Source organism: Paraeggerthella sp. LCP19S3_G8 (assembly GCF_052119225.1).
Classification (GTDB): domain Bacteria; phylum Actinomycetota; class Coriobacteriia; order Coriobacteriales; family Eggerthellaceae; genus Paraeggerthella; species Paraeggerthella hominis.
Window position 1 is genome coordinate 1 of sequence record NZ_JBQKFQ010000010.1, and the last position, 115,343, is coordinate 115,343.

Sequence of the window (115,343 nt, forward strand, 5' to 3'; positions counted from 1 at the left end):
TCGGCCGAATCGCCGAAGAAGAGCCCTGCCGCCGGGGTTTGCGCGAGCATGCCCGAATCAAACGGCCCGATCCCGAAAAAGCAATTGACAAAACCATAGAAACACCCCCCATCATCAGGTCGACGCGCTTGAGCTGCGTCGACAGACCCTTCCTTTGGAGCCGGAGCCCGCAAAAGGCGCCGGCTCTTTTCACGCGCGGCGACAACGGGAGCCGCGCGAACCGTTGCGCGACGCCCGCATTCGCCGTCGTGGCCGCTGTCGCTGTCAAAACGGACGAGTTTTGCTGGTCCTCGAATCAGGATAATGACCGGCGGCAAGCTTCTGACCTGGCATGTTGCAAAACGCCCGCAGCCGGTTCGCCCCGGAAGGGCTGGAAATCGCCGCAAAACTCGTCCGTTTTGACAGCGGAGAGAGCGCTGCGCGCCGCGGCACTGGAATCGGGCCGCTGCAAGCGCCCCTTCGCCTCATTCCGCAGCAAGCTACAAGAATCTCGCCGAATTCTCAACCGGTTGAAACGTTTTGCCATCCTGTTGCATGTTAGAACCATAGAAAGGTGATGCGGATGGATGAGAACTGCCGATCGGAATCGTTTATGGAGCGTGCCATGGGCGCATGGGGGCCCATGACGTATCGCCTTGCGCTCAGCCAGACGCGCTCAACCTGCGATGCCGACGACGTGGTGCAAGACGTGTTCTTGAAGCTATTCAAAGACAACACCTGTTTTCGCAGCGACGAGCACCTGAAAGCCTGGCTCATCCGGGTCACCATCAATCGGTGCCGGGAACTTCGCCGTTCCGCCTGGCGGCGGCGCGTGTTCGCCACGGATTCCGACGACCCCGCGTTCACAAGCCTCGAAGCGCCCGAACAGGAGCTGTTCGCAAACGAAACGTGGGCGGCCGTCGGACGGCTGCCCGAGCACCTCCGCCTTATCGTGCACCTGCACTATTACGAGGGATACTCCCTCGAAGACATCGCCCGGATGCTGGACTGCAAGCCAACCACCATACGCACGCGCCTGCATCGCGCGCGCAAACGGCTCAAACTCGATCTGGAACAGGAGGCGGAACGTGAAGCAATCGAACTGGGACGAGTATCGCTCGCTGATGAACGACGTTGAGCTCCCCGATCGCGTGCACGCTCGCGTGATGCGAGAGGTGCGAAAGGAGTACGCTGCGGAAACCGGCCCGAAACCGCGACCGCGCCCAAGGGCTCGTCGAACGCAGCCGAGCTTCGCGTTCAAGGCCGCCGTCGCAGCATTCTGCGCAGTGGCCCTTACCACCGGCGTCGCATTCGCCAGCGGAATGGTCGAGCTTCCCGAGCAGCTATTCTCGTTCAACCAGCTGTCCGACAAGCCCAACTCGTTCACGCTCGAAGCATACGCGGCCGAAGGCTCCGAAGGAGGAGATACAGTGCTTTTAAACTCGTCTTTATTTCGCGGCGGCGGGGGCTACAGCGGGTCTTGGTACAACCCAGCAGACGGCACGTTCTGGGGACCCGAATGGGCCGGCTACAAGTTCGCCTTCAACCTCAAGTGCTCCGGACAGAACATTGAATCCCTCACGTACGAAATAGAAGGAGATCGTTCGTATTTCGAATTCCTCGATCCAACCATGTCATCCATCCCGCTTGAAGAACGAGAAGGGGACGGAAAGGCATTCCATTACCGGAAGTCGTTCACCGTAGGATACGACGAACAATGGGATCCCAACGGAGAGTTCAAGCACCTCTACAAGAATCAGATCGTCCACCTGTACGTAGGATTCCCCTTGCCGCAAGACGCCATCGACGCCATGCACCACATCACCACGATAGAGCACACCGACGATCTAGCCAAGCTTCTCGATACGGCCGTAGAAACCGGCGCCGCGCGCGAGATCAGCGCGTCGCGCCTTACCGTAACCGCCACGTTCTCCGACGGCACATCCCAATCGAAAACATACGTCATCGTGCCCATCGACACCTTTGCCGAAGCATATTCAACCTTTTGGGACGCGCGAAACGAGGCCGCCAAGCAGGAACGCGAGCAGGGGAATTCGAACGGGATCACCCGCCCCGACATGCCCCGGTTGTACACCATCACCGAAGTAGACGCGTCGTAGCCCCGAGCCCTGAACGCAGGCAAAAGGATCTGAATCGATCTTCTGCACTCTTACTTTCGGAATCATTACGGCAATCTCCCGGTCAAAGAAAAGACCGGGAGATTGCCTAGCGCTTGGCTTGGGGCAAACAAGCAAAGAGAGGCGCATAAAACAAAGCCTTTGGAACAATAAGCGCCCCTGCGCCGTATTATCGACAAGGAGGTGAATTGATGCAAATAGGAAAACGATCCACCCAAGAAAACAAGGACAACCCCCAGCCCACTGCCAACGATGCACGATCTTCGGACAAAGCGCTGCGATCCGACGCATTCCTGACACGAGCCATGCAGTTGTTCGGCGATGCAGCCTACCGCGTCGGACTCGCACAAACAGGATCGCCCGTCGATGCAGACGACATCTACCAAGATGTGTTCTTGCGCCTGCTCAAAGACACAACCGCGTTCTCAAATGACGAGCACCTGAAAGCCTGGCTGCTGCGCGTGACCATCAACCGATGCCGCGACCTCGCACGCACCGCATGGAAACGCCGAACGGGACCGTTCGAGCAAGAACACGCCGACACAGCTGCGCCGAGCGCGTTTCGCGCCGAAATATGGGACGTGGTAGGCGCGCTGCCCGAGAACTTGCGGATTGCAGTACACCTGTTTTACGTCGAAGGATACTCAACCGACGAGATAGCGCACATCATGCAATGTCAGCCAGCCACCGTGCGCACGCGTCTGCACCGTGCTCGCCAGCAAATAAAGGATCGTCTGGAACCCCATGACGCACCGCTCGTCAGCCCACCCGCAAACAACTCCTCGAACCGCACCGGTCCCAGAAAGGAGGCCCCCTATGACCGCGAGCCGAAAGCAACCGAACCTCGACGACTACCGTTCGATGATGAAGAAAGCCCATGCGCCCGTTCATCTGCAATGTGACGTCCTAGCCGAAGCCGCCGCCATTCGCGCGCAAGCAACCCCGGAAGACGAGCATCCGCAACCAACGCCACACGCTGCGGCAAACAAAGCCCCCGTTCCACGAGCGTTCGCCGCCAAGCGGTCTCGAATGAAAAACTTGGCGATCGCAGCATGTTTCGCACTTGTCGCTGGCGTCGGCATCATGGCAATCGGCCCGCTCGTCGCGCAACACGATCCAATCGAAGATGCGCAACGCGGCGCATCGGAAAACTATTTCCAGATGGCGGCGTTTGCCGACGAGGGTGGCGCATTGCAGAAAGGACCCGTCGCTCTTGATTTTGAAGACTTCTTTCCTGTTCGAGCATCGGTAGGCCCACGCTACGATGCAGATATCGATTCATATACAGGAGATATCGATTCATCCCGCTCGTACAACCTCAACCTCACCTGCACGGGTTCCAATATAGCATCCCTGACGTACCGGATTGAAGGCGAGGGCGTGTCTTTCAACAACTGGCAGCTAACCGAAGCGGCCCATGAAGCAAAACCCGACATCGGTACCGTCATGGCAACCAATGATCAGTCGAGCGAGTTTACGATCCCGTATGAAAACCAGGACATGAGTTCCACCGACAGCCTCCATCATGAAATATACCTGAATTACACGCTCGATGGCGCATTGATCGACGCATGGAACGAGTGCAAGGCCGTCACTTCGCAAAACACATACTCGGGAGGGTTTATACCCGAAGATCAACGCGTTGCGTCCGTTAAAGCGCGGGAAACACTGGACCTGGCACTCGCCCTCCACGACGCTACGGTGATCTCGAAAGCAAAACTCATACTTACTGCAACATTCACCGATGGCAGCACCCAGAGCAAAACGTACCGGCTGGCCCCCGTAGACAATTTCGAGCAGGCATACAGCGAGTACCTTGAGTCCCGAAGGGCTGCCAGCGAAGCCAATACACCTCGATTCCCTGTGCTGTACACGCTCGAAGAGATCTCTTGATCTCCCGAACCCCGCGCACCAAAAGGGCCCGGATCGATCCGATCCGGGCCCTTTCGACTTGCTGGGCGCATGCTGCGAATATGCCGCTGCGTTGCACGTGTATGCTTGCCGTGCGCCCTTTCCTCGAACCGGCGAACCCGCCGGGAATCAGCTTGGGAACGCTACGCCGACACCTGGGCCTTCATAGCGTTGATGCGCTGGAACACCGAGGCGGCTCCCGCGACAACGTCCACGGACCCGTCGGCCGCAACCTCCAGCAACGTCGGCGCCTGCATGATGCGGTACCGCTGCGCAAGCTCCGCGTTCTCCTCGGCCAGCAGTTCTTCGTGCACGATGCCGGCTTCGTCCATCTGCGCCGCGGCGAACTTGCAGTTCGGGCACGTGCGCGTGGCAACCAGGTACAAGCCCGCAGGCAACGAGCTATGCGCCGGCGCGGTCGGAACCGTCTCAATACTTGCGACATCCGCCGCTGCAGCCCGGGGCGCAACGTCCGCCACCGTCACATGCGACCCTGCCTGGCCCGCCTTCTCGGCCGCCGCCGTCATCTGCACGCCCTGGTGCGTCAGGCGGGAATGACCCAAGTCGTACTCGACGCGATCAGCAAACTCCTGCGCCTTGCCGTCGTTCCAGTTCTTCACCGGGCGATAGTAGCCGGTGATGCGCGAGTACACTTCCGTTTCCTCGTGGCAGCACGGGCATTCGTACACCTCGCCCGCAATGTAGCCGTGGTTCTTGCACACGGAATACGTCGGCGACATGGTGTAATACGGCAGTTTGTAGTTCTGCGCGATCTTGCGCACCAGCGTGGCCGTGCTCTGCCAGTCGGGCAGCTTCTCGCCCAAAAACGCATGGAACACGGTTCCCGACGTGTACAGCGTCTGCAATTCGTCCTGCACGTCAAGCGCGCTGAAGATATCCTCGGAGAAGTTGACCGGCAAGTGCGACGAGTTCGTGTAGTACGGCGTACCCTGGTCGTTCGCCGTGATGATCTCGGGGAAGCGAGCCTTGTCGTGCTTGGCGAATCGATACGTGGTGGACTCGGCAGGCGTTGCCTCCAAGTTGTACAGGTCCCCGTATTTCTCCTGGTAATCGGCCAGACGGTCGCGCATGTGGTTGAGCACGTCCTTCGTGAACGCTTGGGCGGGACCCTGCGTCATGTCGGCGCGCAGCCATGCGGCGTTCAGGCACGCCTCGTTCATGCCCACCAATCCGATGGTGCTGAAGTGGTTCTCGAACGTGCCCAGGTAGCGCTTCGTGTACGGATACAGGCCCGCGTCCAGCAGCTTGGCGATGACCTGGCGCTTGGTGTGCAGCGAGCGCGCGGAAACGTCCATGAGGTGATCGAGGCGGCGGTAGAAATCGGCTTCGTCGGTTGCCAGGTAGGCGATGCGGGGCATGTTGATGGTCACCACGCCGATGGAGCCCGTAGACTCGCCCGACCCGAAGAAGCCGCCGGACTTCTTCCGCAGCTCGCGCAGGTCAAGGCGCAGACGGCAGCACATGGAGCGCACGTCGGACGGCTCCATGTCCGAGTTGATGTAGTTGCTGAAATAGGGCGTGCCGTACTTCGACGTCATCTCGAACAGCAGCCGGTTGTTCTCGGTATCGCTCCAGTCGAAGTCCCGCGTGATGGAATAGGTGGGAATGGGGTACTGGAAGCCGCGGCCGTTCGCATCGCCCTCGATCATGATCTCGATGAACGCCTTGTTGACCAGGTCCATCTCGTGCTGGCAATCGCCGTACGTGAACGCCTGCTCGCGCCCGCCCACAATGGCCGGCTGATCGCGCAGGTCGGCAGGGCACACCCAATCCAGCGTGATGTTGCTGAACGGGGCCTGCGTGCCCCAGCGCGACGGCGTGTTCACGCCGAACACGAACGACTCGACGCACTGCTTCGTCTCTTCGTACGTCAGGTCGTCGGCCTTCACGAACGGAGCCAAGTAGGTGTCGAAACTGGAGAACGCCTGGGCGCCCGCCCATTCGTTCTGCATGATGCCCAAAAAGTTCACCATCTGGTTGCACAGGCTGGACAAGTGGCTGGCCGGCTTCGACGTGATCTTGCCGGGCACGCCGCCAAGGCCCTCCTGAATAAGCTGCTTGAGCGACCAGCCGGCGCAGTAGCCGGTCAGCATGGACAGGTCGTGCAGATGGATCTCGGCGTTGCGATGGGCGTTCGCCACCTCGTCGTCGTAAATCTCCGACAGCCAGTAATTCGCCGTGATGGCGCCCGAGTTGGACAGGATCAGGCCGCCGACGGAATACGTGACCGTGGAGTTCTCCTTCACGCGCCAGTCTTCCACCTTCACGTACTGATCGACCAGGTCCTTGTAGTCAAGAAGCGTGGCGTTGGCGTTGCGCACCTTCTCGCGCTGACGACGGTACAGGATGTAGGACTTCGCCACGTCGGCGTACCCGGCGGTGGAAAGAACCTCCTCCACGCTGTCCTGAACGTCTTCGACCGAAATGATGCCGTCTTTGATCTTCGGCTCGAAATGAGCGGTCACGTTGAGGGCCAGCAGGTCGATGGTAGACGGATGGTACTGCTTCTCCAGCGCATCGAAAGCCTTGGCGATTGCAGACGAAATCTTGGCAATGTCGAATTCCGCGATCATGCCGTCACGCTTTTGAACCTGGTACATGCTCTGCTCCTTTTGCTGTACGTTTCGTATCTGCTTCGATCGGTCCGCGAGGCCTTTGGAGGGGCTGATTTCGGAGCCGGTAAGAATAAGGCGTCGGGTATCGGGTAACCGCTTCACCATACCCGCGAGAATTGCCATCGTCAATGGGGGTCACCAATATGTTGAATACAGAACTATAGTGCGCATCAATATATTGTGGTTTTCCACCTGGGGTTTTAGAAATGGGCATTTTGGCGTTCTATGAAAAGCGACCTGCAAAAATAGAACAAACTGCCCCAAATGCCAACGCCGGCGGCAAAAAACACAACTCCGCAGACATCGTGGATTTCGGCAAGCGGAAAGAAGCTCGCGGCATTTGCGTCCAAGGAAGCGGCGGTCTATGATGAAGGCGATCCGCATCCCTTTTGACGCGGGGCCCGGCCCAAGCGAAGGAGCCTTTATGATCGATCATCCCATGCGGCGCTCCGACCGCGCCCTCTCCCCCGACGAAGCGCTCGCCGTGCTCGACGATGCGGCGTTCGTCACGCTGTCGACCGTCGACGAAGAGGGCGCCCCCTACGGCGTGCCGCTTTCGTTCGTGCGCCGCGGAAGCACGCTCTACGTGCACGCCACGAACCAGGGCGGCCTCAAGTTCGACTGCTTCCGGAGCGACGCACGCGCATGCGCCACCGCCGTAACCGACGTGGTTCCGTTTTTCGCGAACGGCGATTTCTCCACGTACTACCGGTCCGCCATGGCGTTCGGATCCATGCGCGAAGTGGAGCCGGGGGTCGAGTTCAAGCGCGCGTTGGTGGATCTGTGCACGAAGTACGTGCCCGAGGCCAAAGCGCACATCGGCGAAGCCATGCGCTGCGAGGGGCCGAACACTTCGGTGTGGGCGTTGGACATCCGGCGCGTGACCGGCAAAGCCCAGCCCCTTCCCCCATCGGGCGCCGCGCCCGCCAGCCCCCATGCGGAACAGGCGCGCTAGCCCATGCGCATCGCAGGATTGCAGAAGCTCACGCTGCTGGACTTCCCCGGCAAAACGGCCGCCACCGTGTTCACTCCAGGGTGCAACTACCGTTGCCCGTTCTGCCACAACGCCGACCTGGTGATCGGCGCAGCGCGCACGCCCGACGCCGTTTCCCTCGACGAGCTCTTCGCATTTTTGGACAAGCGCCAAGGACTGCTCGACGGCGTGTGCGTCACGGGCGGCGAGCCGCTTTTGCAGCCAGGCATCGAAGATTTCCTGTCGCGCGTGCGCGATCGGGGATTCGCCACGAAGCTGGACACCAACGGCAGTTTTCCCGATCGACTGCGCGCCCTCGTCCAGGCCGATCTTGTGGATTACGTGGCCATGGACGTGAAGAACGCACCGTACCGGTATGCGGAAACCGTGGGCGTGCCGGGCTTCGACCTTGCGCCCGTGCAGACCTCGATCGAGTTCTTGATGGAAGGGCACGTGCCCTTCGAGTTTCGCACCACGGTGATGCGGGAGCTGCACGCGGCCGACGATCTGCTCGCTATCGCTTGCTGGATCGAGGGCGCTCCCCGCTGGTTCCTGCAAAACTACCTGGACGCGGAAAGCGTTCTTGCGGGCCCGGGGCGTTTCCATGCATGGGACGTCGACGAACTTGAAGCGCTCCTGCCCGAGCTGCGCGCACATGTGCCTGCCGTGCAGCTACGAGGATCGAAGTAGCGCAGGGCCGGACGGACGGACAGACGGGCGAGAGCGTCCCGCGAGGGCATGCGGCTGCCCGCATGTTCGCCTGGCAGCACGCCCGCCGGCCCGCCGCGAAACGCCGCCGGCCCGCGCCGCGCCGCTGCCGAGCCGCCGCGTTTCGCAGCGCGCGCCGCCGCTCGCCCGGCCGCGAAAATCGTTGCTCGTGGAAAGCGCAAGGAAATGGAGCCGCTTCGGTTCCGTGCGATCATAATAGGACGCTACCCCGCGCACCGGCCGGGGGCGCACGTCCGCACCACCGCAGAACAGGAGCATGCATCATGGCGAATTGTCTTGTCGCGCAATCCGGCGGGCCCACCGCCGTCATCAACGCCAGCTTGGCCGGCGTCGTCCGCGCCAACCAGCTGAACCCCGTGTACAACCGCGTGTTCGGCGGCCTGCACGGCATCGAGGGCACGCTCGCGGGCAAGCTCTACGACCTGACCGATCTGCCCAGCCGAGATATCGACGTTCTCAAGCAAACCCCCTCGTCGGCGCTTGGCACGTGTCGCTATAAGCTCAAGCGCGGCAACGACGCCGACTACCGCCGTCTTGTCGACGTCATGGACGCGCACGACATCAGCACCATGTTCTACATCGGCGGCAACGACTCCATGGACACGGTAGACGCGCTGGCTTCGTGGGCGCAGGAGCACGCGCCCAGCAAGCGCTTCATCGGCATACCCAAAACCGTCGACAACGACCTGGTTCCCGTGGACCACTGCCCCGGCTTCCCCAGCGCGGCGAAGGTCGCCTGCCAAATCACGCATGCAACGTATTTGGATTACGCCGCGTACACCCGCCCGGAGGTGTTCGTCCTCGAGGTCATGGGGCGCGATGCGGGCTGGCTGGCCGCAAGCACCTGCGTCACCGGCGACGTCGACCTGCTGATCTTGCCGGAAACGCCGTTCAACAAGGATGCGTTCTTGTCCGAGGTGCAGAAGAAGTTCGACCAGAAGGGCGAATGCTACATCGTCGCATCCGAAGGCGCTCGCTACGCCGACGGCGCCTACCTGTCGGCCGGCGAAGCGGCCAACGACGGTTTTGCGCACGCGGTGCTGGGCGGAGCCGCAGCTACGCTCAAGCAGATGATCGTCGATGCGGGCATCGTCCCGCGCGGCGTGGTGCAGGATCTGTCGCGCGCCGCGCGGTCGAGCAACTTCGCCCAAAGCCTTGTCGACGTGAACGAAGCCTATGACCTGGGATTGAGCGCGCACATGCGCAGCGCCGACCCCGCGTTCACCGGCCAGGTGGTGGGCGTGCGCCGCAACGCAGCGGCGGCGGCAGAGGGTCGCTACGATGCCGAGTTCTTCGCCGGTCCCGCCAGCGAGTTCGCGAACTTCGTGAAGCAGTTCCCCGCCGCATGGATCCGCCCGGACTACCAGGGCATCACCGACGAAGCGATCGCCTATTTCCGCCCGCTCATCGAAGGCGAGCCGAAGCTGATCATGGACGGCGGCCTACCGGCTACGCTGACGCCGTTCAACAAGCGGTAGACAAAAAACGCGCGCCGCAACCCGACCGCGTATGCTAGCATGACGCAAACAATTACGCGCAATCGGCCGTGCGGCGCGCGGCCCTCAGCAAGGGAGTCCTCGTGTCCGCAGAATCAGCAGTGTCAACCTTCATCATCCTCGGCGCGTTCGTCGCGCTTTTGGCAGCACTCAAGGTCCTGAAAAGCAAAGGCGTCGCATTCACGCCGCGCGTGTTCGCCGCCTTAGGCATGGGCATCGTGCTGGGCATCGGCATCCAGCTTGGCGCAGGCCGAGGAACGGAAGCGGCCACCGTGGCGCTCGACTGGATGTCGATCGTCGGGCAGGGCTACATCGGGCTTTTGAAGATGCTCGTCATGCCGCTTGTGTTCGTGGCTATCGTGGGCGCGTTCACCCGCACCGAAGACACGCTGAACATCGGTCGCATCGGCGCTATCGTATTGGCCGTGCTGCTGGGAACCGTGGCGATATCGGCCCTGGTCGGTTGGGCGTCGGTCGCGTTCACGGGGCTTGCCGGAGCCAGCTTCACCAGCGGAAGCGTCGACGCCGCGAAAATGGACGTGCTGCAAGGCCGCCAGGAGCAGGTGGCGAACCTCACCCTGCCGCAGGAAATCCTCTCGTTCATCCCCACGAACATCTTCGCGGACTTGGCCGGCACCCGCTCCACCTCCACTATCGCGGTTGTGATCTTCTCCGCCATCGTCGGCATCGCCTACCTCAAGCTGCGCGACAAGGACTCCGGCCAGGCATCGTTTTTCAAGCAGCTGATCGACAGCCTGTACGGCATCGTCATGCGCATCGTGTCCATGGTGCTGGGGCTTGCGCCTTACGGCGTGATGGCGCTCATCGCGCACGTCATGGCCACGAGCGACTACAACGCCATCCTTGATCTGGGAAAATTCGTGCTGGTATCCTACGCGGCCATCGCGTTCATGTTCGCAGTGCACTGCCTGATCCTGCTGGCGAACCGCACCAGCCCCCTCATGTACCTGAAGAAGGCCTTCCCAGTTCTGAGCTTCGCCTTCGTGGCGCGCACAAGCGCCGGAGCGCTGCCCCTCAACATAGAAACGCAGACGCGCGCGCTGGGCGTGGATTCCGCCACGGCCAACTTCTCCGGCAGTTTCGGGCTGTCCATCGGCCAAAACGGATGCGCGGGCATCTATCCGGCCATGCTGGCCACCATCATCGCGCCCACGGTGGGCATCGACGTGTTCTCGCCCACGTTCATCATCGGCTTGATAGCCGTGGTGGTCATCAGCTCGTTCGGCGTAGCGGGCGTGGGCGGCGGCGCGACGTTCGCCTCGCTCATCGTTCTGGGAACCATGGGGCTGCCCATCGAGATCGTGGGCCTGCTGGCGTCGGTCGAGCCGCTGATCGACATGGGGCGAACCGCGCTCAACGTGAGCGATTCCATGGTTGCCGGCGTGACCGCGTCAAACGCCGTGGGCAAGCTCGACCGCGAAACGTTCAGCGATCCCGAAGCGCGGGTGAGCAGCTCCGCGCAAGCCGAGCTGTAGACGCCGCGCTTCGTCGACGGCCGTCGCCTGCTCCTGCTAGCTGCGTGCGCCCTCCAGCAGCCCGCGCAGTTCCTTCTGCACGCTGTTGTCGACGTTCGAACCGATGATTTTCGACGCAATCTGCTTGATGGCGGAACGACCGTTGCCCATGGCTACGCTTTGACCCGCCATGCGAAGAATCTCGTAGTCGTTCATGGAATCGCCGAACGCCATCATCTGGTTCGCCGCAAGCCCGTGCGCGTCGAGCACTTGCTGGATGCCCGTCGCCTTGCTCACGCCGCGTTGCATGACGTCGATCCACTTGCGCCCCGACGGAGCGAACACGAAGTCGTCGTCAAGCTCGCGCGTGAGGATGTACGCCATATCCATCACGTCCTCGTCGCAGTACACCGAAGCCTTCAGGATGCTCGTCGTGGGGGAAGGCACGGCCAATACGCGCGTCGGGTTCGGCAGGTTCTTGTCCACCTCGCGCTCGAAGCGCGCTTCGTCGTCAAGCAGGTAGCTGCTGGTTTCGTCGAACAGGGCCAGGTGCATGGTGTCGAACAGGTCCACGATGCGAGCCAATCGGCGCACGGCGGCATGCGAGAACACCTCTAAGTCGACCAACTCGCCCCCAACGATAACCTGCGCGCCGTTCGATGCCACGAAGTCCATGCAGTCGGCCACCGGCTCGAACAACTCATGCAGCGTATCGAAGCGCCGACCCGACGAAGCGACGAACTGAATGCCCGCGTCGCGCAGGCGCAAAATGAGATCGTACGACCCTTCGGGCACCCGCTCGCTTCCATCGAGGAACGTGCCGTCCATGTCGCTGGCGATAAGCTTGATCATGTTTGCCTCCTTCGCGGACTCCCCGCGAGCCCGCTTCTTTTCCGTGTGCTCTCGTATGTTCTCCCCTCATTGTAAAGCCCGTTTTCGCGCGCCACTGTTTCTCCGCGAAGAGTTTGCAAGCCGTTGACGTGAAGCACAGGGCGCAAGGTTCAGGGCAAGGGCGCAAGGCGCAGGACGCGGGACGCAAGGCGCGAACGGGTACGGCGTCTCGTTTTGCAGGCGGCCCGTCGTTTCGAAAGGAACGCTTTCTTTGTCGAAGCACCTTCGACCCGCCAGTCCTTCGGTGCGCGCCGGGCGCCCGTCCGCGGCTCAAAATTGCGGGTCTGCGCTTCTCGACCAACCCATCATTCGCAATTGCTTTGAGCGGTTGCATCAACTGCCCAGTTCATTATGGTGCAACAAATTCGATACTCGGCAGAAGCCCTTCTCGAAGAGCGCAGGTCCGCAATTTTGAGCCAAATCCGATGCGCGGCCAGACTTGACAGACCCCGGGTTCGCGGACGTTCGCGCAGCAGCGCAAGCCCCTCCGCGGCATCCTGCGACGCAACAAGAGGCGCATCGCAAAATGCCGCAAGCAGACTCTTCAGTCTCGCAGGATGACAAGACGGACACCTAGCACACAAAATACCTGGTCACAGCCTACGCAACCTGAGCGTGCGCAAAAAATAGCAAAACGCAACGCCAAAGTGATGGAACGGGCAAGCCCGCAATCGCATCATACGAGCCACCCCAGCGCACGGCGCCGCGCTTCGGGTATCATGAATCAGATCAAACAGAAGGGACCAACCACATGAGCTTCGCCGACAACCTTGTCTACCTTCGCCAACACTACGGCGTGACCCAGGAAGGGCTTGCCGAGCAGCTTGGCGTATCGCGCCAGACCGTATCGAAATGGGAAGCGGGCACGAACTACCCCGAAATGGACAAGCTGCTTGCGCTGTGCGACCTGTTCCACACGAACCTCGACGACCTCATGCGCGGAAGCGTGCACGTGGTAAAGGAAAACGACACCGAGAGCTATGACCTCCACATGAACCGCTACAACCTGTCCATAGCGATGGGCGTGGGGCTCATTTTGGTAGGCGTCGGTGTGATCGCGCTGCTGGAGACCTTCGGATGGCCGAGCAACCTGCAAACCGTTGCACTGCTGTCGTTCGTGGTCGTGGGCGTGATGCTCCTCATCGTCGGCGGAATGAATCACGCGGAGTTCAAGCGCCGCAACCCCTCCATCGAGCCGCGTTATTCCACCGACGTGCTCGAGCGATTCGGGCGGCGCTATCCCGTCATGACCGCCGGAGGCGTAGGGCTCATTCTGCTTGACGTCATTTTCCTGGTAGGGCTGTCTCCGGAAGACGCCTCTTTCGGCGTCGTGCGCGGGATTCACATGGAAGAGCTTCTCATGGGCCCGTTCATGTTCGCGATGGCTCTTGCCGTGGGGATCCTCATTTGGGCCGGCATGCAAAAGTCGAAGTACGACCTGTCCGAGCTTACCTACATTGCGCATCGCCAAGACCTGGGAGCCGATCTGCCGCCGTCCGCTATCGTCAAAACGCCTGAGCAGGTGCGCGCCGAACGCATCATGGGCGTTATCTGCGGGTGCATCATGCTGCTGGCTACTATCGTGTTTCTGGTGTGGGGCTTCGTTCCGCTGTTCGACCAGATCGGCACCTGGGACGGCCTGGACAAAAGCGCGCTCAAAGACGCTATCCGAGACGGCCAAGGCGGGTTCTACATCAGCTGGATCGCGTTCGTGGTGGGCGGCATCCTGTGCGGCATCGTTTGCCTGATCGGCAGCGTGTTCACCAAGTCGAAGGAAGACTGGATTGCCGAGGCGCGCCAAGAGGACGCTTGGATGAAGGTGGCGAAAGCCGACGAGCAGCAGAACAACCCCTGGTCGCACGGGACGAACCCGACCTCGCAGCCGCCCGCGCCCGGTGCGCCCGTGCCGCCCCCGGCGCCGAAGCCCACGACAAGCGATCGCGACCGCACGGGAACCAGCTGGCGATAGCCCGGCAGCCCCGATCGGGGCTGCCGACCCGCGCCTGCGCGGGACCGGGGGCATTATCGCCCGCTGCGCGGGTGCACGCCGGAGAACATTGTCGCCCCAAACGGACGGTTTTCGGCGCCAAAGCGTCCGTTTGGGGCGACAATGCCCCTCGTTTACTGCGCGTAGCCCCTGGCTGTTGCCGGGGTTGCAGCCCCTGACCTTTGCCGAGGCTCCGGCCCGGCGCCCTATTCGCCGAGCTTTTCCGCTGCTTCGCTCACTGCTCACAGCAAAGTCAAGCCGCTGTCGCACGACCAGCCTCGCCGCAAGGCTCACGCCGACCCATCTGACCGAACCGCGCACCGCAAACCGGCGTCTGCAGGAATGAGATTCGTCAAAAAGTACGTTTTGGACAGGGCAAAGTACCTTTTGCGTCTATCCCGTGGCACCCTCCCGCCCGTAGAGTCCCAAGATGCAGGGACCACGTAAAGCCCGTTTTCAAACGGGCGAAAGGAGGGGCATCATGACCCAACAGGAAACACATTCCTCTATAAGTCGAAGAACGTTTTTGCAAGGCGCAGCGTTTCTCGGCGTGTACGGAGGCCTAACAAGCCTTGGGCTCGCGGGCTGCACGGCTCCCGCATCAGGGGGGAAGAGCGGCGGCAGCTGGACGGCCGGCACGTACAGCGCCCAAGTGACGGGGCACAATGCTCCGTTCACCATCGACGTGACGTTTTCCGACACCGCAATCACAGCCATCGATGCCAGCACGAACCAGGAATCTCTAGGAGTAGGGGCATCGGCTCTTCAGGACTTGGCAAGCCAAATCATAGAGCACCAAACGCTCAACGTGGATTCCGTGACCGGCGCCACGCTGTCCAGCATGTGCCTGCAACAAGGAGTGAAAGAGTGCGCGGGACAGGCAGGAGCCGCCAAAGACTTAGAGAAAGCCACCGGGCCGGAAGATATCGTCAAAGATTCCTATACAGCCGACGTCTGCGTGATCGGCGGCGGCGGAGCCGGGCTGACCGCGGCAATTTCGGCAGCCCAAGCGGGAGCAAAAGTCGTCATCATCGAAAAATGCGGAATCACCGGAGGCTCTACAAACGTATCGGAAGGCGCGCTCAACGCAGTAGACCCCGAGCGTCAACAAAAGCAGGGCATCGAAGATTCGACTGAAAAGTTTTACGAAGTCACTTACGAGGGAGGGCACGGCCAAGGCACGCCCGAGCTCATCCGATACCTCACCGACAACGCGCTCGATTCCGTCCATTGGCTCGAGTCGATCGGCGTCGAATTCAAGCCCGAAGTAGGTTCGGCGACCGGCTCCCTGGGAGAACGCAGTCATTATCCCGCAACCCCTTCGGGCAACACGTATATTCGGTCTTTCCAAAAGTTCATCGAAGATCACCCCGATCAGCTGACCCTTCTCAACGAAATGCAAGCACAGGAGCTCATAACCGAGGGCGGCAAGGTTGCGGGCGTGAAGGCCGTCCATCGCGGCAAGCAACCCGTCACGGTTCAGGCTCGATCCGTCGTCATCGCAACCGGCGGATTCGGAGCAAACGTCGAGTATCGCCAGCGCGTCAACACCGGCGTATGGGCCGATGTCAAACTGGATGACTCCATAGGCTGCACGAACATCAAGCCGTGCGCGCAAGGCGAAGGCCTCAAGCTGGCCGAAGCGGCCGGCGCAGAACTGGTGGGATTGCCCGATATCCAACTACATCCATGCGGCACGCCAGGCACCGGGCTTATGGAGGACATCCGCACGTCAGGACGCAATCGCATTTTCGTGAACAAAAACGGCGAACGTTTCGTCAACGAAGGAGCCGAGCGCGACACCCTGTGCAAGGCCATCTTTGCGCAGCCCGATTCCACGTACTGGATCGTCGTTAACAAAGTTCGATATCCTTCGGAAACGCAACCTGATGCGAACGGGGCAACCATCGAGAACATGCTCGCCCTCGGCCACATCGTCAAAGGGGAAACCATTGAAGACCTGGCCAGCAAAACCAAGATGGACGCAGTCAAACTGCAGGAGGCCATCGACGGCTATAACAAAACAGTGTCCGGAGAAGCCGAGGATCCCTTCGGATTCAAGGCGACAAACACCGCCGACCAGCAACTGACCGAAGGGCCTTGGTACGCATGCCGCAAGGTGCCCACCGTCCATCACACTATGGGCGGCGTCCGCATCGACGTGGATACCCGAGCGCTCGCCCCTTCCGGATCTCCGGTTGAAGGCCTGTTCGCGTGCGGAGAATGCACCGGCGGCATTCACGGCAGCAACCGGTTGGGAGGAAACGCTATAGCCGATTGCGTCACGTTCGGTCGAACCGCCGGCACGAACGCCGCGAAAAACGCGCTTGGAGCCTAACCCCATTCGCAACCCGGCAATCGATATGAGTGCTCGGCCGTCAAGTAGGTCGAGCACTCGCCGCTTTAAGACCGAGGGCGAGATCCGTCCAACACCTTATCAAGAAGCTCCTGCTTAGAGTGCACGCCTGCTTTTCGGTAAACCGTGCGCGTGTAGTTTCGTATCGTATTCTCGGAATAGTTCAGTTCCTCAGCGATAAAGCTCCGGCTCCGTCCTTGCGCAATCAGGGCAACAATGGCTGATTCTGTTTCATTCAATCCGCAATTTGCCGCAAACGCTCCAACGGTATCTTCCTCGCGCGCCGCCTGAGGCTCGGACGGCGCACATTCCGCCATTCGATCAAGCTCGAACCCAACGGGGTGATCCCCCATGAAGTGAGGCCGCAGTATCAACGTCGCTTCAACTAGCACCACAAGCGCCATCACGATGAGCAGCCAAAGACTATGGTCGAGCGTTGGACCCACCGCGTACACGATCAAACGGCCAACCGCCATGCACAGCAACGACCCTCCGTACAACGCGGCATATACCAGCGTCGTTGGCCAATGGACGTGTCGCCCGATAAAGCATATGAACACTACCAGCGGAATGTAGAAACAGGTGACCGCATTCGCCAGCAAAAACGTACTCGATTCTTCCGAACCATCCCATCCGCTCATAAGAAAGCAGATGCTCGCCATCATGAGCGCATTTTGGAACAGCCAGTACCCCGACAGCTTGAATGCCCGCCCCCGAACAAGCACGAACCACACAACAACCGCTATTATCAGAACAACGAGCACCTGATGAATCGATCGAACCGCTTGCGAAAGCTCGCGTAGCCGACCGTCCGGATACCCCAACGCCATGCCCAGCAGCAAAGCATACAGAAAAAAGGCTGCGGCAACTTGCAAAACACCTTTTAAAAGATCCTTTTCCTCGTACAGGCAATCCTCCTTGTTCACCACGTAGGGCCCTCGCGGATCGTTCAACCTATCCCGTCGATCCAATTCCGACATAGCCTGCCAATAGGCGAAAACGGAAAGCGCCGGAACGAACAAGTTGATCATGCCTGCAACCACGTCATCCAGGTAGCCCATCAACAACGAGAGCACGCATGAAAGGGCCAGCCCTCCGGCAGCATAGAAAAACACCTCGCCAGGCCTCAATCGCTCGAAAAAGAATATCCATAGAATTTCACCGCCAACCAGCCCAACGCCGCCGACCACCACGCGCAACGCCTCGAACTGCGTACTATCGAAAAACAAGTCAAGCAGGTACAGAAGACTCGAAGCGGTCATGAGAAGAAAACCCGACCATACGAATACACCCCGCGTCGCCCGCGAAAAGCCCGCCTTGTAGACCAAAAAGACCAGAACGGCGATAACAGCAACGCGAGCAATGTTCGCACCTACCGTTATCATTCCGACATCAGCTGAAAAGTGAAGATTGTAGAAATTGAATTGATACCAAAGTCGGTAAAGCCCAATTCCGAGAAAGGCAAGGACGAAGCCCGTTAGATACGTGGCTTTAAACGCGAGAAGAGAACCGGTATGCAAATACCGATCAGCCCCGCACGTCGACGAGCGAACGCTATCCTCCCCGTGTCCCATGCGCGCATTGTATCATAGCGCTTCAAACGAGCCAGACGAACCCCGGACAGCCACGGTGCGCCCCTTGCATCCACTTCGGAATCGCGCTGCAGCCCACCCAACCATCCGGCCGAGGCGGGCACCGTGCGGGTGCACGCCGGAGAACATTGTCGCCCCAAACGGACGGTTTTCAGCGCCAAAGCGTTCGTTTGGGGCGACAATGCCCCTCGCTTATTGCGCGTAGCCCCGAGCCGTTGCCGAGGCTCCGGCCCGGCGCCCTATTCGCCGAGCTTTTCCGCTGCTTCGAGCCACTCTTCCTCGAGCGCGTCCACCTGCGCCTCCAGATCGTTGATGCGCGCCTGCAAATCGCCGAGCGCCATGAAGTCGGAGGGGTCCGCCGTCGACATCTCCGCTCGCACTCCTTCGATCTTGCTGCGCAGCGTGTCCATTTTCCGCTCGTTCGACTGCATCAGCTTGCGCAACGTGCGAATCTCCCCACCCGAAAGAGAAGCGCCCGCGGAAGCCGAATCCGAAGCAGGCTCCCCGCCCCCGTCCGATCGGCCCGCAGCGCTCGCCGATGCGCGCCCGCCGCCAGTCGGAGCCTGTTTGGACGCTTGAGCACCGCCGTTGCCGATCGGACCGCCGTCTGTCATTCGCAGGTATTCCTCGACCCCGCCCGGCAGATGGCGGATTTTGCCGTCGATGACGGCAAACTGATGATCGGTCACGCGCTCCATAAGGTAGCGATCGTGCGTGACCAGCAGCAACGTGCCGGGCCACGCATCCAGCAAGTCCTCCACCGCGGCAAGCATATCCGTATCCAGGTCGTTGCCCGGCTCGTCCAAAATGAGCACGTTCGGCTCATCCAGCAGAATCAACATCAAGGCAAGGCGGCGCTTTTGACCACCCGACAAATCGCACACCGGCTCGTTCAGGTCGGCGTTCGTGAAGCCCAGGCGCTCCAGCAGCTGACCGGGCGTCATCTCCTTGCCGTCGAGCATCGTACGGCGATTGTAGCGTCCGACAACCTGGCGCACGCGATCGTCTCCCAAGCTGGACAAGTCGTCCAAATGCTGGGACAGCACAGCGAAACGCACGGTCTTGCCAATCTTCACCAAACCGGACGTAGGCGCCTGCAATCCTTGAATGGTGCGTAGAAGCGTGGTTTTACCTGCGCCGTTCGCGCCCACGATGCCGTAGCGGTCGCCCGGCCCGATAATCCACTCCACATCGTCGAGAATCGGCTGATCGGCGCCGTCAAAGCGCACGGTCACGTGCTCCAGATCCACCACCTGCTTGCCTAGGCGCGCCATTGCCATGCGCTTGAGCTCCAGTTCGTTGCGCAAGGGAGGAACGTCGGCGATCAGCTCCTGAGCCGCGGCCACGTGGAACTTCGGCTTCGTTGCGCGAGCACGGGCACCACGCGACAGCCAAGCCAGCTCGCGACGCAGCGCGTTCTGCCGCTTCTGCTCGGCCAATGCCGCCAGCCTATCCCGCTCGACGCGCTGCATGATGTACGCCGAGTACCCGCCCTCGAACGGCTCGACCACCTTGTCGTGCACTTCCCACATGCTCGTGCACACTTCATCAAGGAACCAACGATCGTGCGTGACAACCAAAAGGGCACCTTGTCCCTGCCGCCAACGACGCTTCAGATGGTCGGCCAACCAGGTGATGGCGCGCACGTCCAGGTGGTTCGTAGGCTCGTCGAGCGCAAGCACGTCCCAATCGCCGATAAGCAAGCGAACCAGGTCCACCCGGCGGCGCTGCCCGCCGGACAGCGTGCCCACCTGCGCATCCCAAGGAATGTCGGACGCCAAGCCGGCGATGATCTCGCGGATGCGCGCATCGCCCGCCCATTCGTATTCAGCACGATCTCCCACAACGGCGCGCTCGACGGTGTCTTCATCGCGCAGGGCGTCGGACTGAGCCAACACGCCCACGTGCACGGCCCCGTTCCTTAGAACGCGCCCCTCGTCAGGATCTTGCGCACCGGCCAGCAATGCGAGCAGCGTCGATTTTCCGTCGCCATTGCGTCCGACGATGCCAACGCGATCGCCCTCCTCGACGCCAAGAGACACGCTCTCGAACACCTCTTTGGTCGGGAATTCCACCCGAACCTTCTCGCAGCCAAGCAAAAACGCCATATGATTCCGTCCTTCGCAAAGTATTCGCGCTCTATGATAGCAAACCCATCGCGAAAGAACGCAGGCGAACGCCCTGCGGCAACATTGCGGTGCATGGCGCCCTTCACGAACGAAACGTGCGATCTTCGGCGACGAGCGACGGCAAACGTCGGCCCGCTTTCGCGAAAAGCGCCGCACGGTGCAGCAGGCGTTACATCATGACCGCAACGGCAACCACGAAAGCCACCGTCAACACGAACCCGCCCGTCATGATGGCCCAAACCGCAGGGCGTCCCCAGTTCATGGTCCAGCCGATGCCGAACCGTTCGGGCAAGAACAGGCTGGGATCATCGGGGTTGAAGTAGAACACGCCCAGCTTCCAGTGCTCGTCGTCGTCGGCCAAGAGCTTTTCCGAGCCGCCCATGCGCGCGAACACGCGCGCGCCGCCTTGCCCGTACACCACGCTGATCACGATGGATCCCACCACCAACGCCAGCGCCAGCACCACCACGAACACGCCCGCTTCAGCTATGCCGATCACGCCGATGAACGCAAGCTCCATAACCGGCCCCAGCAAGCTGAGAATCAGGCCGCCCACCACCAGCAGAATGCTCTGAGCGCGCGCGAACATACCGTACGCCAGCGCAGACGTGGCGGGCGCACCCGGGTCGGATGGCTTCTTCGACCGCAGGATAGTCCAATGGGAAAACGCCATGCAAGCCGCCATGAAAGCCACTATGAGCACGGGCGCCAGGACCACGAACGGGGATTTCTCCATGTAGTCCGTCACCTCGCCCTGGAAGTTAACATGCTGCGGAATCAGATCGGGCATCTGCGCATAGCCTACCGCGCCGATGAGCAGCGTAACGGCCATGACCGGCACGTACAGCAGGTTCCACTTGAGCGATACCGCGCGAGGCACCGGCGCATCGCCCACCACCGCCACGGATTCCTGCGCTTCGGCCTTCCAGCCGCGCTCCTTTTTATAAGCGTTCACCTTGGCGCGGAAAAACAACATCAGCCCGTAGCTGCAAGCGCAGATCAGCAGCGTACCCGCGCAAAGCGTCGCAAGGACAAGGCTCGGGTTTTGCGTGCATGCACCCCATGCGCCAGCAGCCGTCAGAATCGTAGTAAGCCCCAGCATGGCAATCGCGTATTGGCGCTTGAGCGACCGTAGGTACGGATCGCGCGCGGCTGCATCGGGCACGGTAACCGCGAATACCTCGCCGCGCCGCATGAGAAACGGCGTCACCACCGTCATGAGGCCGGTCAGCGGGACCAGCGACATCGTGAGAACAAGCATCGCCGATGCGAATTCAGTTGCAGGTGCATCCATAGCGATACCTTATCCTTCCGTCCCGAAAACCCCGGATCCCCCGCGCACGGTAGCGCACTGCGCAGCGCCCGACCGGCCAGCCGACGCCGACGGGTTCGCCCCTCGGCAATCCGCGCGCTCGCCCGCCCCGTACGCGCGCGCCGCCTGAGCCTGCGCGCATTCCAGAAACTCGCCCCAACTGCCGCCACGCGCACGATGGGCCAGCGCCAGCTCGAACAGCTCATCCTCCATTTTCGCCAGCTCGATCTGCATGCGATCGGCCCGATCCTCCTCGCACGGATCGGCGATGAACGCCCCCGACCGACCGCGCATGAGCACGTATCCCTCGTCACGAAGCACGGCGTACGCCTTGTTCACGGTATGCAGGTTGATGCCCAAATCGCTTGCCAGCGACCGCACGCTGGGCAGCGCCTGGCCGGCAACCAGCTCGCCTCGCGCGATGGCGCCGATAATCTGGCTGCGTATTTGCAGGTACAGCGGCTCCTCCGCCTTCTGATCGATGCGCAAGATCATGTCGATCGCACCCCACTTTCATTTCGCCGCAAAATTTCTTTCCTGTTTGTTATATTTATGCTATAACAGATGGAACAAAGATGCAAGTTCACAAGGGCAACGCGCGTGAAGCGTGCCGCAAAGCGAGCAGCAGCGCCGAAACGAGTTGCAGCGTCGAAACGGGTCGAAGCGCCCAGGCGGAGCTGACGCACCTTGCCTATCGAGAGGGGGGCACCATGAAGCGAATCGTGGTATTTCTTGTTGTTACCTTTATATTGACCTGGGCATACGAATTTGGCGTTGTGTATCCACTCGCAACGGGCGCCATCGAGGGCGTTCCGGCCATGGCTACGCAGCTTGCCGTCGGCGCGGCCATGTTCTTCCCCGCCTTGGGCGTGCTCATCACGCGCCTGGTCACGCGCGAAGGTTTCAAAAACAGCGTCATCAAACCCAAGCGGTTCAAGAAGTCCGCGATCTGGTTCGTCGTGGCATGGTTCGCGCCGGCGGCGCTGGCTGTCATCGGAGCAGGCGCGTACTACCTGGCATTTCCGCACGACTTCGACCCCAGCATGTCCGCCATGATCGCCGCCCAACAGCAGGCGGCCGCAGCGGCTGGCGCGGGAAACATCCCCGCCGACCAGCTGCGTACCATGCTGCTGGTTCAGCTGCCCGTCGCCGTGTTCCTGGCCCCCGCGCTCAACATCGTCACAACGTTCGGCGAGGAATGGGGCTGGCGCGGCTATCTGGTGCCGAAGGTGTCCGAGCGTCTGCGCATTGTGCCGACGCTGCTGGTCACTGGCGTAATTTGGGGGCTTTGGCACGCGCCGATCACCGCGATCGGGCACAACTACGGCACGGACTATCCCGGCTGGCCGTTCGTGGGAATTGCCGCCATGTGCGTATTCTGCATCGTTATCGGCATCTTCCTGACGTACGTCACCGTGCGCACGGGCAGCTGCCTGGCCGCAGCCATCGGCCACGGCGCCATCAACGGCTTCCTGAGCGCCGTGCTGCTGGTCTCGGCAACGGGCGGCAACCCCTTCGTGGGGCCGTTGGCCACCGGCGTCATCGGAGGCAGTGCTTTCATCGCCGTCGCGGCGCTCATGCTCTGGGACCTGCACCGTCGTGAAAGGGCCGGCACACTCGATATGCCGAAGGCAGGGCTGCCCGACAACACGACGAAGGCGGATCGAGCCCACAGCACGTCTGCAAGCTAGCGTTTCGCGCAACACGAAGGCCGCGACCCGTTGCAGCACGGGATCGCGGCCTTTCACTGCTCGGACGTGGGCTAGCGAGAACCGTAAGCCTTCCAGTTATCCGGAACGTCGGCGTCGGCATGGCATTGCGTGCAAGCATTGACCGACGGTTCGTGAACCTTGTGGCAGTCGCCGCATGCCAACTGTTCTAGCGCACCTTCGCCACGATAAACCCGAGCGTAGCAACCGCCATGACGGCGGAGAATCCGAAGGCAACCTGATACGCCAGCGCCGGGTCCGCCACGCCCGCCGATGTTGCGCCCACCGCCGTGATGGCGAACACCATCACCGACGTTCCCAGCGACGCGCACGCCTGCCGCGCCGCAATGCAAAACGACGATCCATCAGCGACGATCGGGCGCGGCAGCTTCGCCAAGCTCCACGAAGTCAGCGGCCCCACCAGGCCCGATACTCCCACCGCGCGCACTGCTTGACAGAGCGTCACCGCCCAAAGCGGCGTGTCGGATTCCAGAAACGACATGAGCACCGCGCCAGCCGCCAGAAACACGCCCGACACCACCGCGACCGGACGCACGCCCACGCGGTCGGTCAGCACGCCGGCCAGGGGATTCAACAACAGCGCAGCCACCGTTCCCGGAAGCAGCACCACTCCGGCCTCAAGCGCAGTTCCGCCGCACAGGCCTTCCACATACAGCGGCACGATCAGGGTAACGCCCATGAACGAGGCATTCAGCAGATTTTGTGCCACGAACCCCGCCGTGTACTGGCGCGATGCGAATATCTCCATCGTAATAAGCGGATGGTCGACCCGCTTTTGCCGACGAACGAACAACGTCAAGAACAACGCACCCAGCACGATGGGAGCCCAAATGAACGGACTGCTGGGTGCAAAGCTGCTTGCGTTCGAGAACCCCAGCAGCAACCCGCCGAATCCAATCGTGGACATTGTCAGCGACACGATATCGAGACGTGCGCCCGTATCACGCGCGGAAGCAGGCTTGATGGCAATGGCCGCGGCAATCGCAAGCATCACCGTAAGGGCGGCCAGCAGCACGAAGAGGCTGCGCCAACCCCACGAGAAGCTCATGGCGCCGCCAATGGTAGGTCCGATGTTCGGCGCGAACCCCATAGCCACGCCCGCAATGCCCATGGCGGTAGCCTGACGGCCAGGCGGGAAGCTGGTCATGGCGATGGTCTGCATGAGCGGCATGAGCAAGCCCGTGGAAACCGCCTGCAAGACGCGGCCCACCAGCAAAACCGCAAAGTTCGGAGCAAGCAGATCGGCAAGCGCGCCTACCAGGAAAAACGAAAGAGCCAGAAACACATGACGGCGAACCGAGAGCCGTCGCGAAAGAAACGTGGCAACGGGAACCGTTACCCCAAGCACCAGCATATAGCTGGTCGTAAGCCATTGCCCCAGATCAACAGATAGAGCGAACTCCCCCATGATGTCGCCCAGCATGGCGTTCACCGCTGTTTGCGACAGATTTCCCGAAGCCGAAGCCAATACCACGATGGCGAACAGGGCGTACACCGCACCGCGCTTTCTTGCCTGGTTTTCGCCCGCCATACCGCCTCCGCTCCAGAACCGTCGCTCCCGCAAGGCCAGTATATCCCAAGCGTTTCGGCAGTAGAGGGAAAAGACCGCCCGCAGGCGCTTGCGCCGATTGCAGGCGGTTTGCGCTGCTCGTCGGACGAGCCGCGTCGACTTCGACTGAACCACTGAGCCGCCGGGCCACAGGGCCACGGAGCCGCGGGGTCGCTGGACCGCGGAGCCGCAGGGCCACAGGGCCACAGGGCCAGGCTTGCGCACGAAAAACCGCTCCCGCTGGCAGGTTTTGACGGTTTGCGGTCGTCAAGCCGAGCACTGTTCCGGTCGTCGCTCGGCTTCCGTTTCATTTCGCCTGTTCACAGCATTGAGCTGTCGCGTCGCGCCCTTGCGCGCGACCAACCGGCCAGATACGACGACCCCTAAACGTCAAAACCTGCCAGCGGGAGCGTTTTTTCGTGCGCACGGCGCCAAAGCGACAGCAAGATGGGCGCGCGAGCCGTCAACCCGCGCACCCACCTTGCCTATTAGTTGAACGTCTGCTGGGTCTTCTCCAAGCCTACCTGTACAAGCGACAGTGCAGCCTGGGCGCCTCGATCCACCGCGCAAGCGAAATCGTCGGCCGCCTCCTTCTTAGGCTGCGACAACACCCAATCCACCACGGGCATGCGTCCCGGCGGACGACCGATGCCGATGCGCACCCGAAACCAATCGCGCGTTCCCAGCTTGTCGCAGATAGAGCGCAACCCGTTGTGCCCGGCATGCCCGCCGCCGAACTTCACGCGCACCGTGCCCGGATCGATGTCCAGCTCATCGTGCACCACAACCACGCGGTCCGCGTCTACGCCGTAGGCGTTCATCAGCTGCTTGACCGGTCCGCCCGAAGTGTTCATGTAGCTCTGCGGCTTAGCCAGAATCAAATCATGATCGCGGTACACGCCCTTCGCCGTCAGGGCGCCGCATTCAGTCTTCCAATAGCGCGCGCCCACCTCCTCGGCAAGGGTGTCGACGGTGTCGAACCCGGCGTTATGCCGCGTATGCGCATATTCCTCGCCCGGATTCCCCAGGCCAACGATTAAGAACATGAAAATCAGCTTTCCACTTGCAGGTTGTTCAGCTTGCGCGTCGAACGTGCAAGCCGGCAAGAAGGACCGCGGTGCCCGAGATTCGCGGGACGGAGAAGGCAAGCGCACTTCGGTACGCAAACCTTCGCCATCGCGCGAAGAAGGGGTGCCGCGGTCCTTCGCAGCGTCGACTTGTTACGCCGTTCGCAGAACAGCGCAACTTCTCTACTCGAACAGCGACGCCACCGAGCCGTTGTTGTACACGTTGTTGATAGTCTCGGCGAACAGCGAAGCCAAGGACAGCACCTTGATCTTGCCCGTCTGGCGCTCAAGCGGCACGGGCACCGCGTTCGTAACCACAACTTCCTCGATGACGGAGTTCGCGATACGATCGTACGCCGGGCCGCTGAACAGGCCGTGCGTTGCGCAGGCATACACCTTCGCCGCGCCCTTCGCCTTGAGGGTGGCCGCTGCGGCAACCAAGGATCCCGCGGTGTCGATCATGTCGTCGTTCAGGATGCAGATCTTGTCCTTCACGTCGCCGATCAGCGCCGTGATCTCGGCCTGGTTGTGCTTCGGACGGTCCTTGTGCATGATGGCGATGTCGCAGCCCAGCATGGTGGAGAACTTCTTGGCGGCTTTCGCGCGGCCCACATCGGGAGACACCACGCACAGGTCCTCGGGGTTGAATCCCATGGACTTGTAATAGTCCACGAAGATGGGCATGGCCGTCATGTGGTTCACCGGAAGGTCGAAGAAGCCCTGGATGGCGTCCTGGTGCAGATCCACGGTGATCACGTTGTCCACGCCCGCCGCAGCCAGCAGATCGGCGACCAGCTTGGCGGTGATGGGCTCGCGCGGAGCGGCCTTGCGGTCCTGGCGCGCGTAACCGTAATGCGAGACCACGGCAGACACGGAGCGAGCGGAAGCGCGCTTGGCGGCATCGGTCATGATAAGCAGCTCCATCAGGGCGTCGTTCACATCGTAGCCGTCGGCGCCGCACACCGACTGAATCAGAAACACGTCGGCGCCGCGCACGCTCTCCTGATAGCGCGCGTAAATTTCGCCGTTTGCGAACTTCTCAAGCTTGACGTTGCCCAGCGAGACGTTCAGGTCCTTCGCGATCTCGTCGGCGAGCCCGGGGTTAACCGACCCCGAGAACAGGGCCATGCTCTTCTGCACTTCCGTCATGTACGCGCTCCTTTGCGTCACCTCATGGGCCGCCGCGCTGCGCGACCGTCACCCCTTATCCCGTTCCCTCCATTGTATCCGCAGGTGGCTCGGTCGCACAGGGGGAACGCCCGCTTCTTCGCAGATTGATCGCAAGAGAATTTCCATGCGCGGCGTCGCAACCCCTCCTCCGACCGGCGCGCCGTAGAGCATTGTCGCCCGAAACGTACGGAATTCCCGCAAAAACCGTACGTTTCGGGCGACAATGCGTATATGAAAAACGGGGCGATCTCTCGCCCCGTCGCAGTTTCCGTTTTCCGCGTTCCTACGCTTCCGCTTGCCTCGCGCGCTTCTTGGCGGCCCAACCGGGAATCTCGCGCTGCTCGGGTCGCGTCAACGCCAAAGCGTCGGCCGCCACGTCCTTGGCAATGCACGATCCCGCACCGATAATCGCGCCCGCGCCGATGGTGACCGGCGCCACCATCATGGTATCGCTGCCCACGAACGCACCGTCGCCGATAACCGTCGGCCACTTTTTCTTGCCGTCGTAGTTGCAGGTGATCGAGCCCGCGCCGATGTTCACGTCTTCGCCGATGGTCGTGTCGCCGATGTAGGACAGATGCGGGACCTTCGACCCCTTGCCCACCGTGGACTTCTTGATCTCCACGTGCGTGCCAGCTTTCGCGCCTTCGCACAGATGGGCGGCAGGGCGCAGGTACGCGCGCGGACCAGCCGTCGCGCCGTCGTCCAGGCGCGCTTCCACGGCCACGGTCTCGTCGACCGTGCAGCCGCGACCCACCACCGTGTCGGTCAGGCGGGAATTCGGCCCGACCACGCTGTCTTCGCCTATGCGCGTGGACCCCATCAAAAACGTCTGGGGCAGCAGCTCGACATCCTGCTCGATAACCACGTCCGGTCCGATCCACACCTGGTCGGGATCGGTCATGGTCACGCCATTCGCCATGTGACCAGCGTTGATGCGACGCTGCAGCAGCTTCGTGGCCTCAGCCAGCTGCGCACGAGAGTTCACGCCCAGGCACTCGGAAGCGTCATCGCACGGCAGCGCCAGCACCGGACGGCCAGCACGGCGGCAAATCTCCAGCACGTCGGTCAAATAGAACTCGCCCTGGGCATTGTCGTTGCCAACCTGAGCCAGCGCGTCGAACAAAGCACGCGCGTCAAAGCAGTAGAACCCGGAGTTGCATTCGCGCAAAGCCGCCTCTTCGGGCGTTGCGTCCTTCTGCTCCACGATGCGCGCCACCGAGCCCCGCTCGTCGCGCACGATGCGCCCGTACCCGAACGGATCGTCCAGCTCCATGGTCAGCACCACCACGGCAGCGTTATCGCGCTCGCGCGCCTCGACCAGCTGCGCAATCGTTCGGGACGTGATAAGCGGGCAGTCGCCCGACAGCACCACCAGCGAGCCGTCGAAGTCGGCAAGCGCGTCCGCGCACACCAGAACCGCGCCCGCCGTGCCGTTCTGCTCGCTTTGCACAACCGCCTGCGTATCGCCCTCGATCAGCGGAATCACCTGCTCGCGAGCATGCCCCACCACGGAAACCACGCGGTCCACGCCAGCTTCGCGGGCCGCGTCCACCACCCAGCGAACCAGCGGTTTTCCCAGCACCTCGTGGGCAACCTTGGGCTTCTTGGACTTCATGCGGGTGCCCGCACCCGCAGCTAGAACGATAGCAGCTGCTTCCATGTCATTCCTTCGCAACGTGGCTTCTATTCTTTCCCGGACATACCGGTAACGTCATCTTCCTCGCGACGCAACGCGCGCTGTCGAGCCGCCTCGCCGCCTTCGCGCACCAAGGCTTCCTCCACGCTTACCAGCGGAGGCTTATCCTGGTTCTCGTGCAAATCCTCCTGCACCTGCTCCAGCAGATCTTCCTTGCCCTCCTCGCGCAGCACGCGCGCCACCTCCTCGCGCAGCGCCTCGCGAACGTCCCCGATGGAGCCGCCGCCCAAAAGACCGGTCGGGCCCAGATCGACCACGATCTCGAACATGTGGCCCCGCGAATGAGCAGCCGCGAACTCCTCCTTCATCTGAGGGTTCTCGATGTCCCGCAGCATTTCCTCGTACTCGCGCGCCGCATCGCGGTCGGCCGTCTGCAGGTTCTCGTCGTCCTCGCGAGCCGTGGACAGGTAAGCCACGCCGCGCTTATGGGCGCGCTTCGCCTGCAAAAGCAGGAACAGAAAGCCGATGATGCCCGCCAGAAGCGACGCCGCCAGAATTCCCAGCTTCGCCGTAGCCACCAGGACCTCGTCGTCGAACGCCAGGTTAGCAACGAAAATAGCCATCGTGAAGCCAACGCCGCCCAGGATGCTCGCGCCCAGCATGTGCCCCCAGTTCACGTTCTCGGGAAGCGACGCCAGCTTGCTCTTCACAATGGCGAAGCTCATCACCATGATGCCAAGCGGCTTGCCCACCAGCAAACCAAGCAGAACGCCGTACAGGACAGGGTCGGTCAGCATGGCCCCAACGTCCACGCCGGTAAAGCTGACATCGGCGTTCGTCAGCGCGAACAGCGGCAGAATGGCGAAATACACCCACGGGTACAGCTTGTGCTCCAAACGCGTCGCGGGGGGCACCACCTGACGTGCCACGCGGCTCAGCGACGAAACCGTCTCGATGTACTTGCCCTGCGCGATAACCGGCGTCTCGGGCTGGAATGCCTCGTGCGCTTGCCGCACCTTGGTGCCCGACCAGTCGGTGAAGCTCTTCAGGTCAACGCGCGAGCCCGACGGGATGGCGAAGGCCAGCAGCACGCCAGCGATGGTGGAGTGCACGCCCGACATGAACACGCAGTACCACAGCACAGCGCCCACCAGCAAATACGGGACAAGCGAATAAATATGGCTGCGGTTCATCAAAACCAGCACCACCAGCACCGCCGCGGCGGCCCCCAGCCAGAACAGCGAAGGACTCTGGCCGTAGAAGATGGCGATGACCAGGATGGCCATGATGTCGTCGGCCACGGCAAGCGTGCTCAGGAACACGCGAACGCCGCTAGGAACGCGATTGCCCAGCAAGGCCAGGATGCCCAGAGCGAACGCGATGTCGGTTGCGGTGGGAACGCCCCAGCCGTGAGCCGTTTCAGGATTCGTCGCGTTGAACAGCAGGTAGATGCCAACCGGCACGATCACGCCGCCGAGCGCCGCCATAATAGGCAGCAGAGCTTGGCGGATGTTCGTCAGCTCGCCCACCGTCAACTCGTACTTGACCTCCAAACCCACCAGCAAGAAGAAGATGGCCATGAAGATGTCGTTGATGATGTGCGCCATGGACATGCCGGCGAACGCATCCCCGAAGAAAAAGCCCACTTCCGTGTGCCAAAAATGGATAAAGGCATCGTACGCGCCCGTATTCGCAACAACAAGCGCAACCACAGCCGCCAGCAGCATTGCGCCCGCAGCCTTCGTAGACGAATGAGTGAACTGGATGAGCTTCCAATATCGAGCCTGATGGCCCTGAACCTCCGAAATGAAAATACGCTGAGTGCCTTCTTGGTTCGTATCAGTCATAATCGCCTTAGCGCATGCCCGCGACCCTTCCGGGGCGCCTCTCTTGCCTGTCATCGCGGGAGCCGGGCACGCGGCGCTCCCCTAAAACACCCTCGTATTATCCATCATCGCCCGGCACTTCCTTGTATCCACGCTACGTTTTTAAACCGATTTCATAACATGGTGCAAAATAGCCCTCCAAAACAAAGGGTTTTGCGCTATGCTATTCCTATCAGTTCGACGAAAGGAGTCGGCTTGCAATGCGACGAAAAAAGCTTCTTTTTGCCCGCATGACCAGGCCAGGCGCTTGATCGAGCTGTTTTTTTATTCGCCACGAGGTAAGAGGTGATTGCTATGAGCATTACCGTCACCGGACGCAAAATGCCTGTAACCGATGCACTGCGTCAGTACGCCGAAGAAAAGATCGGCAATTCCATGAAGGTCATGGACATCGATCCTCTCGTAGCCGAAATCGTTCTGTTCGTCGAGAAGAACCCCGCCAACCCTCGCCCCGCCGTCTGCGAAGTGACGCTGCGCACGAAGGGCCACATCATTCGCGTTGAAGAAAGCGAAGAAGACATGTACGCGGCCATCGACGTCGCCGCCGCCAAGGTGGTACGTCAGCTGCGCAAATACAAGACGAAGGTCATCGACCGCAAACTGCGCGCCGAAGACGAGACCATCCGCATCCAGCCCGCCGCTGCTGGAGAGCTCGACGTTGATGGCCTCATGCAAGAGCTTGCCGGCGACGAGGTTGTTCGCGTGAAGGAAATGGAATTCGCACCGCTGACCGAAGAAGAGGCGCTGGTTCAGATCGACCTTCTGGGCCACGACTTCTACGCCTACACCGACCGCGACAGCGGCCTGGTCAACGTACTGTATCGCCGTGACGGCGGCGGCTACGGCCTGCTCAAGCAAAAGGAGGATTAAGCTTCATGCCCACTATCGACACCATCAAGGAAGTGCTGCAGGAGAACCTGGACATCGATCCCGCCAACGTGACGGAAGAGTCCACGTTCGACTCCTTGGGCATCGATTCGCTCGACATGGTAGAGCTCATCTGCGACCTCGAAGAGAAGTGCGAAGTCGACTTCGGAGAGCCTGAAGGCCTGAACTCCGTAGGCGACCTGGTGCAGTACGTAGATTCGCTGTAACGCTTCGCCATCCATGAAAAAGGACCCCTCGGGGGTCCTTTTTCATGCGTCGAAAAGATTAACGCCAGCTAGCCCTGTGCAAAACAACCTACCTGCCGCCAAAAGACCGCGCCGTGAACACCAGAGACAGGTAACCTGCCGCTGCTCCGCCGAAAGCGCACGCGCAGCCCTTGAGCGCCATCATGGTCGCCGCGGAGATAGGCGCAGAAAGAGCGGATGCGGCGACAATGCCCAGCAACCCCATGAAAGTTCCCGCGACGACGGCTATAACCAGCATCGCCACACCATAACTGCGCGGAACGACACCCGCAACACCCCCGAACGTCTCAGGCGAGACGAATGCGCCGGCCCGCATATCCCTCTTGGTGAGAGGCACTGCGCATGCGAACAGAATCGCACCCAAAATGAGGCCCGTGATAGCAAGATCGGCCACGATACCAACGAAATCGAACTGCACGGTCATATCGCCGCTGTGCATGAACCAGAATATGACAGCGTTCAACACACCGTTAACGGCGCCAAAACCGATAAGGCATTTACGTAGGGCATAGGATGAGAACTTTACCGTATTTCCGGATATGGAGTTCCCTTCCGTCACATTCACGGCCATGGATGGTTCCTTCCATCGGGGATTTATTGGTGAGGAATTATAGCAACAAGCCTAGGTAGTCTCCGATGAGCTATTTCCGTTGATACGGTAATTTACTGCTCCAAATCTCAGATAATCTCATTTCTGCAGAGGCTGCGAAGAGGTCCTTGACTCTAAACGGACGCACGTTGGATAGGCCATTCGGCTGCGTCGGCAAAAAATCACGGCCGAAGCCCGTTTCCAGATGCGAAGTCGCCCTCAAGTTAGTATCGAAGAGGCGCCGTCCCGGCAAAGGCAGGACTTGCGCGCGAAAAAACGCGTTCGCTGGCAGGTTTTGACGGTTTGAGGTCGTCGGAGTTTGCGAATCGGGCGCACCCGAAAGCGCGACGAAGCAGGTCAACGCTGTGACCAGCGGAAACAAAACGCAGGTCGCGCGGCGGCAAACGCGATGCCCAACTCGACGACCCCTAAACGTCAAAACCTGCCAGCGAGAGAGACTTTTCGTGCGCAAGCCCTTCGCGCGCGGCGGCAGCAAGCCGCGGGCCGAGTAGTAGCAGCAGCCTGACGCGTGCCGAGTCGCGGCAGCAAGCCGCAAATCGAGTCACGGGCGCGCAGGCGCTACCAGCCCGCTCGACGCATGGCAGCCCGAAGCGCGGCGATGCTGTACAAGCTGCCGAACGCGCATACCAACCCGTCGGAACCAGCCAGTTCGCAAGCCTTGGCCACCGCGTCGTCGAAATCGCGCGCTTCGTAGGGATTCACGCACGCAGAGCACCCGAGCAGATCTTGCCCCGTCCATCGAATGGCGCGCGCCAGCTTCGCCGCCGAAAGGGCGCGGGGGTTCGGGGGCGCAACGGCCACGAACGCGCTGCCCAGCGGCAAAACCGCTTCCAACATGGTGGGGTAATCCTTGTCCTCCAACACTCCGATCACGAACACAGCCTTGCGATCAGGGAACACGTCGCGCAAGGAATCCGCGAGCGCCTGCGCGCCTTGGGCGTTGTGCCCGCCGTCTATCACGAACGTCGGTCGGTCGTCCCGACTTGGCAGCACTTCGAAACGACCCGGCCACTGCGCCTGCGCGATGCCCGCGCGCAACGCCTCGTCCGAAATATCCCACCCGCGCAAGCGCAACGCGAACACGGCCTCAAGGGCAAGCGCCGCGTTCATCGGCTGATACCGGCCAAGAAGCTGCGTTTCGTACGATTCGCCGCAATAGGAGAACGGCCGAACATGCGCCTCCCCCGCTTCCGTAACGCGATGCTCGACCGGCCGCACGTCCAAACAAGAAACATCGGGCTTCACCAGCGCATCGCCGCAATCCGCCGCAACGCGCTCGATCACGGCCATGGCCTCGGCCTCTTGCGGCCACGACACGACGGTCGAACCCGCTTTCACGATGCCGGCTTTCTCGCCGGCGATCGCGGCAAGCGTGGTGCCCAGCAAAGCCGTATGATCCAGGCCGATGCGCGTGATGACCGCAACTTCAGGGGCATCTATGACGTTCGTGGAATCAAGGCGACCCCCCAACCCCACTTCAAGCACGGCGATCTGGCATCCGCTGCGCGCGAAATGCTCGATGGCAACAGCGGTCATCAGTTCGAACTCGGTGGGATGATCGCCCGTATCGGCGGCCATCGCTTCGGCGTGGTCTTTGACCTCCAGCGTTACCGCCGCAAGGTCTTCCAAGGAAATGGAACGTCCGTCCACGCGAATCCGCTCCTCGAACGTCTCGATAAACGGGCTGGTGAACAGCCCCGTGCGCAATCCGGCGGCGCGCAGTATGGAAGATAGGAACGCGCTTGTCGACCCCTTCCCGTTCGTGCCCGCCACATGAACGAACCGCATGCGATCCTGCGGGCGGCCCAAACGGTCCAGCAACTCGCGAATGCGGTCGAGCCCCAGGCGGGACGCTTGCCAGTGCGGCTCGTTGATGTAGGCGATAGGGTCGAATTCCATGATCAGCTCCTCTGCAAAACGAAAGCGAGCGCTTCGCACGAAACGCTCGCCCCCAAGATAGCACAACACCCCGCAAGCAGCACGGCGGCCGGACGGCCGCTACTGCTGCGACAAATACTCCGCGATACCCGCAGCTGCGCGCTTCCCGGCGCCCATGGCCAAGATCACCGTAGCCGCGCCGATCACCGCATCGCCGCCCGCGAACACGCCGCGGCGCGACGTTGCGCACGTGCGCTTGTCGGCAACGATAAGGCTGCGAGGCGTAACCTCCAAGCCGGGCGTCGTCTTGGCGATAAGCGGGTTCGTCTTGGATCCCACGGCCATGACCAGCATGTCGATGTCGATCACGAACTCGCTGCCCGCAACCTCCTCGGGACGACGGCGCCCGCTTGCATCGGGCTCGCCCAACTGCATGCGCACGCACTCCAAGCCGGTCACCCAGCCGTCCTCGCTCCCGATCGCCCGCTTCGGGTTCGTCAGCATTTGGAAGCGGATGCCCTCCTGCTCGGCATGGTGCACTTCCTCCGCACGCGCGGGCATCTCGTCGCGGCTGCGCCGATACACCACGGTGACGTCCGCGCCCAAGCGCTTCGCCGTGCGCGCCGCATCCATGGCAACGTTGCCGCCGCCCACCACGACGCAGCGCTTTCCCGCATACACCGGCGTATCGTACGCAGGGAACTGGTACGCCTTCATGAGGTTCACGCGCGTCAGCAGCTCGCTTGCCACCATGACGCCGTTGAGCCCTTCGCCCTCGATTCCCAAGTAAGCAGGTAGGCCAGCGCCCGTTCCCACGAACACGGCGTCGAATCCGCGTTCGTTCAAAAGCTCGTCGATATCGTAGAGCTTGCCCACCAACGTGTTCAGCTCGAACGAGACGCCGCTGTCTCCCAGCTTGGAAACCTCGCGCTCAACCAGGTCTTTCGGCAAGCGAAACTCGGGGATGCCGTACGTCAGCACGCCGCCCAGCTTGTGCAGCGCCTCAAGCACCGTCACGTCGCAGCCGAGCTTAGCCAGCTCGCCGGCGCACGTGAGCGACGCCGGGCCGGATCCCACCACGGCCACGCGCTTGCCCGAAAGGTCAACATGGGGCACAACGGCGGTTTCGCCATCCGCATCCGCAACGGGAGCGGCGGCTTCCTCGGCGCGCTGCTGGGCAATCGCGGCGGCGGCCTCCTGCGGATGCTCGAACGCCCAGTCGGACGTGAAACGCTCCAAGCGACCGATGCCGACCGGCTCGCCGTTCTTGCCGCGCGTGCACACGCCCTCGCACTGCGTCTCCTGCGGGCACACGCGCCCGCACACCGCCGGCAGAGCACTCGCGCTCTTCACGATGGCGTACGCCCGAGCGAAATTCCCCAAGGCAACCTGCTCGATGAAATCGGGAATGGGGACGCCCACCGGGCAACCGTGCACGCAGGGACGCGTCGGGCACTGAATGCAGCGACGCGCTTCTAGCATGGCCTCTTCGGCGGAATACCCGCGCGCGACCTCGTCAAACGTTTTGGCACGCTCGACGGGATCCAGCTCGGGCATGGGAACCATCGTCTTCTGCCTGTTCACTTCGTAGCTGGTCCGCGCCATGTTAGGCCCCCTTCCGGTCGCCATGCGCAGACGCGCACCCGCAATTGCGGCCTTCGGAGGCTATTCGACCCGCCGCCGCATCCCGCGCCGCCGATTCGAACGAGCGGTACATCACCCCGCGACGCATCGCGTCGTCGAAGTCGACCAGATGCCCATCGAAATCGGGACCGTCCACGCACGCATGCAGATATTCGTCGCCCACCTTCACGCGACAGCCTCCGCACATGCCCGTACCGTCGATCATCAGGGGGTTCATGGAAACCAGGGTTTTGATGCCGTAAGGCTTCGTGGTGGCCGCCACGAACTTCATCATGATGACCGGGCCCACGGCAAGCACCAGGTCGTAGTTCGCGCCCTCGTCGATGCGCTGCTGAAGCGCCTGCGTGACCAAGCCCTTGTTGCCGTTCGATCCGTCGTCGGTCATGATGATCTGACGCGTGGAGCTGGCGTTGATCTCGTCTTCGAACAAAACGAGGTCGGCGTTACGGAATCCCGTGATCACATCCACTTCGCAACCTTGCTCATACAGCCACTTGGCCTGGGGATACGCAATAGCGGTTCCCAAACCGCCACCGATCACGCACGCGCGGCGCGCACCGGCAAGCTCGGTCGGGTTCCCCAGCGGGCCCACGAAGTCCAGCAGGGAATCGCCCGCCTTCATGTTCGCTAGGCGCATCGTCGTTGCCCCAACCGCCTGAAACACGATCGTGACGGTGCCCGCCTGCGCATCGCAATCGTTCATGGTCAAGGGGATGCGCTCGCCGCGCTCGTCAATGCGCAGCATAATGAACTGACCCGGCTTGATTTTCTTCGCAATCTCGGGAGCCCGCACAACCATGCGGGTGACTTCGGGGTTCAACGCCTCAACTCGTTCGATGGGATACACTCGCCCTCACCCTTCTCGTCTCGTCTCAGAACAAAAACAGCACCGGGTATCGGTGCCGATTCGAACTTGATAAGGCCGCCAGTATAGCAAACGGGGTTTAGGGGTATTGTTTCGGACGTGTTTCCACACGGCCAAAGGTATCCGACGCGCGCGGATGAGCGCCCTTCCGCAAAGCCCCTCGCGCGAGCGGTCGCAACGGCCCGCCAACGGCGCCGGCAACGGCAACGAACCGTTGACGGACCGTATGCCCGTCCAGGCCGCATGGTAGGCTCGAAACGTGGAGCCGTCCGAATGTTCGCACCCCAAGGAGGAGCCCGTGGCACGCATCTACGCCCTCGACAACCGCATGACGCCCGTCTCTTCCCTGCAGGATCTCGCGCACGGCCGGCCCGTCGCCATAGCGGCAGCGCCCCCGGAGCTCGACAGCCTAACCGCGCCGAGCGAAGAGGGGAAGCAAGCGCTTCGTTTGCTCGCTTCGGCCGAAAACACGTATCTCGACGTATTTCCCTCGTGCTTGGTCGGGTCGTTCGCCGTCCCCGACAAAGCGCGCATCCTTGACGACCCCACCTGCTTCACGTTCTATCTCGACAGGGACCGACTGGTTTTCCTGGACGAAAGCGGTACGTGCGAGCGGTTGCTGAGCGCCATTGCCGAACAAGGCGTACTGAAGCAGCCCACAACGGCTCACTGCCTGTTCGAGTGCATGAAGCTGCTCATAAAAGGAGACCTTGCGTTTCTGGCAGATTTGGAAGACCAGATGGAGGACGTCGAGGAGGCCATCATCGACCGCGGCATGGACGCAAGCAATCGCCGCATGCTGCTGTTCCGCCGCAAGCTACTGCGCATCGACACGTACTATCAGCAGCTGGTGGACATGACCAGCAGCCTTGCCGAAAACGAGAACAAGATGCTCGCGCGCGAAGAAACGCGCCTGTTCCTTTCGCTGCAAAAGCAGGTGGAGCGCCTGCTCAAACGCTCGCTCACGCTCAAGGAGTACAGCCTGCAGCTGCGCGAGCTGTACCAAGCGCAGATGGACATACAGCAGAACAACACCATGAAGTTCTTCGCCGTGGTCACCACGCTCTTTGCCCCGCTTACGCTGCTGACCAGCTGGTTCGGCATGAACTTCGCGCACATGCCCGGCATAGACTGGTCGTGGGGTTACCAGGCGGTCATCGCGCTGTCCATCGTCATCATCTTGGTGGAGCTCGCGATTTTCAAACGGAAGAAATGGCTGTAGAAACGCCCGTCCCCCGGCGAAGGGCATCTTCGCCGGGGGACGGGGCTGCATGATGCAACGGATAGCGCACGGCGTGCGCCGACGCTATTCGGCGTCGGCCGCGCGCAAAAGCTCGCCCAAAGTGGTGAAATCGTTTTCCAACGCCTCGCGCTTGCTGCCGTCGTACAGCGCTGCGGCCGGGTGGAAGATGGGAAACACCTTGAACTTGCCCGCGCGCTGCAGCGTGCCGTGCAAGCGCGTGATGCCGATGTCGGTTTTCAAGATGAACTTCGTGGAGAAATTGCCCAGCGTCACGATGAAATCCGGATCGATGGTGCGCGTCTGCTCGCGCAGATACGAAGCGCACAGCTCTATTTCCTCAGGCCGCGGATTGCGGTTTCCCGGAGGGCGGCACTTCAGCACGTTGGCGATGAACACGTCTTCGCGCGTGAGGCCCGCCACCGCCAAAAGCTCGTTGAGGTACTTGCCCGCCGCGCCGACGAACGGCTCCCCTTGCAGGTCCTCGTTCTTACCGGGCGCCTCCCCGATGATCAGCACGCGCGCCTCGGGGTTCCCCACCCCGAACACGGTTTGCGTGCGGCCGTCGGCCAACGGGCACTTCCGGCACGCTTCCACCTGCGCGCGAATATCGTCCAAAGGGATGTGCGGTTTGGTCATGCGGTCCCCCGTCTACACGTAATACCTGGGCATACGATGGCTGAACCCGATGGCAACCTCGTAGTTGATGGTCCCCAGGGTGTTCGCCATGTCGTCGATGGTCACAACGGAATCGCCTTCGCGGCCCACCAACAGCACTTCGTCGCCAATTTGCGGGTCAAGCTTGAGCCGGTTCGCATACGTGCGCATGTCCACTTCGAACATGCACTGGTCCATGCAAATGTTGCCCACCTGACGGCAGCGCTGCCCCTTCAAGATAACGTCGGTCCTGCCGGAAAGCCCGCGGCGCAAGCCGTCGGCGTACCCGATAGGCAGCGTGCATATCTTCACGCTGCCGGGGCTGCGGTAGTTCATTCCGTAGCTCACGCCCTCGCTCATGGGCACCGTGCGCACGTCGGAGATGCGCGCATGCACGCTCATGACCGGCTTCAAATCGATCAGCGGACGCGTCACCGACGAGGGATGCAGGCCGTACAGGCCCACGCCCAGGCGCACCATGTCGAAATGCACGTCGGGGTACCGAATGGCAGCCGCCGTGTTGGCCGCGTGCACGATGCCGGGGTTGAAGCCCGCCACGTTCAGCGCGGTAACGGCCTCGATGAAGCGCTTGACCTGGATCTGGAAATCCAGCGTTTCGGCGGAATCCGCCGTGGCGAAATGCGTGAACGTGCCCACCAAATCCAACGCCCGGTGAAAACTCACCTGGCCCATGAACTCGACCACTTCGTCGTGACGGACGCCGATACGGTTCATGCCGGTGTTCACCGCCAAATGGTAAGGCGCCTTCATACCGTACGCGTCGGCCGTTTCCGCGTATTGGATAGCGAACTCGGGCGTGTACACGCTTGGCATGACCTTGTACGCAAGCAGCAGCGGAATAGCGGAAAGCGGCGGCTGGGACAACACCAGAATAGGGGCGTTCACCAGGGCTTCGCGCAGTTCGATCGCCTCGTCCACGGTAGCAACGCCCAGGTAGTCCACCCCGGAATTGAGCGCGGTTTTGGCGCACTTCACCGCACCGTGTCCGTACGCGTCGGCCTTGACCACGGCCATCACGCGCACGCCGGCTCCCACTCGCTGCTTGATCATGGTGGCGTTGTACCGAATCGCGTTGAGGTCGATCTCGGTCCAGGCCCATCGACGATCGGTGGTGGGGATCAGGCGCAGTTTATCAGGATCGAACTGCGCCGGCTCGTCATCGGGGCGAGCATGGTCGCGCGCGTACTGGAACGCGCCTTCCGCGCCGCTGTTGAACGCCGCCGAGGTCGCTTCGTACGCGCTTTGCCCGCCCGACGACCCCGCGCCGCGCGCGTTCGCGTTGATGGCCGAACGCGCCGATTCGAAGCCGAGCGGCTTGCGATTCGCGAAGCCGGTGAATCCGTTGGGAAGCTCTTGTGCCGTCATGCTGCATGCCTTTCAGTCGATCGGGCACCAGTATAGCACTGCAATGTTCGACCGGCCCGGGGACCGCCGCGAGCGCAACACCCCGACGTTAGTGGTACGTGCCGCACAGCCGTCTTCCGGCCTTGCGCGCAGGCGGAATCCGAACGCAAGGGCTGCCGTTCGCGCGGGGCGCCGTTCGCACGAGCGACCCTCCCCCTCCCGAGCGCAGCCATCCCGGAAGCGCTTCTCTGCAGAGTTGCATACAGGGTTACATGCGAGGTTGCGCACGAAAAACCGCTGTCGCTGGCAGGTTCTGACGGTTTGAGGTCGTCTGACCCGGCGGCACGAGCGTCATCGAAAGCGCGATGCGGAAACCCGACTTCCTGATCAGGCAAAACGAAAACCGGGCCGAACGACGGCGAAGCCGAGGCCCGGCATGACGACCTCAAACCGTCAGAACCTGCCAGCAAACGGGATTTTTCGTGCGCAAGCGGCATGCCGCGCCCGCGGCGGCGCGTGCGGGGGGCGTCTCGCGGGCGGGGACCTTCGCACGGCACCGCCCGCGGCACCCGCGCGACGCCAGGGACCTTCGCACGGCACCGCCCGCGGCACCCGCGCGACGCCAGGGGCCTCCGCCCGCGGCACCACGCGCGCCGCCCGCGCGACGCGCGAGAAGCCCTACCCGTCCAGCTCGTGCAGCATGTCCAAAAGCTCCTGACGCTTGTGGATGTCCAGCTTCGTGTAAATGTGCTTGGCGTGGGTGCGCACCGTGTTCTCGCTGATGACCAAGCGTTCGGCAATAGTCGCCATGCTGTTTCCGCGCGCGATAAGCTCGGTCACCTCGGTCTCGCGCATGGACAGGCCGTAGCGCTCCTGCAGCTGCAAGCACTGCTTCGACGTGCGGTCCCGTATGGCACCCGCATCTTCGGAGGCCGAAGGACGATTGCGACGCTTCTTGGATGACGCGCCCTTGCGCGACGACGGATCGGCGTCCTGGGTAGGTCCATCGACACCGGCGATCGCCTTGCGGGCAGCGCGCCCCGACGCCTGGGAAATGCCCAGAGGCAGGAACTCGATAGGATCCGCCGTCACGGTCCCCTTAGAAGCAATCGACTTGAACAGCGTGCCCGTTGCCGCAAGCAGGGTAAGACCCAGCACGTAGCTTGACGCCATCGCCACGATGAACAGCCACTCGCGCCCGTCCACGGACACGAAATCGCTCACCCAGCCTAGCAAGAATCCCACGCTTTGCATAATGTAGGCAACACCGCCAAAGAACCCGTAAATGAACACGGGGTTGATACCGCGGTCGCGCGAAACCTGCGCGCACTGCATCATCATAAGCATCTGAACAAGCGAGAACACCATATACGTAAAGCCCGCGAACAGGTTCAGGTATATCGGACCCAAAAACGGCAGCAGCAAAAACCCCGTGATAATAACGGGATACACCACGCGAAACACCGACGTAAGGCCGAAGCGAAAGCTCATGCGATACCACAGCACCAACAGCACCGCCGCCGAGACGAACGAGCCCAGCATGGACGCGCTGTTCACCACCGCGGCAATCTCTTCGTGCAGAAGCGCAATGCCGCGAATGACGCCGCTGGCTAAAGCAAGCGATCCTACGCACAGGGCGCTTCGCCAATAATCGGATATGGCCTGACGGTACACGCGCGGGTGCTGACGCGGAACGTCCTCGAACATCGGCTGGTCAACGCGCATCTCGCGCACCGAAAGGGCAATGCACAAACCGCACAGCGGAACGAACACGAGCGGAATCAAAAAGGCCGTTAACGCAATAGGAACCAAATACAGTGCGAAATAGATGAACGGGGCTATGGCCGTGCCCGCGATCAAGCGCAAGTTGCCCCGCTCCGCCGGCAACGACGCGAAATAACGCTGCCACAACATGAACATGCCCGCACAGCCGACGCCCAGCAAAACGCCGCCGCCGGCCACCAGCACAAGGGTGGCCACGGTAGCGTACATGGCGCCGATGAGGCACGCCGAGCCGCCAAACACCAAAAGCGCGCTCAAAGAAACCAGCATGCGACGGGCGCCGCCGGGAACGTAATAGGAACCGAACATGCTGGCAACGAAGGCTCCGCCGAACGCCAAAGCCTGCGCCAGGAAAAAGGTCAGCGTGACTTCTGCCGTTTGAAACTCAAGCGGCAGAAACGGAAAGACGCCTCCCCAAATAGACGTCGCGTTCACCGTCAAAAAGCACGCATAGCCCCAACTGGACACGTGCGTCCGCGCCGTCGATTGCGTCATGTAGCTGCCACCCCCTCCGGTACCATACTGCAAAGCATGGTAGCATACGAGCGTCGTCTCGCAAGAAGGCACCTTGGCGATTTTTGCGGTATGGTTATATCGCGACCTGGGGTTTTACCCTTAAATCACATGACGAGTGTGATTCTTCTTCCGCCGGTTTCCGGTACTTTTGACCACGGCGAGAGGAACAACCATAGTCAGAGGAGGGAACTATGACCGTACACGAATCGACGCTATCGCGCCGCACGTTCGTCAAAAGGTCGCTCGCGGGCGTCGCGCTCGCAGGAGCTGCCGGGTCCGCGCTCTACGGCTGCGCACCCAAGGCCGAGGAAACCGCGAAAGACGGCGCCGCCGCGACAAGCGACCAGATCGCTTGGAGCCAGTGCAACGTGAACTGCGGCGGCAACTGCGTCTTCCAGTGGCATTCCCGCGACGGCAAGATCGTCTACATGGAATCCGACAACACGGGCGACGCCGACCTGCAAGCGCGCGCTTGCCTGCGCGGCCGCTCCATGCGCCGCTGGATCAACAGCCCTGACCGCCTGCTGTATCCCATGAAGCGCGTTGGCAAGCGCGGGGAAGGCAAGTTCGAGCAGATTTCCTGGGACGAGGCCATCGACACCATTGCAAGCGAGCTCAAGCGCGTCATCGACACGTACGGCAACGAAGCCATCTACGTGAACTACGCCACCGGCATGTACTCGACCACCGGGCGCAACCCCAGCAAGCGCCTGCTCAGTCTGCTAGGCGGCTTCATCAACCAGGGCTACGATTACTCCACGCACATGATGTCGGCCGTCATGCCGTACATGTTCGGCAGCGACAAGGAGAAGGGCAGCGTTTACAGCCCGTACGACAACGTGAACGCCTCCTCGTTCTCCGAGGCCGAGCGCGCATCCGACCTGGTGGTCATGTTCGGAAACAGCCCCGCCGAAACCCGCATGGGCGGCGCGAACGCCGTGTGGGACTTCGCCAAGGTGCGCGAAGCCGTCAACGGCCGCGGCGGCAAGATCATCAACATCGACTACCGCCTGAACGAGTCTGCATCGGGCCATCCGGACGAGTGGCTGCCCATCCGCCCCGGCACCGACGCTGCGCTGTGCTCCGCCATCGCGCACGAGTGGATTGCCAACGGCCAGGTGAACAAGGAGTTCCTGGACAAATACTGCGTCGGTTACGACGAGGACACCATGCCCGAGTCCGCCAAGGGCCAGAACAAGTCCTACAAGGACTACATCATGGGTACCGGCTACGACATGGTTGAGAAGACCCCCGAGTGGGCCGCCCCCATCACGCAGATCTCGGCGGACAAGATCCGCGAGCTGGCCGCTGCCATCGCCGCCGCCAAGGCTCCGTTCATCTGCCAGGGCTGGGGATCGCAGCGCCACACCAACGGCGAGGACACGGCCCGCGCCATCAGCATGCTGCCTATCCTGATCGGCCAGCTGGGCCTACCGGGCACCAACACGGGCCAGCGCGAGGCCGAGCCGCCCACGTACTTGGTCGGCTCCCTGCCGTTCAAGAACCCCATCAAGACCGCCATCCCCGTGTACCAGTGGGTGAACGCCGTCGACCACGGCAAGGACATGACCGCCACCAATGCGGGAATCATCGGCGCCGACAAGCTGGGCAGCGACATCAAGTTCCTGTGGAACTACGCCGGCAACTGCATCACCAACCAGCACGGCGACATCAACTACACGCACGAAGTGCTGCAGGACGAAAGCAAGCTGGAATTCATCTTGGTATGGGACACGGTGATGACCGACTCCGCCAAGTACGCAGACATCCTGCTGCCCGACGCCATGCGCTCCGAGCAGTTGAACATGCAGACGCAGGGCTATTCCGAGTACTACACGGCCGTCGTGGTGGGCGGACCGGCCCAGGAGGCCCCGGGCGAGTGCCGCACCAGCTACGACGTGTGCGCGGACATCGCCGACAAATTCGGCAAGAAGGACGAGTACACCGAAGGCCGCACGCAGGAGGAATGGATACAGCACCTGTACGAAGAGGGCGCCAAGGCCGACGGCAAGATGCCCACGTGGGACGAGATCAAGGCGCAGGGCATTTACAAGCGCGCGCTCGAGCCGTCCATCGGACTGAAGGACTTCCGCGACGATCCGGCGAAAAACCCGCTGGGCACGCCTTCCGGAAAGATCGAGATCTACTCCGAGCAGCTGGCGACCATCGCCGCTACGTGGGAGCTCAAAGAGGACGAGGTCATCAACCCCATCCCCGTATTCACGCCTGGCTTCCAGGGATACGGATCCGTCACCGACGAGTACCCGCTGTACTGCTCGGGATTCCATCACAAGAGCCGCACGCACTCCTCGTTCGGGTTCATCCCCGAGCTTGAAGCCGTGGCCCGTCAACAGCTGTGGATCAACCCGATGGACGCCGATCCGCGCGGCATCAAAGACGGCGACAAGGTGGCCGTGAAGAGCCCGGCAGGCGAGATCCGCATCGAAGCCAAGGTGACGCCGCGTATCGTGCCCGGCACCATCGGCATTCCGCAGGGCGCTTGGCACAAGGCCAACATGAGCGGTGACCGCGTGGACGAAGGCGCATGCGTCAATACGCTGACCACGTACAAGCCCACGCCGCTGGCAAAGGGCAACGGCCCCGCGCACTCCATCATCGCTCAAGTCACCAAGGCATAAAGGGGGGAAGACGACATGACTCAGTATGGATTTTACTTCGATAGCACGCGCTGCACGGGTTGCCGCACCTGCGAAATGGCGTGCAAGGACTACAAGGATCTGCCCGTCAACATAGCGTACCGCCGCGTATACGACTACGAAGGCGGCTCCTGGACGGACGCGGGCGACGGCACGTTCACCTCCGACACGTACGCATACCACGTGTCGCTGGGCTGCCAGCATTGCGAAAAGCCCGCTTGCATGGCGAAGTGCCCGCAGGGCGCCATCGTGAAAGACCCCGAAAACGGCTTGGTGCATATCGACGACGAGAAGTGCACCGGCGTGGGGGCCTGCGTGGAGACGTGCCCTTACAACGTGCCCATCGTCAACAAGGAGATCGGCCGCGGCGTAAAGTGCGACGGCTGCGCCGACCGCGTGGCCGAGGGCAAGAGCCCCATCTGCGTGGAGGCATGCCCGCTGCGCGCGCTTGAGTTCGGCGACATTGAAGAGCTGCGCGCGAAGCACCAGGGCACCGTGGCCGGCATTGCGCCCATGCCCTCGCCCGACACGACGAACCCCTCTATCGCCATTCTGCCTTGCCCGGCGGCGAAAGAGCCCGGCGACAAGACCGGCGCCATCGCCAACGAAAAGGAAGTAACGCTGGCATAGACCGACGAACCAAGCACCCCTCCCCGGCCGGCGCGCTGCACTCAAGCAGCGCGCCGGCTTACCGTTATAATAGGCCCAGACGAGAGGGAGCCGACAACCAGCCGGCCGTACGGGAAGCGATGCCATGCCACGGGGATTTTTCTTCGACAACACAAGATGCACGGGATGCAGAACCTGCGTCCTTGCGTGCAAGGACTACCACGACCATGGCTCCGAGCTGGCATTTCGCATGGTTCTTGACTACGAAGGCGGCGGCTGGACGCGCACCAACGACAGCACGCTTTACCAAGATGCCTACGCATATCACATCTCCATCGCCTGCAACCACTGCAACAGCCCGGTATGCACACAGGTATGCCCCACCGGCGCCATGCACAAAGACGATCTGGATTTGGTGTGGCCGGACGTACGCAAGTGCATCGGATGCGGCTACTGCACCATGGCCTGCCCCTACCATGCCCCCCGCATCGATCAAGAGCTGAAGCGATCGAGCAAGTGCGACGGATGCCGCACGCGCGTCGCGAACGAGCAGGCCCCCATCTGCGTGGAAGCATGCCCCGTGCGCGCGCTCGACTTCGCAGCGGCGGGCACGCTGGCCGAGCGGTACCCCACCGCGGTACGCTCCATCATGCCGCTTCCTTCCGAGGATGCGACCGACCCCAACCTGTTCATACTCCCGTCGCCCGCCGCCGAGCGCGCGACGGACGGCGGCGGACGCATCGCCAACCGCCAAGAAGCGAGCATCGCATGAACAGCGGATTCGATTCGTTCTCGCTCGCTTTGTTCACCTCGCTTGCTCCGGCAGGCGTCGTGGCGTTCATCGTACTGGCTTGCGCGCGACTGGGCGTCCGCAACCACGAAGCCGCCGTGCGCATCGATCGCGTGATCGCGCTTCCGTTCTCCGTGGCGTTGATCGGGTTCATCGCTTCGGCAACGCACCTGGGAACGCCGGCAAACGCGCTGCACGTGTTTTTCGGCATCGGAAGATCGCCGCTGTCGAACGAAGTGCTCTCGGCTGTGGCGTTTTTGTTTCTTGTGGGATCGTACTGGATGACGGCGTTCAAGCAGCGCTTTCCCGATGCCGTGGCAAAGCCGTGGCTCGTGCTTTCGTGCATCGCGGGCATCGTGCTGATCGCGGCAACGTCCACCGCGTATTCCGTGCACACGGTTCCCACCTGGGACACGCCGTACTCGCCGGCGAACCTGGTTCTTTCCGCCCTGCTGGCTGGGCCCGTGCTGGGAATGCTGTTCCTGGAAATGGCCCACGCACGGCCCTTCGGCCTGGAAATCGGCTTGTTCGCTGCGGCCTGCCTGGCTTTGATCGCCGGTACTGCGGTACTGATCATGCACGATGCCAGCCTATCGCTTATAGCGAACAACGAAATTGCCGCCACTTCCCTGGCTCCACGATATCCGGCGGCTATAGCAACCCACCTTGTGCTTGGCGTTGCGGGCGTAGCGGCCGCCGGCTTCTCGCTTCGCCGCGGGCAGGCGGAACGTCTCACGTTCATTTTGCGCATTGCGGCAAGCGTCCTGGTGCTGGCCGCCGTGCTTGTCACGCGCATCGTTTTCTACAACCTACACATGACGGTAGGGTTTTAGAAAACGGAGGGCGTCGGCAACGCCAAAGCATCGCCGACGCCCGCTTAGGCAGAGCCGGTCGAGTCTAGTGCCCGCCGCCCGCCATCATCTTGGCCGCATGCGGAAGAGCGGCCGCGATGCCGTCCCAATTCTCGCGAGCTGCCTTTTCGCTGCCAGGCAGATTGATCACCAAATGACGGCCCCGCTGCATGCACAGCGCGCGGGACAGCATCGCATACGGCGTGATGGCCAAGCTGTGCGCGCGCATAGCTTCGGCAATGCCCGGAACATTGCGCTCGCACACGTCCATCGTGGCCTCCGGCGTCACATCGCGCAAAGAAAGGCCGCTTCCGCCGCAGGTCAAAACGATGTCAGCATCAAGCTCGTCGCACGCATGCACGATGGCGGCCGAAATGTCCGCACGCTCGTCCTTCACCACGACGTGGCTTTTGCACTCCCAGCCGTTATCGGCGATGAGCGCTTCGAGGGCCGCGCCGGCCGTGTCTTGCTTCAAGCTGCGCGTATCGGAGCACGTGATAATAGCGAAGGTGATGTTTCGATCCATGGTAAACCTTTCTCACCGGTTGGCGTAGTCAGTCAGCGAGAGGGGCTGGGGTGCGCCGAATTCGCGGGATCGCGGAGGCGAAGCGTACCTTGGGTACGCGAGCTTCCGGGATCCCGCGAATTCGGTGTGCACCGGTCCCTCGCAGCGTCGAGCCGTTCCGCCGTTCGGCAGAACGGCGGAACCTTACAGGCAAACTTCCTCGTTGACGTCCAGCAGAATGCACCTGACCAGCGAGCCTTCCGTACGCCCCTCCAGGCCCTCGGGCAGCACGACCATGCAGTTGCTTTTCTGAAGGGGGCCGAACAAACCGGAGCTCTGGTTGCGAGCAGGCTCGACCACGTACTCCCCCGATTCGTTCTTGGACAGGGTGGAACGCAAGAAGATGCGACGAGGGTCGCGCTTTTTGGCGTCGCGCGCCAACTTGGCCATCACGGACGGGCGCTCGAAGCACGTATAGCCCTGCATTTTGCGCAGTGCGGGACGGATGAGCATCTCGAAGCCCACGTAAGCAGCCGCCGGATTCCCCGGCAGGCCGAACACGGGCGTGCCGTTCACCACGCCGAACGTCTGCGCTTTTCCCGGGCGCATGTTCACCGTGGTCATCAACAGGTCGCCTAGTTCTTCCACCACCGGCTTGATGAAATCGAAGTCGCCATTCGACGCGCCGCCGCTGGTCACCACGAAATCGAAGTCGCGCACCGCCGCGTTGATCGCCGCCGCCAAAGCCTCCTGCGTGTCTTCGACGATGGGCAGTACAACGGGCTTTGCACCAGCCGCGCGCGCCGAGGCGGCCAAGGCGTAGCTGTTCGAGTTGCGAATCTTGCCCGCTGCGGGGACCTCCGAAGGATCGACCAGCTCGGACCCGATGGAGATGATGGCCACGCGAGGACGCTGATGCACCGGCGCCTCAACCACGCCGCATCCCGCAAGAAAGCCTACGCCAGCAGGGTTGATAACCTCGCCGCGCTCAACCACCACCTCGTTGGCTTTAGCCTCCTCGCCCGCTTCGCGCACGTTCGAGCGCACAGCGGTCGGTGCCGTGAAGGCAACCCGGCTGCTTGGCTTGCCATCGCCCGTAACCACCTTCACGATCTCGTACTTCACCACGGAGTCCACCGCATCGGGGATGGGGGCGCCAGTCATGATGCGCACGCACTGCCCATCCCGAATGGGACCGTCGAACGTGTCGCCCGCCGCCACTTCGGCGATGACGTCAAGCTCCATCGGAGATTCCGGGCTCGCATCGACAAGTTCGGCGGCCCGAACCGCGAAGCCGTCCATAGCAGAATGCGCGAACGGGGAAATGTCGATGTCGCTTTTCAAATTAGCTGCGGCAACCCGCCCGGCGGCGTCCAAAACAGGCACCGTTTCGGCCGGCAACGTCTCAACATGGGAAAGAACCAGATCACGAGCTTCTTCGACCGAAACCATTTCAAGCATGAGCATCCTCCCTACCAGGCGAGTCGAGCTTGCACGCGCAACCCCTCGCGCACAAGCTCGGCGCAACCGCTTATTCACTAACGCATATTATAGCGCTTAGAGGATATAGAAAAGCGGCGCGATTCCGGTTCGATGACCAATCTTTAAGCAATTGCAATCGACAGTCCGACCCCTACTCGACATGCGCGCACGACAAAGGCCGCCCCGAAGGACGGCCCTTGCAACCACAACGGCGTCTTCAATCATCCGGTCAACGCCGATGGACCATCTGTTTTTATCCGTCAGCGCAAACGTCGCCGCTTCGCACGAATCCCTGCTCGTATCGGTGGCGGCATACGCTCCCGCCCCTATCGCAAACAGCAAAATGCTCACGATCATCGACAAAAAAAGAATTAATTGGAACGAATCCACCGTAGCTATGCACCCTTGAAAACGCATCTACGAACACGTTGCAAACTACCTGATGCACCAGAGTGCCCATTCGGCTCGGCCGTCTATCGCACAAGAATGCAAAACCTATCATGATCAGGGATGTTGCAAGAGAAGCCTGTCCCATGGCGATGCCGAACGTTCGGGACACGCTCTGCCGCAACACGACAAGCGCGACATTTCCGAAACCCGCTTCGATGGCAAGCGCGATGCCATACGCCGAAATGACAGATCCCGCCACCAAAAGCACAAGGCGCCTGGCCAGGTAAGGCCCGTCGCCAAAAAGCGCGAACCTCATCCCGTGTCTTGGCCGGGCGCCTCCCTTCAGCGAGATCGTACGCAGCTGCGGCACAGCACCGCCTGAACCAAACTTCAGTTCATACGGGTCTTCGCAAACGCAGCCAAAGCCCCCTCAAAACATTCGATCGGCGGATGCACGATGCCTGCACCCACTTGACCCACGCCCGGAACTCGATGGGCAATGCCCGTGTTGATAACCGGGAGCACGCCACTCTCCAGCACCTTCAACACATCAATACCCGTCGCCGTTCCCTTAAAATCAAGCGACGGTAACGAGAAGCCAGGATTTTCAGCCACGGTGATGTCCCCCATGCTCTCGGTGTAGCGTATCGCGTCGCCAACGGATCCTCCAACGAATTTAACGATGGCTGGAGACGCGCCCATGGCAAATCCGCCAATCCCCATTGTTTCGGTGATGGCGCTGTCCCCTAGATCAGGATTGGCATCCTCGGCTGAAAAACCAGGAAACAGCAAGCCCTCTACCATTTGGGCGGGCGCCGTAAACCAAGCGTTCCCCAAACCGCTTACCTTGATACCGAATTCCACACCATTGCGAGCCATGGCCGTAACCACGGTGGAATGCTCGATGCCCATCGCCGCATCGAGCGAGCACTTGCACGAAGGCATCGACAGGTTGAGAAAGTAATGCTCGTTCGCCACGATGAACCGCAGTACTCGTTGAGCCACGCCAACAGGCACGCCGCAATCCATCAACACGGGCGCCAGCTCCTTAATCAGTAGACTGGTAGCAGCCTTGTTTCGATTATGGCACTCATCGCCCATCTGCACGGCCTGCGCGATAATTGCCTTGGTGTCTATGCCGCCGAGCGCTTGGACGGCAGCGTCCATCACGGGAGCGAACTCCTTTTCTATCCAAGAAAGACGATCCAGCACCGAAGCGTCGAACGCCCCGAAACGCAGAACCTTTCCCAATCCTTCGTTGACCGTGCAATAAGCCTTCGTTCCGTATGGTTCGTTTTCTATGATATGAACAGGCATCGAAGGGGATATGATGCCTGCCATAGGCCCCACGGCATTGTGCTCATGGCATGGAGAGAACGTTATGACGCCGCTTGCCGCCAACCCGCGCGCTTCGTCCTCGGTTGCACACCGGCCTTCGTACAGGAGCGCGCCCACGATGGCGCCTTGCATAGTGCCGCACATGTCCCGCCATGCAATGGGTGGGCCGGCATGCAAGATGGTATCGTTTGTCATACCGGGAATCACATCGAGCGCGCGCGCAAGACCCACCAGTCTCGTCTGAGACGACATGATTCGGCGCACGGCTTCCTCATTCGCAGCCTGCACGGCATCGTCGTCCATCAGCTCATCGAGCACCTCGAGCAACGACGCATCCATAGCAGGAGGCTGCCATGCCAGCTGAATGACCGATTGCCCCTGCAGCTTGAGGTCTTCCGCAAAGTTGGGAGCCCCAATGTTCACAAATTTCAGAGCGGTGCCGAACAGATCATTGATTGCGTTCATGGTGTCACCTTCCGTTTACAGTACTTCGGCGGCCAGGAGCGATGCAGCCTTATTGCTGTCAGCGACCAATACGCCTTCTTGCTCGAGCAGCGCGCATTGGGCTGCCAGGTCCTGCTTGTCAGAGGCGGTTCCGCATACGTAACCGATGAAGAGCAGCTCGCGCCCTTGCGCCGCAGCAACCGCACGTGCCTCGCGAATAGCAGAAATGGTTTTGCCCACCGGATCTTCGTGCGAACCGAACCCCAGCTCGAAATCCAGAAGAATGACGCCCACGCTTGGATCGTGCGCTTGCTCGACGATCTTGTCGTTGCGCAGCGAAGGCTCGATCATGGGATGAGGCCGCCCGTTCGTGAACTCGTCATCGCCCATGTCCAGCAGCACGTTGCCCACGCACCCATCCGACCCATGCATCTCCTCGCCGGGCCGATGGGATACGTTGCTTTTCAGCGAGCCCAGGCGCGAGCGCAAGATAGACACGGACTCGGCGCACAAAGTGCCGCCGCAAAAGAAACCTCGAGCGAATTTCTGGTCGGGCAGGAAGCGCCCTTCCACGCGCGAGGCCATCGCATTCGCCCACGCATCCGGTTCACCAAAATCTTCTCTGGAAGCAACGTTTCCGTTGGCCAGCGCCACCGCCAAGACGGCTGTGTCGTACAAGTTGTCGCACAAATGGATATGCGGTGCGACGGCAAGACCCGTGTCGCCCTCGAGAAAGCATGCAACCACCGGACAATCCACCGTCTCCAGCAGATCAAGGATCTTCAACATCACAGTTTTCGCGGGAGGCTTCGATACGAGCACGATCACCTTCGTATCGCCATCTGTATCAAGCGCCTTGATGCCCTCGAGCATCATGATGCCGCCTACGGCTTCACTCAAGTCGCGCCCACCAGTGCCGACAGCTTGAGAAACGCCGCCTCCCATGCGATCGACCTGCACCATGACCTCCTGCAACCCCGTGCCCGACGCAGCAACAAGACCGATCGACCCGCGACGGACGCTGTTAGAGAAGCATAGGCCCACACCATTGAGGGCCGCCGTTCCGCAATCGGGACCCATAACAAGCAGTCCGCGAGCGGCTGCGTACTTTTTCAAGCGAAGTTCATCTTCAACAGGCACGTTGTCGCTGAACATCATGACATGGAGCCCCTGCCGCAACGCCAGCATGGCCTCTCGAGCCGCATACCGACCCGGGACCGATATGACGGCGATGTCACCCATGCCCTTTGCAGCCACTTGGCGCACCGTTCGATACTCCTCGACCTGCTCTTGCTTGGAAGCATCGTTTTTTCTGTTTAGCTTCTCGCGCACCGACGCAACGGCCTGCTCGCACTCCTCTTCAGTTTCGGCCATCACGGCAATGATGAAATCATTCGAACCGGCAGCCCGGACTTCCTCGGTGGCAAGCCCAACGTTCTCGAGTATCTCCTTGTTCAGCTCGGTAGCCATGGCTACAACAGCTTGTTCCACCCTGCCTTGTCCCTTGATCTCACTGCCAATGGACATCAGGGTCACCGAATCGAAGTACGAATTCTTCTGAACGATTGTTACGCAATGCATTATCGCGTCCTTTCCTCAGTTTTAATGGTTGGATACAAACTCCCAGAGCGCGCTTGCGGCTCCGGAGGCAAAATCGGCTCCAGATGTATGGCCGATTGCAAGAAGCTCGGAAAGAGCTGGACGCATATCCTGCGCATCCCGGAGCAAGGCGTTCACCAAGCGCAAGTGAGGCAAAGCAGAGCGAAAGGCGCATTCGCATATGAGCATCTGGCGGCTTACCGCCGTCGTAGCCTGCAGCACTCCCGGCTCCAGCAAATCCTTTACGATACGTGCGCGAACGGCCGCAGCATCGGGATGATCGATACTGCCAAGCATGCACAAGAATCCATCGATATAATCATCGCCCGAAGGAGTCAAGCCGATACCCGCTCCCACCAATCCTCGAACGGCCCCACCAACGGCGTCTCCTTGCATCGCCGTGCGCAGCAGGCGCATCGCCCGCCATTCGACACAGGCGGTCATCGGGTCCATCTGCCTGCTCTCCTTGAATCGACGGATGCGGTACCCTGCAAGACAGCCGCAATCGAAATCCCAAGAAACCAGATGCTCATCGAATGCACTTAGACCCGCAATCGCCTTTTCGCTGCTCCAAGGAAGAGCCGAACATCGCACGTCCGAAATCTCGCATGCCGAAAAACCAACCCGCAGCGAAGGAGCAAGCACAAGGTCGCCCCGCTCCCATACCGCCGTACATCCAGCAACAATCGGATGCGAGCGGAACGAGAATCCATCTTCCACTGTTGCAGTGCACGGAGCCGCATAGCTGCGATGGGAAACCAGAGAGTACACGCTGGACCCAAGCAGGAAGTTCACCGCATGGTCGAACACCTGCATCGTTTCAAGAGGCGTTCGGCTTTCCATGGCCTTTCGAAACTCCTCGTCGCACGCATGCGCTTGCAGCGTGAGCATGAACGCCCCCAACCGTACCCTTATGCGAAGAAGAACGAAACCGCGATCAGCAGGACAAGCATGCCAACCATGTACTTCATGTTGTTCTTCACGATATCCATTATGCTCTTGTCAAATCCATTCGAAAGCGCAACGACATTGATCTGAACAGGGCTGATTTGGGTTCCCAAGCCGGTAGCCAACGCAATAAGGCCCATGGCGATAGGAGAAAACCCCATAAGCGCCATGGTAGGCAGAATCAGCGTGAGCACACCGGCGCAATACGCGCCCGAAGGTATGGCGATCAAGAAACCGATGATCATAGCCACCGGAAGCATAATGAACGTCGGCACCGCGCTCGCAATAGAAGCAATATTGGAAAATGCGCCAATCTGCTCCATAAGGTTGATGAATCCCAAGAAGATGCCTACCGAGAACATGGTCGTCAGAATGAACTGAGATCCGTCGATAAGCGCATTGCAGGTTCCCTCGATGTCGAGCGGCGTGCACATGACGATGAGAATGCAGACGACGCATACAGTGACGGCGGGAACGATAACATGCGAGCCCACCAAGCCGTTGACCCAACCGCCAAGAACCACCATAAGCAGCAACACGATAACGGGAATGGATTGCACGAACAGCTTCGCATTGCTGACGGATTCCTCCACAACCCCCTCAGATGCCTTAGCCGCGCGATCGGCCACCATGGTGCCGCGACGGTACACCCCATAGAAGGCAAGGGCGGCTGCCAGCAACACCAACACGATAGTGAACGGCGTCATGATATTGGCGAACTCGACTACATCAATCCCAATATTCTCAGCCGTGACCACGCCCTGCGCGCCCGCAGGGGAGGTGATGAAGCACACGGCGCCCGCAATAGCCATGCCCGCAACCACTTCAGGGACCGCGCCGATGGCGGCAAACACCAGAGGTGCGATAACCATGGTATTCCCTGCAGACAAACCGGCCATGTACGTAGCGCAAGCCTGCACGACAACCAACACGGCGGCGAGCACGGCAAACTTACCCTTTAGCAGTTTTTCGCAGAGATTGACCAGCGATTTAAAGCAACCGCCTTTGCCGGCCATAGCCGCTGCCGCAGCGTACAGAATGGGCGCGACATTGCCGAACATGGTTCCCAGACCCTTGGTCATGGCACCGCCCAAATCGCCGAAGGAAATCCCGCCGATTATCATAGCGGCGACGCCCCCGACAAGGCCCGCGAACAGCATGTGCTTTTTCATGACCAGAAGCACGATGATGACAGCGAGCGGAACAAGACTCAAGACAAATTGCATCTTCCCATCCTCTCTCTGGAATGGTTATGAGGTGCAGACTTCGGTTTTAGAAGGAGCCCCATGCCCATCTGATCGGGGCATGGGGCATTCGACTATCGTTCAACGATGACGGCAATCGGGCCGCCGCCGTCCGGACCCTGATGCTCGGCACCGCCCGATACGTAGATCATCGGATCCCCTACAGCAGCAGCTATCACACCGCCTACGGCACCGCGCGCATGACGCGTATGGTTTATATCGGAATCAGTATGCATAGTATTGCGACGACCGCGAACATAACCTGTCGAGTCGGCCTCTGCCTTCGCAAGCGCATTGACGATCTTTGCCTTCTGCTGCGCCGTAGGCAGCCCATCGAGCTCCATGCCGGCATTCTCGATGGCCTCCAACACAGCCTCGAGGTCAATGGCGTCCTTCATGACGCTGTGCCCAATGGTATAGGCGCTATCGTATTCGACAGAATTGCCCATCAAGATGATTTCACAATTCAGCAGTTCAACACCAGCCGACGTCGATGCCACTTTCGAGTACAGCGACCAATCGCTGCAAATGGCATCGCCGGTGACGGACCCCTCGGCAGCCTCCCCAAGCGCAAGCGCGACGCCCAATGCAGAAGCTCCGCGGTTGTATCCCATAGATTCGTATGTGTCATGAACTACAACATCATGACCACGTTCCTGCGCATCAAGAATCCGCTCAGACGTAAGCAACGGACATTTTATCTGCACAAAATGCACGTCTTCTGCAGACGTGATGCCAGCCTGCTCCATAAGCTCCAGCGTCACGCGCTTGCATTCCTCCACCACCGCCATGGTTCCCTGCTCTTCAGGTAGAAACTCTCGAGTGAAGCCAGAGCTTGCGGCCAGCGTCTTTGCAGACGTAGGCTCGCCCTCCGCCTCGATACGGCAGAATACGGAAGCATGAGGAGCTAACACGCCTTCAGTGCCACCGGACATCACGAAAGCGACCTTCTTCGCAATATCCTCTTCAGACCAGCCGGTTTCCTTAGCAATGAGCAATTTGAACGCGATGGTCGAAAGACCTCGCGTGAAGTCGTTCACGCAACCGTTGCCTTCGGTTTTACCGAGCACGGCAATAATCGTTTTCGGATCCACGACGCCTTCGTCTATAAGGCTCTTCAAGCCACGTGTGTCATCAGGACTGGACATTTCGATCTTGTGAACATCGATCTTTTTCATACAGCATCCTCCTGGTTGAAGTGACTGGGCAGAACCATTGGCCAATGGGCTTATCCCTATGCACCCATTGTATGGACGCGATTTTTACCTGTCATTGTCGTTCGTCACCAAAGGATCGCGATGATCATTGTCAATTCGAACCAACACCTATGAAAGGACCGGCTATACGGAACTACTCCATATCCTCAAGCGCACGAAGCCACACCCAACAATCGTGAGCGACCACCACTTCCGCAAAATCGCGGCCAGGCTTCAACCCAACCCCCAACTGCTCGATCTTGCTCACGCGATACCGTACGGTGTTGTAATGAATGAACGATCGCTCTGCCACGCGTTTGTAGTTCAGGTCCCCTTCTATCAGAAGTCCGAGCGTCTCCATGAGATCGGTGCCGTTTTTATGATCGTAATCAATAAGCACCCCTATCTTGTCGCGAACAAACTGCTTCAGCGTGTCAACGTTGCTTACGTTTTCGATAATAGAGAACACCCGATGCTTGGAGTACGTGTCGACGAATGACTGCTTGTTCAGAGCCCCTCCCGTTTTAAGCACGCTCATAGCCTGCGCGTACGCCATATCGAGCGCCTGAATATGGTCGCATGAGTCTGATATTCCCACTCCTATCTTCACGCTTTTGGCACGAGCCAACGCAATAAGATCGGGCATGATGCTCCGGAACAAAGCCACTAATCGATCCTCGTCGGCAACGCCTCCCAGCACCACGATGGCGTCATTGAAATACACCAGGTACACCCGCTGGATCAAACGATCCCCCAGCTTAGCGTACCATTCATCGAAAAGACCGGTGTTGATCGCCCTGTCATAGAACTCCTTGCGGGCAATTTCATCCTCCGTGAATGCCTTCAAGCAAATGACCGGCTGCGGGAACACAAGGGACATGCCGAACGCCTTCGTCTTATTCTCGATCTCGATAGGTGACTTCACTTTGCCCTGCAACAGGTCTCGAATGAACACATCGCGAAAGTTCTTCTGATTCTTAAACACCGCATCCGTTTTAAGAAACAGCGCTGCAAGCAAAATAGCAGACTGCTCCACAGCTATATCGATGCTGATGCGGTCATTCGAATCGGCTGGATAGCCTAAAACGTAAACATACCCGAATCGATGCTTGCCGGCGACAATAGGATACAAGCTGTGGTCGATCAATAATTTGCGTCTGCGCTCCAGCATACTCCGAGGATCAACCCGATCGGCAAGCGCGCCCTCTTCGAAAAGCTGGCCGGCAGCCGACGCGGCGCACATGATCTTCATGTCCTTGTCCAGCACGCAGACATCCCTTTCCACAAGCACGCCCAAGCGCTCTACGAGCGCCTGCACATCCGAATCGTTCAGTAAAAGCTCAGCCAGCACATTGTGCACATGGCTGCGGAATTGAAGCTGCGCGATGTATTCGTTCAACGATAGGGAAAGTATCTGGTTGGCCATGTTTGAAAGATTGGCGTCAGGCGGCAGTTCGAGCACGGGGACTCCCAGCTCATCAGCCTGCTGAAGCATACGTTCCGGTATTTTCCCAATATAGCGCAAGGGCTTTATACACACGCCGGCCACGCCGCACTCGTATACCCGGGCTATGAAGTCATCCATGCGCTCGGCATCGTCGGCAATGGGAAACAGCGTGGTCAGCAGAAGCGTATCCCGTTCCAAATAAGGGAACACGTCGGGAACCTCCATAAGGGATGCCCCTACAACGGTGTTCGACAAGCCGCTTTCCCCTGCGACAACCTTAGCGCCCTCGAAACTTTCAAGACCAAACATATCCCTGACTGTTTTGTGCATGAAGCCCCCTTTGCCATCGCACACGGAAGCGCACTATTTATCCTAGTGGAAAGACATGATTTTCTGCTGCCAAATTACCATCGGGGTCTTTGGCAACAACTGACAAAGACCCCGATGCATCAATTCTGTAAGATTGTCTACACAAGGACGCGCATCCTCCTCGCCAGCATTGTTCAGCCGCTCGCCATGCTCGGACGCATGGTCGAAAGGAGGGAATGCCCCATGTCCTCCAACTCTGCCAACAAGCTCGTATATGGCCCGGACGATACGCCTCGGACAAAGCGCGACGCCATACTGTATTCGGCTCAATGGATTATGATCATGTTCTATCCCGTGGTCTGGGGGTACTCCATCGTTGGGAAAGGCCTTGGGTTCGAAGGGCAGGATCTCTGCCTATACATGACGCGGGTAGTGTTCGTCATCGGTGCATCAACCTTGCTGCAAGCCCTCTTTGGGCATCGACTTGCCATGATTTCGGGTCCCAACATCATCCCCTCGCTGGCCATTGTGGCCGCCTGTTCCGTCGGAGGGGCAGATTACGCCCTGGAGTCTTTCAACGCCTTCATCATAGCGGGCATCATCGTAGCCATTTTGAGTGCGCTTGGCATCATGGATAAGATTGGCAGCGTATGGACCCCGCTTGTTTCAGGAGCCATGATACTCATGGTGGGCCTCTCCACCAGCACCACCGGCGTCAGCTTGGTGGCATCGGACGGGTTTTCGATGCCCTTCGCTCTGGGCATCGGGCTGGCGTTGTTCTGCGGATGGCTGTCCATCAAAGGACGCGGCCTGATTGCCACCGTCCCCGTGCTCATAACCATCGTTATAGGCTACCTTGCGTTTATAGCCTTGGGTAAATTTGACTGGGGTCTCGTAGCTTCCATGCCGGTTTTCACCATTCCCCAACTGTTCCCTTACGGCATATCGCTTCCGCCGATCGATCTCATCGTCACCATGACCGTAGTGACGATATTCGCATCGGCGAACGCGTACGGCAACGTTGAAGGGTATTCGGAAATCGTCGACGCAAAACAAACCGAACGAGAACACCGACGCACGTTCACGATATTCGGCTTGATCGAGCATTGCCTAACAGGCGCCTTGGGAGCCCCGCCGACCGCACCATACGGAGAGAACTTAGGATTCGTGCTGCTAACCCGCGTAGCCTCCAGGTTCTTCTTGATATGTGCAAGCATCGCATGCATTGCCATGAGTTTTTTCGGCACCATCGGAGGAGTGATGGCTGCCATGCCCGAATCTGTAGCCGGAGCCGTGCTCATAGGGGTGGCTTGCACGCTCATCGGGATTGGTGCACGCACCATGGTTCAAGCGGGCGCGTTCAATACGCGAGAAATATTCATCGTCGGATTCTCGGTCTTCCTTGCGCTCGGCACATCGTTTCTGCCCGATTCCTTCTTCTCCGAAACCCCGCGCCTTGTTTCCACCCTGCTCAAGAACCCCGTAATCATGGTGATCATCCTGACGGTAATCATGGAACAACTCGTTATGAGAAAGCCGCAGTGTCGCTACGCAGCCGATACGACCAGCACGGCGTGCGCCGAAAACCCACCCCGTATCACCAACTCGACCGACGAAACAAAGTAGTTGTCCGACAACATAAAAGGAGACAGATATGATCGACGCGCCAAAAATCCACGACGAAGCCAGGGGCACCATGCTGAAACGGGTGGACGAAGCTTACGAGGACTTCCTCGAAACCCGAACGTTTCACTATCCCTCGTGGCTCTACGGCAACCCGATCGGGACCCTTGTGACCTTGCCCGTGGAGGACTGCCCGAACTTCGGGGACACCGCCTATGTCGAAATGGACTCAGCACGAACGGCGTTCATCTGCGTTGACATGCAAATCGATTTCTGCGGCAAGAACGGTTATGTCGACGTAATGGGCTACGACCTTCAGCAGACGGCATCAGCGCTAGGCCCTATCGAGCGTGCCTTGGCCGCCGTTCGCACAACCGACATGAACGTTATCCACACAAGAGAAGGCCACTTGCCCGACCTATCCGATGCGCCGTTCAATAAAATCCTACGCAGCAAAATCATCGGCAACGGCGTAGGAATCGGCGATAAACCAGAGCAGGGCATGGGACGCCTACTCGTACGCGGTCAGGAGAATTGGAATCTGCACGAACGCGTGAAGCCCATGCCAGGAGAATTCATAGTGGATAAAGCAGGAAAAGGGGCGTTCGGCTCAAGCACCATCCATATGGTACTGAAAAATCTCGGTATCACGCATATCGTCATCTGCGGAATCACCACCGACGTATGCGTACATACCATCATGCGCGAAGCCAACGATTACGGATACTGGTGCATTCTCATGAAAGACGGCACAGGGGCCACCGACCCGGGCAACCATGAAGCCGCCATTAAATCCATCAAGATGCAGGGAGGCGTGTTCGGCAACGTAACCGACTCGAAACGACTCATTCAAGCAATCGAGGCAATGAAAACCGCCTAAAAAGACAGTCGTACCACAAGAACGAAGCCGCCAGCCCCTCAAGGAGGCTGGCGGCTTCTTCCGCCGAAAGGCATGAATTTCGCACGCCTCTCGATTTTGCAGATAACCCTAGCGCTTGATGTTGTAGAACGCAGCCATACCGGCATACGTCGACTGAGCGTCAAGCTCTTCCTCGATGCGAAGCAGCTGGTTGTACTTCGCCACGCGGTCGCTGCGGCACGGCGCACCCGTCTTGATCTGGCCGGTGTTGCAGGCCACGGACAGGTCGGCGATGGTGGTGTCCTCGGTCTCGCCCGAGCGGTGGCTCATGACGCACGCATAGCCGGCCTGCTTCGCCATTTCGATGGCCTCAAGCGTCTCGGTCAAGCTGCCAATCTGGTTCACCTTGATAAGAATGGCGTTCGCGCAGCCCATCTCGATGCCCTTGGCAAGACGCTTGGAATTCGTGACGAACAGGTCGTCGCCCACCAGCTGCACGCGATCGCCGATGCGCTCGGTCAGCTGCTTCCAGCCGTCCCAGTCCTCTTCGGCCATGCCGTCTTCGATGGAGATGATGGGGTACTTGTTGACCAAAGCCTCCCAGTAGTCGACCATTTCGGCGCTCGTCAGCTCGCGACCCTCGCCGGCCAGCACGTACTTCTGCTTCTCGGCATCGTAGAACTCGGTTGAAGCCGGGTCCATAGCGAACATGATGTCGGAACCGGGCTTGTAGCCAGCAGCCTCGCATGCCTTCATCACGTACTCGAGCGGCTCTTCGTTCGTCTTGAAGTTCGGAGCGAAACCGCCTTCATCGCCCACGCCGCCGCCAAGGCCGGCATCGTGCAGAACCTTCTTCAGCGTGTGGTAGATCTCAGCGCACCAGCGCAGCGCTTCGGCAAACGAGTCGGCGCCGACCGGCATGATCATGAACTCCTGGAAGTCCACGTTGTTGTCGGCATGCGCGCCGCCGTTCAGAATGTTCATCATGGGCGTGGGAAGCAGATGCGCGTTCACGCCGCCGACGTACTTGTACAGAGGAAGTTCGGCAGACTCTGCAGCAGCCTTCGCCACGGCCAGGGACGCGCCCAGGATGGCGTTCGCACCCAGCGCGCCCTTGTTGTCGGTGCCATCGATTTCCAGCATAATGTCGTCGACGAAGCGCTGGTCGTCGGCTTCCACGCCAATCAGGGCGTCGGCGATTTCGCCGTTCACATGAGCAACCGCATCGAGCGTCCCCTTGCCCAAATAGCGACCCTTATCGCAATCTCGCAGCTCAACAGCCTCGAACGCGCCAGTCGAAGCACCCGACGGCACAGCCGCGCGGCCGAACGAACCGTCCTCCAGCACGACCTCAACTTCCACGGTCGGATTGCCGCGCGAGTCGAGAATCTCGCGACCGAACACATCGATGATGACGCTCATGAATGCCTCCTCGTAGGATGATGACGATTTACATCAAGAGCAATCATAGCACGTCGGAAACCGGGAGACGGCAACCCTGCGCGTTTCCCATAACCGCAGCGACGAACGGCAGCCCGCAAGACCGAAGAGCATCAAGAAAGAGGCATCCAGGCGCTAAGAAACGTACAGTCTCGAATGCAGGTTCACAGCAAAATCGACAACACCGCGCACACCGCCAACCCTGCCGCCAGCACCACGCCGCTCGCCAACGAGAACGCGCGCGGCGCAAGCGAGGTGCGTTCCACGTCGGGGGCGCCGTAGCAGCGCGCGTCCATGGCCACGGCCAGCGAGTCGGCACGGCGAAACAACCCCACGAACAAGGGGATGAGCACCGTCTGCCAAGCCCGCAAACGCTGCCACAACCCGCCTACGTCGAACGATGCGCCACGCGCTTGCTGCGCATCGTGCACGCGCGCCAACTCTTCGGCGGTAACGGGAATGAAGCGCAACGCGAGCGAGAACACCATGGCTATATCGTCCACCGGAACGCCAAGACGTCGCAAGGGGCGAAGAAAACTGCTTAACGCATTGGTCAACTCAGTCGACGTAGTAGTGTAGGTAACCACCAGGCTGCCCACCACAAGCAAGATGATCCGCACGGCGAAGAAGCAGCCGCGCGCAAATCCCGCAGGCACGAATCCGAACGTGCCAAACAAAGCAATCGGGGACCATGCGCCCAAAAAACCCGCCGACACGTCGCCCAATCCCGAAGGGCCGCCTGCAGCAGCCGCCTGGGCCACATCGAACGAAAACGCATTGAACACCACCGTGAACGCAACGATCACGTACACCGGCAGCATCAAACCGAACAGCCTTCGAGCGGGCACCGTCGACGCCATCGCAACAGCAGCGAACAGCAACGCGCACAACCCCAGGCCAATCCACGTATGCACCAAAAACAACGTAGCGGAATACGCAGCAAGCAGCACGAGTTTAACCCGTGCGTCGCACGCATGCACCGGCGAGGTGCCGGGAATATAAGAGCTTACGTTGATTCGCATGCAGGCAGTATGCCACAATCGGAGGATGCGCGCACGAACTGCACGAAGCCAACGCTAACGCGAGCGCGAACCGCAAGGCGCACGTCACGCCCGCAGTTCGACGATCATGCTCGCCGAACACTCAAAAAAAGGGACCCGCGCATGCGGATCCCTTTCCCATATCAGTATGAAGCGAAGCGAAAGCTATTCAGCCTTCTCCTTCTCCACAACCTCGGCCTCGACGGCTTCCACGTTCTCAGCAGCAGCCTCTTCAGCCTTGTCGGCAGCCTCGACGGCGGCTTCCTCAGCCTGAGCCTCAGCAGCCTCCTCGACCTTCTCGACCTTCTTGGGAGCAACCTTCTTCGCAGCCTTCTTGGCGGCGGGCTTCTCCTCGTCCTTCTTCTTCACGGGCTCGGTCACAAGCTCCATGATGACCATGGGGGCGTTGTCGCCCTTGCGGGGACCCAGCTTCATGATGCGGGTGTAGCCGCCCTGACGGTCCTGGAACATGCCCTGCTCGACCTTCTCGAAGATCTCGCGCACGAGTTCCTTGTCGCCCAGAGCCGCGATGGCCAGACGACGAGCATGCAGATCGCCGCGCTTCGCCCAGGTGATGATCTTGTCGACGTCAGGACGGATCTCCTTGGCGCGCGACTCGACCGTCTTGATGCGGTCGTTCAGGAACAGGGCGTTCACCAGGCTCTTCTTCATGGCCTTGGTGTGGCTGAAGTCGGTGCCCAGCTTGCGGCCCTTGTAATTGTGTCGCATGATACGTATCTCCTATAGCTTCAAATTGAGGTCCATGGAAATGAGCTTGTCCTTCACTTCCTCAATGGACTTCGCACCAAAGTTCCTAATGTTCAGCAGGTCGTTTTCGGAGAACTCGACCAGCTGGCGAACCGAATGGATACCGGCGCGCTTCAGGCAGTTGTACGAGCGAACGGACAGGTCGAGATCCTCGATCTGCTTGTCCAGCTCGGCGTTGGACTCCTGGCCCTCCGGCGCGAAGATGGACGGAACTTCGCCCTCCTCCTCGTCGGCCATATCGGACAGGCTCAAGAACGCGCCCATGTACTGGTTCACGATGTTGGACGCGCGGCAGATGGCCTCGGTCGGCGTGATGCTGCCGTCCGTTTCCACCTCCAGCACGAGCTTGTCGTAGTCAGTACGCTGGCCCACGCGGGTGTCGGTCACGTTGAGCGTGCAGCGACGGACCGGCGAGAACAACGAGTCAACATGGATGACCCCGATGGGATCCTCCGTGCGCTTGTTGCGCTCGGCAGACACGTAGCCGCGGCCGACGCCGATGCGAACCGTCATGTCCAACTGGCCGCCATCGGAAACCGTCGCAATGACGTGCTCCGGGTTGACCAGGGTAAACTCGGTCGGGATGTCGAGGTCCGCGCCCGTAACCGTGCAAGGACCCTCCACCGACACATGCGCCGTGGCCTCTTCGATGTCGTCGTTCAGTGCAGAGAACACGAGTCCCTTGACATTCAAAACGATGTCCGTGATGTCCTCGATGACACCCTCGGCCGTCGTGAACTCATGCTGCACACCCTCGATCTGGATGGCCGTAGCCTTTGCGCCATCCAGGGACGAGAGCAGCACGCGACGCATGCAGTTGCCCAGCGTGTAGCCGTAACCGCGCTCGAGCGGTTCGACGATGAAACGCGCGACAGTATCGTTGACTTCTTCCGTTGTTACAGTAGGCCTCATGAACTCTGTCATGTGGGGTAAGCCTCCTTACTATGCCGCGATTATTTCGAGTAGAGCTCGACGATGAGCTGCTCGCGAATATCCAGATCGATCTGGTCGCGTTGCGGAAGCGCGAGAACGCTGCCCTGAAGTTTCTCGATGTCAACCTCAAGCCATGCCGGCACCTGCACGCGCTCGTTGGAGATCAGCGCGCTCTTGATGACCAACATGTCCTGAGCCTTGGGAGCAACGGCAACCACGTCGCCCGGACGAACGCGGAACGACGGAATGTCGACGCGACGACCGTTGACAACGATGTGACCGTGACGCACCTGCTGGCGAGCCTCCGCGCGAGACTTCGCAAAGCCCAGGCGGTAGACGACGTTGTCCAGACGGCTTTCCAGGATACGAAGCAGGTTCTCACCCGTAACGCCCTGCTGACGGTTGGCCATATCGTAGTAATGACGGAACTGCTTCTCCAGAACGCCATAGATACGCTTGGTCTTCTGCTTCTCGCGCAGCTGAGTGCGATATTCGCTTTCCTTGATGCGCTTTTTGCCGGCTTCGCCCGGCGCGTAGTTACGGCGCTCGATTGCGCACTTCTCCGTGTAGCAGCGGTCGCCCTTCAGGAAGAGCTTCGCACCTTCACGACGGCACAAACGGCAGTCCGCTCCAGTATAACGAGCCATAATACTTAGATCCTTTCAGCTACACGCGACGACGCTTGCGCGGACGGCAACCGTTGTGCGGGATGGGTGTGCAATCCTGAATGCTGGCAATCTCCAGGCCGGCGGCCTGCAGAGAGCGGATGGCCGTCTCGCGACCCGAACCCGGGCCCTTGACGAACACGGACACCTTGCGCAGGCCATGCTCCATCGCCGTCTTCGCAGCGGCCTCGGCGGCCATCTGAGCAGCGAACGGAGTGGACTTGCGCGAGCCCTTGAAGCCCACCGTGCCGGCGGACTGCCACGAGATCACATTGCCCTGAGGATCGGTGATGCTCACGATCGTGTTGTTGAACGTAGACTTGATATGCGCAGCGCCAACGGCGATGTTCTTACGCTCGGAGCGCTTAATGCGCGTGCGCACGTTTTTCTTAGCTGCCACTTCTAGCTACCTCACTTTTTCTTTCCGCCGATTTGCTTACGAGGACCCTTGCGCGTGCGCGCGTTCGTGTGCGTGCGCTGTCCGCGAACGGGCAGGCCGCGACGATGGCGGAGTCCACGATAGCAACCGATCTCCATGAGGCGCTTGACGTTCTGAGAAACCTCGCGGTGCAGGTCGCCCTCCACCTTGATGTTGCCCTGGATGTAGTCGCGCAGCTTCTGCAGATCATCTTCCGTGAGGTCCTTCACGCGGACGCTCGGATCAACGCCGGTCTCGGCGAGGATCTGCTTGGAAGTGGTCAGGCCAATGCCGTAGATGTAGGTCAAGCCGACTTCAATGCGCTTGTCGCGAGGAAGGTCGACACCAACAAGACGTGCCATAGGTTATATCTCCTCTTTCTTCCTAGCCCTGACGCTGCTTATGGCGCGGGTTCTCGCAGATAACGAGGACCTTGCCATGGCGTCGGATGATTTTGCACTTGTCGCACATTTTCTTGACCGAAGGACGTACCTTCATAATCATTTCCTTTCGGTTATGCGTTCCCGTCTATACTCCACACCCAGCCGCAGGTGAGAATTTTCTTAACTGATTAACGCGCTTGACGCAAAAAACTGCGCCTACTTGAAACGATACGTGATACGGCCGCGATTCAGGTCGTAGACGGAAAGCTCAACCGTCACCTTGTCTCCCGGCAGGATCTTGATGTAGTGCATACGCATCTTGCCAGAGATATGGGCCAATATCTTGTGTCCGTTTTCGAGCTCAACCCTAAACATAGCGTTCGGCAACGCTTCTAGGACAGTTCCCTCAAGCTCGATTACATCTTCTTTGCTCAAAAGTGCTCCTTCAAAGCAGGTCGTTATAAGCAGCAACGATAGATTCTACCAAATAAAGTGTAGATTGAGCAAGAGAATTTTTTGGGCACAGAAAGCCAACAAACCGTTGGTTCGAATATGCCTGCATGTCAGGCGTGCGGTTCGGAACCGCGCAGTCCGCATAAGGAGCAGGACCGCCAGGTACTCGCGCGATGCGCAGCCGCCTTGTCGGCTTCGACGGGGTCGGGCGCGTTTTAAGGGTGGACGCTCCGCCAGAGAAATAAGTATAGGCATTTTGCCTGCAAGGTCAAGGGTATTTAATGTGAAGAAGACGAGCCAAGATCCGACTCCCCCAGCAAAGCCGCCAGCTTCCGGTACGAGACAATGGCCAAAACCGAGTTCGCCAACGCCTTGAGCACGTTGAACGGCAGCAGCGCGGGAAACACGAGCGCGGCAACCTGCTGATACGTCGCCTCAACGTACAACGGCATCACCACGAAATTCAAACAGACGGAAACGGCCGTAGACGCGGCCACGCCAGCCGCGCAGCCCAGCACGACATACAGCAAGCATGGTTTGCGGCGATACACCGCCCCTACCACCATAACAAGGGAGACGGTTGCCATGATGTTCATGAACGCGCCCAAGGGGTCGGTAATCAAATGGGGTATCCACGAAGCAACCGCCACGCCGACCCCTATCCAAGAGCCGTACAGCACGGTGGCCAGCAACGACACCGCACCGGAGGGGTCGTACTTCAGCCATTCGGCGCCCGGGACCACTGGAAGCTCGACAAAGCTGAGGACCATCGCCATCAAGACAAGCAGGCCGATGGCGGCACCCTGCTTGGGAGATCGGTTACGTCGCTCGTACGGCAATGCGTCCATAGAGTCTCCTATCCGGCTTTCCGCCTATTATAATGCGCTCGGCAAGCAACGGCGAAGCGAGCCGACGCGTACGACAATCGGCTCGCTTCGCAAGGGGAACGGAACAGCGAATCTAAGCAGCCTTGGCAGCCTCTACCGCCGCCTTCACATAGCCGGCGGTGTCCACAAGCGTCGCACCGGAAACGGCGTCGGGGCCCTTCGCCTTCACGTCGGAGATCTTCTGGCCAGCCACAAACGATTCGATGGCCGCCATGGACTCAATCCATGGCGTAGTGGCCTGGGCCTTCTCCTTCATCATCGCGGAATACGCTTCGGAGTTCACCGACTTGGACATGAGCATCTGGCCCTCGGCGTAACCGGCGGCAAACGCTGCATCGGAATTCGGTACGGGAACGAAGCCTTCGGAAGACGTGGCGACGAACTGGAACTCGTCGATGCTCGTTGCAACCAGCACGTCGTCTTGCACGAGCGAAACGGCTTCGGCAAACGCCTTGTCGCCATGCGCAGCGGCGTTGATGCGCCCTAGCTTGAGGCTCGATCCATCACCCGAATACGTGCCCGACGAGGTGATGGCGTCGCTTTGAGCAACTTCGGACACCAGCTTAAGATAGTTGGGAGCGTCGACGAGCGTAGCCCCCGACACCGTATCGATGCTGGCCTTCTTCAGCTCCGAAGGCTTCTTGCCAACGCAGTAGTCTTCGATAGCGCGCATGGACGTGAGCCAAGGCTGCGTGGCCTGCGCCTTCTCCTTCATCATTGCGGAATACGCATCGGTGTTCACGGTTTTCGACATGAGCACCTGACCCGTTGCGTAGCCGGCCGCAAGCCCGGCATCGGAATTCGGAACCGGCGTGATGCCCGTCGAACCGGCCGGCATGAATTGGTAATCGTCCACGCTCACGGCAAGGATCGAGCCGTCATCTGCCGTAGCGACGACCACGCTTGTGAAGCATTTGTCACCGTGAGCCGCGCCGTAGCCGCGATGAAGGGTAACCGCGTTCGAGGAGCCGCCCGAACCGACTGCGGGCGTCGCGCCTTCGGATGTTGCAGCGGCGCCGCTTGGCGCGCACGAACCCAGCATGGAAGCGCCTGCCGCGCCCAGCGCTACGACAATGCTCCCCTTGAGAAAATCACGACGAGTGACTTGCAGTTCCATGGTAGCCTCCCTTGAAGTATCTTCAAACAACGAGGCCACCATACGAGCCGAAGCAAGGGGAATCTATCGTCAAAACGAGGGGACTTGCTCCCCACCTGGCATGTTCTTTCTAAACGAAAAGGGGGAGATTGCTCAAACGCCTTCGTCAGCCTGGTCATCGAGCAGCTTGAACAGCTCTTCGCGCGACGACACGCCAAGCTTGCGATAGATGTTCTTGCGATGGCTGCGCACCGTGGATTCGGCCACCGTCAGTTCTTCGGCAACGAAAATCGACGTGTGCCCGCGGCCCAAAAGCAGCAAGATTTCGGCTTCTCGAACAGTCAGACGATGCGTTTCCGCCAGCTGGGCGCAACGACGCAGGTAATCTTCCCGCGCGTCAGGCAAAGCCGACTCCGCAGCATCGATGCCTTCAAGCATGACGCGCCACAGCCGCGAGCTGGGCGTGACCATGAGGACAACGGCCATGATCACGAACAGTACGATGAGGATCTGGTAGCGATACGCGCCCAGGACGCCCGCGTTGGCGCTGGCGTCCGAAAGCAGGCACACCAGACAGCTGAATATAATCATGATGCCGCCAGCGGGCAACGCGAGAGAGCGCATGCGACCCGCCATGGAAACGAGCATTGCCGACATAATGAGCGCGTAGACCGTGCAGAACGCAAGAGAACCCACCACCATCGCCGAACGCTGAAGCGGCGGATCGACAAACGCGGTTGCGGCAAACGTCGCGAAAGCCATCAGCGGCAAGAAGAAGCGATAGGAAAAGTTGATCAGGGCTTGGTCCGTCTTCAGAAACGCAAGGAGCACCATAGCGGCTTCGGCGAGCAAGCCAGCCCATGCCAACGGCGCCATCCCCCACTCCATCGTCTGCGCCAAGCTGCTGTCGGCAACGAACAGCAGCAACATGGAAAACGGCATGACCGCGAAGAACAGTGCCCGGGAAAGCGGCGTCTTGAAATCCCCGGTCCCTTCCACTACGGAAACGTCCAGATGGCCGAACACGTCCCACCAGTTCGCGCCCGATTGCGCCAAGCGATCGTCCTCACGCTGCGAGCGAAAGAACAGCCGAGCGCATCCCGCAAGGGAAAGAGCCGCCGCGCACGTAAGCGCTACGCGCGCCGCATCAACGTTGAGCATCGGCAACAAAGCGCTGCTGGCAAACAGGCCGAGCGCGGAAGCCCAAACCACCGCCAACGCGCGTCGAAACGCGAGCACGCGCAGCCGGCTCACCCAAACAAGGCTCATGACGGCCGCTCCGAACCCCATCATAAGGCCGCATCCCGCCTCAACAAGGGATCCATCGACAACCCCGAAGCTCCACAGATCGAGCAGTGCATATCCAAGCGCGTAACAACCTAAGGCCAATAGCACGACCGTGCGGTTCAGCCGAGCATGCGCCGTTTTGAGCAAACAGACAAACAGGAACGCGAGCGACGTGAACATGGCGGCAAGCGAGAGCGCCGTCGAGAACGAAACGGCCGGCAAAAACGAACCCGCGCCAAGGGCTGGGGTCGTCGCGCGCTGCCAAAACTCGAGAACGGGCAAAAGCAGGGGAACGCTCATGCAGAAGGAAAGAAGAGCAACCGTGTCGAACGCATCGAACTGCGGGATGAGGCCTCGCTTTTCAGGCTGCATTGCGTTTCTCCTTCCACCGCTCGTTCGCCGTGGCATCGGCCGACGCCGCTCACCCGCGTCGCATGCCGCACCTGCAGCACGGCTCCAAAGAAAGTATACTGTTCCAGTAGCGTATGGCGCTTCACGTTGAAGGGAACGGTATGGTTTCTCGGGAGTTCTTTCGGTTCAACACCACCAACACCATCAGTGCGGAGACCGACGATGCAAGCATCATCGACCGAGCCGTGGCATGGTGCGACCGCTGCGAGCTTTTGCTCTCGCGGGTTGATCCCGCAAGCGAGCTGTTTCGGCTCAACCATGCGCGCGGCGTTCCGACCGACGTCGATCCCGAGCTGGCAACGTTCATCGACACGGCGTTGGCATACTGCCGCGCCACCGACGGGCTGTTCGACATCACCATGGGAAGCGCAACGCAACTCTGGGACTTCAAGCGGCAAACGATCCCCAACCCCGACGATCTGGCTGCAGCGCTGCGCCACGTGGACTACCGAAACGTTGCCGTGACGGGCTCGACCGTGACGCTGTACGACCCGCTGGCCTGCGTTGACTTGGGCGGCATCGCGAAAGGATACATCGCCGACGGCATCCTTGCGCTGTTGCGCGAGAGCGGCGTCGAGCGCGCGTTGGTCAACCTGGGAGGCAATGTGGCGGTTATGGGAGGCAAGCCCGACGAAACGCCGTGGCGGGTGGGTATCCGAAAGCCCTTTCCTTCAAGCGCCCTGCCGATGCTAGATTCGTTCGCCTGCGTAAGCGTTCGCGACGGATCGGTGGTGACGAGCGGCATATACGAGCGCGCGTTCGAGCGCGACGGCACGCTGTACCACCACATTCTGGATCCGCGCACCGGCTTTCCCGCGCAGACCGACCTGCTGAGCGCCACCGTGGTTTCGCGCGCTTCGCTTGACGCGGACGGATTCACCACAGCGCTCGTCATCATGGGCGCCGATCGCGCGCTTGCGTTTGCGGAGAGCCATCCGTCGTTGGAAGCCGTGCTGGTAACGAACGAGGGCGATGTGCTGGCAACATCCGGGATAGGAAGCGACATCCCCTTCGAACTGCTGGAATAAAAACGCCGCCCACGCGGAGCGGCGAAGCAAAATGCGGTGCGCGACGCACTGATGCGAACGACATGAGCGGTGTGAAGTGGCTGGGCCACCAGGATTCGAACCTGGATAGCTGGTACCAAAAACCAGAGTCCTGCCGTTGGACGATGGCCCAGTTCAGAACGGCATGCAAAAGCCGAAGCCCCTGCCATCGCGATTGGAAGGAAAAAAATGGTGGGCCGTGAGGGAGTCGAACCCGCGACCTTGGGATTAAAAGTCCCCTGCTCTACCAACTGAGCTAACGGCCCACGTCGCTCCAATGCGCGAGAATACATTTTAGCCGTGCGGACAAGGCCGGTCAATGAAAATGTTTGAAGGCCCCGCAAGCCCACAAAACGCTCGGACTCTTCGCGAAAGGATCCTTCCCCCTCGCTCGTCTGGAAAACCTGCGCCCGCTTTGGGCGGGCGCTCGAATGCGAATTCGTTATTCGGCAGGCTTGAACGTGTCCCTGTCCGGCGCGAACGACTGCATGGCCTCGATGGTGCGGGCGAACAGCTCGTCAAGCTCCCAACCTAGCATTTCCGCCCCGGAACGAATGACGTCGCGGCTGACTCCGGCGGCGAAGCGCTTGTCCTTGAACTTCTTCTTGAGCGATTTCACTTCGAAGTCCATGACGCTTTTGCTGGGCCGCATGACCACAGCCGCGCCGATAAGCCCCGTCAATTCCTCCGCCGCAAACAGAACCTTCTCCATTTGAAGCTCGGGTCTGGGCAGATCCGGATTGAAATCGGACGTGTGGCTCTGGATGGCGCGGATGAGCTCGGGCGTGCCGCCAGCAGCCTCGATCCAAGGCGCAGCGTACAGCGTGTGCTTCTCCGGCTCGTCATCGTGCTCTTCCCAATCAAGGTCGTGCAGCAGCCCCACGATACCCCAGAATTCTTCGTTTTCGGGGTCGAACTCGCGCGCGAAGTAGCGCATGGTCTGCTCCACCGTTTCGCCATGTTCGATATGGAACGGATCCTTGTTGTGCGCTTGCAGGAGCGCGAACGCCTCGTCGCGCGTCATACCGGCTTCCAGCGTTGACATGATGTCCTCTCTTCCTTCTTGACATCGATCTCGAGTGCTTCTTGCCACTATAGCGCATAGCACGTCGGGCAAGCAAAGCGCCGCGCTGCCAAGAGCCGACAAGCAAGCGCCGCGTCTGCGCAATCGCTAGAACACGATGCCCAGCGCGTTCGCAATCAGGCCCCACGCCACGCCCGTGCAATACAAACCCACCACAATGGCAACGTTCTGCCTCCAGTTGCGGTTCGCCCTGAACAGCACCAACAAGCCCACGCCCGCGCTTACCAGCAAACCCGCCAGCATCGCCCCCGAGCCCAAGGCGCCGTCCACGTACAGCTGCGCGATGACCACGCTTGCGGCGCAGTTCGGCACCAAGCCCACCAGCGCGGAACCTAACACCGAAAGAGCCTGGTTAGCGCCGAGAAACGTTGCCAGAGCATCTTCTCCCACCACTTCAAGAACGGTGTTCAGCGCAACGGTCACGGCAAAGATGAACAGCGCGACCTGAACCGTGTGCTTAAAGGCGCTTTTCAAGATGCCGCCCTCGCCATCATGGCAGTGGCAGTGGTCGTGCTCGCAAAGATCGTGAATGTGCAACGGCGCGTCGATGCGCCGCGCGAGGCGCATGCCGGCGTCCACGATAAAGCCCATCACCATGCCGATAACGATTTTCGCCCCCAGGATTTTCAGGATCACCGCAAGAGGCACCTGCTCTGCAATGAAGATGGGAAGCATCTCGTCCGACGTAGACAAGAACACAGCGAACAGCGTCCCCAGCGTGATGACGCGGCCGGCCCACAACGTTGACGCGGCAGCAGAGAACCCGCATTGCGGAACCACGCCCACAACGGCGCCGACGATAGGGCCCGCCGCGCCAGCGCGCTGAACTGCGGCTTGGGCTTTACTGCCGGTTTTATGCTCGAGCCACTCCATCGCCAAATAGGTGACGAACAAAAACGGGATGAGATACAGCGTGTCCGAAACGGAATGCTCCAGAACATGCCCTGCGATATGTATGAATTCTTCCATAACAACTTATTGTAGACCAATGCTCAACCGGAGCAACCGCCCGTCGTGAAATGGGCACGGAAGACCGCCCGCAGCGGGGCGCAGGCCTCGAATGAGGCGCGCGAAGGCGGAAAATCCGGACGGAGCCGGGCGGCGAAGTATCGAAAGAACAGGTAACAACCCGCTTGGAACCTAATAAGAGCCAAACGATTCAGTTATACTGGACTCAATTTCCATTCGTTCATGGAGGCAGTATGACAAACCCACAAGCTGGATGGTACGCAGACCCCTCGGGAGACGCAGCAAAACTTCGCTACTGGAACGGCGAGCAGTGGACCGACGACTACGCCGACGCTCAGCCCGCAGGTCAAGAGCCGACTTACGGAAGCCCCGCTCCCGTCTACCCGCAAGCTTCGGGCGGCCAGGCTTACTACCCGCAAACGGCCAGCAACGACAGCGACCGCACGCTCAGGCTGGTCGCGTTCATCCTGTGCATCGTGTCCACGGTGTCGGTGTGCTGGCTCATCATTCCCCTGGCCTGGATGATCCCCATGAGCATCCGCTGCTGGAACATCTACAAGGGAACGAAGCCCAACACCACGGCATTTGGCGTATGCACGCTCATCTTCGTGACCCTTATCGGCGGCATTCTCCTGCTGGTCTCGAAAAAAGACGCCTAGCAAACCAAGACGCAGCACCATCGAACAGCCCGACTCCTCCGGCGGCAACACGCCCAGGGGTCGGGCTGTTTTGCGTCGAGGGGCAAATTCGGAAAGTTCGCGAGCGCCGCGCATAGGTCGCTCGACGCCCCAAGCGCCCTGAGCAACGGGATATCGAAATCCCCCGATCGCGCTTGATCCGAAAACTCGTCAGGACGTTTCGAATTGGGCAACAGGATCGACGGGGGGCTGGCGGGGCGGCGGGGTCAACGGGGCTGGCGGGGCGTTCGGGCTTGGCGGGGCGTTCGGGCTTGGCGGGGCGTTCGGGCTTGGCGGGGCCGACGGGACTGGCGGGGTCGGCGCTACTCGGACGCTTCGATTTGCCGCGGAAGTTTCCAGACTCTGTCAAAACGGACGAGTTTTGCGGCGGTTTTTCGCTTTGCGAAGGCAGGTTGACAAGGGCTGTTTTTTATCATGCCTGGTCAGGGGATTGCTTGTTGCATTTATCCTGGCTTGAGGACCATCAAACCTCGTTCGTTTTGACAGAATCCCGGCGAAGAGGGCGCGCCGTAGCGAACGCGCCGCAACGAACGCAACGGAACCGGCGCGCACATGCGGGACTCGCATCCCGCTGCGAGCACAAGAAGGGCGACCCGCGGGCCGCCCTTCTTTCCGAGTTTAAATTGTGCGATGCAGGCCGCAGGGCTTACATCATACCGCCCATTCCGCCGCCGCCAGCAGCTGCTGCCAGCGCGGACAGGTCCGGACCCTCCTTCGGGATTTCGTTGATGGTGGCCTCGGTGATGAGGATAAGGGCCGCAACGGAAGCAGCGGACTGCAGAGCCGTGCGGGTCACCTTGACGGGGTCGTTGACGCCCATCTCGATCATGTTGCCGTACTCGCCGTTGGCGCAGTTCAGGCCTTCGCCCTTGCCCATGTTCTTGACATGCTCAACCACAACGCTGCCCTCGTAGCCCGCGTTCTGGGCGATGGCGCGCATCGGAGCCTCCAGAGCCTTGCGGATGATGGCAACGCCCACTTCCTCGTCCTTGTCGTCAGCCTTGACGTCGTCGAGCGCGGGAAGCGCGTCAACCAGAGCCACGCCGCCGCCGGCAACGATGCCCTCTTCGACAGCCGCGCGGGTTGCCTGCAGAGCGTCCTCGATGCGGGACTTCGTCTCCTTGAGCTCGGACTCGGTTGCAGCGCCCACCTTGAGCACGGCCACGCCGCCGGACAGCTTCGCCAGGCGCTCCTGCAGCTTCTCGCGGTCGAAGTCGGAGTCGGCGCGCTCGAGCTCGGCCTTGATCTGGCCGATACGATCCTCGATGGCCTTCTTGTCGCCAGCGCCGTCCACGATCAGAGCGGTGTCCTTCGTGACCTTGACCGTCTTGCAGTGGCCCAGCATGTCGACGCGAGCATCCGCCATGGTCATGCCGAAGTCCTTGTCGATGACCTGCGCGCCCGTGACGGCGGCGATGTCCTCGAGGATGCGCTTGCGGCGGTCGCCGAAGCCGGGGGCCTTGATGGCGACGCAGTTGAACGTGCCGCGCAGCTTGTTCAGCAGGATGGTGGCCAGAGCCTCGCCCTCGACGTCCTCAGCGACGATGAACAGCGGGCGACCGGACTTCATGATCTCCTCCAGCAGGGGAACCATGTCCTGGATGTTGGTGACCTTCTGGTCGGTCAGGAGGATGTAGGGATCGTTGAGCACGGCCTCCATCTTCTCCATGTCGGTAGCCATGTACGGCGAGATGTAGCCGCGCTCGTACTGCATGCCCTCGACGATGTCCATGTCGATGCCGAAGGTCTGGCTTTCCTCAACGGAGATGGCGCCGTCCTTGCCCACGGCCTCCATGGCCTCGGCGATCTTCTCGCCGATGTTGGCGTCGCCTGCGGAAATGGTGCCCACGTTGGCGATCTGGTCCTTCGTGGAAACCGGCGTGGCGTCGGCCTTGATGGACGCGACGATGGCGTCGGTGGCCTTCTGGATGCCGCGACGGATGCCCAGGGCATCGGCGCCGGCGGTCACGTTGCGCAGGCCCTCGGACACGATGACGTCGGCCAGCAGCGTAGCGGTGGTGGTGCCGTCGCCGGCGACGTCGTTCGTCTTCACGGCAACTTCGCGCACCAGCTGGGCGCCCATGTTCTCAACGGGATCCTCCAGCTCGACTTCCTTGGCAACGGTCACGCCGTCGTTGGTGATGAGCGGAGCGCCGTAGGACTTCTCCAGAGCGACGTAGCGACCCTTGGGGCCAAGCGTCACCTTGACGGCGTCGGCCAGCTTGTTGACGCCGGCAGCAAGCGCGCTGCGGGCATCAGCCTCGAACTTGATCTCTTTAGCCATGATGCTTTTATCCTTTCAACTGCGTTGTTGTTAGCGGGATATTCGCTTATGCAAAGACAGCGTACAGATCGTCCGCGCGAAGAATGAGCACGTCCTCGCCGTCCACGTGAATCTCGGTGCCGCCGAACTTGCCGTAGACGACCTTGTCGCCCACCTTCACCGGAACGGGAACCAGGTTGCCGTCCTTATCGAGCTTGCCGTCGCCCACAGCCAGAACGGTGCCGCTCTGGGGCTTTTCCTTCGCTTCGGTCGCAAGGTACAGACCCGACGCCGTGGTCTCCTCGGCCTCGTCCTGCTTGACGATGACGCGATCACCCAGGGGTTTCAGATTCATAACGTGCCTTCCTTTCGTCGTCCGACTCGCGTAGCGGAACGTTTGATGTTCGCTATGTAACCACTCGATTGCGGTGACTGCTAGCACTCATCGTTAGCGAGTGCTAAACATTGCGTTATCATAGCAGCCTCAACGCCGATTGCAAGAGTATTCAGAGAAATCTAAGCCTATGCGTTTCAGGTTTGACAGAATCGCCAAACGATCGTCACAATTGGGCCGCCGGACGGCCCGCGCCGCGTGCCCGCCGCGCACACGCGGCACCGGCACGGTCTGCGCGTCGCGCCGAAACCTGGCCCGTGCGCCGCGCACGCCCCACGGCAAGCGCGTCAGCCGACGCCGGGCCGAACCAGCCCGCTTTCGTAGGCCTTCACCACCAGCTGAGCGCGATCATGCGCGTCCAGCTTCGCCATGATGCGCGCCAGATGGGTTTTCGCCGTGGCGGGAGAAATGAACAGCTCGGCCCCTATCTGCTCGTTCGTCATCCCGCGCGCAACCAGCACCAGGATTTCGCGCTCGCGATCGGTCAGCGCGCCGATGGCGGACCGAACCCCCGCGCCGTCCCCCGGAACGAGCGGGCGCGACGCGACGAACTCCTCGATCAAACGGCGCGTGATGGACGGCTGAATAAGGGCGTCTCCCCGCGCGACCACGCGAACAGCAGCGGCGATCTCGTCGGGTTCGGCATCCTTGAGAAGAAAGCCGCTCGCACCGGCGGCCAGGGCATCGTACACGTATTCGTCCAGGTCGAACGTCGTCAGGATGAGCACGCGAACGTCCTCGAGCCGAGGATCGTTGCTGATGGCGCGCGTGGCCTCGATGCCGTTCATGTGAGGCATGCGGATGTCCATGAGCACCACGTCGGGCCGCAAGCGCTGCGCCAGCTCCACCGCCTCCTGGCCGTCGCGCGCCTCGCCCACCACGTCGATGTCGCCGTACGTAAGCAGGATCAGGCGAAACCCGCTGCGCACAAGATCCTGGTCGTCGACCACCAGTACGCGCACCTTGCCTCCATCGTTACGCTCCATGCTGCGCCTCCGCTCCCTTAACCGGAATGCTGGCCATCACGCGGAAACCGCCTTCCGCGGCGTTGCCTGCGGAAAACGTTCCGCCCAGCAGATGAACGCGCTCGGACATTCCCGCAATACCATGCCCCGCCCCGTCGGCAGCCTGGGGAAGGCCGTCGCGCAGCGCAAGCGCGCCGACAGCGGGCTCGAACCCGCGTCCGTCGTCCTTCACCGTCAGGCGCGCCTGCCCGTCCTCGATCGCAAGGCGAATCGAAACCTCGCGGGCGCCCGCATGCCTGACTATATTGGTTGCCGCTTCCCGCGCTATGCCGAACAAGGCCATGTCGACGTGCGCAGGAACGCCGGCGCGATCGTAGCCCGCAGCGTCGAGGCGCACCGAAAGCCCCGCGTCGCGCAGGTACGCGGCCAAGTCCTCCAGCCTATCCGTCCCCGATGCCGGCGCCGTTTCGGCCGTCTCGTCGCCGTGCCGCAGCACCCCGATCATGCTGCGGATGTCGTCGAGCGCCGTTTTAGCCGTGGCCCGCACCGTGGCGACGGCCTCCTTCGCCGCCGCAGGATCCACGTCGATCAAGCGCTCGGCGGCAGCGGCCTGGATGCTCACGGCCGACAGCGAATGAGCAGTGATGTCGTGCACCTCGCGCGCTATGCGCACGCGCTCCTCCTCCACGCGACGCGCGGCCTCCTCTTCGCGCGAGCGCTCCGCTTCGAGCGCCCGCTGCTCGGTGGCTTCGACGTACGCGCGATGCGTGCGGTACGCATAGCCCGCAAGGGCGGCGGCCAGCACCAGCGCGATGTTTTGGAACCGCGTGAAAAACGTCAGGCTGGCGGTGCGCGAGGGCGCGTCCATCAGCAACAACCCCGCAACCGCCACAACCGCCGCAAGCGCCGCTTCCGCACGGCCGCGCTCGTTGGCTATGGTGTACACCGCTATCACGGGCCCCACCACGGTCAAGGAAAACCCGCTGAACGCATTCTGCAATCCAAGAAACGACACGAAGCAGAACAGGAACACGGGCCAGGGAAAGCGCCGACGCAAAACCAGCGGCAACGTGGTGATGGCAAGCGCCACGAACACCTGCACGTTCGGCATCACGTTCACCATGCCCAGGTACTGGCGCAACGCCAGATCGGGAATCACAATCGACGAAGCCGTCAGCATGAGCTGCGCGCTTCCGAACAGAAACGCCAGCAAAGCGACGGCCGCGTCAATGCCCCAATCGCGAGGCGTCATCGAACGATTATGTACTAGATAGTTATCCATGCGTGCCATACTACGCGACCTTGAACACGCGCGCCATACACCAGCAGGCGTACTGCAGGGAACAAAACCGTTACAGACGAGGCGACTCCACTAAGTCGATCAACTGCTGGCGCGTATGGATACCCAGCTTGGAATAGATGTTGCGCACGTGGCTGCGAACGGTATTCTCGGTTACGAACAGCGCTTCGGCAATATATGCCTTCGTGCGGCCCCGCGCCAGATAAACCAGCACCTCCGCCTCGCGCTCCGTCAGGCCGCCCTCCCGAGCAACGGCGGCGCAGCGCGATTCAAGCGCACGCTCCCCTTCGGACGCCGCATCGGCCTGCGTCGCCGCAAGCGCGCCGTCGACGCCCGGCCCGTCCTGGCCGGCCGGCTGGCCAGCCCCTTCGCGGCGGCGCTTCCGATCCCGCGAGAAGAACACGAGCGCCATGCACAGCGCGTACAGCACCACCACGATAATCACCAAGAAGCGCATGGTGTGCTCGCCTTCGTCGCTCGGCCCGCCTCCCGCAACCGCCGCAGCGAACCCGCCCAGCAGCGCAACGGCCAGGAACACGCGCGCGACGCCCATCGTCACGCCCATGAGCACGTACGGAGACACGCGCCGCACATGCGCGACCTCGGCCACCAGGTACGTGATCAAAAGCGCCACGAAGTAGTAGCTACCCAGCAAGAGCATGTAGAACACCAGGTTGTACATTTCGCTGAGAAACGGCAGGAACACCAGCATGGCGGCCAGCACCGGCATGATGACGCGCGACACCGTCGACACCTTCGGCATGCGGTGCATCACGAACACGACGAAGCAGAACACGATGATCGCGCCCACAATGGCCCCGGACGACACCTTGCCGGAGCCTTCGAAGTCAAGGGATCCCGTCAGCATGAAGCTGTTCAAAAGCCCGATAACGGCTTCCAGCACGAAAAACGCCACTACGGAATCGCCCAACTCCAAAAACGCATCGCGATACGCGGCAAACCGCGCGCGGAAGGAAGCCTTGTCCTGGCCGCCTGCGATTGCGCCCGCGCCTGCTCCTGCATCAGCATTGACGCACGCGGGAGCGCCCTCGCCCTGCTCGCACGCACGCGCATCGCCCGCGCCGGCCTCGGCACCCGCGGGCGGCGCTCCCTCGGCGCACACGTGCGGCAGCGCACGACGGACGAACCGTGCGCACAGCGCCGCTACCACAAGCAACACGCAGCTCAGCTTCATCTGCACGTCGGGATCAAGCGGCGTCAGCTCGGCCGAAACCACCACGTTCAACAGCATGCCCAGCGCAATCTGCGTAACGATCACGCTCGGCTTTTCCGCAGAGAACACTTCGATCCAAAACAGCGAGAGCATCACCGACCCCGCGCCGTACAGCACGCCCGGAATCAGCAGGGCCATGTCGGCAGGAAGCGAAAGGACCACTCCCACAAGGGCGGCAGCGTTAGCGGCAATCAGAAGCCCCGTCGGCAACACGTAGGGCATGGAGAACGCCTTGAGCCGACCGGTCAAAGCAAGCAGCACGGCGATGCCCGCGCACACGACCACCGAGCACGCCACCACCACGTTGAAGAACAGGTCGGGAACGAACAGAAACGGCGACTTCACGAACGCGAAGGCCGAAAGGTACGCGCTGGAGTTCACGCCCCGGTACAATCCGAAACCCAAAACAATCGCGGCAGAAAGCACAAAAGGACGCACGCTCGCGCGTGACGAATGCGTTTCTTTTCCCCGGCTTCTCTCCCTCATGCTCTGCATGATACGGTATGGGCAACCTTCCCACCAGCAGAAATTCAAACCCTCCTGCAATATAGTCCGAAACGGACGGTGACGGAACAAGCCGGCATCCGTATGGTGAACCCCGTCGCACAGCAACGGCGACGCACAACAGGAGGAGCCGCAGCCAACCGAAACCATGCTCGGTGCAGGATGCGGCCCAAGGAGGGAGACCATCATGGAAACAAGCATGAATCGTCGTAATTTCTTGAAGGCGGCCATCGCCTCGGGCGCCGTCATCGCCGCCGGCGGCGCGCTTGCCGGATGCGCCAGCAACAACACGGCGGGCAGCAGCACCGGCGCGGAGAACGTGGTAGGAACCGCCCCGGTTTCGTTCAGCGACGAAACCGACGTGCTCATTCTGGGCACGGGCATTGCCGGCATGTCCGCAGCCATGGATCCGGTGGAAGCCGGTCACAAGGTCATGCTGGTGGACAAGCTGGAGCGCGTGGGCGGCGAGAGCTTCATCGCCTGCGGCGTTATGAACGTCGTCGGATCGAAGATGCAGAAGGACGCCGGCCTTGAGGTTGACCCCGAGACGAACTGGCAGAAGTTCCTCCCCATCCTTGAGAAAAAGGGCGAGACCGATGACATGGACTACAAGCACAACGTCTACGTCTACCAGACCGAGTGGGCCGACCGCGTAGCCGCCGACTACGGCGCGGTGTTCCAGCCCATCACCGACTACATGGGCACGGGCGCGCCCACGTCCATGCTGCTGCCCGGCAACGGCATCGGCGACATGCAGGCCGTGCTCACGCCGCTGCAGAAGGGCCTGGAGAAAAAGGGCGCCACGTACAAGCTGAACCTGCGCGCCACGAACTTCATCGTCGACGGCGAGGGCGCGCCCATCGGTGTGCGCTTCAACGACGAGAAGAACGGCAAGACCGTCGACATCAAGGCGAAGAAGATCATCGTGGCTACGGGCGGATTCTCCTGCAACCAGGAAATGGTGTCCACCTACCTGCCCAGCCAGGCTCGCCTGGGGCCGCTGACGGTCAACTCCATGGGCGAAGGCCATCAGATGTGCAAGGCGCTGGGCGGCGTGTACACGCACATGGACATGGAAGCGAACCGCATGAGCGACCTGGCGCAGGTTACCGTTTGGGGCTACTTCTCCCCGCAGGTGCAGGTGACGCCGCAGGGCCGTCGCTTCATCAAGGAGGACCAGAGCCACGACTCCCCCGATGCCGCCGCCAAGCTGGGCTTGGGCTTCTGGTGGACCATTTTCGACGACCAGGCCATCAACAGCAGCCAGAAGTGGAACGTCGAGATGAACATGAAGGGCAACGCCGATCGCCTGGTGGGCCCGTGCTCCACCCTTGAGGAATTGGCCACCGCCATGGACGTTCCCGCAGCCAACCTGTTGGAGACGTTCGCCCGTTACGACGAGCTGGTAGCCGCCGGCGAGGACACGGACTTCAAGAAGAAGCTGTTCCTGCAGTCGCTTTCCGCTCCGTACTACGCCATGAAGCACTTCCCGTACCGCTACAAGACCCATGGCGGCATGAAGATCACCACCGACAGCCAGCTTACGGACAAGGACGGCACCCCCATCCCCAACGTGTACTGCTGCGGCTCCACCGTAGCCGACAGCGGCAGCGACCTGTCCCCCAACGCCGGCAGCGGCTTGATCAGCGGCAAGGCCGTCGTTGAGGCTCTGAAGGCATAACCCGATTCACACCCCTCCCCCTCGGAAAGGGCTCGAGCCGCACGGCTCGAGCCCTTCTTTTCAATCGAGCAAGACGGGAGGAAACCGAACGCCGCCCGCGCAGACCTGCCGCGCAGGGCGCGCCGCGCATTCGACGCGCCCTGCGCGGCGCGAAGCCCTGGCGTTTAGCGAGCCGCCTCGAGCGCCGACACCACGGCCTCGCCCACCAGCATGCCGAACGCACCGTTCGAGGCCAGGCCCTCTCCTCCGTTCGCAGCCACCGACCCGCAACAGTACACGTTGCGGATGGAAGCCCCCGACGTGCCGGTCAGACGACCGTTTTCGTCAGTCAGCACACCGCCGCGCGTGCGGTAGCGAACGGGAAGCTGCTTGATCGCGTAATAGGGAGCCTGCAAGCTTTTCAAATTCACCGTACGACCGAAATCGTCGTCCTTTCCAGCCGAAACCAGTTTGTCGAAGCGATCCATCGTAGCTTGCAGCACGTCGGCTGGAACCCCGATTGCAGCGGCAAGCTCGGCCGCGTCGTCGCAGGGCCCCACCAGGCGCTTTGCGTATTTGCTGGTCATCTGAGCGGCGCTGCGAGACTGCGACCCGTCGCTTATCCGCTTGTCGAACACCGTCCACCAGTACCCGCGATCTTGGCTGAAGCACGCGTTCGCCGGCGCGTTCACGTCGTCCTCGCGCGCAAAGCGACGCCCCTGCGCATCCACGATCAGCGTGGGAGCGAACATGCCCCAGGCCGACACTTGCGGCAAGTCGCTAGTCAAAGGCAGGGTCCCGTCCATGCCCGACAGCTGCCCGCCGGCCCGTCGGCACAGCTCCTGGCCTTCTCCCATGGAAGCGTACGTGAAGCAACCCGCCCTGAGCAGCGCGGGGGCATGAGCGCTCACCAACGGCTGACTGCTGGCAAACCCGCCGGTGGCAACCACCACCGCTCCAGCCCGAACGTCGACGACCGAACCGCTTTCCTCCACGAAAAAGCGCATGCCGCACACCACCGCGCTCTCGTCCAGGATGAACGCGACCGCGCGGTACCCCGTCTGGAACGCCGCGCCCTTGCTTGACAGGCCATCGCGCAGGGGAACCATGACGGACTGCATGTCGCCCAGACCGTTTTTCGGCAGCATGACAGCGTCGTTAACGCCCTCTTTCCCGTAGGTGGACGGATCGGCGAACTGCGCACCGTAGCTCTCGGACAGGCGGTCGACCCATCTCGGAGCGGCTAGGTACAATGATTTCGCGAAATCGAGATTGCCCACGCCTGCAGCGGAAAGCTCTTTCTTGCGAGCCGGCCACGCGTCTTCGGCGCTTTGCGCGAAACCCGCTTTCTTCTGCAGCTTGCTGCCGGCCACGTGCATGATGCCGTCCGCGTCGTAGCTTTCGCCCCCCAGCAGGCTCAACTTGTCAACCACCATCACCTTGTAGCCAGCCTCGGCAGGGGCCATGGCCGCAGACAAACCGGAAACGCCGCTGCCCACGATCAGCACGTCGACCGAGTTCGAAAAGGAAACGGGCGGCTGCGCCACCACCGTGGAAACCTGCGACGCGCCATCGGAATCGGCCGAGGGCACCAGCGTGTTCGATATGCGCTCGACCGACGAGCATGCCCCCAGCACGCCCCCAGCGGCGAACGCGGTAGCGGAAAGGCCCGCAAGCTTGAAAAAGGCGCGGCGCTCCATGCAGCAGGCTCCTTCGTTTCGAGGTAAAGGCACGAATCGCCTCCGAGTATAGTGAGGCCGCGTTCGCTTGTCGCGACATCCTTGCCAGCCGCCACTCAATCTTCGCAAAGCGCGAAAACGGGTCGAACGTCAGCTCGGCTTCGCGCTCACTCGTAGAACGAAACAGCAGGCGACGGCGGCTCCAACGCCCGCTTGAACGCCGTAGCGCGCACCGTGGCGAGCACGCGGTCGACGTCCCCTTCGGCAAATCCCGACTCCTTGAGGGCGGCGGCGTCCTGGCCATGTTCGACATGGGCCAACAGCAGCTTGTCGAGCGTCGCGTAGTCGATGCCCATGCTTTTCTCGTCCTCTTGATCGGGAGACAGCTCCGCACTGGGAGGCTTGGTCAGCACGCGCTCGGGGATAGGCGGAACCTGACCGTTCGACGCGGCTTGCGCGTTGCGCCAACGAGACGCCGCGTACACGTCGGTCTTGTACAGGCCGCCCAAGGGAGCGAACGCGCCGGCCATGTCGCCGTACAGCGTGGAATAGCCCATCATGGCCTCGCTCTTGTTGCCCGTGTTCACCAGCATCCAGCCATGCGCGTTCGAAAGCGCCATCAAGCACGTCATGCGGCAGCGGGCCTGGGTGTTTTCAGCCGCAAGACCCCGCAGCTCCCCTCCGCAGGCTTCGGCAAGCGCGCGCTCAAAAGCCTCGTACGGCTCGCAAATGGACACGACGCGCGACTCCATCCCCAGATTGGATGCAAGCTCCTGGGCGTCTTCAAGAGAGTGCGGCGTCGAGTACGGCCCCGGCAGCAGCACGCCGTGAACGCGCTCGACACCGAACGCGTCTGCGCACATCACGGCCACCAGCGCCGAGTCGATTCCGCCCGACAGCCCTATAACCACATCGGAAAAGCCCGCGTCCTCCACGTACTCCTTCAGAGCCTTGACGCAAAGGCGATACCGTTCGTCAATGTGCATGATAGCAACCCTTTCATCCGCGCTTGTCCGCCCAGTATGAAAGCCCTTTGTTACATCGGTGTTGCCAACCTCCAAACCGGGGCGGCGCATCCCGAAAAGAGGGCCTACTGGATTGCGCGAATGCGATTCGCCAGCCATTCCGCCCATTCCTCCACGCCGTCGCCCTTCGTGGCGGCAATCGGGAAGATGGGAGCCTGCGGATTCAGCTGCTTGACGGACGCCTCGAACGCATCGCGGTCGAAATTGAACACGGGCAGCGTGTCCACCTTGTTGAGGACCACCGCTTCCGCCGCCTGGAACACGCCCGGGTACTTGAGGGGCTTGTCGTCCCCTTCGGGCACCGACAGGATCATAGCCTTCATGTTCTCGCCCAGGTCGAAATCGGTCGGGCACACCAGGTTGCCCACGTTCTCCACAATGATGAGATCGAGCCGCTCCAAATCGAGCACGTCGACGGCGCGCTTGATCATGGCACTTTCCAGATGGCACGCACCGCCCGTGTTGATTTGCACGGCCGCGATGCCCTGCGCCTTTATCTTCTCGGCGTCCACGTTGCTGGCGATGTCGCCCTCGATGACGGCAATGTTGAACTCGTCGCGCAAGGCGTCGATGGTAGCCAAAATGGTGGACGTCTTGCCCGATCCGGGGCTAGCAAGCAGATCGAGCACGAACACGTGGTTCTCCGCGAAACGTCGACGCAAGTCAGCTGCCAGCTGGTCGTTTTTGTCGAGGATGGGCTGCTTCATGTCAATCTGCATACGTTACTCCTTGCCTTCCGCTTCGTCCTCTTCGCCTTCATCGGGAATATCCACTTCTATGCTGTCGATCTGTAGTTCGCGACCCGCAATGAGCTTGGTCGTGAAGCTGTTGCACTCGGGACAGAGCAGGTGGAACCGGTCGTGCTCGAACTCCGCACCGCATTCCAGGCAGCGCGATTTCGGCTTGACCATGGTGATCTGAAGCTCGGCGCCCTGCACCATAGTGTTCTCGGACAGCGCCTCGAACGCGAACACCAGCGCGTCTTCAATGGCTTCGGTCATCTCGCCAACCGAAAGGTTGACCTTGAGCACGCTGGTGGCCCCGGCTTGCTTCGCCGATTCCTGAACCGCTTCCATCACGCCCGTCATGATCCCTAATTCGTGCATGCCGCTCCTTCGCACTTGTTTTTCGTCCCCGCCCATAGTATCCGAATGTTCGCGGCGCGCGAAGCCAAGATGCGAAGCCTTGGCGCGAACGCTACTCGGAATACGCAAACGGCCTGCCGCAAACGCGACAGGCCGTCATAAACAAACGCAGTATCAGAGAACCGTTACTTCTTGGCCTTCTTTGCTTTCGTCTTGGCTAATGCGGCATCCTGCGCCGCCTCTTCGGCTTCTTCGCGCTCGATCTCCTCGTTCTGCTTCTTGATGCGCTTGCTCAGAACGATGCGCGAGATAAGCAGGCTGACCTCGTACATGCCGATCATGGCAGCGAACATGAGCAGCATGGTGACCGGCGAGGCGTCGGGCGTGGCCATGGCGGAAATGACCATGAGCACCACGTAGACCATGCGCCAGCTGCCGCGCAGCTTCTTATAGGGCACCACGTCGAAGATGACCAGGTAGAACACGACCAGGGGAAGCTCGAACGCCACGCCGAAGCCCAGCTCGAACTTGATGATCATGTCGATGTACGACGACATGCGCGGCGCGACGGTGCCCAGGCCTGCCGCCTGATCCGTCAGCCACTGGAACGCCGGGTTCAGGATGATCAGGTAGCAGAACACCGTGCCGAAGATGAACAGGGCCACGGCGGCGGCAAACGTGGGGATGAACCACTTGCGCTCGCTCGGCTTCAGCGCCGGCAGGAAGAAAGCGAGGATCTGCCACAAGATCACCGGAGCGCAGGCAACAAGCGAGGCCCACAGCGAAATCTTGAAACGCGTCGAGAACGCCTCAAAGGGGTCAATGGCCTGCAACGATGCAAACCCGCTTGCATCTTGAGGCAAGAATTCGGAAATAGGCAGCAGCAAGAACTGGCCCATGATGGGCGTCGCCATGTAGAACACGACCACCGCGATAGCCAAGCAAGCGATGATGCGCACCAAGCGCATGCGCAGCTCGCCCAGGTGGTCGAACAGGGGCATACGTGCCGGTCCGATAGGCATGGCTTATTCCCCCTTCTCGTTCTTCTCGGCCGCAGCTTTGGCAGCTTCAGCGGCTTTCCTGTTTGCGGCGCGCGTAGCGGCGGCCTTCTTCGCCGCAGCGGAACGTGCGGCGGCCTTCTCAGCATCGGTCTTGGCAGCTGCGGGCTTTTTAGCGGCAGAAGGCTTCTTCGCGGCGGACTTCGCCGGGGCCTTGGCTTCCGGCTTGGCAGCTGCGGGCTTGGCGGCCGTCGCGGTTGCAGCAGGCTTGGCGGCGGGTGCGGGCTGGGCCTTCGCGGCGGGCGTCGACGCCTTGGCTGCGGGCTTCGTGCCGTACAGCTCGTCGGGCGAGGGCTTGGCCTTGGAGGCGGCGTCGGCGGTTGCCGGCTGCGCGGCAGCAGCCTCGACAGGCTTCGGCGTTTCGAACGACCCGTCCGGCTTCGCGATGGGCTTCGGCGTCGCAGACGCAGCAGCGGCCGTCGTAGCCGCGGCCGTCGCAGCAGCGGCAGCCGGCGCCTCCGCGGCCTTCTCGGCCTCGGCAGCCTTCTTGGCCGCGCGCTCCTTGTCGTAACGAGCCTTGCGCTCCGAGAAGCTTTCGGTCTTCTCTTCCTTCTTGTCGTCCTTGCCGATCTCGGACACCTTCGACAGGGCCTCGAGCGGGTTCTTGAACGGCTCGTCAGAGGTGGGGTCGTAGACTTCCGTCTTGATGACCTTGTTCATCTCTTCCTGAGCGCTTCTGAACTTGCTGATTGCCTTCCCCAACGTCTTAGCCATTGCTGGCAGCTTATCGGGCCCGAAAATAAGGAACCCGAACAGCAGAATGAGGAATAACTCGAATCCACCGATACCAAACAAAGCAAACCCCTTTGTGCGGTCTTATCATCTTCTCAACGCCGCGCCTCTGCGCGGCAACGATTTATAGTATCACAACCGCGCCCGCGTAAGGCAAAGGAGTCTACTTGGCAATAAAAAGTGTGCGAGAACTCCCCGGCATCGGGGCGTACCGGGCACGACGAGCACCGTGATCGCCGCAGCGGCAACAATCGAAGTCATGAAATCACGGGACGCCCGCACCGACGATGCGCCCGGAACTCGCACCCAGGAAGCAACGTACGCGCCACATGCCCGGAACCGAAACCGGCCGACTCCTGCGGCGCGTACGCACGCACCAACGCCAAAAAACGCACGGGGCGAACGCACATGCGTCCGCCCCGCCTTCATCCGAACAACCCGGAAACCAGCGCCTACGAGCCGGTCCCCAAAAACGCAAGGGCCACCGTTGGGATGCCCAGCGCCAAAACCAAGATCACGCATATCACGATCGTGAACAGCTTCTTGGTTTTCTCGGCGGCCTCTCGGCGCTCCTTGTCCTTGCGCTCGCGCTCCTGAGCGGCCTTGATGCGGTCGCTCTTCTGCTTTGCCGTCAGCTTTTGATTCGTTCCCATGTGCTATACCCTCAACTTACCGCGGATCTCGATGACGCGGGCGATGTTCTTGGCAACCTCCACGCCCACGTTCCACTTGTTCTTCTCGTACAGCGAAACGCCGTCGACCATGGTCATGAGCACGTCCGAGCCGCTGCACGCGTTCAGGACGGCCGAAACCGGATCGCTTGTGGGCGTCTGATGCGAACCCGACAGGTCAAGCGCCACGATGTCGGCGCGCTTGCCCACTTCCAGCGAGCCGATCTTGTCGTCAAGCTTCAACGCGCGCGCCGCGCCGATGGTGGTCATCTCCAGCATGGTCTGCGAATCCAGGAAGGTGCCCACGTTCACAGCGCGCTGCACCAACATGCCGATGCGCATCTCGATGAGGATGTCCGTGGAGTCGGTTGCGGCAGGCGAATCGGTGCCCAGGCCCATGCGCAAGCCGGCGCGCATGAACTTGTCGATGGGGGCAACGCCCATGCCCAGCTGCGCGTTGCAGCGCGGGCACACGGCCACGCCCACGTCGTATTCCTTGAGCTTCTGAATGTCCTTGTCGTCAACATGCACGCAATGAATGGCCAGCACGTTGTCGGATTCGAACGCGCCCCAGTTCAGCGCATAACGAACCGGCGTGGTACCCGTGGGAAGCCACGGCGGAATCTCAACGAAACCGCGCTTCTGGTCCATGGTGTGCACCGAGAACGGCGAGGAGCCGTACTTGATGAAGTTGTACTCTTCGCGGTTGCCCGCCATGTGCATGGCGACGGGGACGTTCTCGCGGCGAGCGAACTCGGATATCTTGCCGAACACGGACGGATGGCATGCGTACATGGACGTGGGAGCCACGCCGATGGTGATGCGGTCGCCGTCCACTTCCTCGCGCCAGTGCATGATGTCGTTTTCCGCCAGGCGCATCGCGTAGTCCACGCGACGCTTGTCCATGGCGCCCACCTCGCGGTAGATGACGCTGCGCATGCCCAGCTTCTGCGTGGCCGTGCACGCCGCGCCCGTTGCCGTGATGTCCGCAACGCACGTGATGCCGCTGGAAAGCGCTTCCAAACCGCCCAGGATAGCGGAGTCGTACCAGTCGCTCACGTCCATCTTCGCGCTTTTTTCCATCATGGACATGATCCACGTGGTATAGGGAACGTCATGCACGATTCCGCGCATGACCGCGTTCTCAAGATGCGTGTGCAAATCGATAAGACCCGGCATAATGGCGGCCATGCCGAAGTCGACCACTTCCTCGTCGGGGTAGCGCAGCTTGAGCATGTCGATCGAGCCGATGTCGCGAATAGCCCCGTCGCGAACGAGCACCGCGCCGTTATGCAGCGGCTCGGACGTGATGGGAAGAACGTACTGTGCGCACAAGAGCATAGCTGCTCCGCCCTTTCTCCCATGGTTCCCGTAATTCATGCATTTTCGTGTAACGGCTATCATAGCATTCTCCAACCGCTCTTCCGCGAAAGCACACAGGCCAATCGGCGAGGTGCAGGACCTTTGCGAGGCGCGTGATCCTGGCGGCAGAAGGCAGGATTGCGCTGGACGCGAAATCGCGGCGATTCGGGGAGGGACCGCAGCGGGGTGCCGCCCTCGGCGCCAGGCGGGGTGCGCGAAGGAGTTGGGACTGGCTGGGTTGGCTGGGGTTGGGGCTGGGCTGGGGCTGGGCCCCTAGAGCCTTGGTGCCGAATCCCCGGAGTCCGGGGTTCCGAATCCCCAAACCCCCGAAACCTTGGAGTCCCCGAACCTTGATTTCCAGAGCTTCGGGCTTTCGGAACCTTAAATCCCCCGAGTCCGGGGCTCCGAAGTCCAGCCGCTGTCAAAACGAGCGAGTTTTACTGGTCCTCAAATGAGGATAAAGCCACATCGCATCTCGATGACCAGGCACGATGCAAAACGCTTGTCAGCAACCCACGCCGTCAGGGCGAAAAATCCCCGCAAAACTCGTCCGTTTTGACAGCGGACCCGCGCGGCACCCGCAAAACTCGTCCGTTTTGACAGCGGGCGCCCGTTTCGGCAACGCGACACGCATGCGCGCGCAAAACTCACTCGGCAAACTTCGCGCACCCATTATTCGGCGCGAAAAATAATCCGCGTGCACCTCAAAATTCAACAAGGTAACGATCGGCAGGCGCGCTATACTTCTCGGCAGTATGCAAACATTAGACATGACATATATCCACGCGCCCGCAACCTACGACTTTCGCGAGCGCTCCATCATGTACGGACCGGTGTCCGACATGGTGCCTTCTACTCCCATCTTCGAAATGTACCCGCTGGGGCTGACCACGCTGTGCGAGTACCTGGAACGACACGGTCTGCGATCGCGCATCTACAACCTGGCTTCCATGATGCTGCACAAGAAGAACTTCGACGTAGAGAAGAACCTCGCGCGCCTGGACTCGCACATGTTCGGCATCGACCTGCACTGGATGCCGCACTGCCACGGCTCGGTGGAAGTGGCGAAAATCCTCAAGCGGCTGCACCCGCGCACGCCCATCAGCTTCGGCGGACTGTCGTCGTCGATCTTCCACGAAGACCTGATCAAGTACGATTGCATCGACTTCGTATTCCGCGGCGACTCCACCGAAGAGCCCATGCGCATGCTGGTGGAGCGTGTGGCGCGTGCAGCCAAAACGCACACGCCGCTGGGCGATTTGTCGGACATTCCCAACCTCACCTGGAAAGATGCCGAAGGCTCCATCCACATCAACCCCTTGAGCTGGGTTCCCGACGACATGAACGCCATATCCATGGACTACGACTACCCCATGAAGGGCGTGCTGCGCCACCACGACATGACCAGCTACCTGCCCATGAAGGGCTGGCTGAGCTACCCTGTGACCGCCAGCCTGACCTGCCGCGGCTGCGCGCGCAACTGCGCCACGTGCGGCGGCAGCGCCTACGCGTTCAAGAACCACTTCGGTCGCCGGCGCGTAGCCTGGCGCGATCCGAAGCTGCTGATCCGCGACATCCAGCACGTGCAGGACCATATCTGGGGCCCCATCTTCGTGCTGAACGACTTCCTGCAAGCCGGCGAGGACTACACGCACGAGTTCATCACGGGGCTCAAAGGCAAGGTGCACAACCCCATCGGGTTCGAGTTCTTCGGCCCGCCGCCGGGCGGCGACGAATTCTACCAGCTGCTGGACAAGAACCTGGGCAACTGGTCGGTGGAGATTTCAGCGGAAAGCCACGACGACGACGTTCGCGCGGCGTTCGGCAAGGGCCACTACACGATGGCCGAGCTGGAAGAAACCATCGTGGACGCGCTTTCGCACCCCAACTGCGAACGGTTCGACCTGTACTTCATGACGGGCATCCCCAAGCAAACGGCGGCCAGCGTGCGCGAAACAGGCGCGTACGTGCAGCATTTGTACGAGCGCGTGAACTACGATCCGCGCCTGGTAGTGCTGACCAGCCCCATGGCGCCGTTTTTGGACGTGGGATCCATCGCGTTCGACAACCCGGAAAAGTACGGCTACAAGCTGCGCGCCCGCACGTTCGAGGAGCATCGCGAGCGCATGATCCTGCCCTCGTGGAAGCACATCATGAACTACGAGAGCATCTACATGTCCGTGGACGAGATGGTGGACGCCACCTACGACGCAGCGCTCGACCTCAACCGCATCAAAGGCGAGCACGGCATCCTGGATCCGGGCATGGCCGCCGCCACCGACAAGCGCATCCGCGAGGCGCGCGAGCAGATGAACCGCCTGGACGACGTCCTGTACAACGGCACCGGCCGCATCGATGCGCGGCTGGCGACGCTCAAGGAGGAGTTCGAGCGCCTGTCCGAGAACACGGTTGCTGAAAAATCGGAGTTGAACTGGGCGTTCGATGTAAAGCCCACGCATGCGAAGCACCTGGCGAAGCTCTGGTTCACCAACGAGCCCGCCAACGCCCTGGCGAAGCTGACCGGAACGTGGCGCCCTGCAGCAAGCGATTTCGACTACCCCGATCAGGAGAACGGCGTGCTCTCCCCCGCCTGGAACGCCGACGGAACGGCCAACTGCACGTTCAAGGGGCTTGCCGTGGACGGCATCGCCGACGGACGCGCGCTTTCGGACGATACGGGCGCGCAGGTAGCCGCGTTCGGCAGCGTGGTGGCGCCGGGATTTTCCCAGGAGAACACGAACGAGGCGTTCGATGCCGCCAACGCGCATCTGGAAGCCGGACGTGCGGGCACGGGCATCGAAGCGGGACGGCATGCGGCCATCCGGGCCGAAGCACTGCGCACGGTGGAGCACGACCCCCTGCTCGAGCAGATGATGGCGGAGGAGCGCGAACGCGAGGAAGCGCTGGCGCGCGGCGAGATCGCGCGTACGGTGCCGCGCGACGCCGGCGGCCTTCAAGGCGCGGGCGGCGTCAAGGGCGCGCGCGAGGCGCGCAAGCTCGAGAAGCTGCGCGACCGCAAAACGGAGAACCCTGCCAGCTAACGGCGCATCCGCCGCTGCATGGCATTCGATAGCGAGTTGGACGGCGGGATCGTCCGCCTGGGCGCCGCGGCAAAAATCGTCGCGGCGCCCTGTTTTGTCATCGACAAGCCAGCCCGACCGGCGCGCCGGCGCTTTGCGCCGCGCTAGCCGATCCCGTCCCTGCTCAACAGCGGCGTCAGCTTCCCCTGCGCCAACAGCGTGATCCTTCCCGTGGCGCGCGACACGGTGGTGTAGAGCCGACGGCGCGACAAGGGATCGTCCGGGAACGTGCGCTCGCTTGCTTCGGGCACGATCACGTGGTCGAATTCCAGGCCCTTCGCAAGCTTGAGCGACGTGAGGACAACGCCGCTCGTAGGCAGCGTCGCATCGGCGTCGATGAGCGGAGGCGCGCCGTCCCCCAGCTTCTTCTGCAGCTGCTTCGCCTGGTGCTTCTGCGGCAGGATCACCGCCGTAAGGCCCTCGTCCGCAGACGCCGCCTCGATGACGCGCACCAGCTCCCGATCGCGCTCCTCTTCGGTGGCGCACTCGATGATGGCCGGGGCTTCCTCCTGGCGGCGTATGGACGAGATGCGCAGGCGCTCCTCGTCCGCAAGCAGGCCGGCGAACAGCGCGGTGATGGCGGGCGAAGACCGGTAGCTGGTCATGAGCCGACATTCCTCCACCGAGCCGCGGGCTTTCTGGAATACGGCTTTGACGTCGTCAAACGTTGCCGTATCGGGACCGATGGCCTGATTTTGGTCGCCCAGGAGCAAGAAGTGGGCACGGCGGAAATAGCGCGCCAGCACCGTAAGCTGGGCCGCCGTGTAGTCTTGCACCTCGTCGATCATCACGTACTTGGCATCCGGATTGCCCAGCCCCGTGAGCGCCATCTTCAAGTACAGCCATTCCACGGGCACCAGGTTCTCCACGCCGAGCAGGCGCATACCGATGCGGTCGATGCGCAGCCAGTCGTCGTTCTCGACGGCTTTGCGCGCGGCAGCGTAACGATCGTCCACGTACTGCTGCGCCCAAACGCGCGCTTCGTCTTCGTCCTGCGCGTCGAACGTTTCGCGGAAGAGCGCCACCTGCTCGTCGGGGCTCAAGGCCGACAGCTCGTCGAGAATTCGATCGGACGTCGCTATCTGCTTCAGGCGCGTGTCCAGACGGTGCGCCAGCTCGTCGCGCATGAGCGACACCAGGTGCGGGCCGGCCGGAATGTTCTTGAACTTAGCCGCCACCTGAAGGATCTGCCCCACGGACAGCAGGCGATCCCCGTTGCAGTGCACCTCTTTGAAGTCGTGCGGGTCGAACGCGAATCCCGCGCACGCCGCATCGATGCGCTCAAGCCGGTCGAGCGCCACGTTCACCTGCCCGCCCGTGCGATCGGGCGGCATGAGCTGCTGCAAGAACTCGTTCCACGTGAGGCATTCGGGGTTGCGCTCGCCCAGATCGGGCAGCACGTTGTCGATGTAGCTTTGGAACACGGGGTTGGGCGTGATCAGGAACACCTGGCTAGGATCCAGGCTTTCGCGCTGCTGGTAGAACAGGTAGGCGATGCGCTGCATGAGCACCGAGGTCTTGCCGCTGCCGGCAATGCCGTTCACCAGCAGAGCCGGCACGTCTTCATGGCGAATGACCTGGTTCTGCTCCTTTTGGATGGTGGCGGTGATGGACTGCATCTTGGCGGAGCGCTGCTTGGACAGCGACGCCAGCAACAGCGAATCCTGGATGGCCACCGTGGTGTCGAAGTACGCGTTCAGGCGGTCCTTGTCCACGTCGAACTGCCGACGCAGCTTAAGGTCAACGTTGATGGTGCGCCCGTTGGCCTGGTACGAAGTGGGACCGTTATCCTGGTTGTAGTACACCTCGGCCACCGGCGAGCGCCAGTCCACCACCAGGCGGCGGTAGGAATCGTCGGACACGCCCGCAGTGCCAATGTAGAGTTCTTTGGGGTCTTCGCCCGGTTTGAACTGAAGGACCACTTTCGCAAAGTAGGGCTGACCGAGCAGAAGCCGTATACTGTTGAGCTTTTCGGCATCGACGCTCTGCGCCATGTTGTACGCGTCGATCACACGGTTCACGGTGGCGAAATCGGCGTATGTCTCCATGGCATCAGCGTAGCTGGCCAGGTTCACCGACAGCTCGTCCACCATGGCAAGCTTGTCGGCGGCGGCGTCTTTGCTGTTCTTGTCCATTTTCGCCACCAGATCGGCGGCCATCGACCGCAGCGTAGCGTACGTTTCGCTCAGATGGCGCTGCTCCGCTTCGAATACGGGGTCTTGCGCCAAAGATGCTTCGAGGTGCGTGGTGTCGGTGTGCAACGGTACTCCTTGATCGAATGTGCAAGGGGAGATTATACGGGTCTGCGCCCGCGTTTCCCAGCGACTTCACGCTTCTTGCTGAAACCGTAACCCAGGGGCAGGCGGGCTGGCGTATACTGTGCTCTCGCACGATTCCCGATCGCAATGGAGCATCACCTGTGAGCATCGACACCGCCACCGGCAAGGAAGCGCCTGCGGACATCTCGTCCGAGCGCGTGAAAGACATCTTCTCCACCATCGCCAAGAAGTACGAACGCTTCAACGCCGTCTCGAGCTTCGGCGCTTACAAGGCGTGGCTGTCCGGCATGATGCGCCAGGCTCCCATCAGCCCCAACGCAGACGTGTTGGACATCGCGGGCGGCACGGGCGACGTGACCTTCACCGTGGCGCGGGCGAAGCATCCGCGACACATCCAGTGCACCGACCTGGTCGACGAGATGCTCGACGTTGCACGCATGCACTACGCCGACGGCAAGGCCGACGGCGTGCCGGTTGATTTCGAGGTGGTGGACGCGCAGAACATTCCGTACGCCGACGCGAGCTACGACGTCATCACCATGGCGTACGGCATCCGCAACATGCCCGAGCGCGACCGGGCGCTTTCCGAAATGTTCCGCGTGCTGAAGCCCGGCGGGTCGCTCGTGTGCCTGGAATTCTCCACGCCGCCGAACGCGGTATGGCGCGCCCTGTACAACTTCTACTTGAAGCACCTGATCCCCTTCTGGGGAGGCCTGATCACCGGCGACCGCGAGGGCTTCGTGTACCTGTCGCGCTCCATCAAGGCGTTCCCCAACCAGCAAGGGCTGGCCGACATGATGACGCGCGCCGGATTCACGGATGTGACCTGGAAGAACTACACCGGGGGCATCGCCGCCGTCCACGTGGCGAAGAAGCCGGATGCCTAAAGCCTGCGAAAGGCCGGCTGACGCTTCGATCGAAAGAAGGCTGAGCTAGTCGAGACGCGCTCGAGCGCCAAGTCCGACCGACGCCGAAACGCAACTGCACATCAACGGCGGTTCGATGCTACCGCTTGCGCGCTCAAATGCACGATCCTTTCCCCAATGTTGCGTTCGAAGGACCTGCCAAGAGGCAACCTTCGATGCGATCGCGCGTTTCGCCTGGTCGCAGGTTGTTCGTTGTCGGCAGAAAGGCTTCGGCATGCACTCGAACGCAACATTGGGGGAAGAATCGTGCAGCAAGCAGAACATTCGCTGTCGAATCGGTGCTGATGCGCACCGGTGCGCACCGCCTTCCGAGCAGGGCGGCTTGCAACGAAGCGGGAAAACGGGCTCGAGACGGAGCCGGAAGACGAAGCCAGCGTCTCACTCGACGCGCATCATGCGGTAGCCCACGCCGACGTGGGTCTGGATGTAAAGGGGGTTGGCCGGGTCGGGCTCGATCTTCTTGCGCAGAGTTGCCATGAACACGCGCAGCGACGAGCGATCGGACGCCAAAGCGCTCCCCCACACCTCTTTGAGCAGGAAGTTGTGCGTGAGCACCTTGCCCGTGTTGCGCGCCAGCAGGCACAGTAGCTTGTACTCGAACGGCGTGAGGTGCACCTCCTGCCCATCGCGCTGCACGCAGGTGGAAGCGTAGTCGATAGTAAGGCCGCCGTTGCGATACACCGGATCCTCGGCGCCTTCCTGCATGGCGCGCTCGCGATCAAGACGGCGCAGCGCAACGCGCACGCGAGCAAGCAGCTCGTCAACCGAGAAAGGCTTCACCAGGTAGTCATCGGCTCCGGCGTCGAGCGCCTCCACCTTGTCGGCATCCTCCAAGCGGGCCGACAGCACGATCACCGGCAACGACGACCATCCGCGCAAGGTGCGAATGACGTCGACCCCATCGCCATCAGGCAATCCGAGGTCAAGTATGACCAGATCAGGGGGATGCGAAGACAGCTCCAACAGCGCCTGCGCGACCGAGCGCGCCTCTCGATGAGCGTAGTCGTGCAGGTCGAGCGTCGTCGTCACCAAACGGCGCACCGCCGCATCATCCTCAACAACCAGTATCCGATACCGTTCAGCCACGTACCGCCTCCACCGATCGAGCGACCACATCTTCAGCATCCACCGCGGGCAGCGTGAACCAGAACTCGCTGCCGCAAGGCTTCCTGTTGCGCACTTGCAAAGTCCCGCCGTGAACCTCGACGATCGAGCGGCACAGCGAAAGGCCCAGGCCCATGCCGCGCTTGAAATCTCCGCTCTTGCCGCCGGGCTTGCCCGTAGAGCCATTGTAGAACATATCGAAGATGTGCCTGCGGTCCTCGTCCGGGATTCCCGGACCCTCGTCCGAAACCGCGATCCGCACGCGCGGCAGCCCGTCCTCGACGGCGCGGCGCGCGGTCACGGCGATGCAGCTTCCCTCGGGTGCATAGGCAATGGCGTTGTTCACCAGGTTGATCACAACCTGCACGATCAGGCGCGCGTCCATCTCGGCCATAAGCAGCTCGTCCTCCAAATCGACGCGCACGCAACGATCCGCAATGCGCCGATCGACATGCCGAAGCGCCTCCTGCACCACATCGCCGACCAGCTCGGGCTGCACCGCCAGCTGCATGGTGCCGTTGTCGATGCGCGTGATGGACAGCAGGTTCTCGACCAGCGTGACCAACCAACGCGCGTCGTCGTGAATATCGCGCAGCAGACGCCGCTTCTGCTGCGCTGTCAGTGCGTCCTCATCGTGCAGCAGCATGTCCGCATCCCCCGAAATGCTGGTGAGAGGCGTGCGCAGATCATGAGAGATCGTCCGCAGCAAGTTCGCGCGCAACGTTTCCTTTTCCATGCGCATCTCCATGCGGCGGCGCTCGTCGGCGAACAGGATCTGCTCGGTCGCCTGCCCGCATTCGTCAAGAATGGCAAGCAGCAGGTTCTTTTCGAACGCACCGAAATCCTCTTCCCCGTCAATGTCGTCCATGGCAACGCCAGCCACGCCGAACACGACATCCTTCGACCGAATGGGCAGGTAGAGGCAGTGCGCGTTGGCCAGCGTGTCGGTTGTGGCGCCCGCGCGCTCGTTGTTCGACGCCGACCACGCCGCCACCGCAGCCTCGGCGGGGGAAGCCAGCACGACCGTATCCGTCGCACCGCCTATCGTTCCCGGAACATCGTGGAGCTCGGGGTTCGCCAGGCTTCCGTCGCCGCGCATCCGGTACATCACCACGGGGCGGTTCAGCAGCTTGATGACCTGCTCGGCCGCAAACCGAAAGCACTCGTCGGCGGTCGACGCGCCCTGAAGCTTGCGGCTCGACTCAAGCAGAACCTCCATGCGGTACGCGCGACGCGCGGTGCTTTCGGCCTGGCGTTTCATGCGGATGGCCAAAGACGATGCAGCAAACGTCCCCACCAGCAGAAACGCGAAGATGAACGGGTAGTTCAGCCCAACGGCGTGCAGCGTGAAGCGCGGCACGGTGAAGAAGAAGTTGTACGCGAACACGCTGCCGAGCGAGGCGAACAGCGCGTAGAAGAATCCGTCAGCGCGCGTGGCCATGAGCAGCGCCACGATGAGGTACAACATGAGAACCACCGACCCCGCCAAGCCCAGCTCGTAGATCACCAGGCCCAAGGCCGTGGCAAGCGCGACCGACGCGAGGGCCCGCCATATATCGGCAACCGTGAAATGGAAGCCCGTCGCCTCGCGCAGCCGCCCGTACTGAGCGGGCAGGTCCTTGGTGGGCACCACGTCCACCACGGCACCGTGCGCAAGCTTCATCAGCCGGTTGACCAGGCTTTCCGGCCCCCACCCCAGCGCGCGGAAGCCGCCAATGGCGTTTCCCACCACAATATGGGTCGCCCCTGCGGTTTCCGCGTACTGCGCAATCTGCTGCGCTATGTCGTCGCCGAACAGCGTGACCACATGCGCGCCCAGCTCTTCGGCCAAATCGACGTTCGCCCGCAGGCGCCCGCGCCGTTCGGCGTCGAGTTTCTTGCTCTGCGACGACTCCACCACCACCGCGGTGAACGCGCCATGGTACGACTCCGCCATGTTGGCCGCGGCGCGAATGGCCTTCACGTTGCCGGCGTAGGGAGTCACGTACACCAGCACGTCCTCGCCCGCCTCCACGCGCGCGCCCGACTCGCCGCACTCGGCCTTGCGCGTCAAGCGATCGGCCATGCGGCGAAGCGCGATCTCGCGCAGCGCCGCCAGGTTCTTGCGCGAGAAGAAGTTGCCGAGCGCCGTGCGCGCACGGTCGGGCAGGTAGATCTTCCCCGACTCCAAACGATCGATCAAATCGTCCGGCTCGATGTCCACCAGCTCCACCGAAGCCGCCTGGTCGAAAATGCGATCGGGAATGCGCTCGGAAACGCTTACGTGCGTGATGGCGGCGATCTTGTCGTTCAAGCCCTCCAGATGCTGCACGTTCACCGTCGTGAACACGCTGATGCCCGCGCGCAGCAGCTCCTCGACGTCTTGATAGCGCTTCCGATGGCGGCACCCGGGGGCGTTCGTGTGAGCCAGCTCGTCCACCAACACGATCTGCGGGCGGCGCGAAAGCACCGCATCCAAGTCGAATTCGCGCAAGGTGATGCCTCGATGCGTGACGGCGCGCGGCGAAATCTGCTCCAAGCCTTCCGTCAACGCCATGGTGTCCACTCTTGTATGGGGCTCCACGTAGCCCACCACCACGTCGAAACCCTTGTCGAGCACCGCATGGGCTTCTTCCAGCATGGCGTACGTCTTGCCGACGCCCGCCGCATAGCCGAAGAATATCTTGAGCTTGCCGCGCGCGTCGCCCTCGGCAGCTTCCCCTTCGACGATCTGGCGCAGAATAGCATCGGGGTCGCGGCGCGTTTCCAAATCGCCCATCGATGCAGCCATAGCGTTCCTTCCAACCAGAGGTGGAGCCGACGCACGTCGCGCCCACCCCACCTTTCATCATACCTACGTTGCCGCCGCCGGTGCGACGTGCGTTACCGAACCGGCAAGATGCCGTCCAGCATCAGGTTCACCTTCAGCACGTTCACGCGCGCGTCTCCCAAAATTCCCCCTTGCGGCTGCTCCGTGCAACGCTCGATGATAGCGCGAATGTCGCGGGGGCTTTTGCCCGTGGTCCTGGCCAAGCGCTCGACTTGATACTCGGCCGCCGCCGGAGAGATATGCGGGTCGAAACCGCTGCCCGACTCGGTAACCAAATCGCTCGGAATGGGCTTGTTGCCCTGTTCCGGATGGGCCGCGCGAAGGGCGTCGATGCGCGCCTGCACAGTTTCGGCGAACTCGTCGCCAGCCGGACTGAGGTTCGACGGAGCATACCACAGCACCTTGGATCCCCGATCGTCGGTGAACGTCTTTGCGTCGGGGCTCATAGGGCGCCCCCATAGATGGCCTTCGCCCGCAAACGGCTGGCCCACCAGCTCGCTGCCGTACGCGGTGCCGTCAACTTCGATGATGGACCCGTTAGCCTGATGAGAAAAAGCCAGTTGAGCCAAAACCGTGCAGGCAAACGTGTACGCAACGCCGCATAAAAGCGTGACCACCAGGAAGAACAGCGCTGCGCTTCCCCACAGCTTCGCTCCGTTTCCCACATGCAACATAATGATCTCCTCTCGTCCAACGATCCTGCGCTACGCAATGCCCAGCGCCGTGATAGCCATATCAAGAACCTTGATGGCCGCGAACGGAAGCACGATTCCGCCCAGGCCGTACACCAGCAAGTTGCGCGTCAGCAGGCTTTGCGACGTTGCCTCGCGGTACTTCACCCCTTTGAGCGCCAGCGGAATAAGCGCCACGATGATCAGCGCGTTATAGGTGACCGCAGCCAGAATGGCCGTTGTCGGGCTGGTCAGGTGCATGACGTTGAGCGCATCGAGGGCAGGGTACAGCGGGACGAACAGCGCCGGAACGATAGCGAAGTACTTCGCCATATCGTTGGCGATGGAGAACGTGGTCAGGCTTCCGCGTGTCATGAGCAGCTGCTTGCCGATGCGCACGATGTCGAGCAGCTTCGTGGGGCTGGAATCAAGGTCGACCATGTTGCCAGCCTCCTTCGCCGCCTGGGTGCCGCTGTTCATGGCAACGGCCACATCGGCCTGCGCAAGCGCGGGAGCATCGTTCGTGCCGTCGCCCGTCATGGCCACCATGTGCCCTTCGGCCTGGTACTGGCGGATGGCGGCGAGCTTCGTTTCGGGCGTTGCCTCGGCAATGAAGTCGTCCACGCCCGCCTCGGCAGCGATAGCCGCAGCCGTCAGGGGATTGTCGCCCGTGATCATGACGGTCTTGATGCCCATCGTGCGCAGGTCGGCGAAATTCTCCCTGATGCCCTGCTTCACGATGTCCTTCAGGTACACCACGCCCAGCACGCGATGATCGCGCGCGACGAGCAACGGTGTACCGCCCGCGCGCGAAACGCGCTCGACGGCAAGCGCGCATTGGGCGCTGTACCGCCCGCCGCCCGCTTCCACGTAACGCTTCACCGCATCGGCCGCGCCCTTGCGAATCTCATGGCCGTCGAAATCCACGCCGCTCATCCGCGTTTGAGCCGTGAACGGGATCGACGCCATGCCCGACCCCTCCAGCACCCGTGCGCGAATGCCGAAGCGCTCCTTCGCCAGCACCACGATGCTGCGGCCTTCCGGCGTTTCGTCCGTCAGGCTGGCCAACTGGGCCGCGTCGGCCAGATCGCGCTCGTCGGCACCGTCGACCGCAACGAACTCGGCCGCCTGGCGGTTGCCCAGCGTGATGGTGCCGGTTTTGTCCAGCAGCAGCACGTCCACATCGCCCGCCGCCTCCACGGCGCGGCCGCTCATGGCCAGCACGTTCGCCTGGTTCAGGCGGCTCATGCCGGCAATGCCGATAGCCGAGAGCAGCGCGCCGATCGTAGTGGGAGCCAAGCACACGAACAGCGCAACGAGCGAGGTGATGGACGTGGGATTCGCCATGCCCTGTTGGTTGGCGCCGAACCCGCTGAAAGCGAACAGCGCCACCGACACGGTCAGAAACACGATGGTCAGCGCAATGAGCAGGATCTCGAGCGCGATCTCGTTCGGCGTTTTCTTGCGTGCCGCCGATTCGACCATGGCGATCATCTGGTCGAGGAAACTGTGCCCCGCATCGGCGGTCACGCGCACCACCAGCCAATCGGACAGCACCGTAGTGCCGCCGGTCACAGCTGAGCGGTCGCCGCCCGCCTCGCGGATGACCGGGGCGGATTCGCCCGTGATGGCGCTCTCGTCCACCGAAGCCGCCCCTCTGACAATCTCCCCGTCAGCGGGAATCTGCTCGCCAGCGGACACGAAGAACACGTCCTTCTTCTTGAGGAGCGCCGAGCTTACCTCGTCGGCATTGAGGCGGAAGTACTCGGCGGGATCGTCGACATGCGCGCCCTTGGCCACCATGGCCTCGTTGAGCTTGTGCGCGTCGATGTCGCGCTTGGCGGCGCGCAGAGCGTCGGCCTGAGCCTTGCCGCGACCCTCTGCGAGAGCTTCGGCGAAGTTCGCGAACAGCACCGTCAGCCACAGGACCGCCGAAACCGCCAGGGTAAAAGCCGGGTGCGCGTCCGCCACGCCGAACAGGGAAAGAACGAACAGCGCCGACGTCAGGGCGGCCGAAAGGTACACCATGAGCATGACGGGATTCTTCGCCTGCTCGTTCGGCTTGAGCTTCGCAAACGAATCGGCCACGGCGCGCTTCGCGAGCTCGCGCATCGCTGCGTCTTTTCGCGAACCGCCCTTGGCGCCACGGGAGCCTAGCAGCGCGGCCTTGCCTTGTGCAGCAGTCATCTTGCCTTCACCAACCTTCCTACAAAGCCATCGTCAACTGCTCGGCAACGGGGCCCAGCGCAAGCGCCGGGAGCATCGTCAGCGCGCCGATCAGCACCACCATAAGCACCAACAAGAACACGAACAGCCCATTGCTGGTGGACAACGTGCCAGCGCTGGTAGCCACCGTACGCCGACGAGCGAACCCGCCGGCAAGCGCGCATGCCGCCGCCAGGGGGATAAACCGGTTCGCCAGCATTTCCAGGGCAAGGACCGTGTTGATCAGGGGCGTGTTGGCGTTGAACCCGGCAAACGCCGATCCGTTGTTGCCGCCGGCAGAGACGGCCGCGTACAGCACCTCGGAGAACCCGTGCGCGCCGGGGTTTCCCAAACTGGCAACCGTAGCGGGATCAAGGCTCATGATGGCGGCACCCGCCAAGATGAGCAGCGGCGTAGTGATGCACAGGATCACGGCCATGCGCATCTCTTTCGGGCCGATTTTCTTGCCCAGGTACTCGGGTGTTCGGCCCACCATCAGCCCGGCGATGAACACCGTCAGGATCACGAATCCCAGCATGCCGTACAGTCCGCATCCCACCCCGCCGAACACCACTTCGCCCAGCGAGATCAAAACGATGGGGACCATGCCGCCAAGCGGCGTGAAGCTGTCGTGCATGGCGTTGACCGAGCCGTTCGAAGCCGCCGTGGTGAACGCAGCCCACAAGGAAGAATCGGTTACGCCGAAACGCGTCTCCTTGCCCTCCATGTTCCCGCCGGACTGGCCGTCGAAGCCCATGTACACCTGGCCGCCCGCCGCAAGCTGGGGCGTTCCCGCCTGCTCGAAAAAGGCGATTGCCGCCAGCGCCCCTATGAGCAGGATGAACATAGCCGCGAATATCGCGCGCCCCTGCCGGCGATCCATGACGAATCGCCCGAAGCTGAACACGCACGCCATGGGAACCAGCAACATGGAAAGACACTGCACCAGATTCGTGAGGGGCGTCGGATTTTCAAGCGCGCTTGCAGAGTTGGCGCCGTTGAACCCGCCGCCGTTCGTGCCCAGCTGCTTGATGGCAACCTGGCTGGCCTGCGGCCCCATGGGCACCACGGCCTGATCGATCGTCTCAACCGCGCTGGGGTCGTTAGCGGAAACCACCTCTCCCTCGGCGTTCACGCCAACCGGCTCCAAAAGCTGAACCGTCTGGTACTCGTCGATGTTTTGGGGAGAGCCTTGCCATACGTTGACCATCGTCGCAACCAGGGCAAGCGGAATGAAGATGAACAGAATGGCGCGCGACACGTCGACGAAAAAGTTGCCAAGGCCTTCGCCCCCTTCGCTCACCAAGCCGCGAAACAGCGCGAACAGGACGGCCAGGCCCACCGCTGGCGTCGCGAAGTTCTGAACCGTAAGGCCAAACGCCTGCGAGAAGTAGCTGAGGGTGCTTTCGCCGCTGTACGCTTGCCAATTCGTGTTGGTAACGAAACTTGCTGCGGTATTGAATGCCAGGTCAACCGGGAGGCCAGGAAGCTTTTCGGGATTCAGGGGCAACACTCCTTGCAGCAGCAAAAGAGCGAACAGCCCAACCAAGCAGACGGCGGAAAACACCAGCGCGCTGGCAAGATAGCGCTTCCAGCCCATGTCTTCGGCCTTGTCGATGCCGATGCAGCAGCATATCGCGTTCTCGACAGGCACGAGCACGCGCGACAGCACGGTGCGCTCGCCCGCCATGACTTTGTTGATGTATAGGCTCAGGGGAATGGCAAGGGCAACCAGCAACGCCAGGTAGATGCCGTATTCAAAGAGATTTCCCGTCATCGTCCGTCGCCGCCCTTCAGCAGCTTGCAGAACAAGTAGAACGCAAGCAGCACGCTCAGCCCGCCAACAAAGCCCGTTACGAATTCCATCGTGGTCCTTCCTTCTTCTTTACGTTGCGCAGGTTCCGCACGGGTGCTGCACCCAAGAGGAGCGACCCGTGCCGCGCGAAACCCTCGTGTGGCGATACGGCAGAAACCGGCAGGTCAACCCCCGTTCGCTCGGGGCTAGCAGTGCGCGCCGGGACACCGCCACATACTCAGCATAGAAGGGGGCGCGCAAGCATGGCGTAAAGATGCCGGCGCGAACGTTAAGATGGGATAAAGACGATCGAGAAAGTTGAAGCGAGCTGCGGTTGGTTCGCTGTTGCGGCGCGGGCGGGCGGGGAGGCGCGCGGGGGCGCAGGGGCGCGGGGGGGCGCGGGGCGCGGGCCGGAGGACTGGCGAGCTGGTTGCGCGGAGCGAGGCGACGCACGGGGAACGCGCCCTCGATGCAGCGCGGGTGCGGCGGGCGCGGGGCGCAGCATGGCACACCGAGACGGAACGCGGGGCGCGGGGGCGATCGTGCGGCGCGGCCGGCCAACCGGTTCGCCGCCATCGCGGCGCGATGCCGCCAGCCGCGGCCCTCCGCCCCCTCGCCACCCGGTTGCGCACGAAAAACCGCCTTCGCTGGCAGGTTTTGACGGTTTGAGGTCGTCGAGATTGGCGCCGCCCCCGTTGCCGTTCGTTATGCCTTTCGTTATGCCTGGTCACAGCGCTGGGCTGCTGTGCTGCGCTTTCGCGGGCGCTTACCCGGTCGGCTCAAACGACCTCAAACCGTCAAAACCTGCCAGCGGGAGCGTTTTTTCGTGCGCAAGGCGCCGATCCCGGGCAAGCGAGGGCGATTTTCCGCGCGTACGCTGCCGTTTCGAGCAAACGAAGCGTGGTTCTCGGGCCGCCGACGGCGTCGACGGCGAGCGCCGACAACAAGCGCGAAGCGAAATCCCTCGACCCCGCGGCGCGCGCCGGGCGCGGCGCGGCAGACGTCTCGCCATCACGCAATTGTTGCTCCGACCGTTCCGCGCCGCGCGCCGCGCGCCCGCAGCAGGCCCGCAAGCCCCGAGCGACGCGCAACCTCAAAGGAGAAACCTGGAGGACAGGCTTCCTAGTACGGCTCGTCCAAGTTGGCGTGGGCCTGGGCATCGGCGTCCAAGCCGAAGAACTTGCCCTGCCGATAGCGATCGAGCGCCACCAGCGCGATCATGCCGGCGTTGTCGCCGCACGCGCTCAAGGGCGGCATGACCAGGCGTACGCGCAAGCGCTCGCACAAGCTTTCGTACGCAGCGCGCAGCACCGGATTCGCCGCCACGCCGCCGCCCAGGCAGAACGTGCGCGCGCCCGTTTGCCGCAAAGCCATTTCGGCCTTCTTCACCTGCACGTCCACAACCGCCTGCTGAAAGCTGGCGCACACGTCGGGCACGTTGACGTCGCGGCCCGCCGCGCGTTCGTTGTTGATGTACGTGACCACGGCGGTTTTGAGCCCCGAAAGCGAGAAGCGCAAATCCCCCGAATGCATCATGGCGCGCGGAAACGCGATAGCGCGCGGGTCGCCCTTGGCCGCCTCGCGCGAGATCACAGGGCCGCCCGGATACCCCAGGCCAAGCGCCTTCGCTACCTTGTCGAACGCCTCTCCCACCGCGTCGTCGATCGTGGCTCCCAAAGTTTCATAATCGCCCCAATCCTTCATGTGCACAAGCAGCGTATTGCCGCCCGACACAAGCGACACCACAGCCGGCGGCGCGAAATCGGGCGCGCCGATCTTGTTCGCATACAGATGGCCTTCCAGGTGATGCACGCCGATGAACGGCTTTTCGACAGCCCAGGCAGCGCCCTTCGCGAATGCGACGCCCACCACCAGCGCGCCGACCAGCCCCGGTGCGTACGTCACGGAAACAGCGTCGAGGTCGCTCCACTTCAACCGAGAAACGCCCAGATGATCAGCGGCAACGTCGAAGCACTCGTCGCACACGCCGCAAATGGCTTCGATATGCTTTCGGCTGGCGATCTCGGGAACCACGCCGCCGAACCGCGCGTGGAAGTCTATCTGGGAAGCCACCACGTCGGACACCAACGTGCCCGCGCCGTCCACGATGGCCGCTGCCGTCTCGTCGCACGACGACTCGATGGCCAAAATGAGCGGGCGCACGAAATCGGAAGCCTCCGCGCAAGAGGACGCGCCCGCAGGCGACGAAGCGCGCGCTTCGTCGATGTGCAGCGCCATGCCCGCAACGTCGTGCTGGGCCAGCGGCAAGGGGCCCTCCAGGATGAGCGCGTCTTCGCCGTCGGAATAGTACCGAGGACGCGTGCCGATCGACCGGAAGCCAAGCGCCTCGTAGAACGCATGCGCGCCCTTGTTGCCCGCGCGAACCTCAAGCGAGCACGTCGAAGCGCCCAAATCGCGCGCATCGGACGCCACGCGCGCAAGCAGTTCGCGAGCGATGCCGCACCGACGCCACGACGGATCCACCCCCACTTTGAGGATCTGCACCTGCCCGTCGACCACCCATCCGCCGGCATAGCCGATCAAATGATCCTGGCTGTACGCCGCCCACCAGGTGCGATCGCCTCGCGGCAGCTCGTCTGCAACCAGCGCTGCGCTCCAAGCATCCGAACCCATGACCGTCGATTCCAAAGCCGCAACATCGGCTGCATGGGCAGCGTCAAGCGGCTTGTAGGTAATGCCGCTCGCATCGGGACGCGCGTTCAAAATCGCCGTATCGTGCATGCTGGCGCGCTGGTCTCGCCGAGGCGCCACGTCCTGCACACCAGCCGTCAAATTGCGCGGATCGTTCTTGGACAGGCGAATGCGCTCGTTCTCTTCCGCGTCCGACAAGCGCGTGTACACCGGCAACGCGAACGCCGGATCGTGCGCAACCGCGTCGAACGGATCCGCATCGCCCGCACGCCATGCAGCTTGCAGCGCCAGCAAAAGGCCCCGCCCCGTAGGCGTCCAGAGCGCTTCGGCAAGCGCCGATCCGCATGGATCGAACAGGTCCGCGTACTTGCGCAGCGCATCTCCGGCAATCAGCAGATTCGACAGGCCCGCTGCCGTCAGCTCTTCCGCAGCTGCTTCGACTTTCACCACGCGATCGGCTTCCAAGCGCTCGATGCCCTGGTCGTTCAAGGTGTAGCGCACCGGATACACCTCTTTGCGCATGGCGTCCGCCACCACCGCCAAGGCGCCGCGCGCGCCGTCGGCCTGCGCGTTCCATGCCACCGCGTCAAGCGACGACACGCCAATCAGGGGAACCTCAAGCGCCGAAGCGACGCCTTTCGCCGTTGCCATGGCAATGCGAACGCCCGTGAACGACCCCGGCCCGCGCCCGACGACCACGCAGGCGATCTGCTTGCGCGAGACGCCGGCTTCGGCCAAAGCCGCGTCGATGCGCGGCAGCAGCTGGGTATTCGACGCGCGGCGGGCCTCCGCCTCGACCGACGCGACCAATTCGACGGTACGGCTTTCGGAATGCAGCGCGCCCAGCCCGATGGCGATCACTTCATTAGCCGTGTCGAATGCAAGCACGTACGTTGCACGCGCAGACGCGCCCTGCGGACGCGGAGCAGCTTCACCCACCTGGTTACCTCGCAGACTTCATAAGGCGCGACTTGGAGTCCTTCGCCCAAAGAAACAAGAGCTGGCGCGACCGATCGCCGTACGCATGCGCCTCCACGGAGCGGTTCCCTTCGGAATCCACCGAAATGCACACCTCCAGATACCCGTACGGAAGCGACTCGGGAAACTTCTCGCCCCATTCGATGAACGACGCGCCGTCGGCATCTATGGTTTCGTAATAGCCGGTGTCCTCCAGTTGGTCGGCGGAGTCCAGTCTATACAGATCGAAATGATAGAGCGGCAGCGTGCCGCCGGGATACGTGAGCAAGATATTGAAGGTTGGGCTGGTCACCTGGTCGCGAACGCCCAGGCCAGCCGCCACGCCTTGCACGAACTGCGTCTTGCCCGCGCCCAGATCGCCCGTAAGCACGATGACGTCGCCAGCGTGCAGATACGGCGCCAGCGTGACCGCAAGCTGCTTCGTCGCCTCGGACGACGTGGTCTTGCGCGTGTATGTTAACCCGTTAGCCATACCCCGTATGATACGACAACCCGGCAAGACGCGGGAGCCGTTTCGGAATATCCCCATGCAAGGCGCGCGTACCTGCCCCGAAAGTCCCGAACGCGCGCAGAAGCGCTACTTCACCACGAAGTCGCCGGGCAGGCGCGGAGCGGTGCGACGGTACGTCACCGCCGGATATCCCAGCAGCATGCACGTTTGAAGCGGGCGATCCTGCACCTCCAGCCACGACTTCACCGCCGGAAGCCCCTCGGCCGCACGGCACAAGTACCCGTTGAAAAGCATGCCCAGGCCAAGCGATGCGGCCATAAGCTCCATGTTCTGCGAAGCAAGACCGGCGTCGTCCGCGCGATCAGCCGCCACGAACACCACCGCGGGGGCGTTACGGAACAGAAAGTCGCGCGAGGGTTCCGCCTTCACGCCCTCCAGGAACAGAGCGCATTGCGCAGCCCATCGGGGCCGATCGGATCCAGGCGAAGCGAGCACGTCCTCGATGCCGCCCCACACCAGCCGCTTGAGCTCGTCCAGGCCGTCCTGCACCACCACGAACCGACACCCTTGCGCGTTCTTAGCCGTGGCGGTGTAGCGTCCGGCCTGCAAGATCAGGTCGATCTTCTGGCGCTCCACCGCACAAGGCCGATACCTCCGAATGCTGCGCCGCGACTTGATCGCCTGCAGCAGATCGTGCGCGTCGACGAAGCGAGAAAGCGGCTCGGCGGGCTCCACGTCGGCCATATCGTAGCCGGAAATGGACACGGCACCCGTCGGGCACACGGCCACGCAATGCCCGCACAGGATGCACCGACCCAAAACCTGGGCGATTCCGTTCTGAATGCGCAGGTCATCGGCTACGCAATCGTCTGCGCACCTGCTGCACCCGATGCAGCGAGCCTCGTCGATCTCAACCCGCATCGCGCTACCTCAGCAATGCTTCCGCGGCAGCCACGGTATGAGCCATCGTCACCGAGGTGGTCACGGTTCCGATGCCGCCCGGCACCGGCGTGATGGCGCCCACGATGGGCTCCACCTCGTCGAAGTTCACGTCGCCGCACAGCTTGCCGTGCGTATCGAAGTTGATGCCCACGTCGAGCACCGTCTGACCAGGACTGAAGAACTCGGCCCCGTACGCCCGCGCGCGCCCCGTCGCGCAGATAACGATGTCGGCCTCGCGGCAAATGGCCGGCAGGTTCTCGGTCCGGGAATGGCAGATAGTCACGCTGGCGTTGCGCCGCAGCAGCATCATGGACACCGGCTTGCCCACCACCAGGCTGCGGCCGACCACCACCACGTGCTTGCCCACCAGGGGCACGTCGTAATGGTCGAGCATTTCAACGCAGGCCGCAGCGGTGCACGGCGGAAACCCGTCGCTCGCATCGGTGAACACGGAGGCCAGCGAGGCAAGCGATATGCCGTCGACGTCCTTCGCCGGAGCAAGCGCGTTGCACATGGCCTTCTCGTCGATGAAGCTGGGCAAGGGGCGAAACATGAGGCACCCGTGCACGGTCTTGTCGTAATTGATGGACTGGAGCGTTGCCTGCAAGGCAGCCTGCGGAGCGAATTCGTCCAGCACGTACGGCTTGACCGCGATGCCCAGGCTTTCCGCGCGCTTGACGGCCGTGCGCTCGTAGGACAGGTCGTCGGGACGCGCGCCCACGCGCACAAGAGCGAGCGTGGGAACGATTCCCTCCCGCCGCAGAACCTCGATGCGCACGCTCATATCCTGCGCCATGCGATCGACGACGGGCTTCCCTCTCAGCTGAATGGCCATACGATCAGGCTCCTTTACGAAACAGCTTGCTTGACGTGCGCGAACAGATCGTCGCACTGAGCACGAACGGAATCGGCAACGGCGTTGGCCTGGTCGCGATAGCGCGCGGCCCGGTCGCGATCATCCATCGAAGCGGCGTTGATGAATATGTTGAGGCTCGCCCCGTCCACGGCGGCGCGCGCGAACGCCGCAGCTACGCCGGCGTCGGAGAGGGCCATCCGGCTGCCGTGGTACGCCAGGAAGTCGGTCAGCTCGACCACCTCCGCAATGCGCTGCATAATTTCCAGGGGGACGTCGCATGCGCCCACAAGCGCGGTTTGCAGCGCTTCGTTTTTCGCCGCCTGCTCCTCGGGCGTCGCCTTGGGCATGCGATACGCAGCGGCCAGCGGCGCGAACGCGCGCGCATCCTCGTCCACCAGCTCGATCAAACGCTCCCGCACGGCGGCAAGCTTTTCCAGCGTCACGTACGCGTCGGCCTCCACATCGGCGTACGTTTTCTTGCCCACGGTCAGGTTCCCCACCATGGAAGCAAGGGCCGAAGCCAGCGCGCCCACGTACGCGGAAGCCCCTCCCCCGCCCGGCGTTGGAGCGGAGCTAGCCAATTCCTCGATGAACTTCGTATCCATTCGGGCCTCCTCGCAGGCAAGTCCAAAGCGCATTCCAGCTGACCGGAAACCGGGTGCGCGACGGCAACACGTTCCGAACGCGCTCTACGCGCCTTTTCTTGAAACGGTCATTGTGCCAGAAAGCCCGCATCCGAACAGCGCCTGCCGCCCAAAAACAGGCCGGTTTGGCAGGAATTCCACGGCGGAGGGAGCGCGAGGGAGCGGAGAGGGCCGCCCGATGACGGAGAGCGAGCGCCCCGCCGAAGCTTTGGTCGCCCAGGTTGGCGTAGTAAATCAGCGAGGGCTTCCACGGTGCCCCAGATCGGCCCGTTTCGCGGCCGAGCGTGCTTCGCACGTGAGGGCAAGCGAAAAAGGGTCGAGATGGAGTGCCGTGGAAGCCCGCAGCGTCGGCGTGTTCCGCCGTTCGGAGAACGGCGGAACACGATTAGAACAGTCCGGAAATCTTGCCGGTTTCGTCCACGTCGATCTTGAACGCAGCCGGGCTCTTCCCCAGGCCGGGCATGGTCATGATGGATCCCGTCAGGGCCACCACGAAACCAGCGCCTGCAGACACCTTCGCCTGGCGAACGGTCACCGTGAAGTCGCGCGGCGCGCCCAGCTTGGTCTGGTCGTCGCTGAACGAGTACTGGGTCTTGGCCATGCACACGGGCATGTTGCCGAACCCGAGCGCCTCAAGCTGCGCCAGCTCCTTCTTCGCAGCCGGCTCGAACGTCACGCCGTCGGCGTGGTAGATGCGCTTCGCGATGGCCTCGATCTTCTGAGCCAGCGTCAGGTCGTCGTCGTAAGAGAACTCGAACGTCTCGGCGCTGCGGCCCTCGGCGTCGCCCTCTTCGCACAGGCGCACCACCTCGTCGGCCAGCGCCTGGCCGCCCTTGCCGCCCTTCGCCCACACCTCGGACAGCGCGACGTTCACGCCCAGTTCGCGGCACTTGGCTTCCACCAGGTCCAGCTCGGCCTTGGTGTCGGTCGGGAACGCGTTGATGGCAACGACGCACGGCAGGTTGTACACCTTCGTGATGTTCTCCACGTGCTGCAGCAGGTTGGGCAGGCCGGCCTCCAGGGCCTCCAGGTTTTCCTCATTGAGGTCAGCCTTCGCCACGCCGCCGTGATTCTTGAGCGCGCGCACCGTGGCAACCACGACCACGGCGTCGGGCTTGAGGCCCGCCAAGCGGCACTTGATGTCCAGGAACTTCTCCGCACCCAGGTCGGCACCGAAGCCGGCTTCGGTCACGCAGTAATCGCCCAGCGCCATGGCCATGCGCGTGGCCATGATGGAGTTGCAGCCGTGCGCGATGTTGGCGAAGGGACCGCCGTGCACGAACGCCGGCGTGCCTTCGAGCGTCTGCACCAGGTTCGGCTTCAAGGCGTCCTTCAGCAGCGCCGTCATAGCGCCCTCGGCATGCAGGTCGTGCGCCGTAACCGGCTTGTCGTCGTAGGTGTAGCCCACCACGATGCGGCCCAGGCGCTCCTTGAGATCGGTAATGGAAGTGGCCAGGCAGAAAATGGCCATGACCTCGGAGGCCACCGTAATGTCGAAGCCGTCCTCGCGCGGCACGCCATGCGCCTTGCCGCCCAAACCGTCCACGATGTTGCGCAGCTGGCGGTCGTTCATGTCCACCACGCGCTTCCACGTGATCTTGCGCACGTCGATGCCCAGCTCGTTGCCGTTGTGGATGTGCGCATCCAGCAGAGCCGCCAGCAGGTTGTTGGCCGCGCCGATGGCATGGAAGTCGCCCGTGAAGTGCAGGTTGATGTCCTCCATGGGAATGACCTGGGCGTATCCGCCGCCCGCCGCGCCGCCCTTGATGCCGAACACGGGACCGAGCGAAGGCTCGCGCAGAGCCACGACCACGTTCTTGTCCTGAAGGGCCAGCGCATCGGCCAAACCTACCGTCGTGGTGGTCTTGCCTTCGCCGGCCGGCGTGGGGTTGATGGCCGTGACCAGGATGAGCTTGCCCGGCGTGTGCTCCACGTCCGCGAGCAAGTTGTAGTCGACTTTCGCCTTGTTGGTGCCGTACATCTCCAGGTACGACTCCGGCACGCCCGCCTTCTTGGCGATCGCGCTGATGTGCTCGGGGGTGGTCGCTTGGGCAATTTCAATGTCACTCAACACGTCGGGCCCTCACTTTCTTGGTTTGGTCTGGACTTTTCGGAATCATGAAGTATAGCGCGCGCAGCGGCATAAAACGGCGGGCATGCGGTCGAAGGTCTTAGGATAGGGCAATGCGGTCGCACAATCCGCATTCCGCCTGATCCGCCGACGCCTCGTATACCAAGCGCAATCCTTCCAACGTCAGATCGGGATTGGTCGTCGTAATGGTCTGCGACTGGGCGGCCACGCGAGAAGCAAGCCCGCCCGTAGCAACCACGGTGGTCTGGTAGCCCAGCTGATCGAAGATACGGCGCACCAGCCCGTCCACACGATCGGCCTCGCCGTAAACGATGCCCGCCTGAATGGCCTGCTCGGTGTTGTGCCCGATGGCAGTATGGGGATCAACCAGGTCGATGGCACCCAGCTTGGTCGCGTGATCGAACAACGCCGACGACGACGTTTCGATGCCCGGAGCGATCACGCCGCCCACAAACCGACCTTGATCGTCCACTACCTCCATGTTGGTGGCCGTGCCGAAATCGACCACGATCACCGGCGCGCCGTACAACGCCTTCGCCGCCACTGCGTCGGCCACGCGGTCCGCGCCGATCTCGTGCGGGTTGGGATAGTCGGCCTCGAACAAATTCCCTGCGGTTTCAGCCGAGCACACCAGCGCGTGCTTGCCGATCATGCGCTTCGTCGCATCGCACCACGCCGCCGTCAGCTGCGGAACCACCGAAGCAAGCGCCACGCCGTCCAGGTCGTCGAACGCGATGCCCTCGGAGCTCAGCAAAGGCACCAGCTTGACGCGAAGCTCGTCCGACGTATGGCGCTTGTTGGTGGCCACGCGCCACCGAAACCGAAGAGCCCCCTCCTGGTAGACGCCGAATACCGTTTGCGTGTTCCCCACGTCGATAGCAAGTAACATGTTTCTGACAGTCTCCTTATACGACGCTTGAAATGTTTATAGTTGCTCTCGTCATTATGTCATTATAGCAACCCGCCCACGCTCATCTGTCAGGCAGCGGCCACGGGACCTATCTGATAGAAAGGCACCACATGAACGACACCCCGCATCGCATCCTCGTTGTAGACGACGAGCCGTCGATTACCGAATTCGTCAGCTACGCCCTGAAGAAAGAGGGCTTCTACACCGACGTCGTGGACAACGGCGAAGACGCCCTGGCGCTGGCCACGAAAAACTCTTACGACCTGTTCGTTCTTGATATCATGCTGCCGGGCATGGACGGCTACGAGCTGTGCCGTCGCCTGCGCTCGAAGACCACCGTTCCCGTCCTGTTCCTTTCGGCGCGCGACACCGAGCTGGACAAAGTGGTCGGTCTGGAAATCGGCGGCGACGACTACCTGGCCAAGCCCTTCGGCGTGCGCGAGCTGATCGCACGCGTGCGCGCGCTGCTGCGCCGCGGGTCGGGCGGAGATTTCCCCGGGGCCAACCATGCGGTCACCGCAAGCGGCATCACCCTGGACGAAGACGCCCACACAGCAGCGGGCGAGCATGGCGAAATCGAGCTTACGCCGCGCGAATTCGAACTGCTGGCCAGCCTGATGAAGAATGCCGGAAAAGTGGTTTCGCGCGAAGATCTGCTCCGCGACGCCTGGGGTTGGGAGTACTTGACCGAAACCAAGACCGTCGACACGCACATCAAGCGTCTGCGTGATAAGATTGAGTCCGCCGGTTACGATCCCGGCCTGGTGGAAACGGTACGCGGATACGGATACAGGTTCAAGCAATAAAAAGACT

94 protein-coding genes and 2 tRNA genes are annotated in these 115,343 nt (G+C 61.7%); 27 read left to right on the plus strand and 69 right to left on the minus strand.

Translation table 11 applies throughout. From position 1 onward, the window contains the following. The 5 genes from ACTQZK_RS10615 to ACTQZK_RS10635 form a co-directional block, all read left to right on the plus strand. On the plus strand, positions 1–557 hold a 557-nt coding region (locus tag ACTQZK_RS10615; protein WP_441899628.1), incomplete at its 5' end, for a hypothetical protein. 5 nt (positions 558–562) lie between these two features. Beyond that, positions 563–1,117, plus strand: coding sequence for an RNA polymerase sigma factor (locus ACTQZK_RS10620; RefSeq protein WP_441899629.1), 555 nt, complete (start codon positions 563–565; stop codon positions 1,115–1,117). Continuing rightward, a complete protein-coding gene (locus ACTQZK_RS10625) occupies positions 1,068–2,099 on the plus strand; it encodes a hypothetical protein (protein ID WP_441899630.1) in 1,032 nt (343 codons plus the stop codon). Before ACTQZK_RS10620 ends, ACTQZK_RS10625 begins: the two co-directional genes overlap by 50 nt. A 209-nt stretch (positions 2,100–2,308) precedes the next feature. Further along, positions 2,309–3,019, plus strand: coding sequence for an RNA polymerase sigma factor (locus tag ACTQZK_RS10630; protein ID WP_231088263.1), 711 nt, complete (start codon positions 2,309–2,311; stop codon positions 3,017–3,019). Next, entirely contained in the window at positions 2,934–4,010 is a 1,077-nt protein-coding gene (locus ACTQZK_RS10635; protein WP_441899631.1) for a hypothetical protein, read from the plus strand. The genes ACTQZK_RS10630 and ACTQZK_RS10635 overlap by 86 nt, the downstream gene beginning before the upstream one ends. 161 nt (positions 4,011–4,171) lie before the next feature. Here ACTQZK_RS10635 and ACTQZK_RS10640 read toward each other — a convergent pair whose 3' ends face one another. Further along, complete coding sequence (locus ACTQZK_RS10640) at positions 4,172–6,649, minus strand: ribonucleoside triphosphate reductase (RefSeq protein WP_441899632.1); 2,478 nt, start codon at positions 6,647–6,649, stop codon at positions 4,172–4,174. Positions 6,650–7,088: 439 nt separating this feature from the next. Between ACTQZK_RS10640 and ACTQZK_RS10645 the strand changes: the two genes are divergently transcribed. From ACTQZK_RS10645 to ACTQZK_RS10660, 4 genes are all read left to right on the plus strand, one after another. Further along, complete coding sequence (locus ACTQZK_RS10645; RefSeq protein WP_418831281.1) at positions 7,089–7,619, plus strand: pyridoxamine 5'-phosphate oxidase family protein; 531 nt, start codon at positions 7,089–7,091, stop codon at positions 7,617–7,619. Positions 7,620–7,622: 3 nt separating this feature from the next. Further along, a complete protein-coding gene (locus ACTQZK_RS10650) occupies positions 7,623–8,327 on the plus strand; it encodes an anaerobic ribonucleoside-triphosphate reductase activating protein (RefSeq protein WP_418831280.1) in 705 nt (234 codons plus the stop codon). A gap of 302 nt (positions 8,328–8,629) precedes the next feature. Further along, positions 8,630–9,844, plus strand: coding sequence for a diphosphate--fructose-6-phosphate 1-phosphotransferase (locus tag ACTQZK_RS10655; RefSeq protein WP_441899633.1), 1,215 nt, complete (start codon positions 8,630–8,632; stop codon positions 9,842–9,844). Positions 9,845–9,945: 101 nt separating this feature from the next. Further along, on the plus strand, positions 9,946–11,358 hold the full coding sequence (locus ACTQZK_RS10660; RefSeq protein ID WP_441899634.1) for an L-cystine transporter: 1,413 nt from the start codon (positions 9,946–9,948) through the stop codon (positions 11,356–11,358). A 36-nt stretch (positions 11,359–11,394) separates the two neighbouring features. Here the strand turns inward: ACTQZK_RS10660 and ACTQZK_RS10665 are convergent, their stop codons facing one another. After that, positions 11,395–12,189 carry an HAD family hydrolase gene (locus ACTQZK_RS10665; RefSeq protein ID WP_225749782.1) on the minus strand — a complete coding sequence of 265 codons (795 nt, stop codon included), beginning with the start codon at positions 12,187–12,189 and terminating at the stop codon, positions 11,395–11,397. 790 nt (positions 12,190–12,979) lie between these two features. Between ACTQZK_RS10665 and ACTQZK_RS10670 the strand changes: the two genes are divergently transcribed. Both ACTQZK_RS10670 and ACTQZK_RS10675 read left to right on the plus strand, forming a co-directional pair. Then, a complete protein-coding gene (locus ACTQZK_RS10670) occupies positions 12,980–14,197 on the plus strand; it encodes a helix-turn-helix domain-containing protein (RefSeq protein ID WP_441899635.1) in 1,218 nt (405 codons plus the stop codon). A 499-nt stretch (positions 14,198–14,696) separates the two neighbouring features. Next, positions 14,697–16,553 (plus strand): flavocytochrome c, encoded by a 1,857-nt coding sequence (locus tag ACTQZK_RS10675; RefSeq protein WP_441899636.1) that lies wholly within the window; start codon positions 14,697–14,699, stop codon positions 16,551–16,553. A gap of 65 nt (positions 16,554–16,618) precedes the next feature. Here the strand turns inward: ACTQZK_RS10675 and ACTQZK_RS10680 are convergent, their stop codons facing one another. The 4 genes from ACTQZK_RS10680 to ACTQZK_RS10695 form a co-directional block, all read right to left on the minus strand. Continuing rightward, on the minus strand, positions 16,619–17,956 hold the full coding sequence (locus tag ACTQZK_RS10680) for a helix-turn-helix domain-containing protein (RefSeq protein ID WP_253288204.1): 1,338 nt from the start codon (positions 17,954–17,956) through the stop codon (positions 16,619–16,621). Between the two features lie 446 nt (positions 17,957–18,402). Continuing rightward, positions 18,403–20,271 (minus strand): ABC-F family ATP-binding cassette domain-containing protein, encoded by a 1,869-nt coding sequence (locus ACTQZK_RS10685; protein WP_441899637.1) that lies wholly within the window; start codon positions 20,269–20,271, stop codon positions 18,403–18,405. A 190-nt stretch (positions 20,272–20,461) separates the two neighbouring features. Continuing rightward, entirely contained in the window at positions 20,462–21,586 is a 1,125-nt protein-coding gene (locus ACTQZK_RS10690; protein WP_441899638.1) for a DUF1648 domain-containing protein, read from the minus strand. 9 nt (positions 21,587–21,595) lie between these two features. Further along, a complete protein-coding gene (locus ACTQZK_RS10695; RefSeq protein ID WP_441899639.1) occupies positions 21,596–22,099 on the minus strand; it encodes a GntR family transcriptional regulator in 504 nt (167 codons plus the stop codon). A gap of 215 nt (positions 22,100–22,314) precedes the next feature. Here ACTQZK_RS10695 and ACTQZK_RS10700 point away from each other — a divergent pair, with 215 nt between their 5' ends. Next, positions 22,315–23,295 carry a CPBP family intramembrane glutamic endopeptidase gene (locus ACTQZK_RS10700; protein WP_441899640.1) on the plus strand — a complete coding sequence of 327 codons (981 nt, stop codon included), beginning with the start codon at positions 22,315–22,317 and terminating at the stop codon, positions 23,293–23,295. A gap of 71 nt (positions 23,296–23,366) precedes the next feature. Here the strand turns inward: ACTQZK_RS10700 and ACTQZK_RS10705 are convergent, their stop codons facing one another. The 6 genes from ACTQZK_RS10705 to nhaA form a co-directional block, all read right to left on the minus strand. Continuing rightward, positions 23,367–23,477, minus strand: coding sequence for a hypothetical protein (locus tag ACTQZK_RS10705; protein ID WP_441899641.1), 111 nt, complete (start codon positions 23,475–23,477; stop codon positions 23,367–23,369). A gap of 5 nt (positions 23,478–23,482) precedes the next feature. Further along, complete coding sequence (locus ACTQZK_RS10710; RefSeq protein ID WP_441899642.1) at positions 23,483–24,865, minus strand: DHA2 family efflux MFS transporter permease subunit; 1,383 nt, start codon at positions 24,863–24,865, stop codon at positions 23,483–23,485. Positions 24,866–25,371: 506 nt separating this feature from the next. Further along, positions 25,372–25,929 (minus strand): aminoacyl-tRNA hydrolase, encoded by a 558-nt coding sequence (gene pth, locus ACTQZK_RS10715; RefSeq protein ID WP_225749774.1) that lies wholly within the window; start codon positions 25,927–25,929, stop codon positions 25,372–25,374. A 204-nt stretch (positions 25,930–26,133) separates the two neighbouring features. After that, on the minus strand, positions 26,134–27,099 hold the full coding sequence (locus tag ACTQZK_RS10720; RefSeq protein WP_114567376.1) for a ribose-phosphate diphosphokinase: 966 nt from the start codon (positions 27,097–27,099) through the stop codon (positions 26,134–26,136). A gap of 304 nt (positions 27,100–27,403) precedes the next feature. Further along, a complete protein-coding gene (gene glmU, locus ACTQZK_RS10725; RefSeq protein WP_441899643.1) occupies positions 27,404–28,783 on the minus strand; it encodes a bifunctional UDP-N-acetylglucosamine diphosphorylase/glucosamine-1-phosphate N-acetyltransferase GlmU in 1,380 nt (459 codons plus the stop codon). Between the two features lie 23 nt (positions 28,784–28,806). Then, positions 28,807–30,606, minus strand: a complete 1,800-nt coding sequence (nhaA, locus tag ACTQZK_RS10730) for a Na+/H+ antiporter NhaA (RefSeq protein ID WP_216529389.1) — start codon at positions 30,604–30,606, stop codon at positions 28,807–28,809. A 333-nt stretch (positions 30,607–30,939) separates the two neighbouring features. Between nhaA and hpf the strand changes: the two genes are divergently transcribed. Continuing rightward, entirely contained in the window at positions 30,940–31,515 is a 576-nt protein-coding gene (gene hpf, locus ACTQZK_RS10735) for a ribosome hibernation-promoting factor, HPF/YfiA family (RefSeq protein WP_114567379.1), read from the plus strand. 5 nt (positions 31,516–31,520) lie between these two features. Continuing rightward, entirely contained in the window at positions 31,521–31,739 is a 219-nt protein-coding gene (locus ACTQZK_RS10740; protein WP_114567380.1) for an acyl carrier protein, read from the plus strand. 88 nt (positions 31,740–31,827) lie between these two features. Here the strand turns inward: ACTQZK_RS10740 and ACTQZK_RS10745 are convergent, their stop codons facing one another. The 4 genes from ACTQZK_RS10745 to ACTQZK_RS10760 form a co-directional block, all read right to left on the minus strand. Beyond that, positions 31,828–32,349 (minus strand): hypothetical protein, encoded by a 522-nt coding sequence (locus ACTQZK_RS10745; protein WP_216529388.1) that lies wholly within the window; start codon positions 32,347–32,349, stop codon positions 31,828–31,830. A 597-nt stretch (positions 32,350–32,946) separates the two neighbouring features. After that, a complete protein-coding gene (locus ACTQZK_RS10750; protein ID WP_225749772.1) occupies positions 32,947–34,287 on the minus strand; it encodes a bifunctional folylpolyglutamate synthase/dihydrofolate synthase in 1,341 nt (446 codons plus the stop codon). Between the two features lie 99 nt (positions 34,288–34,386). Next, positions 34,387–35,871 carry an NADPH-dependent glutamate synthase gene (gltA, locus tag ACTQZK_RS10755; protein WP_114567383.1) on the minus strand — a complete coding sequence of 495 codons (1,485 nt, stop codon included), beginning with the start codon at positions 35,869–35,871 and terminating at the stop codon, positions 34,387–34,389. A 1-nt stretch (position 35,872) separates the two neighbouring features. Then, on the minus strand, positions 35,873–36,757 hold the full coding sequence (locus ACTQZK_RS10760; protein WP_216529385.1) for a sulfide/dihydroorotate dehydrogenase-like FAD/NAD-binding protein: 885 nt from the start codon (positions 36,755–36,757) through the stop codon (positions 35,873–35,875). Between the two features lie 316 nt (positions 36,758–37,073). Between ACTQZK_RS10760 and ACTQZK_RS10765 the strand changes: the two genes are divergently transcribed. After that, the gene (locus tag ACTQZK_RS10765; protein WP_441899644.1) at positions 37,074–37,997 is read left to right on the plus strand and encodes a magnesium transporter CorA family protein; all 924 of its coding nucleotides are present in this window, start codon (positions 37,074–37,076) and stop codon (positions 37,995–37,997) included. Between the two features lie 84 nt (positions 37,998–38,081). On the opposite strand, the gene ACTQZK_RS10770 is transcribed toward ACTQZK_RS10765, so the two are convergent. The 3 genes from ACTQZK_RS10770 to ACTQZK_RS10780 all read right to left on the minus strand — a co-directional run bounded on the left by ACTQZK_RS10770 (position 38,082) and on the right by ACTQZK_RS10780 (position 42,314). Continuing rightward, positions 38,082–38,654 carry a uracil-DNA glycosylase gene (locus tag ACTQZK_RS10770; RefSeq protein ID WP_114567385.1) on the minus strand — a complete coding sequence of 191 codons (573 nt, stop codon included), beginning with the start codon at positions 38,652–38,654 and terminating at the stop codon, positions 38,082–38,084. Positions 38,655–38,666: 12 nt separating this feature from the next. Next, on the minus strand, positions 38,667–40,058 hold the full coding sequence (alr, locus tag ACTQZK_RS10775) for an alanine racemase (RefSeq protein WP_114567386.1): 1,392 nt from the start codon (positions 40,056–40,058) through the stop codon (positions 38,667–38,669). Between the two features lie 657 nt (positions 40,059–40,715). Further along, on the minus strand, positions 40,716–42,314 hold the full coding sequence (locus tag ACTQZK_RS10780) for a LuxR C-terminal-related transcriptional regulator (RefSeq protein WP_216529384.1): 1,599 nt from the start codon (positions 42,312–42,314) through the stop codon (positions 40,716–40,718). A 212-nt stretch (positions 42,315–42,526) separates the two neighbouring features. Here ACTQZK_RS10780 and ACTQZK_RS10785 point away from each other — a divergent pair, with 212 nt between their 5' ends. From ACTQZK_RS10785 to ACTQZK_RS10800, 4 genes are all read left to right on the plus strand, one after another. Then, positions 42,527–44,974 carry a DMSO/selenate family reductase complex A subunit gene (locus ACTQZK_RS10785; RefSeq protein WP_441899645.1) on the plus strand — a complete coding sequence of 816 codons (2,448 nt, stop codon included), beginning with the start codon at positions 42,527–42,529 and terminating at the stop codon, positions 44,972–44,974. A gap of 15 nt (positions 44,975–44,989) precedes the next feature. After that, the gene (locus ACTQZK_RS10790) at positions 44,990–45,622 is read left to right on the plus strand and encodes a DMSO/selenate family reductase complex B subunit (protein WP_114567389.1); all 633 of its coding nucleotides are present in this window, start codon (positions 44,990–44,992) and stop codon (positions 45,620–45,622) included. A gap of 124 nt (positions 45,623–45,746) precedes the next feature. Continuing rightward, complete coding sequence (locus tag ACTQZK_RS10795) at positions 45,747–46,373, plus strand: 4Fe-4S dicluster domain-containing protein (protein WP_216529382.1); 627 nt, start codon at positions 45,747–45,749, stop codon at positions 46,371–46,373. Then, a complete protein-coding gene (locus ACTQZK_RS10800; RefSeq protein WP_114567391.1) occupies positions 46,370–47,224 on the plus strand; it encodes a dimethyl sulfoxide reductase anchor subunit family protein in 855 nt (284 codons plus the stop codon). Before ACTQZK_RS10795 ends, ACTQZK_RS10800 begins: the two co-directional genes overlap by 4 nt. Positions 47,225–47,288: 64 nt before the next feature. On the opposite strand, the gene ACTQZK_RS10805 is transcribed toward ACTQZK_RS10800, so the two are convergent. The 8 genes from ACTQZK_RS10805 to ACTQZK_RS10840 all read right to left on the minus strand — a co-directional run bounded on the left by ACTQZK_RS10805 (position 47,289) and on the right by ACTQZK_RS10840 (position 58,165). Beyond that, positions 47,289–47,768, minus strand: a complete 480-nt coding sequence (locus tag ACTQZK_RS10805; RefSeq protein WP_114567392.1) for a MogA/MoaB family molybdenum cofactor biosynthesis protein — start codon at positions 47,766–47,768, stop codon at positions 47,289–47,291. 183 nt (positions 47,769–47,951) lie between these two features. After that, on the minus strand, positions 47,952–49,208 hold the full coding sequence (locus ACTQZK_RS10810) for a molybdopterin molybdotransferase MoeA (protein ID WP_225749766.1): 1,257 nt from the start codon (positions 49,206–49,208) through the stop codon (positions 47,952–47,954). A gap of 801 nt (positions 49,209–50,009) precedes the next feature. Continuing rightward, positions 50,010–51,422: a DUF1116 domain-containing protein gene (locus tag ACTQZK_RS10815; protein ID WP_216529379.1), complete on the minus strand. Its 1,413-nt coding sequence runs from the start codon at positions 51,420–51,422 to the stop codon at positions 50,010–50,012. A gap of 15 nt (positions 51,423–51,437) precedes the next feature. Beyond that, positions 51,438–52,982: an acyl-CoA synthetase FdrA gene (fdrA, locus tag ACTQZK_RS10820; RefSeq protein WP_441899646.1), complete on the minus strand. Its 1,545-nt coding sequence runs from the start codon at positions 52,980–52,982 to the stop codon at positions 51,438–51,440. A 21-nt stretch (positions 52,983–53,003) separates the two neighbouring features. Then, positions 53,004–53,891: a DUF2877 domain-containing protein gene (locus ACTQZK_RS10825; protein WP_216529377.1), complete on the minus strand. Its 888-nt coding sequence runs from the start codon at positions 53,889–53,891 to the stop codon at positions 53,004–53,006. A 20-nt stretch (positions 53,892–53,911) separates the two neighbouring features. After that, positions 53,912–55,174 carry a hypothetical protein gene (locus ACTQZK_RS10830; protein WP_441899647.1) on the minus strand — a complete coding sequence of 421 codons (1,263 nt, stop codon included), beginning with the start codon at positions 55,172–55,174 and terminating at the stop codon, positions 53,912–53,914. 92 nt (positions 55,175–55,266) lie between these two features. Next, positions 55,267–56,370 carry a ring-opening amidohydrolase gene (locus tag ACTQZK_RS10835; RefSeq protein WP_216529375.1) on the minus strand — a complete coding sequence of 368 codons (1,104 nt, stop codon included), beginning with the start codon at positions 56,368–56,370 and terminating at the stop codon, positions 55,267–55,269. Positions 56,371–56,542: 172 nt separating this feature from the next. Continuing rightward, positions 56,543–58,165: a PucR family transcriptional regulator gene (locus ACTQZK_RS10840; protein ID WP_441899648.1), complete on the minus strand. Its 1,623-nt coding sequence runs from the start codon at positions 58,163–58,165 to the stop codon at positions 56,543–56,545. 222 nt (positions 58,166–58,387) lie between these two features. On the opposite strand from ACTQZK_RS10840, the gene ACTQZK_RS10845 reads away from it, so the two are divergent. Beyond that, positions 58,388–59,770 carry a uracil-xanthine permease family protein gene (locus ACTQZK_RS10845; protein WP_441899649.1) on the plus strand — a complete coding sequence of 461 codons (1,383 nt, stop codon included), beginning with the start codon at positions 58,388–58,390 and terminating at the stop codon, positions 59,768–59,770. A 28-nt stretch (positions 59,771–59,798) separates the two neighbouring features. Further along, the gene (locus tag ACTQZK_RS10850) at positions 59,799–60,647 is read left to right on the plus strand and encodes a cysteine hydrolase family protein (RefSeq protein WP_225749763.1); all 849 of its coding nucleotides are present in this window, start codon (positions 59,799–59,801) and stop codon (positions 60,645–60,647) included. A 108-nt stretch (positions 60,648–60,755) separates the two neighbouring features. Here the strand turns inward: ACTQZK_RS10850 and eno are convergent, their stop codons facing one another. The 12 genes from eno to ACTQZK_RS10910 all read right to left on the minus strand — a co-directional run bounded on the left by eno (position 60,756) and on the right by ACTQZK_RS10910 (position 70,368). Further along, positions 60,756–62,048 (minus strand): phosphopyruvate hydratase, encoded by a 1,293-nt coding sequence (gene eno, locus ACTQZK_RS10855; RefSeq protein WP_216529371.1) that lies wholly within the window; start codon positions 62,046–62,048, stop codon positions 60,756–60,758. A gap of 182 nt (positions 62,049–62,230) precedes the next feature. Then, positions 62,231–63,088, minus strand: a complete 858-nt coding sequence (locus ACTQZK_RS10860) for an energy-coupling factor transporter transmembrane component T family protein (protein ID WP_441899650.1) — start codon at positions 63,086–63,088, stop codon at positions 62,231–62,233. A 183-nt stretch (positions 63,089–63,271) separates the two neighbouring features. Beyond that, entirely contained in the window at positions 63,272–63,835 is a 564-nt protein-coding gene (rplQ, locus tag ACTQZK_RS10865; RefSeq protein WP_114567398.1) for a 50S ribosomal protein L17, read from the minus strand. Positions 63,836–63,847: 12 nt separating this feature from the next. Further along, positions 63,848–64,798, minus strand: a complete 951-nt coding sequence (locus ACTQZK_RS10870; protein WP_114567399.1) for a DNA-directed RNA polymerase subunit alpha — start codon at positions 64,796–64,798, stop codon at positions 63,848–63,850. Positions 64,799–64,827: 29 nt separating this feature from the next. Next, complete coding sequence (rpsD, locus tag ACTQZK_RS10875; RefSeq protein ID WP_114567400.1) at positions 64,828–65,454, minus strand: 30S ribosomal protein S4; 627 nt, start codon at positions 65,452–65,454, stop codon at positions 64,828–64,830. 19 nt (positions 65,455–65,473) lie between these two features. Next, positions 65,474–65,872: a 30S ribosomal protein S11 gene (rpsK, locus tag ACTQZK_RS10880; protein WP_009306916.1), complete on the minus strand. Its 399-nt coding sequence runs from the start codon at positions 65,870–65,872 to the stop codon at positions 65,474–65,476. 11 nt (positions 65,873–65,883) lie between these two features. Further along, the gene (rpsM, locus tag ACTQZK_RS10885) at positions 65,884–66,252 is read right to left on the minus strand and encodes a 30S ribosomal protein S13 (RefSeq protein ID WP_114567401.1); all 369 of its coding nucleotides are present in this window, start codon (positions 66,250–66,252) and stop codon (positions 65,884–65,886) included. 22 nt (positions 66,253–66,274) lie between these two features. Beyond that, the gene (rpmJ, locus tag ACTQZK_RS10890; RefSeq protein WP_006363204.1) at positions 66,275–66,388 is read right to left on the minus strand and encodes a 50S ribosomal protein L36; all 114 of its coding nucleotides are present in this window, start codon (positions 66,386–66,388) and stop codon (positions 66,275–66,277) included. A gap of 101 nt (positions 66,389–66,489) precedes the next feature. Beyond that, a complete protein-coding gene (infA, locus tag ACTQZK_RS10895; RefSeq protein WP_114567402.1) occupies positions 66,490–66,708 on the minus strand; it encodes a translation initiation factor IF-1 in 219 nt (72 codons plus the stop codon). Between the two features lie 296 nt (positions 66,709–67,004). Next, positions 67,005–67,574, minus strand: a complete 570-nt coding sequence (locus tag ACTQZK_RS10900) for an ECF transporter S component (protein WP_114567403.1) — start codon at positions 67,572–67,574, stop codon at positions 67,005–67,007. Between the two features lie 112 nt (positions 67,575–67,686). Further along, entirely contained in the window at positions 67,687–68,730 is a 1,044-nt protein-coding gene (locus tag ACTQZK_RS10905) for a twin-arginine translocation signal domain-containing protein (RefSeq protein ID WP_225749761.1), read from the minus strand. Between the two features lie 132 nt (positions 68,731–68,862). Next, positions 68,863–70,368, minus strand: coding sequence for a helix-turn-helix transcriptional regulator (locus tag ACTQZK_RS10910; RefSeq protein WP_441899651.1), 1,506 nt, complete (start codon positions 70,366–70,368; stop codon positions 68,863–68,865). 140 nt (positions 70,369–70,508) lie between these two features. Between ACTQZK_RS10910 and ACTQZK_RS10915 the strand changes: the two genes are divergently transcribed. Further along, positions 70,509–71,435, plus strand: coding sequence for an FAD:protein FMN transferase (locus ACTQZK_RS10915; protein ID WP_225749759.1), 927 nt, complete (start codon positions 70,509–70,511; stop codon positions 71,433–71,435). Positions 71,436–71,512: 77 nt separating this feature from the next. On the opposite strand, the gene ACTQZK_RS10920 is transcribed toward ACTQZK_RS10915, so the two are convergent. From ACTQZK_RS10920 to ACTQZK_RS10935, 4 genes are all read right to left on the minus strand, one after another. Beyond that, positions 71,513–71,586, minus strand: a tRNA-Gln gene (locus tag ACTQZK_RS10920). Between the two features lie 57 nt (positions 71,587–71,643). Continuing rightward, positions 71,644–71,719, minus strand: a tRNA-Lys gene (locus ACTQZK_RS10925). A 176-nt stretch (positions 71,720–71,895) separates the two neighbouring features. Continuing rightward, complete coding sequence (locus tag ACTQZK_RS10930) at positions 71,896–72,498, minus strand: HD family phosphohydrolase (protein WP_216529366.1); 603 nt, start codon at positions 72,496–72,498, stop codon at positions 71,896–71,898. 126 nt (positions 72,499–72,624) lie between these two features. Then, the gene (locus tag ACTQZK_RS10935) at positions 72,625–73,506 is read right to left on the minus strand and encodes an arsenic efflux protein (RefSeq protein WP_216529365.1); all 882 of its coding nucleotides are present in this window, start codon (positions 73,504–73,506) and stop codon (positions 72,625–72,627) included. Positions 73,507–73,739: 233 nt separating this feature from the next. Between ACTQZK_RS10935 and ACTQZK_RS10940 the strand changes: the two genes are divergently transcribed. Beyond that, positions 73,740–74,165, plus strand: coding sequence for a DUF2510 domain-containing protein (locus ACTQZK_RS10940; protein WP_225749758.1), 426 nt, complete (start codon positions 73,740–73,742; stop codon positions 74,163–74,165). Positions 74,166–74,850: 685 nt separating this feature from the next. Here ACTQZK_RS10940 and groL read toward each other — a convergent pair. From groL to ACTQZK_RS10965, 5 genes are all read right to left on the minus strand, one after another. Next, on the minus strand, positions 74,851–76,488 hold the full coding sequence (gene groL / locus ACTQZK_RS10945; RefSeq protein ID WP_114567245.1) for a chaperonin GroEL: 1,638 nt from the start codon (positions 76,486–76,488) through the stop codon (positions 74,851–74,853). A 46-nt stretch (positions 76,489–76,534) separates the two neighbouring features. Beyond that, the gene (locus tag ACTQZK_RS10950) at positions 76,535–76,822 is read right to left on the minus strand and encodes a co-chaperone GroES (protein WP_114567246.1); all 288 of its coding nucleotides are present in this window, start codon (positions 76,820–76,822) and stop codon (positions 76,535–76,537) included. Positions 76,823–77,148: 326 nt separating this feature from the next. After that, complete coding sequence (locus ACTQZK_RS10955) at positions 77,149–77,847, minus strand: response regulator transcription factor (RefSeq protein WP_225749757.1); 699 nt, start codon at positions 77,845–77,847, stop codon at positions 77,149–77,151. Continuing rightward, on the minus strand, positions 77,837–79,117 hold the full coding sequence (locus ACTQZK_RS10960; protein WP_225749756.1) for a sensor histidine kinase: 1,281 nt from the start codon (positions 79,115–79,117) through the stop codon (positions 77,837–77,839). Before ACTQZK_RS10960 ends, ACTQZK_RS10955 begins: the two co-directional genes overlap by 11 nt. A 61-nt stretch (positions 79,118–79,178) precedes the next feature. Beyond that, on the minus strand, positions 79,179–80,846 hold the full coding sequence (locus tag ACTQZK_RS10965) for a LuxR C-terminal-related transcriptional regulator (RefSeq protein WP_441899665.1): 1,668 nt from the start codon (positions 80,844–80,846) through the stop codon (positions 79,179–79,181). Positions 80,847–81,051: 205 nt separating this feature from the next. Here ACTQZK_RS10965 and ACTQZK_RS10970 point away from each other — a divergent pair, with 205 nt between their 5' ends. Further along, positions 81,052–82,545 (plus strand): FAD-dependent oxidoreductase, encoded by a 1,494-nt coding sequence (locus ACTQZK_RS10970; RefSeq protein WP_114567248.1) that lies wholly within the window; start codon positions 81,052–81,054, stop codon positions 82,543–82,545. A 164-nt stretch (positions 82,546–82,709) separates the two neighbouring features. Here ACTQZK_RS10970 and ACTQZK_RS10975 read toward each other — a convergent pair whose 3' ends face one another. The 8 genes from ACTQZK_RS10975 to ACTQZK_RS11010 form a co-directional block, all read right to left on the minus strand. Further along, the gene (locus ACTQZK_RS10975) at positions 82,710–84,224 is read right to left on the minus strand and encodes an FAD-dependent oxidoreductase (RefSeq protein WP_441899652.1); all 1,515 of its coding nucleotides are present in this window, start codon (positions 84,222–84,224) and stop codon (positions 82,710–82,712) included. A 146-nt stretch (positions 84,225–84,370) separates the two neighbouring features. Next, a complete protein-coding gene (nadE, locus tag ACTQZK_RS10980; protein WP_441899653.1) occupies positions 84,371–85,189 on the minus strand; it encodes an NAD(+) synthase in 819 nt (272 codons plus the stop codon). Positions 85,190–85,293: 104 nt separating this feature from the next. After that, entirely contained in the window at positions 85,294–85,947 is a 654-nt protein-coding gene (gene hypB / locus ACTQZK_RS10985; RefSeq protein ID WP_114567251.1) for a hydrogenase nickel incorporation protein HypB, read from the minus strand. Between the two features lie 3 nt (positions 85,948–85,950). Then, positions 85,951–86,334, minus strand: coding sequence for a hydrogenase maturation nickel metallochaperone HypA (gene hypA, locus ACTQZK_RS10990; protein ID WP_114567252.1), 384 nt, complete (start codon positions 86,332–86,334; stop codon positions 85,951–85,953). A 164-nt stretch (positions 86,335–86,498) separates the two neighbouring features. Beyond that, on the minus strand, positions 86,499–87,335 hold the full coding sequence (gene tatC, locus ACTQZK_RS10995) for a twin-arginine translocase subunit TatC (protein WP_114567253.1): 837 nt from the start codon (positions 87,333–87,335) through the stop codon (positions 86,499–86,501). A 3-nt stretch (positions 87,336–87,338) separates the two neighbouring features. Continuing rightward, the gene (locus ACTQZK_RS11000; protein WP_114567254.1) at positions 87,339–88,166 is read right to left on the minus strand and encodes a twin-arginine translocase TatA/TatE family subunit; all 828 of its coding nucleotides are present in this window, start codon (positions 88,164–88,166) and stop codon (positions 87,339–87,341) included. 389 nt (positions 88,167–88,555) lie between these two features. After that, complete coding sequence (locus ACTQZK_RS11005; RefSeq protein ID WP_114567255.1) at positions 88,556–88,756, minus strand: CASC3 protein CASC3; 201 nt, start codon at positions 88,754–88,756, stop codon at positions 88,556–88,558. Between the two features lie 3 nt (positions 88,757–88,759). Next, positions 88,760–90,115, minus strand: coding sequence for an amidohydrolase family protein (locus ACTQZK_RS11010; protein ID WP_441899654.1), 1,356 nt, complete (start codon positions 90,113–90,115; stop codon positions 88,760–88,762). 791 nt (positions 90,116–90,906) lie between these two features. Between ACTQZK_RS11010 and ACTQZK_RS11015 the strand changes: the two genes are divergently transcribed. Then, on the plus strand, positions 90,907–93,177 hold the full coding sequence (locus ACTQZK_RS11015; RefSeq protein ID WP_181792588.1) for a TIGR04190 family B12-binding domain/radical SAM domain protein: 2,271 nt from the start codon (positions 90,907–90,909) through the stop codon (positions 93,175–93,177). 143 nt (positions 93,178–93,320) lie between these two features. Here ACTQZK_RS11015 and ACTQZK_RS11020 read toward each other — a convergent pair whose 3' ends face one another. After that, positions 93,321–95,477: a HelD family protein gene (locus ACTQZK_RS11020; RefSeq protein ID WP_441899655.1), complete on the minus strand. Its 2,157-nt coding sequence runs from the start codon at positions 95,475–95,477 to the stop codon at positions 93,321–93,323. Between the two features lie 158 nt (positions 95,478–95,635). On the opposite strand from ACTQZK_RS11020, the gene ACTQZK_RS11025 reads away from it, so the two are divergent. Then, positions 95,636–96,382: a class I SAM-dependent methyltransferase gene (locus ACTQZK_RS11025; RefSeq protein WP_441899656.1), complete on the plus strand. Its 747-nt coding sequence runs from the start codon at positions 95,636–95,638 to the stop codon at positions 96,380–96,382. Positions 96,383–96,799: 417 nt separating this feature from the next. Here ACTQZK_RS11025 and ACTQZK_RS11030 read toward each other — a convergent pair whose 3' ends face one another. From ACTQZK_RS11030 to ACTQZK_RS11085, 12 genes are all read right to left on the minus strand, one after another. Next, on the minus strand, positions 96,800–97,507 hold the full coding sequence (locus ACTQZK_RS11030; RefSeq protein ID WP_441899657.1) for a response regulator: 708 nt from the start codon (positions 97,505–97,507) through the stop codon (positions 96,800–96,802). Continuing rightward, the gene (locus ACTQZK_RS11035) at positions 97,500–100,295 is read right to left on the minus strand and encodes an ATP-binding protein (RefSeq protein WP_441899658.1); all 2,796 of its coding nucleotides are present in this window, start codon (positions 100,293–100,295) and stop codon (positions 97,500–97,502) included. The genes ACTQZK_RS11030 and ACTQZK_RS11035 overlap by 8 nt, the downstream gene beginning before the upstream one ends. Before the next feature lie 92 nt (positions 100,296–100,387). Next, positions 100,388–101,008 carry a potassium-transporting ATPase subunit C gene (locus ACTQZK_RS11040; protein WP_441899659.1) on the minus strand — a complete coding sequence of 207 codons (621 nt, stop codon included), beginning with the start codon at positions 101,006–101,008 and terminating at the stop codon, positions 100,388–100,390. A gap of 30 nt (positions 101,009–101,038) precedes the next feature. Next, positions 101,039–103,117: a potassium-transporting ATPase subunit KdpB gene (kdpB, locus tag ACTQZK_RS11045; RefSeq protein WP_441899666.1), complete on the minus strand. Its 2,079-nt coding sequence runs from the start codon at positions 103,115–103,117 to the stop codon at positions 101,039–101,041. 94 nt (positions 103,118–103,211) lie between these two features. Then, positions 103,212–104,987, minus strand: coding sequence for a potassium-transporting ATPase subunit KdpA (kdpA, locus tag ACTQZK_RS11050; protein ID WP_441899660.1), 1,776 nt, complete (start codon positions 104,985–104,987; stop codon positions 103,212–103,214). 1,140 nt (positions 104,988–106,127) lie between these two features. After that, entirely contained in the window at positions 106,128–108,596 is a 2,469-nt protein-coding gene (tsaD, locus tag ACTQZK_RS11055) for a tRNA (adenosine(37)-N6)-threonylcarbamoyltransferase complex transferase subunit TsaD (RefSeq protein ID WP_216529360.1), read from the minus strand. Between the two features lie 4 nt (positions 108,597–108,600). After that, positions 108,601–109,107 carry a tRNA (adenosine(37)-N6)-threonylcarbamoyltransferase complex ATPase subunit type 1 TsaE gene (gene tsaE, locus ACTQZK_RS11060; protein WP_114567264.1) on the minus strand — a complete coding sequence of 169 codons (507 nt, stop codon included), beginning with the start codon at positions 109,105–109,107 and terminating at the stop codon, positions 108,601–108,603. 105 nt (positions 109,108–109,212) lie between these two features. Further along, on the minus strand, positions 109,213–110,007 hold the full coding sequence (locus tag ACTQZK_RS11065; RefSeq protein ID WP_216529359.1) for a nitroreductase family protein: 795 nt from the start codon (positions 110,005–110,007) through the stop codon (positions 109,213–109,215). A gap of 4 nt (positions 110,008–110,011) precedes the next feature. Beyond that, positions 110,012–110,863 (minus strand): bifunctional 5,10-methylenetetrahydrofolate dehydrogenase/5,10-methenyltetrahydrofolate cyclohydrolase, encoded by an 852-nt coding sequence (locus ACTQZK_RS11070; protein ID WP_216529358.1) that lies wholly within the window; start codon positions 110,861–110,863, stop codon positions 110,012–110,014. 14 nt (positions 110,864–110,877) lie between these two features. Continuing rightward, positions 110,878–111,489, minus strand: coding sequence for a cyclodeaminase/cyclohydrolase family protein (locus tag ACTQZK_RS11075; protein ID WP_114567267.1), 612 nt, complete (start codon positions 111,487–111,489; stop codon positions 110,878–110,880). 424 nt (positions 111,490–111,913) lie between these two features. Next, entirely contained in the window at positions 111,914–113,602 is a 1,689-nt protein-coding gene (locus ACTQZK_RS11080; protein WP_441899661.1) for a formate--tetrahydrofolate ligase, read from the minus strand. A gap of 97 nt (positions 113,603–113,699) precedes the next feature. After that, entirely contained in the window at positions 113,700–114,509 is an 810-nt protein-coding gene (locus ACTQZK_RS11085; RefSeq protein ID WP_441899662.1) for a type III pantothenate kinase, read from the minus strand. Positions 114,510–114,640: 131 nt separating this feature from the next. Between ACTQZK_RS11085 and ACTQZK_RS11090 the strand changes: the two genes are divergently transcribed. Beyond that, entirely contained in the window at positions 114,641–115,336 is a 696-nt protein-coding gene (locus ACTQZK_RS11090) for a response regulator transcription factor (RefSeq protein ID WP_114567270.1), read from the plus strand. The last annotated feature ends 7 nt before the right edge of the window (positions 115,337–115,343 follow it).

Excerpts from the sequence above, each read along its gene's own strand:
- ACTQZK_RS10620 (WP_441899629.1), top strand. The coding sequence starts at position 563 with ATGGATGAGAACTGCCGATCGGAATCGTTTATGGAGCGTGCCATGGGC.
- ACTQZK_RS10630 (WP_231088263.1), top strand. The coding sequence starts at position 2,309 with ATGCAAATAGGAAAACGATCCACCCAAGAAAACAAGGACAACCCCCAG.
- ACTQZK_RS10635 (WP_441899631.1), top strand. The coding sequence starts at position 2,934 with ATGACCGCGAGCCGAAAGCAACCGAACCTCGACGACTACCGTTCGATG.
- ACTQZK_RS10640 (WP_441899632.1), bottom strand. The coding sequence starts at position 6,649 with ATGTACCAGGTTCAAAAGCGTGACGGCATGATCGCGGAATTCGACATT.
- ACTQZK_RS10645 (WP_418831281.1), top strand. The coding sequence starts at position 7,089 with ATGATCGATCATCCCATGCGGCGCTCCGACCGCGCCCTCTCCCCCGAC.
- ACTQZK_RS10650 (WP_418831280.1), top strand. The coding sequence starts at position 7,623 with ATGCGCATCGCAGGATTGCAGAAGCTCACGCTGCTGGACTTCCCCGGC.
- ACTQZK_RS10655 (WP_441899633.1), top strand. The coding sequence starts at position 8,630 with ATGGCGAATTGTCTTGTCGCGCAATCCGGCGGGCCCACCGCCGTCATC.
- ACTQZK_RS10665 (WP_225749782.1), bottom strand. The coding sequence starts at position 12,189 with ATGATCAAGCTTATCGCCAGCGACATGGACGGCACGTTCCTCGATGGA.
- ACTQZK_RS10670 (WP_441899635.1), top strand. The coding sequence starts at position 12,980 with ATGAGCTTCGCCGACAACCTTGTCTACCTTCGCCAACACTACGGCGTG.
- ACTQZK_RS10675 (WP_441899636.1), top strand. The coding sequence starts at position 14,697 with ATGACCCAACAGGAAACACATTCCTCTATAAGTCGAAGAACGTTTTTG.
- ACTQZK_RS10680 (WP_253288204.1), bottom strand. The coding sequence starts at position 17,956 with ATGATAACGGTAGGTGCGAACATTGCTCGCGTTGCTGTTATCGCCGTT.
- ACTQZK_RS10685 (WP_441899637.1), bottom strand. The coding sequence starts at position 20,271 with ATGGCGTTTTTGCTTGGCTGCGAGAAGGTTCGGGTGGAATTCCCGACC.
- ACTQZK_RS10690 (WP_441899638.1), bottom strand. The coding sequence starts at position 21,586 with ATGGATGCACCTGCAACTGAATTCGCATCGGCGATGCTTGTTCTCACG.
- ACTQZK_RS10695 (WP_441899639.1), bottom strand. The coding sequence starts at position 22,099 with ATGATCTTGCGCATCGATCAGAAGGCGGAGGAGCCGCTGTACCTGCAA.
- ACTQZK_RS10700 (WP_441899640.1), top strand. The coding sequence starts at position 22,315 with ATGAAGCGAATCGTGGTATTTCTTGTTGTTACCTTTATATTGACCTGG.
- ACTQZK_RS10710 (WP_441899642.1), bottom strand. The coding sequence starts at position 24,865 with ATGGCGGGCGAAAACCAGGCAAGAAAGCGCGGTGCGGTGTACGCCCTG.
- pth (WP_225749774.1), bottom strand. The coding sequence starts at position 25,929 with ATGTTCTTAATCGTTGGCCTGGGGAATCCGGGCGAGGAATATGCGCAT.
- ACTQZK_RS10720 (WP_114567376.1), bottom strand. The coding sequence starts at position 27,099 with ATGACGGAAGTGCAGAAGAGCATGGCCCTGTTCTCGGGGTCGGTTAAC.
- glmU (WP_441899643.1), bottom strand. The coding sequence starts at position 28,783 with ATGGAAGCAGCTGCTATCGTTCTAGCTGCGGGTGCGGGCACCCGCATG.
- nhaA (WP_216529389.1), bottom strand. The coding sequence starts at position 30,606 with ATGACTGATACGAACCAAGAAGGCACTCAGCGTATTTTCATTTCGGAG.
- hpf (WP_114567379.1), top strand. The coding sequence starts at position 30,940 with ATGAGCATTACCGTCACCGGACGCAAAATGCCTGTAACCGATGCACTG.
- ACTQZK_RS10740 (WP_114567380.1), top strand. The coding sequence starts at position 31,521 with ATGCCCACTATCGACACCATCAAGGAAGTGCTGCAGGAGAACCTGGAC.
- ACTQZK_RS10745 (WP_216529388.1), bottom strand. The coding sequence starts at position 32,349 with ATGGCCGTGAATGTGACGGAAGGGAACTCCATATCCGGAAATACGGTA.
- ACTQZK_RS10750 (WP_225749772.1), bottom strand. The coding sequence starts at position 34,287 with ATGGAATTCGACCCTATCGCCTACATCAACGAGCCGCACTGGCAAGCG.
- gltA (WP_114567383.1), bottom strand. The coding sequence starts at position 35,871 with ATGGCGCGGACCAGCTACGAAGTGAACAGGCAGAAGACGATGGTTCCC.
- ACTQZK_RS10770 (WP_114567385.1), bottom strand. The coding sequence starts at position 38,654 with ATGACCAAACCGCACATCCCTTTGGACGATATTCGCGCGCAGGTGGAA.
- alr (WP_114567386.1), bottom strand. The coding sequence starts at position 40,058 with ATGACGGCACAAGAGCTTCCCAACGGATTCACCGGCTTCGCGAATCGC.
- ACTQZK_RS10780 (WP_216529384.1), bottom strand. The coding sequence starts at position 42,314 with ATGACGCAATCGACGGCGCGGACGCACGTGTCCAGTTGGGGCTATGCG.
- ACTQZK_RS10785 (WP_441899645.1), top strand. The coding sequence starts at position 42,527 with ATGACCGTACACGAATCGACGCTATCGCGCCGCACGTTCGTCAAAAGG.
- ACTQZK_RS10790 (WP_114567389.1), top strand. The coding sequence starts at position 44,990 with ATGACTCAGTATGGATTTTACTTCGATAGCACGCGCTGCACGGGTTGC.
- ACTQZK_RS10795 (WP_216529382.1), top strand. The coding sequence starts at position 45,747 with ATGCCACGGGGATTTTTCTTCGACAACACAAGATGCACGGGATGCAGA.
- ACTQZK_RS10800 (WP_114567391.1), top strand. The coding sequence starts at position 46,370 with ATGAACAGCGGATTCGATTCGTTCTCGCTCGCTTTGTTCACCTCGCTT.
- ACTQZK_RS10805 (WP_114567392.1), bottom strand. The coding sequence starts at position 47,768 with ATGGATCGAAACATCACCTTCGCTATTATCACGTGCTCCGATACGCGC.
- ACTQZK_RS10810 (WP_225749766.1), bottom strand. The coding sequence starts at position 49,208 with ATGCTTGAAATGGTTTCGGTCGAAGAAGCTCGTGATCTGGTTCTTTCC.
- ACTQZK_RS10815 (WP_216529379.1), bottom strand. The coding sequence starts at position 51,422 with ATGAACGCAATCAATGATCTGTTCGGCACCGCTCTGAAATTTGTGAAC.
- fdrA (WP_441899646.1), bottom strand. The coding sequence starts at position 52,982 with ATGCATTGCGTAACAATCGTTCAGAAGAATTCGTACTTCGATTCGGTG.
- ACTQZK_RS10825 (WP_216529377.1), bottom strand. The coding sequence starts at position 53,891 with ATGCTCACGCTGCAAGCGCATGCGTGCGACGAGGAGTTTCGAAAGGCC.
- ACTQZK_RS10830 (WP_441899647.1), bottom strand. The coding sequence starts at position 55,174 with ATGCAATTTGTCTTGAGTCTTGTTCCGCTCGCTGTCATCATCGTGCTT.
- ACTQZK_RS10835 (WP_216529375.1), bottom strand. The coding sequence starts at position 56,370 with ATGAAAAAGATCGATGTTCACAAGATCGAAATGTCCAGTCCTGATGAC.
- ACTQZK_RS10840 (WP_441899648.1), bottom strand. The coding sequence starts at position 58,165 with ATGCACAAAACAGTCAGGGATATGTTTGGTCTTGAAAGTTTCGAGGGC.
- ACTQZK_RS10845 (WP_441899649.1), top strand. The coding sequence starts at position 58,388 with ATGTCCTCCAACTCTGCCAACAAGCTCGTATATGGCCCGGACGATACG.
- ACTQZK_RS10850 (WP_225749763.1), top strand. The coding sequence starts at position 59,799 with ATGATCGACGCGCCAAAAATCCACGACGAAGCCAGGGGCACCATGCTG.
- eno (WP_216529371.1), bottom strand. The coding sequence starts at position 62,048 with ATGAGCGTCATCATCGATGTGTTCGGTCGCGAGATTCTCGACTCGCGC.
- ACTQZK_RS10860 (WP_441899650.1), bottom strand. The coding sequence starts at position 63,088 with ATGCGAATCAACGTAAGCTCTTATATTCCCGGCACCTCGCCGGTGCAT.
- rplQ (WP_114567398.1), bottom strand. The coding sequence starts at position 63,835 with ATGCGACACAATTACAAGGGCCGCAAGCTGGGCACCGACTTCAGCCAC.
- ACTQZK_RS10870 (WP_114567399.1), bottom strand. The coding sequence starts at position 64,798 with ATGACAGAGTTCATGAGGCCTACTGTAACAACGGAAGAAGTCAACGAT.
- rpsD (WP_114567400.1), bottom strand. The coding sequence starts at position 65,454 with ATGGCTCGTTATACTGGAGCGGACTGCCGTTTGTGCCGTCGTGAAGGT.
- rpsM (WP_114567401.1), bottom strand. The coding sequence starts at position 66,252 with ATGGCACGTCTTGTTGGTGTCGACCTTCCTCGCGACAAGCGCATTGAA.
- rpmJ (WP_006363204.1), bottom strand. The coding sequence starts at position 66,388 with ATGAAGGTACGTCCTTCGGTCAAGAAAATGTGCGACAAGTGCAAAATC.
- ACTQZK_RS10900 (WP_114567403.1), bottom strand. The coding sequence starts at position 67,574 with ATGGACGCATTGCCGTACGAGCGACGTAACCGATCTCCCAAGCAGGGT.
- ACTQZK_RS10905 (WP_225749761.1), bottom strand. The coding sequence starts at position 68,730 with ATGGAACTGCAAGTCACTCGTCGTGATTTTCTCAAGGGGAGCATTGTC.
- ACTQZK_RS10910 (WP_441899651.1), bottom strand. The coding sequence starts at position 70,368 with ATGCAGCCTGAAAAGCGAGGCCTCATCCCGCAGTTCGATGCGTTCGAC.
- ACTQZK_RS10915 (WP_225749759.1), top strand. The coding sequence starts at position 70,509 with ATGGTTTCTCGGGAGTTCTTTCGGTTCAACACCACCAACACCATCAGT.
- ACTQZK_RS10930 (WP_216529366.1), bottom strand. The coding sequence starts at position 72,498 with ATGTCAACGCTGGAAGCCGGTATGACGCGCGACGAGGCGTTCGCGCTC.
- ACTQZK_RS10935 (WP_216529365.1), bottom strand. The coding sequence starts at position 73,506 with ATGGAAGAATTCATACATATCGCAGGGCATGTTCTGGAGCATTCCGTT.
- ACTQZK_RS10940 (WP_225749758.1), top strand. The coding sequence starts at position 73,740 with ATGACAAACCCACAAGCTGGATGGTACGCAGACCCCTCGGGAGACGCA.
- groL (WP_114567245.1), bottom strand. The coding sequence starts at position 76,488 with ATGGCTAAAGAGATCAAGTTCGAGGCTGATGCCCGCAGCGCGCTTGCT.
- ACTQZK_RS10950 (WP_114567246.1), bottom strand. The coding sequence starts at position 76,822 with ATGAATCTGAAACCCCTGGGTGATCGCGTCATCGTCAAGCAGGACGAG.
- ACTQZK_RS10955 (WP_225749757.1), bottom strand. The coding sequence starts at position 77,847 with ATGGAGCGTAACGATGGAGGCAAGGTGCGCGTACTGGTGGTCGACGAC.
- ACTQZK_RS10960 (WP_225749756.1), bottom strand. The coding sequence starts at position 79,117 with ATGGCACGCATGGATAACTATCTAGTACATAATCGTTCGATGACGCCT.
- ACTQZK_RS10965 (WP_441899665.1), bottom strand. The coding sequence starts at position 80,846 with ATGAGGGAGAGAAGCCGGGGAAAAGAAACGCATTCGTCACGCGCGAGC.
- ACTQZK_RS10970 (WP_114567248.1), top strand. The coding sequence starts at position 81,052 with ATGGAAACAAGCATGAATCGTCGTAATTTCTTGAAGGCGGCCATCGCC.
- ACTQZK_RS10975 (WP_441899652.1), bottom strand. The coding sequence starts at position 84,224 with ATGGAGCGCCGCGCCTTTTTCAAGCTTGCGGGCCTTTCCGCTACCGCG.
- nadE (WP_441899653.1), bottom strand. The coding sequence starts at position 85,189 with ATGCACATTGACGAACGGTATCGCCTTTGCGTCAAGGCTCTGAAGGAG.
- hypB (WP_114567251.1), bottom strand. The coding sequence starts at position 85,947 with ATGCAGATTGACATGAAGCAGCCCATCCTCGACAAAAACGACCAGCTG.
- hypA (WP_114567252.1), bottom strand. The coding sequence starts at position 86,334 with ATGCACGAATTAGGGATCATGACGGGCGTGATGGAAGCGGTTCAGGAA.
- tatC (WP_114567253.1), bottom strand. The coding sequence starts at position 87,335 with ATGCCTATCGGACCGGCACGTATGCCCCTGTTCGACCACCTGGGCGAG.
- ACTQZK_RS11005 (WP_114567255.1), bottom strand. The coding sequence starts at position 88,756 with ATGGGAACGAATCAAAAGCTGACGGCAAAGCAGAAGAGCGACCGCATC.
- ACTQZK_RS11010 (WP_441899654.1), bottom strand. The coding sequence starts at position 90,115 with ATGCTCTTGTGCGCACAGTACGTTCTTCCCATCACGTCCGAGCCGCTG.
- ACTQZK_RS11015 (WP_181792588.1), top strand. The coding sequence starts at position 90,907 with ATGACATATATCCACGCGCCCGCAACCTACGACTTTCGCGAGCGCTCC.
- ACTQZK_RS11035 (WP_441899658.1), bottom strand. The coding sequence starts at position 100,295 with ATGGCTGCATCGATGGGCGATTTGGAAACGCGCCGCGACCCCGATGCT.
- ACTQZK_RS11040 (WP_441899659.1), bottom strand. The coding sequence starts at position 101,008 with ATGTTGCATGTGGGAAACGGAGCGAAGCTGTGGGGAAGCGCAGCGCTG.
- kdpB (WP_441899666.1), bottom strand. The coding sequence starts at position 103,117 with ATGCGCGAGCTCGCGAAGCGCGCCGTGGCCGATTCGTTTGCGAAGCTC.
- kdpA (WP_441899660.1), bottom strand. The coding sequence starts at position 104,987 with ATGACGGGAAATCTCTTTGAATACGGCATCTACCTGGCGTTGCTGGTT.
- tsaE (WP_114567264.1), bottom strand. The coding sequence starts at position 109,107 with ATGGCTAACGGGTTAACATACACGCGCAAGACCACGTCGTCCGAGGCG.
- ACTQZK_RS11065 (WP_216529359.1), bottom strand. The coding sequence starts at position 110,007 with ATGCGGGTTGAGATCGACGAGGCTCGCTGCATCGGGTGCAGCAGGTGC.
- ACTQZK_RS11070 (WP_216529358.1), bottom strand. The coding sequence starts at position 110,863 with ATGGCCATTCAGCTGAGAGGGAAGCCCGTCGTCGATCGCATGGCGCAG.
- ACTQZK_RS11075 (WP_114567267.1), bottom strand. The coding sequence starts at position 111,489 with ATGGATACGAAGTTCATCGAGGAATTGGCTAGCTCCGCTCCAACGCCG.
- ACTQZK_RS11085 (WP_441899662.1), bottom strand. The coding sequence starts at position 114,509 with ATGTTACTTGCTATCGACGTGGGGAACACGCAAACGGTATTCGGCGTC.
- ACTQZK_RS11090 (WP_114567270.1), top strand. The coding sequence starts at position 114,641 with ATGAACGACACCCCGCATCGCATCCTCGTTGTAGACGACGAGCCGTCG.